The organism is Pelomonas sp. CA6 (assembly GCF_022549225.1).
In the GTDB taxonomy this organism is placed as follows: Bacteria; Pseudomonadota; Gammaproteobacteria; order Burkholderiales; family Burkholderiaceae_C; genus Roseateles.
Genome location: NZ_JAKZFD010000011.1, coordinates 110,045 through 208,777 on the forward strand (window position 1 = coordinate 110,045; position 98,733 = coordinate 208,777).

79 protein-coding genes and 2 pseudogenes (1 of these 81 running past the window's edge) are annotated in these 98,733 nt (G+C 70.7%); 49 read left to right on the top strand and 32 right to left on the bottom strand.

Annotation, left to right across the window (positions count from 1 at the left end):
- Both LZ017_RS18100 and LZ017_RS18105 read right to left on the bottom strand, forming a co-directional pair.
- On the bottom strand, positions 1 to 512 hold the 5' end (the start) of the coding sequence (locus LZ017_RS18100; protein ID WP_241398311.1) for a heavy metal sensor histidine kinase. 886 nt of this gene lie to the left of the window's left edge; the window shows 512 of its 1,398 coding nt (coding positions 1-512); its start codon is at positions 510 to 512; the stop codon falls past the left edge of the window.
- A complete protein-coding gene (locus LZ017_RS18105; protein ID WP_241398312.1) occupies positions 493 to 1,173 on the bottom strand; it encodes a heavy metal response regulator transcription factor in 681 nt (226 codons plus the stop codon). The genes LZ017_RS18100 and LZ017_RS18105 overlap by 20 nt, the downstream gene beginning before the upstream one ends.
- Before the next feature lie 138 nt (positions 1,174 to 1,311).
- On the opposite strand from LZ017_RS18105, the gene LZ017_RS18110 reads away from it, so the two are divergent.
- The 6 genes from LZ017_RS18110 to LZ017_RS18135 all read left to right on the top strand — a co-directional run bounded on the left by LZ017_RS18110 (position 1,312) and on the right by LZ017_RS18135 (position 8,673).
- The gene (locus LZ017_RS18110; RefSeq protein WP_241398315.1) at positions 1,312 to 2,589 is read left to right on the top strand and encodes a TolC family protein; all 1,278 of its coding nucleotides are present in this window, start codon (positions 1,312 to 1,314) and stop codon (positions 2,587 to 2,589) included.
- 43 nt (positions 2,590 to 2,632) lie between these two features.
- Positions 2,633 to 3,202 (top strand): hypothetical protein, encoded by a 570-nt coding sequence (locus LZ017_RS18115; RefSeq protein WP_241398316.1) that lies wholly within the window; start codon positions 2,633 to 2,635, stop codon positions 3,200 to 3,202.
- Positions 3,203 to 3,204: 2 nt separating this feature from the next.
- Positions 3,205 to 4,347 carry an efflux RND transporter periplasmic adaptor subunit gene (locus tag LZ017_RS18120; protein ID WP_241398317.1) on the top strand — a complete coding sequence of 381 codons (1,143 nt, stop codon included), beginning with the start codon at positions 3,205 to 3,207 and terminating at the stop codon, positions 4,345 to 4,347.
- Positions 4,348 to 4,371: 24 nt separating this feature from the next.
- Positions 4,372 to 7,491 (top strand): efflux RND transporter permease subunit, encoded by a 3,120-nt coding sequence (locus LZ017_RS18125; RefSeq protein ID WP_241398320.1) that lies wholly within the window; start codon positions 4,372 to 4,374, stop codon positions 7,489 to 7,491.
- 31 nt (positions 7,492 to 7,522) lie between these two features.
- Positions 7,523 to 7,933, top strand: a complete 411-nt coding sequence (locus tag LZ017_RS18130) for a hypothetical protein (protein WP_241398321.1) — start codon at positions 7,523 to 7,525, stop codon at positions 7,931 to 7,933.
- A 128-nt stretch (positions 7,934 to 8,061) separates the two neighbouring features.
- On the top strand, positions 8,062 to 8,673 hold the full coding sequence (locus tag LZ017_RS18135; protein ID WP_241398322.1) for a hypothetical protein: 612 nt from the start codon (positions 8,062 to 8,064) through the stop codon (positions 8,671 to 8,673).
- Between the two features lie 7 nt (positions 8,674 to 8,680).
- Here LZ017_RS18135 and LZ017_RS18140 read toward each other — a convergent pair whose 3' ends face one another.
- The 7 genes from LZ017_RS18140 to mltG form a co-directional block, all read right to left on the bottom strand.
- Positions 8,681 to 8,944 carry a hypothetical protein gene (locus tag LZ017_RS18140; protein WP_241398323.1) on the bottom strand — a complete coding sequence of 88 codons (264 nt, stop codon included), beginning with the start codon at positions 8,942 to 8,944 and terminating at the stop codon, positions 8,681 to 8,683.
- Positions 8,945 to 9,749: 805 nt separating this feature from the next.
- Positions 9,750 to 10,424, bottom strand: coding sequence for an ankyrin repeat domain-containing protein (locus LZ017_RS18145; RefSeq protein WP_241398325.1), 675 nt, complete (start codon positions 10,422 to 10,424; stop codon positions 9,750 to 9,752).
- Positions 10,421 to 11,200 carry a TatD family hydrolase gene (locus tag LZ017_RS18150; RefSeq protein ID WP_241398326.1) on the bottom strand — a complete coding sequence of 260 codons (780 nt, stop codon included), beginning with the start codon at positions 11,198 to 11,200 and terminating at the stop codon, positions 10,421 to 10,423. The genes LZ017_RS18145 and LZ017_RS18150 overlap by 4 nt, the downstream gene beginning before the upstream one ends.
- Before the next feature lie 37 nt (positions 11,201 to 11,237).
- Positions 11,238 to 11,615: a PilZ domain-containing protein gene (locus LZ017_RS18155; RefSeq protein WP_241398327.1), complete on the bottom strand. Its 378-nt coding sequence runs from the start codon at positions 11,613 to 11,615 to the stop codon at positions 11,238 to 11,240.
- 16 nt (positions 11,616 to 11,631) lie between these two features.
- Entirely contained in the window at positions 11,632 to 12,675 is a 1,044-nt protein-coding gene (gene holB / locus LZ017_RS18160; protein ID WP_277604767.1) for a DNA polymerase III subunit delta', read from the bottom strand.
- On the bottom strand, positions 12,669 to 13,289 hold the full coding sequence (gene tmk, locus LZ017_RS18165; protein WP_241398328.1) for a dTMP kinase: 621 nt from the start codon (positions 13,287 to 13,289) through the stop codon (positions 12,669 to 12,671). Before tmk ends, holB begins: the two co-directional genes overlap by 7 nt.
- Positions 13,290 to 13,293: 4 nt before the next feature.
- Positions 13,294 to 14,274 (bottom strand): endolytic transglycosylase MltG, encoded by a 981-nt coding sequence (mltG, locus tag LZ017_RS18170; protein ID WP_241398394.1) that lies wholly within the window; start codon positions 14,272 to 14,274, stop codon positions 13,294 to 13,296.
- Between the two features lie 118 nt (positions 14,275 to 14,392).
- On the opposite strand from mltG, the gene LZ017_RS18175 reads away from it, so the two are divergent.
- Genes LZ017_RS18175 through LZ017_RS18185 form a run of 3 tightly spaced genes read left to right on the top strand, consistent with a single transcriptional unit; the run spans position 14,393 to position 16,124 of the window.
- A complete protein-coding gene (locus LZ017_RS18175; RefSeq protein ID WP_241398329.1) occupies positions 14,393 to 15,364 on the top strand; it encodes a folate-binding protein in 972 nt (323 codons plus the stop codon).
- Positions 15,361 to 15,648 carry a DUF4936 family protein gene (locus tag LZ017_RS18180; protein WP_241398330.1) on the top strand — a complete coding sequence of 96 codons (288 nt, stop codon included), beginning with the start codon at positions 15,361 to 15,363 and terminating at the stop codon, positions 15,646 to 15,648. The genes LZ017_RS18175 and LZ017_RS18180 overlap by 4 nt, the downstream gene beginning before the upstream one ends.
- On the top strand, positions 15,645 to 16,124 hold the full coding sequence (locus tag LZ017_RS18185) for an acyl-CoA thioesterase (RefSeq protein ID WP_241398331.1): 480 nt from the start codon (positions 15,645 to 15,647) through the stop codon (positions 16,122 to 16,124). The genes LZ017_RS18180 and LZ017_RS18185 overlap by 4 nt, the downstream gene beginning before the upstream one ends.
- Before the next feature lie 19 nt (positions 16,125 to 16,143).
- On the opposite strand, the gene LZ017_RS22305 is transcribed toward LZ017_RS18185, so the two are convergent.
- The 3 genes from LZ017_RS22305 to LZ017_RS18200 all read right to left on the bottom strand — a co-directional run bounded on the left by LZ017_RS22305 (position 16,144) and on the right by LZ017_RS18200 (position 19,529).
- A complete protein-coding gene (locus LZ017_RS22305; protein ID WP_241398332.1) occupies positions 16,144 to 17,547 on the bottom strand; it encodes a PEP-CTERM sorting domain-containing protein in 1,404 nt (467 codons plus the stop codon).
- A gap of 174 nt (positions 17,548 to 17,721) precedes the next feature.
- The gene (locus tag LZ017_RS18195) at positions 17,722 to 18,597 is read right to left on the bottom strand and encodes a YbgC/FadM family acyl-CoA thioesterase (RefSeq protein ID WP_241398333.1); all 876 of its coding nucleotides are present in this window, start codon (positions 18,595 to 18,597) and stop codon (positions 17,722 to 17,724) included.
- Positions 18,594 to 19,529, bottom strand: a complete 936-nt coding sequence (locus tag LZ017_RS18200; protein WP_241398395.1) for an alpha/beta hydrolase — start codon at positions 19,527 to 19,529, stop codon at positions 18,594 to 18,596. Before LZ017_RS18200 ends, LZ017_RS18195 begins: the two co-directional genes overlap by 4 nt.
- An 88-nt stretch (positions 19,530 to 19,617) precedes the next feature.
- Here LZ017_RS18200 and LZ017_RS18205 point away from each other — a divergent pair, with 88 nt between their 5' ends.
- The 11 genes from LZ017_RS18205 to LZ017_RS18260 all read left to right on the top strand — a co-directional run bounded on the left by LZ017_RS18205 (position 19,618) and on the right by LZ017_RS18260 (position 31,216).
- The gene (locus tag LZ017_RS18205) at positions 19,618 to 20,763 is read left to right on the top strand and encodes an iron-containing alcohol dehydrogenase (protein ID WP_241398334.1); all 1,146 of its coding nucleotides are present in this window, start codon (positions 19,618 to 19,620) and stop codon (positions 20,761 to 20,763) included.
- A gap of 283 nt (positions 20,764 to 21,046) precedes the next feature.
- Positions 21,047 to 21,724, top strand: coding sequence for a response regulator transcription factor (locus LZ017_RS22160; RefSeq protein ID WP_277604768.1), 678 nt, complete (start codon positions 21,047 to 21,049; stop codon positions 21,722 to 21,724).
- Between the two features lie 40 nt (positions 21,725 to 21,764).
- Positions 21,765 to 22,151, top strand: a complete 387-nt coding sequence (locus tag LZ017_RS18220) for a hypothetical protein (protein ID WP_241398335.1) — start codon at positions 21,765 to 21,767, stop codon at positions 22,149 to 22,151.
- Positions 22,152 to 22,623: 472 nt separating this feature from the next.
- The gene (locus tag LZ017_RS18225) at positions 22,624 to 23,022 is read left to right on the top strand and encodes a hypothetical protein (protein ID WP_241398336.1); all 399 of its coding nucleotides are present in this window, start codon (positions 22,624 to 22,626) and stop codon (positions 23,020 to 23,022) included.
- Between the two features lie 462 nt (positions 23,023 to 23,484).
- Positions 23,485 to 24,843 (top strand): aspartate--tRNA(Asn) ligase, encoded by a 1,359-nt coding sequence (aspS, locus tag LZ017_RS18230; RefSeq protein ID WP_241398337.1) that lies wholly within the window; start codon positions 23,485 to 23,487, stop codon positions 24,841 to 24,843.
- Entirely contained in the window at positions 24,833 to 25,867 is a 1,035-nt protein-coding gene (locus tag LZ017_RS18235; protein WP_241398338.1) for a hypothetical protein, read from the top strand. Before aspS ends, LZ017_RS18235 begins: the two co-directional genes overlap by 11 nt.
- A gap of 12 nt (positions 25,868 to 25,879) precedes the next feature.
- Positions 25,880 to 26,968, top strand: a complete 1,089-nt coding sequence (locus tag LZ017_RS18240) for an amino acid--tRNA ligase-related protein (protein ID WP_241398339.1) — start codon at positions 25,880 to 25,882, stop codon at positions 26,966 to 26,968.
- A 1-nt stretch (position 26,969) separates the two neighbouring features.
- On the top strand, positions 26,970 to 28,076 hold the full coding sequence (locus LZ017_RS18245) for an alpha-hydroxy acid oxidase (protein WP_241398340.1): 1,107 nt from the start codon (positions 26,970 to 26,972) through the stop codon (positions 28,074 to 28,076).
- Positions 28,069 to 29,187 (top strand): PLP-dependent aminotransferase family protein, encoded by a 1,119-nt coding sequence (locus LZ017_RS18250; protein ID WP_241398341.1) that lies wholly within the window; start codon positions 28,069 to 28,071, stop codon positions 29,185 to 29,187. The genes LZ017_RS18245 and LZ017_RS18250 overlap by 8 nt, the downstream gene beginning before the upstream one ends.
- A 2-nt stretch (positions 29,188 to 29,189) precedes the next feature.
- The gene (locus LZ017_RS18255; RefSeq protein WP_241398342.1) at positions 29,190 to 30,290 is read left to right on the top strand and encodes a TauD/TfdA family dioxygenase; all 1,101 of its coding nucleotides are present in this window, start codon (positions 29,190 to 29,192) and stop codon (positions 30,288 to 30,290) included.
- On the top strand, positions 30,281 to 31,216 hold the full coding sequence (locus LZ017_RS18260) for a cupin-like domain-containing protein (protein ID WP_241398343.1): 936 nt from the start codon (positions 30,281 to 30,283) through the stop codon (positions 31,214 to 31,216). The genes LZ017_RS18255 and LZ017_RS18260 overlap by 10 nt, the downstream gene beginning before the upstream one ends.
- A gap of 108 nt (positions 31,217 to 31,324) precedes the next feature.
- Here the strand turns inward: LZ017_RS18260 and aceA are convergent, their stop codons facing one another.
- Positions 31,325 to 32,620: an isocitrate lyase gene (gene aceA, locus LZ017_RS18265; RefSeq protein ID WP_374109947.1), complete on the bottom strand. Its 1,296-nt coding sequence runs from the start codon at positions 32,618 to 32,620 to the stop codon at positions 31,325 to 31,327.
- A gap of 373 nt (positions 32,621 to 32,993) precedes the next feature.
- Here aceA and LZ017_RS18270 point away from each other — a divergent pair, with 373 nt between their 5' ends.
- Together LZ017_RS18270 and LZ017_RS18275 are read left to right on the top strand one after the other, a co-directional pair.
- Positions 32,994 to 33,437 (top strand): hypothetical protein, encoded by a 444-nt coding sequence (locus LZ017_RS18270; RefSeq protein WP_241398344.1) that lies wholly within the window; start codon positions 32,994 to 32,996, stop codon positions 33,435 to 33,437.
- A 43-nt stretch (positions 33,438 to 33,480) separates the two neighbouring features.
- The gene (locus tag LZ017_RS18275) at positions 33,481 to 34,086 is read left to right on the top strand and encodes a Fic family protein (RefSeq protein ID WP_241398345.1); all 606 of its coding nucleotides are present in this window, start codon (positions 33,481 to 33,483) and stop codon (positions 34,084 to 34,086) included.
- Positions 34,087 to 34,138: 52 nt separating this feature from the next.
- Here LZ017_RS18275 and LZ017_RS18280 read toward each other — a convergent pair whose 3' ends face one another.
- A complete protein-coding gene (locus LZ017_RS18280; protein WP_241398346.1) occupies positions 34,139 to 34,741 on the bottom strand; it encodes a MarC family protein in 603 nt (200 codons plus the stop codon).
- A 118-nt stretch (positions 34,742 to 34,859) separates the two neighbouring features.
- Between LZ017_RS18280 and LZ017_RS18285 the strand changes: the two genes are divergently transcribed.
- Entirely contained in the window at positions 34,860 to 35,327 is a 468-nt protein-coding gene (locus LZ017_RS18285; RefSeq protein ID WP_241398347.1) for an Lrp/AsnC family transcriptional regulator, read from the top strand.
- Positions 35,328 to 35,342: 15 nt separating this feature from the next.
- Here LZ017_RS18285 and xerD read toward each other — a convergent pair whose 3' ends face one another.
- Complete coding sequence (xerD, locus tag LZ017_RS18290) at positions 35,343 to 36,239, bottom strand: site-specific tyrosine recombinase XerD (RefSeq protein ID WP_241398397.1); 897 nt, start codon at positions 36,237 to 36,239, stop codon at positions 35,343 to 35,345.
- 22 nt (positions 36,240 to 36,261) lie between these two features.
- Positions 36,262 to 37,248: a tripartite tricarboxylate transporter substrate binding protein BugE gene (locus tag LZ017_RS18295; RefSeq protein WP_241398348.1), complete on the bottom strand. Its 987-nt coding sequence runs from the start codon at positions 37,246 to 37,248 to the stop codon at positions 36,262 to 36,264.
- A gap of 149 nt (positions 37,249 to 37,397) precedes the next feature.
- Between LZ017_RS18295 and LZ017_RS18300 the strand changes: the two genes are divergently transcribed.
- Positions 37,398 to 38,291, top strand: coding sequence for an AEC family transporter (locus LZ017_RS18300; protein WP_241398349.1), 894 nt, complete (start codon positions 37,398 to 37,400; stop codon positions 38,289 to 38,291).
- A 34-nt stretch (positions 38,292 to 38,325) separates the two neighbouring features.
- On the opposite strand, the gene queG is transcribed toward LZ017_RS18300, so the two are convergent.
- Complete coding sequence (queG, locus tag LZ017_RS18305) at positions 38,326 to 39,381, bottom strand: tRNA epoxyqueuosine(34) reductase QueG (RefSeq protein ID WP_241398398.1); 1,056 nt, start codon at positions 39,379 to 39,381, stop codon at positions 38,326 to 38,328.
- Between the two features lie 92 nt (positions 39,382 to 39,473).
- Here queG and tsaE point away from each other — a divergent pair, with 92 nt between their 5' ends.
- The gene (gene tsaE / locus LZ017_RS18310; RefSeq protein WP_241398350.1) at positions 39,474 to 39,968 is read left to right on the top strand and encodes a tRNA (adenosine(37)-N6)-threonylcarbamoyltransferase complex ATPase subunit type 1 TsaE; all 495 of its coding nucleotides are present in this window, start codon (positions 39,474 to 39,476) and stop codon (positions 39,966 to 39,968) included.
- A complete protein-coding gene (locus tag LZ017_RS18315; protein WP_241398351.1) occupies positions 39,965 to 41,413 on the top strand; it encodes an N-acetylmuramoyl-L-alanine amidase in 1,449 nt (482 codons plus the stop codon). The genes tsaE and LZ017_RS18315 overlap by 4 nt, the downstream gene beginning before the upstream one ends.
- Before the next feature lie 54 nt (positions 41,414 to 41,467).
- Here the strand turns inward: LZ017_RS18315 and LZ017_RS18320 are convergent, their stop codons facing one another.
- The 3 genes from LZ017_RS18320 to LZ017_RS18330 form a co-directional block, all read right to left on the bottom strand.
- Positions 41,468 to 41,974 carry a PEP-CTERM sorting domain-containing protein gene (locus LZ017_RS18320; RefSeq protein ID WP_241398352.1) on the bottom strand — a complete coding sequence of 169 codons (507 nt, stop codon included), beginning with the start codon at positions 41,972 to 41,974 and terminating at the stop codon, positions 41,468 to 41,470.
- Positions 41,975 to 42,197: 223 nt separating this feature from the next.
- On the bottom strand, positions 42,198 to 45,539 hold the full coding sequence (locus tag LZ017_RS18325; RefSeq protein WP_241398355.1) for a S41 family peptidase: 3,342 nt from the start codon (positions 45,537 to 45,539) through the stop codon (positions 42,198 to 42,200).
- Between the two features lie 126 nt (positions 45,540 to 45,665).
- Positions 45,666 to 46,322: a DedA family protein gene (locus tag LZ017_RS18330; RefSeq protein WP_241398356.1), complete on the bottom strand. Its 657-nt coding sequence runs from the start codon at positions 46,320 to 46,322 to the stop codon at positions 45,666 to 45,668.
- Positions 46,323 to 46,392: 70 nt separating this feature from the next.
- Between LZ017_RS18330 and mutL the strand changes: the two genes are divergently transcribed.
- The 6 genes from mutL to LZ017_RS18370 all read left to right on the top strand — a co-directional run bounded on the left by mutL (position 46,393) and on the right by LZ017_RS18370 (position 56,014).
- Positions 46,393 to 48,351, top strand: coding sequence for a DNA mismatch repair endonuclease MutL (gene mutL, locus LZ017_RS18335; protein ID WP_241398358.1), 1,959 nt, complete (start codon positions 46,393 to 46,395; stop codon positions 48,349 to 48,351).
- 74 nt (positions 48,352 to 48,425) lie between these two features.
- Positions 48,426 to 49,619 carry a pseudouridine synthase gene (locus LZ017_RS18340; protein WP_241398360.1) on the top strand — a complete coding sequence of 398 codons (1,194 nt, stop codon included), beginning with the start codon at positions 48,426 to 48,428 and terminating at the stop codon, positions 49,617 to 49,619.
- A complete protein-coding gene (gene miaA / locus LZ017_RS18345) occupies positions 49,604 to 50,629 on the top strand; it encodes a tRNA (adenosine(37)-N6)-dimethylallyltransferase MiaA (RefSeq protein WP_374109950.1) in 1,026 nt (341 codons plus the stop codon). The genes LZ017_RS18340 and miaA overlap by 16 nt, the downstream gene beginning before the upstream one ends.
- A gap of 882 nt (positions 50,630 to 51,511) precedes the next feature.
- A complete protein-coding gene (locus LZ017_RS18350; RefSeq protein WP_241398361.1) occupies positions 51,512 to 52,162 on the top strand; it encodes an ABC transporter ATP-binding protein in 651 nt (216 codons plus the stop codon).
- Between the two features lies 1 nt (position 52,163).
- Entirely contained in the window at positions 52,164 to 54,857 is a 2,694-nt protein-coding gene (locus LZ017_RS22165; protein ID WP_277604769.1) for an FtsX-like permease family protein, read from the top strand.
- Entirely contained in the window at positions 54,857 to 56,014 is a 1,158-nt protein-coding gene (locus tag LZ017_RS18370; RefSeq protein WP_241398362.1) for a lipocalin-like domain-containing protein, read from the top strand. Before LZ017_RS22165 ends, LZ017_RS18370 begins: the two co-directional genes overlap by 1 nt.
- Here the strand turns inward: LZ017_RS18370 and LZ017_RS18375 are convergent.
- The 8 genes from LZ017_RS18375 to LZ017_RS18410 all read right to left on the bottom strand — a co-directional run bounded on the left by LZ017_RS18375 (position 55,990) and on the right by LZ017_RS18410 (position 64,096).
- Positions 55,990 to 56,637: a diguanylate cyclase domain-containing protein gene (locus LZ017_RS18375; protein WP_241398364.1), complete on the bottom strand. Its 648-nt coding sequence runs from the start codon at positions 56,635 to 56,637 to the stop codon at positions 55,990 to 55,992. The genes LZ017_RS18370 and LZ017_RS18375 overlap by 25 nt on opposite strands.
- A 227-nt stretch (positions 56,638 to 56,864) precedes the next feature.
- Positions 56,865 to 58,418, bottom strand: coding sequence for a DHA2 family efflux MFS transporter permease subunit (locus LZ017_RS18380; RefSeq protein ID WP_277604770.1), 1,554 nt, complete (start codon positions 58,416 to 58,418; stop codon positions 56,865 to 56,867).
- 13 nt (positions 58,419 to 58,431) lie between these two features.
- Positions 58,432 to 59,697: an efflux RND transporter periplasmic adaptor subunit gene (locus LZ017_RS18385; RefSeq protein WP_241398366.1), complete on the bottom strand. Its 1,266-nt coding sequence runs from the start codon at positions 59,695 to 59,697 to the stop codon at positions 58,432 to 58,434.
- Between the two features lie 43 nt (positions 59,698 to 59,740).
- Positions 59,741 to 61,219, bottom strand: a complete 1,479-nt coding sequence (locus LZ017_RS18390; protein WP_241398367.1) for an efflux transporter outer membrane subunit — start codon at positions 61,217 to 61,219, stop codon at positions 59,741 to 59,743.
- The gene (locus LZ017_RS18395; RefSeq protein ID WP_241398368.1) at positions 61,200 to 61,721 is read right to left on the bottom strand and encodes a MarR family winged helix-turn-helix transcriptional regulator; all 522 of its coding nucleotides are present in this window, start codon (positions 61,719 to 61,721) and stop codon (positions 61,200 to 61,202) included. Before LZ017_RS18395 ends, LZ017_RS18390 begins: the two co-directional genes overlap by 20 nt.
- Before the next feature lie 107 nt (positions 61,722 to 61,828).
- On the bottom strand, positions 61,829 to 62,368 hold the full coding sequence (locus LZ017_RS18400) for a GNAT family N-acetyltransferase (protein WP_241398369.1): 540 nt from the start codon (positions 62,366 to 62,368) through the stop codon (positions 61,829 to 61,831).
- Positions 62,362 to 62,910, bottom strand: coding sequence for a GNAT family N-acetyltransferase (locus LZ017_RS18405; RefSeq protein WP_241398371.1), 549 nt, complete (start codon positions 62,908 to 62,910; stop codon positions 62,362 to 62,364). The genes LZ017_RS18400 and LZ017_RS18405 overlap by 7 nt, the downstream gene beginning before the upstream one ends.
- A gap of 163 nt (positions 62,911 to 63,073) precedes the next feature.
- Entirely contained in the window at positions 63,074 to 64,096 is a 1,023-nt protein-coding gene (locus LZ017_RS18410; RefSeq protein WP_241398372.1) for a sensor domain-containing diguanylate cyclase, read from the bottom strand.
- A gap of 201 nt (positions 64,097 to 64,297) precedes the next feature.
- Between LZ017_RS18410 and LZ017_RS18415 the strand changes: the two genes are divergently transcribed.
- Positions 64,298 to 64,825, top strand: coding sequence for a hypothetical protein (locus LZ017_RS18415; protein WP_241398373.1), 528 nt, complete (start codon positions 64,298 to 64,300; stop codon positions 64,823 to 64,825).
- Here the strand turns inward: LZ017_RS18415 and LZ017_RS18420 are convergent.
- Positions 64,822 to 65,394, bottom strand: a complete 573-nt coding sequence (locus LZ017_RS18420; RefSeq protein ID WP_241398374.1) for a GNAT family N-acetyltransferase — start codon at positions 65,392 to 65,394, stop codon at positions 64,822 to 64,824. The two genes, LZ017_RS18415 and LZ017_RS18420, sit on opposite strands and share 4 nt — an antisense overlap.
- A 298-nt stretch (positions 65,395 to 65,692) precedes the next feature.
- Here LZ017_RS18420 and LZ017_RS18425 point away from each other — a divergent pair, with 298 nt between their 5' ends.
- The 16 genes and pseudogenes from LZ017_RS18425 to LZ017_RS18495 form a co-directional block, all read left to right on the top strand.
- The gene (locus LZ017_RS18425) at positions 65,693 to 67,315 is read left to right on the top strand and encodes a PAS domain-containing methyl-accepting chemotaxis protein (RefSeq protein ID WP_241398375.1); all 1,623 of its coding nucleotides are present in this window, start codon (positions 65,693 to 65,695) and stop codon (positions 67,313 to 67,315) included.
- A 49-nt stretch (positions 67,316 to 67,364) separates the two neighbouring features.
- Positions 67,365 to 69,212, top strand: coding sequence for an ABC transporter transmembrane domain-containing protein (locus tag LZ017_RS18430; protein WP_241398376.1), 1,848 nt, complete (start codon positions 67,365 to 67,367; stop codon positions 69,210 to 69,212).
- A gap of 57 nt (positions 69,213 to 69,269) precedes the next feature.
- Positions 69,270 to 70,976 (top strand): mechanosensitive ion channel family protein, encoded by a 1,707-nt coding sequence (locus LZ017_RS18435; RefSeq protein WP_241398377.1) that lies wholly within the window; start codon positions 69,270 to 69,272, stop codon positions 70,974 to 70,976.
- A 29-nt stretch (positions 70,977 to 71,005) separates the two neighbouring features.
- Positions 71,006 to 71,833, top strand: a complete 828-nt coding sequence (locus LZ017_RS18440; RefSeq protein ID WP_241398378.1) for a thymidylate synthase — start codon at positions 71,006 to 71,008, stop codon at positions 71,831 to 71,833.
- Between the two features lie 292 nt (positions 71,834 to 72,125).
- The gene (locus LZ017_RS18445) at positions 72,126 to 76,325 is read left to right on the top strand and encodes an RHS repeat-associated core domain-containing protein (protein ID WP_241398379.1); all 4,200 of its coding nucleotides are present in this window, start codon (positions 72,126 to 72,128) and stop codon (positions 76,323 to 76,325) included.
- A gap of 243 nt (positions 76,326 to 76,568) precedes the next feature.
- The gene (locus LZ017_RS22350) at positions 76,569 to 76,985 is read left to right on the top strand and encodes a DUF4329 domain-containing protein (RefSeq protein ID WP_374109948.1); all 417 of its coding nucleotides are present in this window, start codon (positions 76,569 to 76,571) and stop codon (positions 76,983 to 76,985) included.
- Positions 76,982 to 77,326, top strand: coding sequence for an NTF2 fold immunity protein (locus LZ017_RS18450; RefSeq protein ID WP_241398380.1), 345 nt, complete (start codon positions 76,982 to 76,984; stop codon positions 77,324 to 77,326). The genes LZ017_RS22350 and LZ017_RS18450 overlap by 4 nt, the downstream gene beginning before the upstream one ends.
- 187 nt (positions 77,327 to 77,513) lie before the next feature.
- Positions 77,514 to 78,137, top strand: a complete 624-nt coding sequence (locus LZ017_RS18455; protein ID WP_374109951.1) for an RHS repeat domain-containing protein — start codon at positions 77,514 to 77,516, stop codon at positions 78,135 to 78,137.
- Between the two features lie 414 nt (positions 78,138 to 78,551).
- Positions 78,552 to 79,655: an RHS repeat domain-containing protein gene (locus LZ017_RS18460; RefSeq protein WP_241398381.1), complete on the top strand. Its 1,104-nt coding sequence runs from the start codon at positions 78,552 to 78,554 to the stop codon at positions 79,653 to 79,655.
- Position 79,656: 1 nt separating this feature from the next.
- Positions 79,657 to 80,190, top strand: coding sequence for a hypothetical protein (locus LZ017_RS18465; protein WP_241398382.1), 534 nt, complete (start codon positions 79,657 to 79,659; stop codon positions 80,188 to 80,190).
- 52 nt (positions 80,191 to 80,242) lie between these two features.
- On the top strand, positions 80,243 to 80,752 hold the full coding sequence (locus LZ017_RS18470; RefSeq protein ID WP_241398383.1) for an RHS repeat-associated core domain-containing protein: 510 nt from the start codon (positions 80,243 to 80,245) through the stop codon (positions 80,750 to 80,752).
- Positions 80,737 to 81,090, top strand: coding sequence for a hypothetical protein (locus tag LZ017_RS18475; protein WP_241398384.1), 354 nt, complete (start codon positions 80,737 to 80,739; stop codon positions 81,088 to 81,090). The genes LZ017_RS18470 and LZ017_RS18475 overlap by 16 nt, the downstream gene beginning before the upstream one ends.
- A gap of 507 nt (positions 81,091 to 81,597) precedes the next feature.
- Positions 81,598 to 82,497 (top strand): RHS repeat-associated core domain-containing protein, encoded by a 900-nt coding sequence (locus LZ017_RS18480; RefSeq protein ID WP_241398385.1) that lies wholly within the window; start codon positions 81,598 to 81,600, stop codon positions 82,495 to 82,497.
- Between the two features lie 253 nt (positions 82,498 to 82,750).
- Positions 82,751 to 82,924 (top strand): hypothetical protein, encoded by a 174-nt coding sequence (locus LZ017_RS18485; protein ID WP_241398386.1) that lies wholly within the window; start codon positions 82,751 to 82,753, stop codon positions 82,922 to 82,924.
- Positions 82,925 to 83,049: 125 nt separating this feature from the next.
- Positions 83,050 to 83,265, top strand: a pseudogene (locus LZ017_RS18490) (transposase); the annotation flags it as partial.
- Between the two features lie 97 nt (positions 83,266 to 83,362).
- Positions 83,363 to 83,518: pseudogene (locus tag LZ017_RS18495) on the top strand (integrase core domain-containing protein); the annotation flags it as partial.
- Between the two features lie 117 nt (positions 83,519 to 83,635).
- Here the strand turns inward: LZ017_RS18495 and LZ017_RS18500 are convergent.
- The 3 genes from LZ017_RS18500 to LZ017_RS18510 are packed head-to-tail and all read right to left on the bottom strand — an operon-like array spanning position 83,636 to position 98,732.
- On the bottom strand, positions 83,636 to 85,444 hold the full coding sequence (locus tag LZ017_RS18500) for an ABC transporter ATP-binding protein (RefSeq protein WP_241398387.1): 1,809 nt from the start codon (positions 85,442 to 85,444) through the stop codon (positions 83,636 to 83,638).
- Positions 85,441 to 87,039, bottom strand: coding sequence for an MBL fold metallo-hydrolase (locus LZ017_RS18505; RefSeq protein ID WP_241398388.1), 1,599 nt, complete (start codon positions 87,037 to 87,039; stop codon positions 85,441 to 85,443). Before LZ017_RS18505 ends, LZ017_RS18500 begins: the two co-directional genes overlap by 4 nt.
- On the bottom strand, positions 87,036 to 98,732 hold the full coding sequence (locus tag LZ017_RS18510; RefSeq protein ID WP_308194085.1) for a non-ribosomal peptide synthetase: 11,697 nt from the start codon (positions 98,730 to 98,732) through the stop codon (positions 87,036 to 87,038). The genes LZ017_RS18505 and LZ017_RS18510 overlap by 4 nt, the downstream gene beginning before the upstream one ends.
- Position 98,733 lies beyond the last annotated feature (1 nt).

The following is a 98,733-nucleotide window of genomic DNA, read 5'->3' on the forward strand; positions in this document are numbered from 1 at the left end:
AGCGTCAGCGCCAGGCGACGCAGCAGCTGCTCGTCGGCGCCGGTGTCCAGCGCCATCTCGGCGCGCAGCGGCGCGGCGTTCTGCGGCAGTGCGATCTCGAAGCGGCTGAGCTGCGGCGTGCCCGGGTGGCGGGGGCTACCGGCGCGCGTGCCATTCGGGCGCACCAGGCCCGGCCCCGCCCCGTCCGCGCCGGGATAGATCGTGCGCCCTTGGGCGTCCAGCAGGCGCAGCGTCAGGTCCTCGTGCCCGGCGAGGAAATCGTCCAGCGAATGCTGCAGTCCCGGCAGGTCGTGCATCTGGTGCGACTCCTGCACCAGATGGCGCAGCACCAGCTGCTTCTGCGCCAGGGTCTCCTGTTGGCGGCTGCGCAGGCTGAGCGAGGTCGCCGCATAGACGGCCAGGCAGACCAGCCCCAGGCCGATGAAGGTCTGCAGCGCCAGCCACCAGGACAGGCGCCAGCCCAGGTCGCGCACGCGCGGCCCGCGCTGAGGGCTAGCGGGCTTCGAGGACATAGCCCATGCCGCGCACCGTGTGCAGCAGCGGCCGCTCGAAGGGCTGGTCCAGCTTGGAGCGCAGCCGGCGCACCGCCACCTCGACCACGTTGGTCTCGCTGTCGAAGTTCATGTCCCAGACCTGCGCGGCCAGCTCGGTGCGCGACAGCACCTCGCCCTGGCGCCGCAGCAGCAGGCTGAGCAGGTTGAATTCCTTGGCCGTCAGGTCCAGGCGCTGGCCGGCGCGCTGCGCCTTGCGCCGGATCAGGTCCAGCTCCAGGTCGGCCAGGCGCAGCAGCGTGGGCTCGCCACCGGCCCGCGGTGCGGCGCTGCGGCGCAGCAGCACCTGCACGCGCGCCACCAGCTCGGAGAACGCGAAGGGCTTGACCAGGTAGTCGTCGGCACCGCTCTGCAGGCCGCGCACCCGGTCCTCGACCTCACCGCGCGCCGTCAGCATCAGCACCGGCGTCTGCCGGCTCTGGCGCAGCGCGGCCAGCACCGCCAGCCCGTCGATGCCCGGCAGCATGCCGTCCAGCAGCACCAGCGCGTAGTCGCCCTCCATCGCCAGGTGCAGGCCGTCGATGCCGTCCTGGGCGACGTCGACCACATAGCCCTCCTCGCTCAGCCCCTTGCGCAGGTACTCGGCCAGCTTGGGTTCGTCCTCGATCACCAGCAGCTTCATGGCCGGGCATTGTCCCCTGCCCGCGCCAGGGCCCAGATGACGAATTTGTCATCTTGGCGTTGGGCTGGCGTTGTCGCGGCCTCCCTAGAGTGCCCGGTCATCGCGCCCTCCGGCGCCCGCCTTCAGACGACCCCGCCGATGCGCCGACCTCCCGCCTCCCCCCTGCCCCCTGGGCTGCTGCAAGGACTGACCCTGGCCCTGGGCCTGGGCCTGTGCATGCTGCCGGCCGGCACGCGTGCCGAGCCGGCAGCGGCGAGCCTGGCGCAAGCGTTCGAGTCCGCCTGGCAGCAGCAGCCCGAAGCGCGCAGCGCGCAGGACCGGCGCCAGGCCGCCGCCGGCCGCCAGGCCCAGGCGCGGCGCTGGACGGCCCAGCCACCAGCGCTGCAGCTGTCGGCCAAGACCGACCGCTGGAGCCGCGACAGCGGCGCGCGCGAACAGGAGTTGGGCCTGTCACTGCCCCTGTGGCTGCCTGGCGAGCGCGAGCGCAGCATGGCGCTGGCCGACGCCGAGCGCCAGGGGCTGGACAGCCGCGAGGCCGCCGCGCGCTGGCGCCTGGCCGGCGAGCTGCGCGAGGCCTGGTGGAGCGTGCACAAGGCGCGCGCGGAGCTGGAGCTGGCACAGGCGCGCGAACAAAGCGCCGCCCGCCTGGCCGCCGATGTGGGCCGGCGCGTCGCGGCCGGCGAACTGGCGCGCGCCGACCGCCTGCAGGCCGAGGGCGCGCATGCCGCCGCGCAGGCCGAGCAGGCACTGGCCCGGGCGACGGTGGTGCAGGCCGAACAGGCGCTGGCCGCGCTGACGCGCCAGCCCGTGCCGGCCGAACTGCCCGACCAGCCCGAGGCGCTGCCCGACGCCCAGTCCGAGCCCGCCGCGCCGGAGCTGCCCCCGCTGCATCCGCAGCTGCGCGAGCTGGACGACCGGCTCGCCAGCGCCGAGCGCGCGCGCGAGCTGACCCAGAGCCAGCGTCGCCCCAATCCCGAACTGAGCCTGAGCACCACGCGCGAGCGCGGCGCCTACGGCGACCGCTACGGGCAGAACCTCGGCCTGGCGCTGCGCATCCCCTTCGGCTCCGATGGCGAGCGCCAGAACCGCGAGTCGCTGGCCCAGGCCGAACAGCAGGAGGCGCGCGCAGCGCTGGAGCTGACGCGCCAGCGCCTGATCGGCGAGCTGGCCGCCGCGCGTGCGCGCCTCGCCGCGGCCCGGCTGGCCGAGCAGGCCGCCGGCCGGCGTGCCGAGCTGGCGCAGGCCACGCTGGGCTTCGTCGAAAAGTCCTTCCGCGCCGGCGAAACCGACCTGCCCGGCCGGCTGCGCGTCGAGCTGGAAGCCTTCGAGGCGCAGCGCCAGGCCCTGCTGGCACGCCTGGCGCTGAACCAGTCCATCTCGGCGCTCCACCAGGCCCTGGGCCTGCTGCCGCGCTGATGCGCCGATGCGAACCGCCCCTCTCCTTCTTCAGGACTTCCCCATGACCCTGGACCCTTCCCGCAGCCGCCCCGTCGCCGGCTGGCTGCCCGCCCTCGGCCTGGCGCTGCTGCTGGGCCTGCTCGCCCCCACGGCCCGGGCCCACGAGGGCCACGGCGACGAAGCGCCCCCCGCGACGGCGGGGCGCGCGCTGCCGCGCTTCGCCGCCACATCCGAGCTGTTCGAGCTGGTCGGCGTGCTCGACGGCCAGCGCCTGACGCTCTACCTGGACCATGCCGCCGACAACGCGCCGGTGCGCGACGCCCAGCTGGAGCTGCAGCTGGGCTCGCGCAGCTTCAAGCCGCGCGCCGTCGGCGTCGGCGAGTTCGAACTGCAGCTGGACGCCCCGCTGGCCGAGGGCAGCCATGCGCTCAACGCCACGGTACGCACCGCGCAGGACAGCGACCTGCTCGCCGCCGAACTGGACCTGCACGAGGACGCCCATGCCGAAGCCGCCACGGGCGGTGGCCCGCGCCGCCTGGCGCTGTGGGGCGGCGCGCTGGCCGGCGCCGCGCTGCTGGCGGCCCTGCTCCTGACGCTCGCGCGCCGCCTGCGCGCCAAGAACAACGCCTGATCATGCGCAGATTCCTCCTTTCTTCCTTCGCCGCCACGCCGCGCCCGACCGCCGCGCTGCTGACCCTGGTCCTGCTGCTGGGCGCCGGGCCGGCGCAGGCCGGCCCCGGGCACGACCATGGCGACGCACCGCCGCCGGTGAGCGCGCAGGGGCCGCAGCGCCTGCCCGATGGCGCGGTCTTTCTGCCCAAGCCGGCCCAGCGCCAGATGGGCGTGCGCACCGTCGAGGCGCGCACGCGCCAGCTGCCGCGCGCGCTGGAGCTCAACGGCCAGGTGCTGATGGACCCCAACGCGGGCGGCAAGGTCCAGCCCATGAACGCCGGCCGGCTGGAGCCGGGGCCGCGCGGCATCCCCGGCGTGGGCCAGGCGGTGCGCAAAGGCGAGGTGCTGGCCTATGTGCAGTCCAGCGCCGGCAGCCTGGAGCGCGCCGGGCAGCAGGCGCAGCTGGCCGAGCTGCGCGCCGCGCAAGACCTGGCACGCAAGCGCCTGGCGCGCCTGCGCGAACTGGCCGACACCGTGCCGCGCAAGGACATCGAGGCGCTGGAGAGCGAGCTGGCCGGGCTGGACGGCCGCGTGCGCGCGGTCGGCACCGGACTGGCGGCGCGTGAGGCCCTGGTGGCGCCCGTCAGCGGCGTGATCGCGTCGGCCCAGGCGGTGGCCGGACAGGTGGTGGACGCGCGCGAGCTGGTGTTCGAGGTGGTGGATCCGCGCCGCCTGCGCGTCGAGGCGCTGGCCTACGACGCCACGGTGGCGCAGGACATCGCCGGCGCCCATGTGCCGCTGCCCGATGGCGGGCAGATCCCGCTGACGCTGATCGGCGCGGCGCGCAGCCTGCGCGCGCAGGCCCTGCCCATCAGCTTCCAGGCCCGTGGCGATCACCTCGCCGCGCTCGCCGTGGGCCAGCCGGTGCGGGTGGTGGTGCAGACGCGCAGCCAGGTCTCCGGCATCCCGGTGCCGGCCGCCGCGCTGATGAAGAACCCGTCCAACCAGAACGTGGTCTGGGTGAAGACCGCGGCCGAGCGCTTCGAGCCGCGCGTGGTCATGGTGCAGCCGCTGGACGGCAGCCAGGTCAGCATCGCCTCCGGCCTCAAGGACGGCGAGCGCGTCGTCACCCAGGGTGCCGGCCTGGTCAACCAGGTCCGCTGAACGCGCAGCACGGAAGACCCGACCATGTTCAAGTGGCTACTCGACAGCAGCCTGGCCAACCGGCTGCTGGTCATCATCGCCAGCCTGGTGCTGATGGCCTATGGCGCGTTCACGCTCTCGCGCACGCCGGTGGACGTGTTCCCCGACCTCAACAAACCCACGGTCACGCTGATGACCGAGGCCGGCGGCATGGCCTCCGAGGAGGTGGAGCAGCTCATCACCTTCCCGCTGGAAACGGCGATGAATGGCCTGCCCGGCGTGGAGTCGGTGCGCTCCACCTCCAGCGCCGGCCTCTCCTTCCTCTATGTGACCTTCGACTGGAACACCGAGATCTTCCGCGCGCGCCAGATGGTGTCGGAGCGGCTGTCCTCCATGGAGGAAGGCCTGCCCGAGGGCGTGGTGCCGCGCATGGGGCCGATCAGCTCCATCATGGGCGAGATCCTGCAGATCGCGATCCCCATCGACAGCGCCAAGACCTCGGCGATGGCGGTGCGCGAGTACGCCGACTGGGTGCTGCGCCCGCGCCTGCTGGCCATCCCCGGCGTCGCCCAGGTGATCCCGATCGGCGGCGAGGTGCGCCAGTTCCAGGTCCAGCCCGACACCGCGCGCATGGCCCAGCTGGAGATCAGCCACGACCAGCTGGAAGCGGCGTTGAAGGGCTTCTCGTCCAACACCTCGGGCGGCTTCCTGGAGCTCAATGGGCGCGAGTACCTGATCCGCCACCTGGGCCGCAGCTCCAGCCTGGACGACCTGCGCCAGCTGGCGCTGGGCCTGCGCGGCGGCCAGCCCGTGCTGCTCGGCCAGGTGGCCCAGGTGAGCTTCGCGCCGGCGATACGCCGCGGCGACGCCGGCCTGGGCGGCCGCCCGGCGGTCATCCTGGGCGTGCAGAAGCAGCCCGCCGCCGACACCATCGCGCTCACCCGCGCGATCGAATCGGCGCTGGACGGCATGAAGCGTTCGCTGCCCGCCGGCATGGAGGCGCCGCAGATCACCTTCCGCCAGGCCAGCTTCATCGAAGCCTCGATCCAGACGCTGCAGGGCAAGCTGGTCGCGGCCTCGGCCTTCGTCGCGCTGGTGCTGCTGCTCTTCCTGGGCAATCTGCGCACGACGGTGATCGCGCTGGTGGCCATCCCGGTATCCATCTTCATCACCGCGCTGGTGTTCCGCCACTTCGGCCTGTCGATCAACACCATGACCCTGGGCGGGCTGGCGATCGCAATCGGCGGCCTGGTGGACGACGCCGTGGTGGGCATCGAGAACACGCTGCGCCGCCTGAAGGAAGACCGCGCGCGCCATCCCGGCCACCGGCTCAATCCGCTCGAGGTCGTCGCCAAGGCCACGCTGGAGGTGCGCTCCGCCATCCTCTACGCCACCGTGATCATCGTGCTGGTGTTCGTGCCGCTGTTCGCGCTGCCCGGCATGGAGGGGCGGCTGTTCGTGCCGCTGGGCATTGCCTTCATCGTCTCGACGCTGGCCAGCCTGGTGGTCTCGGTGACCGTGACGCCGGTGCTGAGCCTGTACCTGCTGCCACGCATGAAATCGCTGGACCACGGCGACACCCGGCTGCTGGCCTGGCTGAAGGCGCGCTACCGCGCCGGCCTGCAGACCACGCTGCGCCGGCCGGTCGCGGCGCTGGCGGCCGGCGCCGGCGCGGTGCTGATCGCCGCGGCGGCGGTGCCGCTGTTCCCCACCACCTTCCTGCCGCCCTTCAACGAGGGCACGCTGCTGGTGGGCCTGCGCCTGAACCCGGGCGTCACGCTGGCCGAGTCCTCGGCGCTGGCGCGCCAGGCCGAGGCGCTGGTGCGCGAGGTGCCCGAGGTCACGCACGTGGGCCGGCGCAGTGGGCGCGCCGAGCTGGACGAGCATGCCGAGGGCGTGCACGTCAGCGAGCTGGACGTGGGCCTGAAGCCCAGCGACCAGATCCGCCGCAGCATGGACGAGATCCAGGGCGACATCCGCGCCCGGCTGGCCAACCTGCCCGCGGCGATCGCGATCGGCCAGCCCATCTCGCACCGCATCGACCACATGCTGTCCGGCGTGCGCTCGCAGATCGCGATCAAGATCTTCGGCGAGGACCTGGACACGCTGCGCGGCCAGGCCGAGCAATTGCGCGGTCGGCTGGCCGCGATCCCCGGCGTGGCGGACCTGGAGGTCGAAAAGCAGGTGCTGGCGCCGCAGATCAAGGTGCGCGTGGACTACGCGGCCGCCTCGCGCCACGGCGTGGCCGCGCCGCAGATCCTGGCCACGCTGCAATCGCTGGTCGAGGGCGAGAAGATCACCCAGATCGTCGAGGGCAACCGGCGCTTCGCGCTGGTGATGCGGCTGCCCGAGTCGGCGCGTTCGGTGCAGGGGCTGGCGCAGATCCTGATCGAGACGCCGGGCGGACGCGTGCCGCTGTCGCGCCTGGCCAGCATCGAGGAGGCCGACGGCCCCAACCAGATCAGCCGCGACGACGGGCGCCGCCGCATCGTGCTGTCCGCCAACGCGCAGGGCCGGCCGCTGTCCGACATCGTCGCCGACATCCGCAAGGTGGTGGCCGAGACGCCGCTGCCCGAGGGCTACTTCATCACGCTGGGTGGCCAGTTCCAGGCGCAGGAAGAAGCCGCGAGGCTGGTCGCCGCGCTGTCCGTGGTGTCCGCGGTGCTGATGTTCGTCGTGCTCTACAGCCGTTACCGCAGCACCCGGCTGGCGCTGCTGATCATGGCCAACATTCCGCTGGCCCTGGTCGGCGCGGTGGCCGGGCTGGCGCTGTCGGGGCAGCCGCTGTCCATCGCCGCGCTGGTGGGCTTCATCACGCTGGCGGGCATCTCGGTGCGCAACGGCATCCTCAAGGTCAGCCACTACATCAACCTGATGCGCTTCGAGAACGAGAGCTTCGACCACGCGATGATCCTGCGTGGCTCGCTGGAGCGGCTCAGCCCGGTGCTGATGACGGCGCTGGTCACCGCTTTCGCGCTGGCGCCGCTGCTGCTGGAGGCCGAGCGCCCGGGCACCGAAATCCTGCATCCGGTGGCCGTGGTGATCTTCTCCGGGCTGATCAGTTCCACGCTGCTGGACACCTTCCTGACCCCGGCGATGTTCTGGCTGTTCGGCCGCCACGATGCCGAGCGGCTGGCGCAGCAGCGCGACGCCGAGGCGCTCTGAGCCCCACCCATTCCACGATCAAGGAGGACCCATGACGACGACCCATTCCCCACGCGCGCGGCTGGCGGCCACGCTGTTGGCGCTGTCCGGCCTGGCCGGTGCCGCGCAGGCGGCCGACGGGCACGACCATGCCCATGCGCACACGCCGCTGCAGGGCGGCGTGGTGGTCGAGGCCGCGGACCTGGACTTCGAGCTGGTTGCCCAGTCCGCGCCGGTGCGCCTGCATGTGCGCGACCACGGCCGTCCGCTCTCGCTGCAGGGCGCCAGTGCCCGGCTGACCGTGCTCAGCGGTGCCGACAAGCGCGAGCTGCAGCTGCAGCCCGTCGGCGACCGGCTGGAGGCCGGTGCCGGCAGTGCCCGGCTCGCGCCGGGCAGCAAGGTCATTGCCCAGGTCACGCTGCCGGGGCGCAAGCCGGTGCAGGTCCGCTTCGTCGTGCGCTGAAGGCCGGGCCGCGCGCCCATAGCGGCGCTGTCGCGGTTTTGCCGCGTCGCGGCCGCGCGCTGCGGTGATACTTCCGCTGTCCAGAGAAGACACCGGGCCGTCCGGCTGTCTGGCAACGGAGGAATCCCATGAACAAGACCCCGACCGCGCTGCTCGGCGCCGCCCTGCTGGCGGCCGCTGGCGCGCTGACCGCCCTGCCCGCGCTGGCGCAAGGCGGGCTGCAAGCCACCGCCAAGACCCAGGTGCGCCAGTCCGACGACCGCATCACCACCTCGGTGCAGCTGGAAACCAAGGGCAAGGTGCTGGCCGTGCACAAGAAGCGCCGCAGCCTGACGCTGGAGCAGGAGAACGGCGAGCGCGTGATGCTGGGCGTGGGCCGCGAACTGGGCGATCTGTCCGCCGTGAAGCCTGGCGACATGATCAGCGTCCGCTACACCGAACGCCTGACGCTCAAGCTGCACAAGGGCAGCGCCGGCGTGCGCGAGAAGGTGGAGAGCCTGGCGAGCACCGACCCCGCGTCGGCGGCCGGTGGCGCGCGCACCGTGGAGCGCACCCGCGACCTCTACGACGTGGTGGCCAAGGACGATGCCACGCACACCATCACGCTGCGCGGCGTCAAGGGCAACATCGAGCGCAAGGTGGACGATCCCAAGCGCTACGCCCAGGTCGCCGTCGGCGACCAGGTGGAGGTGCTGCTGAGCAAGGGGCTGGCGCTGACGCTGGCGCCGCAGCAGCCCTGAACGGGGCTCAGGCCAGCGCTTGGGCGCTGGTTTGCTCGTCGATGGCGACGGCGGGATCGGGATCGATCTCGCTGTCGTCGATCCACTGGTCGTAGCCTTCCAGCTCCGCATTGGCGCTGTGCGCGATCAGCGGCTTGTCCAGCGGACGGCAGATGCGCCGCTGCAGACGCGCCAGGCGCTGCGAGCAGGCGGCGTCGCGGGCGACGCGCTCCGGATCGAGCAGCATCGCGAACGGGTTGGCGACGAAGTACTCCTGGCGGGCTTGCGACATCGTGAACTCCCTGAAGAGGTGGGGATGGGTCCACTGTAGGGAGGGTCGGGGGGCGCTCCTAGTCGGGCGGGGGACAAATGGCGTGTCGGAGGAATTCCTAGGGGTTGTCGGGGGGCGGGGGAATTGCTGCTTGAGCGGGTTGCTGCTGGTGATGGTCCCTGGTGTTGGCCCGTGGTGTTGGCCCGTGGTGTTGGCCCGTGGTGTTTTTGAAGGTCTGCGCAGGGCGCAGAGCCCGCCGGGTCCCGCCCCGGCAGGCGGGTAACTTTTCCTGCGGGCCCAGGAAAAGTCACCAAAAGGAGGGCCTGAAATGCGATTTGACCGAGGCCTGCGCTTCGCACTGAGTCCTGGCCCGACGACCATCGGGGCGGCTCCACCGCTCAGGATGTAAGTCGCTCGCCGGGTACGGCTCGACTCCACATCGGGCCTCGTGCCCGGGCTCGCTACCCACACAAGTCTTGCCGACGCTTGCGGCTCAAAGCCGCGAGCATCGGCGCCCCTGGGGGGCTGCCCAGCGGTTCCGCTGGGCTTGGGGGTGTTTCGGGCCGAGCGCCGGGCCGCCCCAAGCCGGCCCACTTGGCGATGCGGGCGGCTCAATGCCGGCCGCATCGGCGCCCCCTCGGGGGACCGGCCAGGGTACTCCCTGGACGAGGGGCTGCATTCCAGAGCCGCCCCAAGCCGGCCCAAGCCGGCCCACCAGCTGATGCGGGCGGCTCAACGCCGGCCGCATCGGCGCCCCCTCCGGGGGCCGACCAAGGTACTCCTTGGGCGGGGGGACCAATTCAGGCGGGGGGGGCCCCATCCAGGCCTATTTGAGTTTGGCGGCCAACCCCTCGCGCCCCGCCTTGCGCGCGAAGTCGGCGGCGCTCAGGCCTTGTTCGTTGCGCAGCGAGGCGTCGGCGCCGGCGGCGAGCAGGATTTCGGCGGAGGTGATGCCGCCGTAGCCGGCCGCGAGCATCAGCGGCGTGCTGCCGTTGGGCGAGCGCGCGTTGATCGCGGCGCCCTGCTGCACGAGCCAGCGCACGACGGCCGGCTCGGGCCCGGAAGCGGCGTAGTGCAGCGCGGACCAGCCCGGTTCGTTGACCAGCGCGCCCCGCATCACCAGGGCCTGCACCCAGTCCAGCCGGCCTTTGATCGCGGCCAGCATCAAGGGGGTCTCGCCGGCCTGGTTGATGGCGTTGACGTCGGTGCCGGGATGCTTCAGCAAGGCTTCGACAGCGCCGCCGGATTCTTCGATCAGCGCCACGTGCAGCGCCGTGTTGCCCTTGGCATCGCGGCCGTTGGGATCGGCCCCGCCCAGCATCAGCGACATGATGCCGCGCCCATGATCCATGCGCGCCGCCTCGTGCAAAGGCCCGCCTGGTCCGACCGGCACGCCCGCGCCCTGGGTCGGGGCCTGGGCCTGGGCTTGCGCCGATAGTCCCGTCAGCAGGAGCGCGCTCAGCGCGAGGACCGCCGCCGCGCCCAGGACGGCCGGCTTCATGGCGTCAGCCCGAACAGGCGCCGCGTGTTGTCGCTGCATTGGCGCGCGATGGTCTCCAGCGTCACGCCGCGCAGCTCGGCCAGTTGGGCCGCCACATGCGGCACATAGGCCGGCTGGTTGAGCTTGCCGCGGTAAGGCACCGGGGCCAGGTAGGGGCTGTCGGTCTCGATCAGGATGCGGTCGACCGGCAGGGCCCGCGCGACCTCGCGCAGATCGGCCGCATTCTTGAAGGTCAGGATGCCCGAAAAGGAAATCGAAAAGCCCAGGTCCAGCGCGGCCCGCGCCACCTCCAGCGTCTCGGTGAAGCAGTGCATCACGCCGCCGACCGCGTCGGCCCCCTCCTCGCGCAGCAGCCTCAGGGTGTCGGCGCTGCTGGAACGCGTGTGCACCACCAGCGGCTTGCCGGCGCGCCGGGCGGCGCGGATGTGGGTGCGGAAGCGCTCGCGCTGCCATTCCATCTGCGCCAGCGTGCGCTCGCCCAGCCGGTAGTAGTCCAGCCCGGTCTCGCCAATGGCCACAACCTTGGGTTCGGCCGCCGCGCTCACCAGTTCGTCCTCGCTGGGCTCGTGCACATCCTCGTTGTCGGGATGCACGCCCACGGTGGCGAACAGTGGCGCATGCGCGCGCGCCAGCTCGCGCACCGCGGGGAACTCCTCCATCGTGGTGCAGATGCAGATGGCCTGCTCCACCCGCGCGGCCTGCATGGCCTCCAGCAGTTCGGGCAGGCGCTCGCGCAGCTCGGGAAAACTCAGATGGCAGTGGGAATCGATGAACATAGGCGCAGCGCCCCGGCTTGGGGGCGCCCTGGGGAACTCAAAGCGTCTGGGTCGGCTTGGCGGAGGAGATTGCAGTGCCCAGCAACTCCTCGATGCGCAGCTTGAGCAAACGCGTCTTCTCATCGCCGGGAAAGCGCACGCCCACCCCCTGGGTACGGCCGCCGGAGGCATTGGCCGGCGTGAGCCAGCCCACCTTGCCGGCCACCGGGTAGCGCTGCGGGTCGTCCGGCAGCGACATCAACAGGTAGATGTCCTCGCCCAGCCGGTAGTCGCGCGCGGTGGGCACGAACACGCCACCGTCGCTGAAGGCGGGGATATAGGCCGCGTACAGCGCGGACTTTTCCTTGAACACCAGCTGGATCACGCTGGGCCGGTGCGACGCGGCGGGCACGGCGGCGGTCTTGGGATCGGTCATGATCCGCCCAGTTTACTCACCTGGCCGGACGCATGGCCTGCCGACCCTGGGCCACGAGCGACTCGAGCAGCAGCCCGGCGTTGAGCGGGTGCTCGGCATGGCGGGCATGTTGGCGCAGCTGGCCCTCCCATTGCAGCAGCGCGTCGCGCACCAGGCGGCGCGTGGGCAGCGCCTCGCGCGGGAAGAAAGCCGGAGGCGCTCCATGCTCCAGACGCAGCAGATCGTTGACCAGGCGCTGCAGCGCCGAGATCGCGCGCGGCACCGGCCAGTCGCTCAGCGCGGCGGCCTCGCCGCGCGCGACGCGCCGCGGCAGTTCCTTCCAGCTCTGCGCGGCCACGCCGTCCTCGCTCCAGCGCAGCGCCTCCTGCGGCCGGCCGCCGGTGGCGTCCAGCAGCACCGCGGCTTCGTCGGCGTCGGCGCCCACGCCCTGCTGGTGCAGCCATTGCAGCGCCAGCTCGCGCGGCGGCAAATGCAGCGCGATCGGCTGGCAGCGGCTGCGTATGGTGGGCAGCAGTTGCTCGGGCGCGCTGCAGGACAGCGCGAAGCGCAAGAGCCCGGCGGGCTCCTCCAGGGTCTTCAGCAGCGCGTTGGCGGCCACCGTGTTGAGCGCCTCCGCCGGGTGGATCACGACCACCTTGGCGCGCCCGCGCGCGGCGCTGGTCTGCGCGAAGGCCAGCATCTGGCGCACCGCCTCGACCTTGATCTCGCGGCTGGGCTTGGCCTTGCTGGCCTTGCCGCCCTTGGGCTCGGCCTCGCCGTCGCCCTCGCCTTCCAGTCCCAGCTGCTCGCGCAGCGCGTCGGGCACGAGCAGCATGAAGTCGGGATGCGAGCCCGCGTCCAGCAGATGGCAGCTGGGGCAATGGCCGCAGGCCGGCTCCGGCTGGGTGGCGGCTTGGGGGCGCGGGGCTTCGCACAGCCAGGCACGCGCCAGCTGCAGCGCCAGCTCCAGCTGGCCGACGCCGGCCGGCCCCTGCAGCAGCAGCGCATGGCTGCGCCCCTGGCTCAGCGCCTGTGCCAGCGGCTGGGCCAGCCAGGGCAGCAGCTCGGTCTTGCTCACCATGCGCGCCGCTCCAGCTCCGCCTGGACGCGCGCCCAGACCTCGTCCACGCTGCCCGATGCGTCGATGCGCACGATGCGCTGCGGTGCGGCCTCGGCGCGGCGCGCGTAGGCGGCGCGCACGCGGGCGAAAAAGTCCAGGTCCTGCTGCTCCAGCCGGTCGGCGGCGCGCGCGCCGGCGCGGCGCGCGGCGGCGATCCGCGGTTCGACGTCGAACCACAGCGTCAGGTCGGGCTGGCGGCCGTCCAGCACCCAGGATTCGAGGGTCAGCAAGCGGGCCCAGTCCATGCCGCGACCGCCGCCCTGGTAGGCGAAGCTGGCATCGGCGAAGCGGTCGCAGAGCACACTGCGACCCGCGTCCAGCGCCGGCGCGATCACGCGGCGCAAATGGTCGCGCCGCGCGGCGAACACCATCAGGGCCTCGGTGAGGCCGTCCATGTCCTCGCCCAGGAAGAGCGCGCGCAGCGACTCGGCCAGCGGCGTGCCGCCGGGCTCGCGGGTCAGCACCGGGTCCTCGCCCCGGTCGCGGAAGAAGGCCGCCAGCCGCGCCACATGGGTGGACTTGCCCGCACCGTCGATGCCTTCAAAGGTGATGAATCTGCCGCTCGCGTCGGACATGGGCTTATTTCTGCTGGCGTTGGTACTTGTTGACCGCGCGATTATGCGCGGCGAGGTCCTCGCTGAACTGGCTGCTGCCGTCGCCGCGGGCCACGAAGTACAGGGCCTTGGACGGCGCCGGATGCAGCGCCGCCTGCAGCGAGGCCAGGCCCGGCATCGCGATCGGCGTCGGCGGCAGGCCGGTGCGCGTGTAGGTGTTGTAGATGGTGTCCGTCTGCAGGTCGCGCTTGCGCAGATTGCCGTCGAAGCTCTCGCCCAGCCCGTAGATCACCGTGGGGTCCGTCTGCAGCGGCATGCCCAGGCGCAGCCGGTTCACGAAGACCGACGCCACCAGGCCGCGGTCGGCCGGCAGTCCGGTTTCCTTTTCGACGATGGAGGCCAGCACCAGCGCCTCGTCCGCCGAGCGCAGCGGCAGGCCCTCGGCGCGGCCGGCCCAGGCGGCCTTCAGGCGGCGGTCCATGGCCTGGTAGGCGCGCTTGAGCACGGTGAGGTCGCTGACCCCGCGGCTGTAGGCATAGGTGTCGGGGAAGAAGCGCCCCTCCGGATGCTGCTCGGGCGCGCCCAGCAGCGCCATCAGCTGGGCGTCGCTGAGCCCGGCGGTGGTCTGCTTCAGTGCCGGGGCGGCGGCCAGCGCGGCGCGCACCTGGCGGATGTTCCAGCCTTCGATCAGGCGCAGCTGCTCCAGCACCTCGTCGCCGCGCACCATCTTGTCCAGCAGCTCGCGCGCGGTGATGCCGGCATGGATTTCGTAGCTGCCCGCACGTATGCGCTTGGCCTGGCCCGACCAGCGGAACCACTGGTACAGCAGCCGCGCGTCGGTCTGCACGCCGGCCTGCACCCATGCCTGCGCGACCTCGCGCGGCGGGGTGCCGGGCTCGATGGACAGCTCCACCGCCGGCTTGTCCAGGGCCAGCGGCTTTTCCAGCCACCACCAGGCGGCCGCGGCGGCCGTGGCCAGGGCCAGTGCGCCCAGCAGCAGGCTCATGAGCAGCCAGCGCAGCAGCAGGCCTCCGCGGCCCTGGCGTCGATTCTTGCGGGGAGTGTTGCGGCGACCCAAGACCTGATGCGCTCCATGTAATGCGGGCGCTGATCATAATCGCGCCATGACTGACACCCACCAAACCGAAGAGGCCGCCGCGGGCGGTCCGTCGACCCTGCAACAGCCGCAGGGCGTGCTGCCGCTGGACGACTGGGGCGTGATCCGCGCCGCGGGCGAAGAGGCAGCGAAATTCCTCCACGGCCAACTGACCCAGGACCTGCTGGCCCAGGGCCTGCACGAAGGGCGGCTGGCCGGTTACTGCAGCGCCAAGGGCCGCCTGCTGGCCCTGCTGCTGGCCTTCAAGAACAGCCCCGACGAGCTGCTGCTGGCGCTGCCCGCGGAGCTGCTGCCGGCGACGCAGAAGCGGCTCTCCATGTTCGTGCTGCGCGCCAAGTGCAAGCTCGGCGACGCCGGCTCGGACTGGCAGGTCTGGGGCCTGGCCGGCACCGCGGCGCGCGACTGGCTGGGCGCGCAGGCTCCCGGCGCGGTCTGGGGCGTGACGCGCATGCCCCTGAACGAGAGCGGCGAGGCCCTGGTGTGCCGGCTGCCCGACGATGGCCACGGCCCCCGCTACCTGGCGCTGGCGCCGCGCGCCGCCGCCCTGCCCGCGTTGCCGGCGCTGACGCCCGAGCAGTGGCAGCAGCTGGAGGTGCGCTCGGGCCTGGCCTGGGTGCGCAGCGCGACCGTGGAGCAATTCGTGCCGCAGATGCTCAATCTGGAACTGCTGGGCGGCGTGAACTTCCAGAAAGGCTGCTACCCGGGCCAGGAAATCGTGGCGCGCAGCCAGTACCGCGGCAGCGTCAAGCGGCGCACGCACCGCTTCGCGCTGCAGGGCCAGGCGCAGGTGGGCCAGGAGCTCTTCCACAGTGCCGATCCCGAGCAGCCGGCCGGGCTGGTGGCGGCCGCGGCGCCGGGCGAGCTGCTCGCCGAGGTCAAGCTGGCGGCGCTGCAGGACGGCAGCCTGCACCTGGGCGCGGCCGATGGCCCGCTGCTGCAGCATCGCCCGCTGCCCTATGTGGTGGGAGAGCCGCAATGAACGAGGCCGCGGCCTGCGCGGACGAAGCGGGACAGGAGCTCTACGTCTACTACCGCCTGCGCGCCGAACAGGCCCAGGCGGCGCGCACCTGCTTCGACGCGGCGCGCGGCGAAGCCCCGGTCCGGCTGCTGCAACGCCATGACCACGACCCCTCGCTGCTGACCTGGATGGAGGTCTACCGCGGCCACGGGGCCGAGGCGCTGGAACAGCGCATCGCGGGCGCGATGGCTGCGTATGCCCAGGGCCCTCGGCATCGCGAATGCTTCGTGCCGTTGGTCGGATGAGCGCTCTGCTGACGGACGAGGACGGCTGGGATCTGCCGCGGCCCTACTGCGTCGCGGTGCGCCCGCGGCCGGAGCACATCGACGGGCTGAACCACACCAACAACGCGGTCTATGTGCAATGGTGCGAGCAGGTCGCCTGGGCGCATTCGCAGGCGCTGGGGCTGGACCTGTGCGACTACCAGGCACAGGACCGCGCGATGGCAATCGCCGCCGCGGACTATCAGTACCTGCTGCCGTCCGGCGAAGGCGAGGCCCTGGTGCTCGCCACCTGGCTGACCGGCAGCGATGGCCGGCTGAGCATGGAGCGGCGCTTCCAGCTGCGCCGCGAGAGCGATGGCGCCACGCTGATGCGCGGGCGCTGGCAGCTGGTCTGCATCGCGATCAGCAGCGGCAAGCCGCGCCGCATGCCGGAGCGCTTCCTGGCGCTCTATGGCGCCGCGGTCGTCGAGGCGCCGCCATCACCGGAAGGCCGCTGACCGCGCCACCGCCTCGCCGTCAGCGCTGGCGGCGCCGGCGCGACATCAGGCCCAGGCCCATCATGCCGGCCAGCATCATGGCCCAGGTGCTGGTTTCCGGCACCGCGGCCGCCATGGGCTTGTACAGCCAGATCGCCGCGTCGCCGCTGGCATCGGCGGCGTCCATCGCGATGAAGGCGCCCAGTTCGGGCGCGTACTCCCACTTGCCCAGCACGCCGTCGGTGAAGTTGCCCTTGGGCTGGGCGGCGGTGCTGCTGGAGGCCTTGTGGATGGTCCACACCGAGTCCAGCTTGCCATCGGCCAGATACTCGGCCTTGGTGGTCCAGACCGTGCCGCCGGCCGTGCCGTCCCAGAACACCAGCTCGCCGGTCTGGGCGTTGTAGGCCACCGAGGTCGAGGCGTTGGTGGCCCAGTCCTCGCCGGTCTCGGTCACCAGACGCACGCCGAACTCTTTGTTGGCCGTGGGATTGGCCGCGTTGTTCTGCGACAGGTCCCAGATCGCGAGGTCGTTGACGAAGCTGCCACCGGTCAGCGCGGTGCGGACGAACAGGCCGTTGGCGCTGTCGATCGCCGCGGCGCCGGACTGGATGTAGGCCGAACCGAAGTCGACGCCCACCATGGACCAGCTGTCCGGCGTGCCAGGGGACCCCAGCTCATAGCGGAACAGCGCGGGCAGCCCCGAGGAGTTCTGGTCCAGCGTCAGGTAGATCACGTCCTTGCCGTTCTCGGCGCGGTAGGCGCTGGTGCCATAGATGTAGCTGCGGCCGCTGCCGGCGGGCATGCCCACCCAAGGGTCGTAGGGGCGCGCCTGCCAGGAGTTGGAACCCTGGCTGCTGGGGTTCCAGCCGGTGCCCGTCGCACCGCCCACCTTGTTGGCATCGGCCAGCGCGGGGTTCCACCACCACACGCCGGTGCGGCCATTGGCGTCCGCCGGGGCGCCGCCGCTGTTCCACGCGGCGCCGCCGAACATCACGAAGCGGTCGTTGATCGGCGCGTAGATGTTGGTCTGGTAGGTGTGCGAGGACTGCGGCGCGCCGCCACCGTTGATATAGCCGGTGCTCAGGTCCACCTGGCTGGGCAGGCTGCCGCGCGTCCACGTGCCGTTCGAGCCCTGCCACAGGTAGACCTCATTGCCGACGTAGTTCGCATGGCCGCCGCCGTACAGGATGATGTTGCCGCGGCTGCCGTCCCAGGCCATGCCCGACCACGCATAGGTCACGGCCAAGGGGCCGCTGGGAGACGGCGGCGCCTGATCGGCGCCGGTGGGCGCCGCATCGATGAATTTGTTGGTGCTGGCTTTGACCCAGCCGCCCGCCGGCGTGGCGTTCAGCAGGTTCTGCAGATAGGTGTAGTCGGCCGCCTGCACGGCGGTTCCCAGACATCCGGCCACCGCGGCGACCAGGACTTGAAGCTTGTGTCTCACTGCCAGCTCTCCCAAAACGACTTTTCGCGTGCACGCACGACGCGCCGCGGAGAATCGTTCCGTGTCCGACAGGTGTCAATCCCCTAGCCAGGGAGGGGCCCGGTCGGCGCATGCCGTCTGTTTGCCGTCGATCAATTGCAGAGGGCCGAGCCAGGGAATCGGGCGCGCGGCAGTTCAGATCGTGCGCACCATTTCCACATGCTGAATGCCCGCCTCCTCGAACACCGGGCCGCGGCGCGCGAAACCCTGGCGCGCATAGAAGCCCTCGGCGCTGAGCTGGGCATGCAGCAGCACCTCGCGCTCGCCGCGCTCGCGCGCGGTGCGGATCAACGCCTCCAGCAGCTCGCGGCCGATGCGGCTGCCGCGCACGCTGCTGGCCACCGCCATGCGGCCGATCTTGGCCACGCCCGGCACATGCTCCAGCAGCCGTCCCGTGCCCAGCGGCCGGCCCAGGCGGTTGTAGGCCACGGCATGGATGCAGACCTCGTCGGCCGCATCCCATTCCATCTCGGCCGGGATCTTCTGTTCGTCGACGAACACCTGTTGGCGTATCGGCCCGGCGTCGCCGCCCAGCTCGGCCCAGCCGCCGATGCGCACCTGCACCATGGACTCCTGGCGCTCGTAGCCCTGCAGCAGCTCGCGCAAGGCCTGCGGCAGCGGCCGCGAGACGCGCGCCGCCGGATCGGCGAACACATGGACCAGCTCGCCATGGACGAGGCAATCCTCGCCCCGGAACACCGCGCAATGCAGCGTCAGCGAACTGTTGCCGATGCGCTCGCAGCGCACGCCCACGTCCAGCAGCTCGTCGTAGCGCGCCGAGTCCAGGTATTCCAGCGTCGCCTTGCGCACGAACAGGTCGCCGCCCAGCTGCGCCATCGTCGCCGCATAGGGCAAGGCAAGCGCGCGCCAGTAGCCGCCCACCGCGGTGTCGAAATAGGTCAGGTAGTGGCCGTTGAAGACGATGTGCTGGGCATCGATCTCGGCCCAGCGCACGCGCAGCCGCTCGAAGAAGCGGAACTGGCGCCGACGCGGCGGGTTGCTGCTGCTCATGGAAACAAGGCCTCCCTCAACGCGGCGGCGCAGGCATCCAGGGCCTGGTCGGCCTCGGGGATGCTGCGCCCCATCTTGATGAAATCATGCGTCACGCCGCGGAACAGCTCCAACTGCACCGCGTTGCCTTGGGCGCGCAGCAGGTCGGCGTAGGCCAGCCCTTCGTCGACCAGCGGATCGGCCTCGGCCAGGATCACGCAGGCGGGCGCCAGCTCGCCGTGGTCTTCCGCCAGCAGCGGAGCGAAGCGCCAGTCGGTGCGTTGCTCGGCCGGAATGTAGTGGTTGAAGAACCAGGCGAGCGCCTGCGCGTCGAGCAGATGGCCCTGCGCGAAGCGGCGGTGCGAGTCGGTGTCGGCATGGGCCGTCGCGCCCGGCGTGATCAGCAGCTGCAGGGCCAGGTCTTGCCCCAGCTCGGCGCGGATGTCGCGCGCATGCAGGGCCGTCACCGCCGCCAGCGTGCCGCCGGCGCTGTCGCCGCCCACGGCCAGCCGGCGCCCGTCCAGCCCCAGCCCGGCGGCGTGGCCCGCCACCCAGCGCAGCGCCGCCCAGCAGTCGTCCACCGCCGCCGGGAAGGGATGCTCGGGCGCGAGGCGGTAGTCCAGCGCGATCACCGCCGCGCCGCTGCGCAGCGCCAGCTGGCGGCACAGGCTGTCGTGGGTCTCCAGGCTGCCGATCACGAAACCGCCACCATGGAAGTACAGCAGCACCGGCGGCGGCGCGCCTTGCGCGTCGCGCGGGCGGTCGACGTAGAGGCGCGCGGGCAGCGTGCCGGCCGGGCCGGGAATGAACAGCGGCTCGACGCGCGCCAGCGGCGCGCGCGGCAGGTCCAGGATCTCCGCCCCCATCAGATAGGCGATGCGCGCCTGCTTGGGGCTGAGGCTGTGGAAGGCGGGACGGTTGGCGCGGTGGATGCGCTCCAGCACCGCGGCCATGCGCGGTGTCAACAAGGTGCTACTCAACAAGGACTCCATCGCCTATAAGGCAGGGGCGGATTTTCCCTCAATGAACGCGGAGCGACGGATGGCCCTGATCCAGTACCTGACCCACATCCACCTGGAGCCCGGCGCGCGCCGCCTGCTGATGACCGAATGCGAACGGGTGGGCATGCGCCGACCGCTGCTGGTCAGCGACGCCGGCGTGAAGGCCGCCGGCGTGCTGGCCCGCGTGGAGCAGGCCTGGAGCGGCGCGCCGCTGCCGGTCTTCGACGCCACGCCGGCCAACCCGACCGAGGCCGCGGTACGCGAGGCGGCGGCGCTCTACCGCGGCGCCGAATGCGATGGGCTGATCGCCGTCGGCGGCGGTTCCAGCCTGGACCTGGCCAAGGGCGTCGCGATCGCGGCCACGCACGACGGGCCGCTGCTGCGCTACGCGACGATCGAAGGCGGCAGCCCGCGCATCACCGAGCGCGCCGCGCCGCTGATCGCCGTGCCGACGACCGCGGGCACCGGCAGCGAGGTGGCGCGCGGCGCCATCCTCATCGTCGACGACGGCCGCAAGCTGGGCTTCCACAACTGGGCGCTGCTGCCCCGGTCGGCGATCTGCGATCCCGAGCTGACCGTGGGCCTGCCCCCGCTGCTGACCGCGGCCACCGGCATGGACGCGATCGCGCACTGCATGGAGACCTTCATGTCGGCCGCCTTCAACCCGGCCGCCGACGGCATCGCGCTGGAGGGCCTGCGCCGCGGCTGGGGCCAGATCGAACGCGCCACCCACCAGGGCGAGGACCTCGCCGCGCGCCAGGACATGATGGCCGCCAGCACCCTGGGCGCGCTGGCCTTCCAGAAGGGGTTGGGCTGCGTGCATTCGTTGTCGCATGCGCTGGGCGGGCTGAACCCGCGGCTGCACCACGGCACGCTGAACGCGGTCTTCCTGCCCGCGGTGATCCGCTTCAACGCCCAGCACGACAGCCTGCACCGCGAACACAAGATCGCCCGCCTGGCCCAGGCCATGGGGCTGCCGCCGCGCCACAACGCCGACGCGCTGGCCGAGGCCGTGCTGGCCATGAACCAGCGTCTGGGCCTGCCCGCGGGCCTGGCCGAGCTGGGCGTGGAGCCGGCGCTGTTCGACGCCGTGATCGAACGCGCGCTGCAGGACCACTGCCACAAGACCAACCCGCGCGAGGCCAGCGCCGAGGACTACCGCGACATGCTGCAGCAGTCGCTCTGACCGGCGCTGCGCGGCGCCGGCGATGCCCTGCCCTGGCGGGCGCAGGATCGCCTTGCGGTCCGCGCCGCCAGGCTGTACGCTTTAAATGCGACTTGCGATCGCAGTTACGGCGTGGCAGACAGACACCCGAACACGGGTGCTCCAGGGAGACCCAAATGACGTACCACACCGGCCTGCCGGGCCTGGCCCGGCTGACTCCCTTTTGTCCCGCTCGCCTCGGCAAGGTGCGGGCGTGAAGGCCTTGGCCTCCGGGGCGGCGCGGGATCCGGCCCCTCCGACCCGCATGCAGGGGCCCGACACGCTCGCGATCATCTGCGAGGTGCGCCTGTACCGCGAGGGCCTGGCGGCCCTGCTGGTCGAGCGGCGCCGGCACGCGGTCGTGGGCTTGAGCCCGGTGCAGGCCATGCAGGGCGATCTGGCGCGCGCCGCGCCGCAAGCGGTGCTGGTGGAGGCGCCGCTGCTGCAGCGCGTGCCGCAGCAGCAGTTGGGCATCACGGCGGACATGGCCGTGCTGGCCTTCGCCGTGCGCGAGGACGACGAGGACGCGGTGCTGGGCTGCGCGAAACAGGGCGCCAGTGGCTTCCTGTCGCATGACGCGCCGCTGGACGAGCTGCTGGCCGCGCTGGAGTCGGTGCGCCAGGGCGGCATCCATTGCTCGCCGCGCCTGACGCGCTTGTTCATGCTGCGCGCCGCCGGCGGCGCGCTCGCCAGCCCCGGCGCCGAATCGCCGCTGACGCTGACGACGCGCGAACGCGAGGTGCTGGACCTGATCACGCACGGGCTCTCCAACAAGGAAATCGCGCGCCGCCTGGGCATCGAGAGCGCGACGGTGAAGAACCACGTCCACCATCTGCTCGAGAAGCTGCATGTACGGCGGCGCAGCCAGGCGGCCGCGCTGCACGCGACGCAGCGCCTTCGCGCGGACCCGGCCCGCGCGGCGGGAGGGATGCAGTCCAATTGATCCATGGCGGTCGGCGCAGGCCTTGGGCAGCATGACCGGCATGCCGCCCGAGCCCGCGCCCTCCCCCGCCTCTGCTGGCGTCGTCCTGTCGCCGCTGCCGCCCTGGCTGCGCGACGTCGTGCTGCATGCGCTGCACGAGAGCGGCACGCCGCTGATGGCGACGCCCCACTCCTGCCTGGCCGCCATGCAGCAGGCCGAAACCGTGCGGGCCGGGCTGCTGGTCGCGCCACTGGCCGCGCTGAGCCCCACGCAGACCGGCTGCCTGCTGCAGGCACCGCCGGGCCTGCGCATGCTGGTGCTCAGCCTCGAACGGCAGGGCATTGCGGCCTACGAGCTGCGGCTGCTGACGCGCGACCTGAGCCTGGCCGAACTGACGCGGCTGCTGCGCGGCGGTGGGCGGCCCGAGGCCCTGCCCCCGGCGCACTGAGCACCGAACACGGCGAAGCCCGGCGCACGGCTGTCCCGCCTGCGCCCTCCTCACCTTCCTCACCTTCCTCACCCTCCTCGCCCTCTTCAGCGACGCCCACCGTGGCGGCCCGCCGGCGAAAGCCAGTGGCGCCGCCGCGCGTGGGGTCTGGACCTTCGGGTCCATGCGGTCCGGACCATGCGGCCGCCCGGTCCGGGACGGATGGCCCGACCGGCCCGGCCTCCACGGCCCTCAAGGCCCGGGTCGCTGTCTGGACCGGCGCCCCGCCATTCAATCCATTGGCGGCGCGGCGCGGCGGCCCCATGCTTGGGCCCAAGCGAGAACAACAGGAATGCACGGCATTCCACGACACATGACCCCGAGGCCGCGACGACGGCCGCGGGCGTCCACGAGGTGCATCCGGGGCCCGGCCGGTGAATCACAGCCAGGATCGATCGCCCCGCAATCGACGGCACGGGAAGGAGGTGAAACCATGGTTGACGTGACGAAAGGCGGTGTGCCCGACGCCCTGATCCACGCGGTCGGTGCGAAGTCGGTCACACAGGCAATCACAGAAGCGGTCACAAGCGAAGTCACAGCGTCCGCGACACGCAGTGCCACACAGGCGCTGACAGCGGCGCTGCAGACAGCCGCGGTGACACAGGCCGTGACATTGGGTGTGACACAGTCGATGACAGCGGGCCTGACACAAGCCGTGACACAGGCGCTGACACAGGCGATGGCCACAATGGTCAAGCTGCCCGACCTGGCCATGACACTGTCTGAGACATTGGCTCAGACACTGGCCGGCGGACTGACAGCCCGCGTGTCGCAGGCGCTGACATCCGAAGCCGTCACAACCTCGCTGCGTGGCGGGGTCACAGCCGGCTGACGAATGCGCGACAAGGAATGCCTTCCGTGCCCAGGTGCCAACGCCGCGGGTGCCCATGGCCGCATGGTGCGGAGCGACCGGCAATGCCGCGCCGGACTCCCACGCCATTCCCCGGCATTCATGCGAGGCGGGTCCGCCAGCGCGGACCTGCCGCTTCCCCACCACGCAAGGAACACGACCCCTCACACACGCCCATGGCGCAATGGTAAAGGGCTGAATCGGGCCGACGGAGCACACCACGCTGGAAAGAATTTCTTGCCGATCCTGGGACTCCTCCCTCGCGAGCTAGACGCGGGGAACTCCCGCAGCGATGAGCGCTCATCGCTGAAGCGTGCGGATCGGCGCGGCAAAGCGGAACGGCGTGCCCCACATGGCGAGATTCAAGCCTGAAGCGCAACGGCCTTGTAAACCGTAGGTTGCGGGTTCGAGTCCCGCTGGGCGTACCAACACCAGGAGAGCCCCTTGAGCACCGAGACGCTGCTGGCGCCGCCCGCACAGGGCCTGCGCTCCCCGCCCAAGGTCTTCATCGAGGACCTGCCCCGCCACCTCGACCGGCCGGTGCTGCTGGAAGGCTGGCTGGTCGCCGTCCGGCGCAGCCGCAGCCTGAGCTTTCTCGTGCTGAAGGACCGCAGCGGCGAGGTTCAGGGCGTTTGCCGCGATGAGCTCGCGGCCTCGCTGCAGGGGCTCAACCCCGAGAGCGCGCTGCGCGTGCAGGGCCTGGCCCGGCGTGGCCGCCCGGGGCCGCACAGCGCGATCGAGATCGAGGTGCAGGCCATCGACGCGGTGGCGCTGGCGCAGGCGCCGCTGCCGCTGCAGCCCGGCGCCACCGAGGAGCAGCGCCTGGACCACCGCTACCTGGACCTGCGCCATCCGCGCAAACAGCTCATCTTCCGCGCGCAGAGCAGCCTGGAAGCGGCGGCGCGCGGCTTCCTGCTGCAGCGCGGCTTCCTGGAACTGCACACGCCCAAGATCACCGCTGGCGGCAGCGAATCGGGTGCCGCGGTCTTCAAGCTGCCCTACTTCGGCCAGCAGGCCTGCCTGGTCCAGTCGCCCCAGTTCTACATGCAGATGGCGATGGCCGCCGGCATGGACCGCGTCTTCGAAGTCGGCCCGGTATTCCGCGCCGAATCGGCGCAGACCAACCGCCACGCCACCGAGTTCACCTGTCTGGACGTGGAGCAGTCCTGGCTGGAGGACACCGGCGCGCTGATGGACCTCGCGGAAGCGCTGCTGCGCGAGATGCTGTCTGCGGTGCGCCAGCGCCATGGCGCCGAGGTGATGCGCAGCCTGGACCTGCCCGTCGAGGTGCCCGAGACCCCCATTCCGCGCCTGCCGCTGGCGCTGGCGCGACAACTCAATCCCGAGCTGGCGGGCGGCCGGCTGACCCACCAGGCCGAGCAACTGCTGTGCAAGCACGCGCGCGAGCTGAGCGGGCACAGCTTTGTCTTCATCACCGACTACCCGGCGGCGGACCGGCCGTTCTACACGCGCCACCGCGATGCCGCCAGCGGCCAGGAGGGCCAGGGCGCGCCACTGAGCTGCAGCTTCGACCTGCTGTGGCGCGGCATGGAGATCGCCTCGGGCTGCCTGCGCGAACACCGCCACGAGCGGCTGCAGCGGCAGGCGGCCGACGCCGGCCTGGACGACCAGGCGCTGAGCCACTACCTGCAGCGCCACTACCTGCCGATGTTCCGCCACGGCTGCCCGCCGCATGGCGGTTTCGGCATCGGGCTGGACCGGCTGATGATGGCCCTGCTGGGCCAGCCGTCCATCCGCGAGACCAGCTTCGTCTACCGGGGGCCCGAGCGCCATGTGCCCTGACGCCCGCGCCCCATCCACCACCGACGCCGGCCTGCCCGAGCTGGGCGGCTTCATGCTGCCGCGCGTGCAGCGGCTGCTGGCCGCCGCGCCGCTGCCCGTGCTGCCACCGCAGTCCGCGCCGCGCTCGCCGCTGGGCGCGCATGCGCTGCGTCTGCGGCCCGCGCGCGCCGAGCGGGCCGCCGCCGACTGCGAAAGCCTGGCCGGCTGGCTGCAGTCCTGCGCCTGGGTGGAGCAACTGGCGCTGCGCCCGCCCCATGTCTATCTGCGTCCGCAGGCCAGCGCGGCCGGCGAATGGGTGCAGGCCGGCATGGCGGAGCGGCTGCGCCTGCTGCGCTCGCGACTGGACACGGCGGCCGCGCCCGAGGACGGCCGTCCCGGGACCCGCAGCCTGCATCAGTTCCGCATCGAGACCGTGGCCACGGCCTGGCAACGCCTGTGCGTGGCGCTGGGACGGCCGGCGCTACCACCACCGGCCGTTGAGGGCCTGGACGTGCCGCAGGGCACGCTGCGCGCCCGAGCCGGCGGCAGCGTGGGCTTGCAGGACGTTTTTTCGGCCTTGCAGGCGCTGATGCGGGACTGGCCCGGCGGCGCGCCCGGCGCGTCGCTGGCGCTGCGCTTCTTCCTGCTGCGCTGGCCGCGCGGGCAGCGCGTGCTGCTCACCGACGCCCGGCTGGCCGAGAGTCAGCGCGCGCTGGCCCTGCTGTGCCGCGATGCGGGCGAGCCACCCAGCGTGGTGTCCGGCGGCGCCGCCGCGCGGCGGCGCGGCGAACTGGCCGCCACCGTCGACCAGTTGGACGCGGCCCTGCAGCGCGCGCTGGAACAGCAAGACCCCTGCCCGCTGCTGCGCCATGTGCTGCAGGTCGCCGAGGCACTGGACGACGCCCATCCGGTGCTGGCCGCGGACGACGGCATGCGCCAGGCCGCCGGCCAGGCGATCGCCGCTGGCCTGGATCTGTGCGGGCTGGCCGATCTTCCCGCTCCGCCGTGCCCTCACCGGTCACCCCAACCGCCTTTCGCTTCTTGAGAGGAGCCGCTCATGCCCACCCCGATCCCCACGCCCCATGGTTTCCGCGCCGCCTATGCCTGGACCGGCGATGTGCTGGCCGCGCTGCGCGGTTCGCTGGACCACCTGGGTTTCATCGAGATCCTGCCGGCCATCCTGTCCGAGCGCTATGAACCGGGCGCGCGGCACAGCATCGCCGTGCTGGGCGACCGCGCGCTGCCCGACGTCCACACCACCCAGGGCCCCGGCGGCAAGCCGCGCGTGACGGTCAGCGGCGAGCGCTTCTACTACCTGCCGGTGAGCCATTGCGTGGAGAAACAACTGGCGCTGGAGCATGCGCAGCGGGTCTACTGCATGGCCCCGTGCGTGCGCCTGCTGATGGACGGCGAGGACCGCAGCGGCCGCCATCTCTACACCTTCTTCCAGGCCGAGATCGAGTGGCACACCGAGGATGTCAACGAGGCCCACGACACGATCGAGGCCATCCTCAGCGGCTTCGCGAGCCGGCTGCGCGAGCGGCTGCGCGGCAGCGGCCGGCTGGACGATCGTGTCCAGGCCCGTCTGTCCGCGCTGGAAGCCACGCCTTATGAGCGCATCAGCTTTGCGCAGGCGCGCGAACGCGTGCGCGGCATCGGCGGCGCCGCCAATCCGCATGCCGCCGGCGACCTGACCCATGCCGAGGAGAAAGTGCTGTCCGAGGCCGCCCGTGCGCCCTTCTGGCTCACCCGCTATCCCGACGGCGTGCGCGACTCGCTGTACCGGCGCAACGACGACGGCAGTTTCGCCACCTACGACCTCATCCTGCCGCACGGCGAGGGCGAGCTGGCCACCGGCGGGCTGCGCCCCGATTCGGGCGCCGACATCCTGGCCCAGGCGCAGAAGTTCACCGCAGCGCCGCACCGCTACTACGCGGACTGGAAGCAGCGCACGCGGCTGCAGACCGGCGGCATCGGCTTCGGCGTGGAGCGGCTGATCCGCTACTGCGCCGGCGCGTCCAGCGTGCTGGACCTGCGCTATGCCCACGACCAGGGCCCCAACGCGCTGATCGGCGCCGAGTCCCCGGACGGCCGCGAGTCCGCCCGCCCGGCGCGCGGCGGCACGTCGTCCCATGGAGAGCTCTGACATGAGCACCGCCACACCGCTGAACCTGGCCGACATGGAAGTGGCCGCGCGCATGGCGCTGGACCGGGCCACCTGGGCCTACGTGGCCGGCGGCGCGGGCTGCGAGCGCGGCATCGCCGGCAACCTGGAGGCGCTGGACTCGGTCTGGCTGCAGCCGCGCGCGCTGCTGGGCGGCACGCCGGCCCAGACCGGCTGCACGCTGCTGGGCACACGCCTGGCGCTGCCGGTGCTGCTGGCGCCCACCAGCCCGCAGCGGCTGCTGCATCCGCAGGCCGAGCTGGCCACCGCGCGGGCGGCGGCCGAGGCGGGCAGCATCTCCATCGTCAGCACCGACAGCCATTACGCCTTCGCCGAGATCGCCGAGCAGGCGCCGCAGCGCTGCTGGTTCCAGCTCTATGCCTACCGCTCGCAGCGCGATGTCGACGCCAGCCTGGACATGGCCGCGGCAGCCGGCGCGGCGGCCCTGGTGGTGACGGTGGACGCCTCCTTCGCCGCACGGCGGCTGAGCACGCGCCGCGCGGGCTTCCATGTGCCCGCCGACATCGCCTTCGGCACCTTGCGCGCGCTGGGCATCGGCGACGGCAGCGTGCCGGCCAACGGGCGCATGGAGCGGCTGGCGCTGCGCTGGGAAGACCTGGAGCGCCTGCGCCGGCGCTGGAAGGGCCCGCTGCTGCTCAAGGGCGTGCTGGATCCGCGCGACGCCCGGCGCGGCCTGGACTGCGGGGTGGACGGCCTGATCGTCTCCAACCACGGCGGCCGTCAGCTGGACGCCGTCGTGCCCAGCCTGTGGGCGCTGCAGCGCATCGTCGAGCAGGTCGGCCGCGCGCGCCCGCTGCTGCTGGACGGGGGCATACGCAGCGGCACCGATGTGATCAAGGCCCTGGCGATCGGGGCCCACGCGGTCTGCATCGGCCGGCCCTACTTGTGGGGCCTGGCACTCGGCGGCCAGGCCGGCGTGCACAGCGTGCTGACGCTGCTGCAGGCCGAGCTGCAGGACGCGATGATGCAGATGGGCCTGTCCAGCCTGGAAGAGATCGACCCGGACTGCCTGGTGGACCCGCGCACGCTGCGCGCACGGGCACCAAGCTGGGGAGCCGACCATGCCTGAGACCCGCCCCGGCACGGAGCTCCTGCCGCTGACGCGCGGCATTCCCCCGGCCGAGACCATCCCCAGTGCCGCGCTGGCCGACTGCGCCCGCGAGGTGCTGGCCGACACCCCGGCGCGCCTGTTCCAGTACGCGCCGCTGGGCGGCCACAAGGGCGACGCACTGCTGCGCGAGCAGCTGGGGCGCTTCCATGGCGCCGACCCGGAGGGCATCTTCGTCGGCAACGGCTCGCTGCAGGTGCTGGACCTGCTGTGCGCCGAACTGCGCCCGGCCGGCCCCTTCGAGGTGCTGGTGGAGTCGCCCAGCTACGACCGCGCGCTGGGCATCTTTCAGCGCCACGGCGCGCGGCTTCTGGGCGTGCCCCTGCAGGCGGATGGCCTGGACCTGGATCGGCTGGAGGCGCTGCTGACCCGGCACACGCCGCGCCTGCTCTACACCATCGCCGACTTCCAAAACCCCAGCGGCGTGACGCTGGGTGCGGCCAAGCGCCGGCGCCTGCTGGCGCTGGCGCGCGAGCATGGCTTCATCGTCGTCGAGGACCTGCCCTATCGCGCGCTGCGCTACCACGGCAGCAGCCCGCCCGGGCTGGCCGAGCTGGCCGACGGCGCGCGCGTGATCAGCCTGTGCTCGCTGAGCAAGATGCTCAGCCCCGGCCTGCGCATCGGCTACGCGCTGAGCGACCCGGCGACGGCGCGCGCGCTGGCCGCGCGGGCCGAGAACACCTATCTGTGCGCGCCCCCGCTGTGCCAGGCGATCGCCGCGCGCGCGCTCGGCCTGGGCCTGATGGAGCGCAACCTCGCGCAGGCCCGGCAGCTGCTGGCGCCCCGCCATGACGAAGCCCTGCGCCGCATCCGCCCGCTGCTGGGCGACACGCTGATGGCTGTGCCCGACGGGGGCTACTTCATGAGCGCCCTGCTGCCCTGCGCCCACGGCGAGGCCCAGCTGATCGGCCGCGCCGCGGAGCGCGGCGTCGCGCTGACGCCGGGCAGCCCGTTCTTCCCGCCGGACCAGGTGCCGGCGCAGCGCTTCTTCCTGCGCATTCCCTTCCAGTCGCTGGACGGCGATCGCCTGGAGCGCGCGCTGCACGCGGTGCTGGACGCGGCGAGGAGCTGAGCATGGGCGGCGCCTGCAGCCTTCCTCTGCTCCCGCCGCGCCTGGCGGCGCACCGCCCGCCAGGCGGACCGCGCAGCAGCGCCACCGCCGCCGGCCGGCCCCGTTCCGCCGCCCCCGCGCGGCTGCCGCGCCGCGGGCCGGGGCCCGACGGACGGGCGGCCGCGCTGATCCCGCCGGTCCGGCCCGACCGCGCGCCAGCGCTGTGGGAGCACGCGGGCGCGCGCTACCTCGCCTCGCACGCCCCCGAGGCCCTGCGGGCGCTGGCGGCCTTCCGCCGCGGCGATGCGGTGTCGCTGCACCTGGGCGGCCTGGCCCTGGCGCAGGACCTGCCGGCACCGCCCACGCCCTACCAGGGCCAGTCCCGGCCGGAGCAGATCCCGCTGACGCTGCTGAAGCTCTTCGGCCTGGTGCGCCACATGGGGGCACGCGTGATCGCCTACGCCAACGAAGACGGCGGACGCATCTACCGTGACGTCGCCGCGCGCCAGGACGCCCAGGACGAGTTCAGCTCCCAGGGCTGGGCGCAGCGCCTGCCCTGGCACACCGACTGCGCCTACCGGCCGCTGAGCGATGGCGCGCCGCACGGCCGCTTCGCCGATGGTTCGCCGGCCCCACGCTGGCTGGTGTTCTGCGTCGTCCACGACGAGCCGGCCGTCCCGCTCACGCTGGTGCCGGCGCGCGGCGTCCTGGCGCGGCTGGCACCGTCGCATCTGCAAGCGCTGATGCAGCCCGAGTTCGACATCGCCAGTCCCCACTCCTTTGGCCCGCAGCAGCTGTCGCAGGCCCTGCCGCTGCTGCTGCCCGACGGCCGCGGCGGGCATCTGGTGCGGCTCAACGAACAGGGCTGCGCCGGACGCACGGGGCGCGCGCGCGACGCGCTCGCCGCGCTGTCCGAGGCGCTGCAGGACCCGCCGGGCCTGCAGCGCATTGCGCTGCGCGCCGGCGACCTCATCGTGCTGGACAACTGGCGCGCCTTTCACATGCGCAGCGCCTACACGCCGCGCTGGCAGGGCCGCGACCGCTGGCTGGTCCGCGTCTATGCGGTGCCGCACGAGTTGCACGGCCTCCCTCTGCGCAAGGGCATGGAGCGCATATGGCGATGACCCCCCCGACCCACCCGCCACTGCGGCTGCGCGAACTGGAGAACCCGGGCCGCGAGGACTTCCTGGCCTGTGCGCGCGACGGCCAGCCGGCGCTGATCCAGGGCGTGGTGCCGCATTGGCCCTGCAGCCGGCTGTGGAGCGACGACTACCTGCGCCAGCGCCTGCGCGGCCGCAAATTCCTCGTCAACGAGAGCCGCGACGGGTTGTTCGGCATCCAGTCCAGCCGCATGCTCGATGCGCAGGGCCTGTGCCATCTGAGCTTCGACGAGTTCCTGGACCGCCTCTACACCTATGGCGCCGACCAGGGCGACGAAGATGCCGGCGCGGGCGCGCGCGGGCCGGTGCTCTACATGCAGCAAAAGCCGGCGGCGCAGGCCTTTCCTGAGCTGCTGCCCGACGTGGGCCAGCCGGGCTTCGTCGACCCCGCCACCCTTACCCAGCTCAACATCTGGATCGGCCAGCGCCACAGCCGCATTCCCCTGCACTACGACAGCTACGACAACCTGCTGGTTCAGGTGCGCGGGACCAAGTCGGTGCGGCTCTGGGGCTTTTGGCAGACGCCCTGGCTCTACCCAGGGCTGGACGGCGTGGAGTTCGCCAGCCAGGTCGACCCCGAGCATCCAGACCTGGCGCGCTTCCCACTCTTCGCGCAGGCACGCTGCGAGCTGGACTTCCGCCTGGAGGCCGGGCAGATGCTCTACCTGCCGCCCTTCTGCTGGCACTCCATCCACGCGCTGAGCCATGCCAACATCAGCATCAACGCCTGGTACGACACGGCCTTCGGCGCGCCGCGCCAACCCCTGCATCTGGCGCGCGAGCTGCTGCGCCTGACCCTGGCGCAGGTCCAGGCCCTGCCGCAGTCACAACGGGACGTCGCCTGGCTGTGTCTGCGCCATGCGGCCGATGCGCCGCCGGCGCCGCGCTGATCGATCGCCGGGCGGGCGAAGGCGGAAATAAAGAAGAGGCCTTGCGGCCTCTTCTTCTTGACGGGCGCCTGATGGCGCCGCTCTGCCTGCCGGGTCTGGCGACCGCGATCAGGCGCGCTTGTCGAAGAACTGCTCGTCTTCGGTCGAACCCTTCAGCGCCGCGGTGGAGGCTTCGGCTTCGATGGTGGTGGTCACCGCATCGAAGTAGCCGGTGCCGACCTCGCGCTGGTGCTTCACCGCGGTGAACCCACGCTCGGCGGCGGCGAATTCCTTCTCCTGCAGCTCGACGAAGGCGCTCATGTTGTTGCGCGCATAGCCATAGGCCAGGTCGAACATGGAGTAGTTCAGGCTGTGGAAGCCGGCCAGCGTGATGAACTGGAACTTGTAGCCCATCGCGCCCAGTTCGCGCTGGAACTTGGCGATGGTGGCGTCGTCCAGGTTCTTCTTCCAGTTGAAGGACGGCGAGCAGTTGTAGGCCAGCAGCTTGCCCGGGAACTTGGCGTGGATGGCCTCGGCGAAGGCCTTCGCGAAGGCCAGGTCCGGCTTGCCGGTCTCGCACCAGATCATGTCGGCGTAGGGCGCATAGGCCAGGCCGCGGCTGATCGCCTGCTCCAGCCCGTTGCGGGTGCGGAAGAAGCCTTCCACGGTGCGCTCGCCGGTACAGAAGGGCTTGTCGTTGTCGTCCACGTCGGTGGTGACCAGGTCACCCGCCTCGGCGTCGGTACGGGCCAGCAGCACGGTGGGCACGCCCATGGTGTCGGCGGCCAGGCGGGCAGCGATCAGCTTGGCCACGGCCTCGCGGGTGGGAACCAGCACCTTGCCACCCATGTGGCCGCACTTCTTGGCGGCGGCCAGTTGGTCTTCGAAGTGAACGCCGGCGGCGCCCGCGTCGATCATGGCCTTCATCAGCTCAAAGGCGTTCAGCACGCCGCCGAAGCCCGCTTCCGCGTCGGCCACGATGGGCGCGAAGTAGTCAGTGTCGTTCTTGCCTTCGGACCACTGGATCTCGTCCGCGCGCTTGAAGGTGGCGTTGATGCGCTTGACGACCTTGGGCACCGAGTCCACCGAGTACAGAGACTGGTCCGGGTACATCTCGCCGTTGCTGTTGGCGTCACCCGCCACCTGCCAGCCGGACAGATAGATGGCCTTCAGGCCGGCCTTGACCTGCTGCATGGCTTGGTTGCCGGTCAGCGCGCCCAGCGCGTTGATGAAGGGCTCGGTGTTGACCAGCTTCCACAGCTTCTCGGCACCGCGCTTGGCCAGCGTGTGCTCGATGGGCAGCGAGCCGCGCAGGCGCACGACGTCGGCGGCGCTGTAGCCGCGCTGGATGCCTTTCCAACGGGGGTTTTCGGCCCAGTCCTTTTCCAGGGCGGCGATTTGCTGTTCACGGGTCAGAGTCGTCATGGTGTGCTCCTGCTAGCCAGAGGGGTGAAACAAAGAAGCTTTGTTGGACTCAAGCGTAGACCCTCGCCATCGCCACCGGAAGACTTATGTCTTATATAAGACTAAAAATCTTCACCAATGAAATCAATAACTTATTCAATCAATTTCTTATCATGAAAAGCTTTTTGCCATCATGAGAAATTTTGCGGCAGCGCAGCAAGGTTCGTTTCCACGATATGGAATCAGCTTTTCATATCGCGAAGGCCGGCCGGGCCGGCGCCCTGGGCGCGCCAGGCCCGGCTCCGCACCGGGCGCGCCCGCCATGCCTGGGCTTTGAAATTTGATGGCAAAAGGCGCAAACTGCCATCAGTTCTCACCTTGGAAAGCCACACCCATGGACACTGCCAAGAAGTCCCGCAAGTCCTCGCTGCCCACTCGCGCGCCGACCCAGGCGGCCGGGACCGTCGTCAAGGACGTGGCGCTCCGCCGCGTCACGACCGTGCGCCTGCCCGAGGCGCTGCACCAGGAGCTGGAGGCGATCAAGCAGTTGGACGACAGCAGCCTGAACCATGTGTTTGAGGAAGGCATGCGCTACTACGTGCAGGCGCGCCGCGATCTGCTGGAGCAGCAGCTGGACCGCGCGCTGCGGGCGATCCGCGAACGCCCCCCTTCGGAGGAAGACTTCGACGCGGCGATCGCCCGGCTGGTGCGGCAGGAGGCCAGCTTCGGAACGCACGACCCCGCGCAGGGGCGCCTGATCAGCGGGCGCCAGCCAGTCCCCGGGGCCGCGGCGGGCGATCTGGCCGCCCGCATCCGCACGCTGATGTCAGCCGGCTGACGCAGTGGCCACCGCTCCGCATTGGGATGCCGACAGTCCCGAGTTGACGACCAACCTGACGCGCGTCCTCCAGGCCGTCAAGACCCATGCGCAGGCCCGGTCCACCTTGACGGCAGCCGACGTCCTGGGCTGGCATGCCGACATGATGCTCGGCCTGGCGATCCCGGAGGCCGCCGGCGTCGGTCTACAGGAAGACGATCTCAGGGGCGCCTTCAGAGGTCCGCCCAAGCTCGACGACATCGAGGTGGAAATCGGCGGCACCCTGGGCACCGCCGCCGCGCAGGTGGCCAGCGAGGTGGACCAGCTGCTGCAGCGTGTGCAGACCGCCATCGCGGCCTTGGATTCGGCGCTGCAGGGCCGCGGGCCGCAGGCCTATGCGCCGGGTGAGCTGCATGCCGTATGCCAGCTCGCCGCCATGCTCCACGGCGAATGGGTCCGCATCCACCCCTTCGGCAATGGCAACGGGCGCAGCGCCCGGCTGCTCACCAACTGGGTGTTGATGCGCTACGGCATCCTGCCCCTGCTGAGCCCCAGGCCCCGGCCGGGTGGCGGATATGAGGCCGCCAGCATGCAAGGCATGCAAGGCCGGCACGATGCCATGGTCCGCCTGCTGCTGAAGGAAGTGGCGGCGCTGTATCCCACGCCTTAGGAAGCAAGGCCGCCCCGGAAAGGCTGACGCGAGGCGGCGGGTGCCGCGGCGTTCAGAGCCCGCCGACGAAGTAGCGCTTCAGGCCGGCCAGCACCATTTCCACCGCGATCGCGGTCAGCACCAGGCCCATCAGCTTTTCCAGCGCCGAAACCACGGAGTCGCCGAGCAGCTTGCGGATGCGGTCGGCCAGTGTCAGCGCCAGGAAGGACACCACCATCGCCGCGGTCAGCGCGCCTATCCAATCCCAGATGCGGTCGGGCTGGCGCGAGGCCAGCAGCAGCACCGTGGCCATGGCCGACGGGCCGGCCAGCAAGGGCACGGCGAGCGGGAAGATCAGGGGCTCCTTGCCGGGCTCGGCGCCGTACGCCGATTCGCTCATGGTGCTGAAGATCATGCGGATCGCGATGATCAGCAGGATCACGCCCCCGGCGACCTCCAGCGAGCGCTCGGACAGGTGCATCACGCGCAAGAAGGCGTCGCCCAGGAACATGAAGGCCAGCAGCACCGAGAAGGCAATGCCGACCTCGCGCAGCGCGACGCGCACGCGCCGCTCGCGCGGCACCGAACGCATGATGGGGATGAAGATGGGAAGGCTGCCCAGCGGGTCCAGCACCAGCAGCAGCAGGATGAAGGCGGAGAGAAAACTGTGATCCATCGCCGGATTGTCCGCGAAGCGCCCGATGCCCGGCCCGGCGTCGCCCCACGAAGGCGCAATGTTTTCATGCCAATGACGATAATCAAGCAACAAAACCGCCGCCTGAACCGGGCCAACCATGCCAACAACGCCTTTGGACGCGCTGGACCGCAAGATCATCGAAGTACTGCAGCGCGAAGGTCGCATCTCCAATGTGGACCTCGCCGCGCGCGTGCGGCTGTCGCCGCCCCAGGCGCTGCGACGCATGCGCGCGCTGGAAGAGCGTGGCGTGCTGCGCGGCTATGGCGCCCAGGTGTCGCACGAGGCGCTGGGGCTGGGCGTGATCGCCTATGTCAGCCTCAACATCACCGCCCAGGCCTTTGCGCGCGTCCGCGAGCTGGAGGCCCTGTTGCGCGACCAGCCCGAGATCCTGGAATGCCACACGGTCTCGGGCGATTGCGACTACCTGCTGAAGGTGGTGGCGCGCGACCTGAAGTCGCTGTCCCAGTTCCTGACGGACAAGCTGATGCAGCTGGACGGCGTGGCCGACGTGCGCTCGATGATCTGCCTGGAGGAGATCAAGCCGCCCGCCGGGCTGCCGGTCTGATCGGGGCGCGCGGGCTCAGCCGCGCGGATGGTGCTGCGCATGCAGCTGGCGCAGCCGCTCGCGCGCCACATGGGTGTAAATCTGCGTGGTCGACAGGTCGGCGTGGCCCAGCAGCATCTGCACCGCGCGCAGGTCGGCGCCATGGTTCAGCAGATGGGTGGCGAAGGCATGGCGCAGCGTGTGCGGCGAGATGGGGCTGCTGACGCCGGCCTGCAGCGCGTACTTCTTGACCAGCTTCCAGAACATCTGCCGCGTCATCGCCTCGCCGCGGCGCGTCAGGAACAGGTCTTCGCTGGGCAGCCCGCCGGCCAGCACCGGACGCGCCTCGGCAAGATAGCGCAGCAGCCAGCGATGCGCTTCCTCGCCGAAGGGCACCAGGCGCTCCTTGTCGCCCTTGCCGGTGATGCGCAGCACCGCCTCGCGCAGGCCGACGTGCACGCTCTTGAGCGTGACCAGCTCGCTGACGCGCAGGCCGCTGGCATACATCAGCTCCAGCATCGCGCGGTCGCGCAGACCCAGCGTGTCCTCGGCCTCGGGGGCGGCCATCAGCGCCTCGACCTGGGCCTCGCTGAGCGTCTTGGGCGTGCGCAACGGCTGCTTGGCGGCGAGCAGCCTCAGCGTCGGATCGGCGGCGATGCGGCGCTCGCGCAGCGCCCAGCGGAAATAGCGTTTGAAGACCGACAGTCGCCGGTTCGCGCTGGTGGCGCGGGTCTGCGCATGGCGGGCGCTGGCATAGCCGAGCAGGTCGGCCTCGCTGCAGGCGTCCAGGCTGCGCCCGGCCTCGGCGTCCAGCCAGTCGGCCAGCAGCCGCAGGTCGCGGCCGTAGGCCAGCTGGGTGTTGCGCGACAGCCCCTCCTCCACCCACAGCGATTCGACAAAGGCGCGTATCGCCTGCTCGCTGTCGCGCCGCATCGGCGACTGGCTCACGCGGGGCTCAGTCCAGCTTGAGCTTCTGCGCCTCCACCACGCGCTTGTAGACCTCGTACTCCGCCTTGATCTGCGCAGCGAACTGGTCCGGCGTGTTGGCCACGATGATGGAGCCGGTGTCCTCGATGCGCTTCTTCACGTCGGGCAGCTCCACGGTCTTCTTCACCGCGTCATAGACCTTGGTCACCACGTCCTTGGGCAGGTTCTTGGGCCCCAGGATGCCGTAGTAAGCCATGCGGTTCACCGGCTCCAGCCCCAGCTCCTTGAAGGTGGGGACCTGGGGCAGCTGGGCCAGGCGCTGCGGCGCGGCGATGGCGATGGCGATCAGACGTCCATCCTTGATGAAGGGCAGCGCCGACGGCAGGTTGTCGAACATCACCGGGACTTGGCCCGCCACCGTGTCGTTCAGCGCCGGGCCGGCGCCGCGGTAGGGAATGTGAGTCAGGAAGACGCCGGACAGGTTTTTGTACAGCTCCATCTGCATGTGGCCGATGCCACCGGTGCCGGAACTGGCATAGCTGTACTTGCCCGGGTTCTTCTTGAGTTCCGCGACGAAGCCCTTGTAGTCCTTGGCCGGGAAGCTGGGATGGACCACGATCACATTGGGCGTCGCGGCGATGTTGATGATGGGCGTGAAATCCGTCAGCGTGTGGTACGGCGTCTTGGGGTTGATCGCCGGATTGGCGGCGGTCGTGGAGACGGTGGCCACGCCCAACGAATAGCCGTCCGGCTGCGCCTTGGCGATCTCGTTGGCGCCGATGATGCCGCCGCCGCCCGCCTTGTTCTCGACGATCATGGTCTGACCCAGCGTCGGCCCGATCTTCTCGGCGACCACGCGGGCGATGATGTCGGTGGTACCACCCGGGGCAAAGGGCACGACCAGTCGCACCGGCTTGGCCGGATAGTTCTGCGCCAGCGCCTGCGGGCTCAGGGCGGCCGCGGCGGCCAGGGTGGCGAGGCTGGCGCTGGCCTGGATCCAGAGTCGGCGTTTCATAGGTCTCCTGTCTTGCTTGCTGTGGTACGGGTCGCGGATGTCCCTGGACTGCCGGGACAGGGTCCGAGTATGCGCTGAACGAACAAATCCTAGCGGAAGCGCGCAGCCTCCCGTCCCGGCGGCACGGTGCGTGCTGGCACACTGGGCGCATGCCGGACATGCTGCTGCTACTGCCCGACCTGCTGCTGATCGTGGGCGGATTCCTGCTGTGCCGCTACACGGCCCTGGACCGCGAGGTCTGGGCCGCGGCCGAGAAGCTGGTGTATTACCTGCTCTTCCCGGTGCTGCTGTTCAACTCCATCTCGCAATCGCGGCTGCAGCCGGGACAGACCCTGGCGCTGGCCGGCGCCGGCCTGGCCGTGCTGCTGGGGGGCGTCGTGCTGGCTTATACGCTGCGCGCCTGGCCCGGCGTCGACGCACGCAGCCATGCTTCGGGCGCGCAGGTGGCTTTTCGCTTCAATTCCTTCGTCGCGCTGGCGCTGGCCGAGCGGCTGCAGGGCACGCAGGGCGTGGCCTGGATCGCACTGATCGTCGCGGTCTGCGTGCCGGTGGCCAACGTCGCGGCGGTCTGGCCGCTGGCGCGCCATGGCGGCCAGGGTTATCTGCGCGAGCTGGCGCGCAATCCGCTGATCCTGTCCACGCTGGCGGGGCTGGCCGCCAACCTGCTGGGCCTGAAGCTGCCGGCCCCGGCCGCGATCGGGTTGCAGAAGATCGGCCTGGCCGCGCTGCCGCTGGGCCTGATGGCGGTGGGCGCCGGGCTGCGCCTGGGCGCGTTGAGGGACGCCCCCCGCCTCGCGGCCGCGCTGCTGGCCATCCGCCATCTGCTGCTGCCGCTGTGGGCCCTGCTGCTGGCCCGCTGGCTGGCGCTGCCGGCCGAGCAGGCGCTGCTGCTGCTCGCCTTCGCCGCGCTGCCCACCGCGTCCAGCGCCTATGTGCTGGCGGTGCGCATGGGCGGCAACGGGCCCTTCGTCGCCGGGCTGATCACGCTGTCCACGCTGCTGGGCATGGTGGTGCTGCCCCTTTGGTTGACCGTGCTGCGCTGACCCACGGCGGCGGGCCGGCAGCGGGCCACGCCCCTCAGCGGGCCAGGGCCCAGGCGATGTGCTCGGCCAGCAGCGCATCGGCCTGCGGCAGCCGTGCCTGCAGCGCCTCGCGCAGGGCCTGGCGGTCCTCCGGGGCCAGGTCTTGCGCCAGCGCGTTGCCCATCGCCACGGCGAGGTTGCGGCTCCAGCGCGCATGGCCGATGCGGCGTATCGCCGAGCCCTCGGTGCGGCGCAGGAACTGGGCCTCGTCCCAGGCCCAGAGCTGCAGCAGGCTGGCGTGGCCCAGCGGCTCGCGCCAGTCGAAGTCCGGCAAGGTGGCGCGCTGGGCGAACTTGTTCCAGGGGCAGACCAGCTGGCAGTCGTCGCAGCCGTAGATGCGGTTGCCCATCAAGGGACGCAGCGCCTCGGGAATGGGGCCGTCCTGCTCGATGGTCAGGTAGGAGATGCAGCGGCGCGCATCCAGCCGGTAGGGCGCGAGGATGGCGCCGGTCGGGCAGGCCTGGATGCAGGCGCTGCATTCGCCGCAGTGCGCGCTCAGCGGTTCGGTCTCGGGCAGGGCCAGGTCCAGATAGATCTCGCCGAGGAAGAACATCGAGCCGCCCTCGCGGTTCAAGATCAGCGTGTGCTTGCCGCGCCACCCCTGGCCGGAGCGGCTGGCCAGCTCCACCTCCAGCACCGGGGCCGAGTCGGTGAACACGCGATGCCCCAGCGGCCCGACGACCGCGGCCAGCCGCTCGGCCAGCTGCTGCAGGCGCTGGCGCAGCACCTTGTGGTAGTCGCGGCCGCGCGCATAGAGCGACACCTGTGCGCGCAGCGGATCGCGCAGGCCTTGCCACTCCAGGGCCTGCCAGCCTTCGGGCAGCGTGCGCGGCAGGTAATCCATGCGCGCGGTCAGCACGCTGACCGTGCCCGGCACCAGCTCGGCCGGACGCGCCCGCTTCATGCCATGCGCCGCCATGTAGGCCATCTCGCCATGGAAGCCCTGGTCCAGCCAGGCGCGCAACCCCGGTTCGGCACTGGACAAGTCGATACCGGCCACGCCAATCTGTGAGAATCCGAGCTCGCGCGCCCAGGCCCGCAGCTGCGGCATCAGCGCCGCCGTGGACATCCGCGGCGGACCGCCGTCGGCGGATGGGGGTGGAGACAGGACCTCTGGCACAGCAAGCATTCCTTCGAATTTTGGTGATTCTAGAAACCCGCGACTACCTCTGGCCCGACGAGGCCGCCTGCGAGCGCTTTGCACAGGCGCTGGCCCACGGCCCCGAGATCGGCGATGCCTGCATCGAGCTCGAAGGCGGCCTGGGCGCCGGCAAGACCAGCCTGGTGCGCCACCTGCTGCGCGCGCTGGGCGTCACGGGGCGGATCAAGAGCCCCAGCTACGCCGTCGTCGAGGACTACGCGCCGCCCGCGCTGCAGGGCCGGCCCGCCCATCATTTCGACTTCTACCGCTTCAACGACCCGCGCGAGTGGGAAGACGCGGGCTTTCGCGAGCTGTTCGCGGCGCCCGGGCTCAAGCTCAGCGAATGGCCGCAGAAAGCCACCGGCATGCTGCCGGTGCCGGACCTGCGCCTCACGCTGGAGGTGCAGGACGAGCACGCGCGCCGCGTGCACGCCGAAGCCGGCACCGCCCGGGGTCAGGTCTTGCTGCAACACCTGGACCGGGAGTTCCAGGCATGACGCGGCCGCAGAAGCACGGCGGCCGCCGCGAGGCGCTGCGCCGCATGGGCGCGCTGGTGCTGGCGATTCCCGTCGTCGCCCGCGCGGCCGGCCCGCAGGGGCCGACCATCGTCGCGGTGCGCGTCTGGCCGGCGAGCGACTACACCCGCGTCACGCTGGAGTCCGACCGGCCGTTGGCCGCCCGGCATTTCCTCACCAGCAATCCCAACCGCCTGGTGATCGACATCGACGGCCTGGAGTTGAGCCCCGGGCTGCGCGAGCTGCTGGGCAAGATCAAGCCGGACGACCCCTATATCGCCGGTGTGCGCGTCGGCCAGAACCAGCCGCGCGTGGTGCGCATCGTGCTGGACCTGAAACAGCTGGTCGAGCCGCAGATCTTCACCATCGCGCCGGTCGCGGCCTACAAGAACCGCCTGGTCTTCGACCTCTACCCGGCCCAGGAACGCGACCCGCTGCTGGCGCTGATCCTCGAAAAGGAAACCGCCGAGCGCGCCGCGGCGCAGTCGGTGCAGGACGCCTTGGGCGAGCTGATCGGACGCATCGAACGCCCCGGCACGCCGGTGGCCAAGGCGCCGGCGCCCGCCCCTGCCCCCGCCACGACCACGACGCCGCCACCCGCGGCACCGGCCTCCACGCCATCCGCCGCCGGCTCCGCCCCGGCGCCGACTCCGCCCCGTCCCGCAGCGCCCGCCCCCACGCCCGCGGCGCAGGAGCGGCAGGACAAGCTGGACCGGCTGATCGTCATCGCGATCGACCCCGGCCATGGCGGCGAGGACCCCGGGGCCGTCGGCCCCAGCGGGCTGCGCGAGAAAGACGTGGTGCTGGCGATCGGCCTGAAGCTGCGCGAACGGCTCAACGCCAACCGCAACATCCGCGTGCTGATGACGCGCGACGCCGACTTCTTCGTGCCGCTGCATGAACGGGTGCGCAAGGCACAGCGGGTGCAGGCGGATCTCTTCGTCTCCATCCACGCCGACGCCTTCCTGAACCCGCAGGCGCGCGGCGCCTCGGTGTTCGCGCTCTCCAGCGGCGGCGCCAGCTCGGCCGCGGCGCGCTGGATGGCGCAGCGCGAGAACGCCGCCGACGCGGTGGGGGGCGTCAACCTCACGCGCGTCAAGGACACCCAGGTGCTGCGCGCGCTGCTGGACATGAGCACCAGCGCGCAGATCAAGGACAGCCTGAAGCTGGGCAACGAGGTGCTGGGGCAGATCGGCCGTGTCGGCCGGCTGCACAAGCGTCAGGTGGAACAGGCCGGCTTCGCGGTGCTGAAGGCGCCAGACATCCCGTCCATCCTGGTCGAGACCGCCTTCATCTCCAACCCCGAGGAAGAGTCCAAGCTGCGCGACCCGGACTACCAGGACCGCATCGTCGAGGCGGTGGCCACCGGCATCGCGCGCTATTTCGCGAAGAACCCGCCGCTGGCGCGGCAGCGCTCGCTGGGCTGAACGGGCTCGGGCGGCCCGTGCCGGTGGCGGGCTTCAGCGCCTGCGCTTGCCCCTTCAGCGCTTGCGCTTGAGCAGCGCCACCCCGGCCAGCGCCAGCGCGGCCAGGCCCAGGCTGCCCGGCTCGGGCAGCTTCTGGGGTTGCGCGGCGTCGAAGCTGGCGCTCAGGTAGACCTGGCTGGGCAACACCTGATCGCGCCAGCTGAAGGTGGCGGAATGGTCGTCGAAGCTGACCGTCACGCCGCGCAGCGAGGTCGTGAAGGCCACGCTGCTCAGCGGCCCGCCCAGGTCCAGGCCGGTCAGCGTCAGCGTCACCAGGCCCCCGGTGCAGCTGAAGCCGCAGTAGCGGCTGCGGCTGCTGATGGAAAAGCCGTTGTCGCTGAAGTCATAGGTCTGGTTGCCGAAGTAGTTGCCCTCCGGACCATCGCCCACCACATGCGTGTGCAGCCCGTAGTCCAGCGCGCCGGCGCGCAGCTGGATGCCCACGGTCTCGCCCACCAGCCCGGCCTGCGCCGCGCCGCTCAGCACCAGGGCCGCCAGCGCGACCATCCGCTTCTTGTTCATCCCGTTCGACTCCATCATCTTTTTGTCTTTGCCGACCACGGCACCCCGAGGCGGCGCCAAAGGGGAATGCACACGCAAGAAGCGGGCCGTCTGACGGGTGTCTGCGCGATTGCGTTGTCCTGACAAGGACTTGCCACGGCCCAGGGCGAGGACGGAGACGCCGGGCGGCTGCCGTCTGTCAAGAAATCCGACAGCCCCCGACGCCTGCGCGCCGGGGCCGCGTTCATTCACCCAGACGCTGCGGCATCGCCGGCGCGGTCTTGCGCTCCACCGGACGCTCGGTCTTCAGCCGCTCCAGCACGTTCGCGACCGCGGCCTCCAGCTGCGTGTCGCGGCCGGCGTTGACGGCCAGCGGATCGAGTTCGACCTCGAGGTCCGGCGCCACGCCTTCGTTCTCGATACGCCATTGGCCCTCGGGCGTGAAGAAGCGGAAGTACGGCACCACCAGCTGGCCGCCGTCGATCAGCGCCGGGTTGGTCGCGATGCCGATCAGCCCACCCCAGGTGCGCTTGCCGATCAGCGGCCCCAGGCCCATGCGCTTGAAGGCATAGGGCAGGAAATCGCCCCCGGACCCGGCGTCCTGGTCGATCAGCATGGCCTTGGGGCCATAGATCGCGCCGCCGGGCGTGCTGAACACCTGCGCGTCGCGGTCCTTCCAGCCGGCCAGATACGGTCGGTTGAGCACGTCGGTCACATAGTTGGCCGCCTGGCCGCCGCCATTGCGGCGGTCGTCGACGATCAGCGCCTGCTTGTCGACCTGCGCGAAGAACAGGCGGTTGAAGTGCTGAAAGCCCGAGGCCGCGGTATCGGGCAGATAGACGTAGGCCACCTTGCCGCCGCTGAGCCGGTCCACCGTCTCGCGGTTGCGCTCGATCCAGGCCCACTGGCGCAGCGCCGCTTCATTGGCGATGGGCTCGACCTGCACCTGGCGCACCGGCGCGCCCTGCGCCGCCGACGAGACACTCAGCTGGATCTGGCGGCCCACGGTGTTCTCCAGCGCGGCATAGAGGTTCTGCGTCGCGCCGACGGGCTGGCCGTTGACGGACAGCACATAGTCGCCCTCCTTCAGGCCCAGCCCGGGCGCGGCCAGCGGCGCCTTCAGGAAGGGATTCCAGCGGTCGCCACGGTACAGGGTCTTGATGCGGTAGCGCCCCTGGTCCAGGCTGAAGTCCGCGCCCAGCAGCCCCACGGCCACGCGCGGCTCCTGGTGCACGTCGCCGCCGCCCACGCGGTTGTGGCCCACCTGCAGCTCGCCGATCATCTCGACCAGCAGCTCGTTGAGATCCTCGCGCCGCTGCACATGGGCCAGCAGCGGCAGGTAGCGCCGGTAGACCGCGCGCCAGTCCAGGCCGTGCAGGCCGGGGTCGTAGAAGAACTCCTTCTGCATCCACCAGGTTTCGTCAAAGATCTGGCGCCATTCGGCGCGCGGATCCACGCGCATCTTCAGCCCCGCCAGGTCCACCGGCTTGGCCTCCAGCTTGGCACCGGTGGCGCCCACCTCCATCTTGCCACCGGGCAGTTGCAGCAGCAGCTTGCGGCCGTCGGGGCTGAGGCTGAACTCGCGCACGCCGGTCTTCAGCAGCGTGGCCTTGCGCTCCTCGAAGTCGAAACGGTAGAGCTCGGCCCCGCCCTCGTCGCCGCCCGCCGTGGGCGGCTCATGGCTGACGCCGGGCTGGCGGCGCTCCAGGTAGTACAGCGAGCCGTCCGCCGCGACGGCGAGCTGGTCGTAGCGGCGCTCGGCCACAGGCAGACCAACGATGCGCTGCGCGAGGCCGTCCAGGTCGATGCGCACCGGCTTGGGCGGCGTCTTGGTGGCGGCCTTGCCGGGTGCCTTGTCCTGAGCCTTGTCGCCCGCCCCGCCCTCGCCCTTCGCGTCGTCGCCGGGCTCGGGCTTGCCGCCGTCCTCGTCGCCGCTCTTGGGCAGCAGCGGCGAGCGCCCGTCGGCGCTCAGCACCGCGGCGAACAGCCCCAGGCGCACCGCGCGCTCCTGCGTGGACATGTCCAGCCCCACCTGGGCGGGGCCGGAGTTGACCGAGGCCATGAAATACAGCACGTCGCCCTTGGGCGAGAAGGCCGGGCTTTCGGCATCGCTCATGCCGTCGGTCAGCGTGTGCCTGCGGCCGGTCTGCAGGTCGGCCAGACGGATCTGGCTGAAGTGGTTCTCGCCCACCACGGTGTAGGCCAGCCAGCGGCCGTCCGGCGAGAAGCCGAGGTCGAAGGGCGCGCGGCGCAGCGTTCGGTCGATGCGCTCCAGCTGCCCGGCCGTGCGTCCCTCCAGCGGCATCTGGTAGAGGTTCAGGTGGTTGTCCTGCAGCACCAGCCGGCGGCCGTCCGGCGACCAGGCCAGCAGCGTGTAGTAGCCAAGTTCGGGCAGCAGGATCTTGCGCGGCGCCTGCTCGCCGCGCTGGTCGCTCAGCACGACCTGGTGGCGCATGCCCGGTTCGTCCGAGATGAAGGCCACGCGTTCGCCGTCCGGGCTCCACAGCGCGTCCTTTTCGCGCACGCCGGGGCTTTGGGTGAGGTTGCGCGGCGTGCCTTCCTTGACCGGCAACGTGAACACCTCGCCGCGCGCGCTCACCACCACGCGCTGCCCGGTGGCCGACAGACGCGCGCTGGTGATTTGGCGCGACGCATCCTTCCAGCTCACCCGCGCCTGGTCCGATCCCTCGGCGAGGCGGATGTCCAGCACGCGCGGCTCGCCACCGGCCAGGCTGATTTCCTTCAGCACCCCGCCCGCCTCGTAGACGATGCGGTCGCCACGGGCGTCGGCGCTCCGCACGTCCCAGACCGTCTCGCGCGTCAGCTGGCGCAGTGTCTTGTCGCGCGTGTCGTAGGCGAACAGATTGGCCGCGCCGTCGTTGCGGTCGGAGATGAAGACCACCACGTCGCCCAGCCACAGCGGGTTGCTGTCGGTGGCATTGACATGCGGGACCGGCTCCCAGCGGCCGGCCTTGGGGTCGATGATCCAGATCGGCGGCGTCGTGCCGCCGCGGCTCTGGCGCCAGCCGCTGGTGCCGTTGTGCGCCTGACGATACGGACGGTAGGCCAGACGCCGGCCGTCGGCCGACCAGGCGCCTTCATAGGCCACCGCATCCATCACGCGCTGCTCGTAGCCGCCCTCCAGCGCCACCTCGAAGAGCTGGTTGCTGCGCGAGTTCAGCACCTCGCGCGGCGAGGCGAACAGCACGCGCTTGCCGTCCGCGCTCCAGCCACTGACCTCGTCGGCCGCCGGGTGCCAGGTCAACCGGCGCGGCTGCCCCCCGCTGCTGGGGATCACATAGACGTCGGTGTTGCCGTCATAGCTGGCCGAAAACGCGATCCAGCGCCCGTCCGGCGAGAAGCGCGGCGCGAACTCGGCGGCGGCGTGGCGGGTCAGCCGGCGCGGCTGGGCGCCATTGCGGTCGGCCACCCACAGGTCGCCGCCCCAGACGAAGGCCAGCTGGGTGGCGGACAGCGCCGGCTGGCGCAGCAGCCGGGTGGCGGACGGGGCTTCGGACATGTCCGCGACGGCGGACCCGGCCGCGCCACCCAGGATCAGGGCGGCGCATAGCGCACGCAATTTCATTCGCTGGCTTCCCTTTGATGGAAAGCGGGCAGCATAGTCCCCCGCGCAGCGGGGTGACAAAGCTCACGGCCGTCTGGCGCCCGGCCGCGGGGGCGCCCCGGCGCGCAGCGTCTGAGCGGGGTGGAATCAGGCGCCGGCGGCCTGCTTCTCGCGCCGCGCGGCGCGCCAGCCGCCATAGATCGCGATCAGGCCGGGGATCACGATCATCGCCCAGATGATCTTGCTCAGATTGGCCTGCACCCAGGGGATGTTGCCGAACATCACGCCGGCCAGCGTCACGCCCACCACCCACAGCAGCGCGCCGCCGATGTTGTACGCGGTGAAGCGCGCGCGGTTCATCTGCGCGACGCCGGCCACGAAGGGCGCGAAGGTGCGGATGAAGGGCATGAAGCGCGCGATCACGATGGTGATGCCGCCGTTCTTCTCGTAGAACTCATGCGCGGCGTCGAACGCCCGTCGGTTGAAGAAGCGCGACTGCTCCCACTGGAACACCCGCGGCCCGACGCGCCGACCGATGCTGTAGTTGCACTGGTCGCCCAGGATGGCGGCGACCAGCAGCACGGTGATCGCCAGTGGCAGGTTCATCACGCCGGCACCGCACAGCGTGCCCACCACGAAGAGCAGCGAATCACCCGGCAGCAGCGGCATCACGACCAGGCCGGTCTCGACGAACACGATCGCGAACAGCAGCGCATAGACCCAGGCGCCGTACTGCGCGACAAAGGCCGCGATGTGGCGGTCCACGTGGAGGATGAAATCGATCAGGAAGGCAAGGAGTTCCATGGGCGCGCATTATGTCCGCGCCGCATGGCGCACGGCGGCGCGGACCGGGCCGCCCTCCTAGAATCCCGCCATGGACCGACAGGACGCCCCGACCCTTGCCCCCCGCCGCGCGATCCGCGAGCTGCCCGACGAACTGATCAGCCAGATCGCCGCGGGCGAGGTGGTCGAACGCCCCGCCTCCGTGGTGCGCGAACTGGTGGACAACGCGCTGGATGCCGGCGCCGCCCAGGTGCAGCTCAAGCTGCTGGCCGGCGGCATCCGCAGCCTGGTCGTCGAGGACGACGGGCTGGGCATCCCCCGCGACGAGCTGCCGCTGGCGATCAAGCGCCACGCCACGAGCAAGATCTCCAGCCTCGACGACCTCGAGGCGGTGGCGACGATGGGCTTTCGCGGCGAGGCGCTGGCGGCGGTGTCCTCGGTGGCCGAGCTGTCCATCGCGTCGCGCCACCAGGACGAGCCCCATGCCTGGCGCCTGGACGCGCGCAGCGGCGAGCTGCAGCCCGCGGCACGGGCGCGCGGCACCAGCGTGGAGGTGCGCGAGCTCTTTTTCAACACCCCGGCGCGGCGCAAGTTCCTCAAGACCGAGAGCACCGAGCTGGCGCATTGCCTGGAGGCCCTGCGCCGCCATGCGCTGGCGCGCCCCGACGTGGGCTTCGCCGCCTGGCACGAAGGCAAGCTGGTGGACCAGTGGCGCATCGCCCCGGCGGCGCAGCGCATCGCCGAGGTGCTGGGCGAGGACTTCGTCGAGCACAGCCGAGAACTGGCGGCGCAGGCCGGGCCGCTGACGCTGCGCGGCCGCGTCGGCCTGCCCGAGGCCGCGCGCAGCCGCGCCGACATGCAGTACGTCTACGTCAACGGCCGCTATGTGCGCGACAAGCTGATCGCCCACGCGATCCGTTCCGCCTTCGACGACCAGCTGCATGGCAGCCGCCAGCCCAGCTATGTGCTGTTCCTGGACATCGCGCCGGAGCTGGTCGACGTCAATGTGCACCCGACCAAGATCGAGGTGCGCTTCCGCGACGGCCGCGAAATCCACCAGCATGTGCGCCGCGCAGTGCAGGCCGCGCTGGCGCTGTCGCGCGCCGACGCGCCTGCCGGGCCCGAGGCCGCGTCCACCGACGCCGAGACGCCGGGCGCCCTGCCCGCAGGCCCCCTGGGGGCGCCGACCACCACCGCCTCCGCCCGCCCCTGGTCCGGCACGCCGGCCTGGGACCGCCCGGCCGTGCAGGAATCCCGTGCCGGCTATGCCGGCGGCGGTGGCTGGAACGCCGCGGCGGGGTCGAGCTGGCGCCCACCCACGCCCACCAGCGCGCAGACCGCGCTGGCGCTGGAGCAGGCCCAGGCCTTGTACGCGCCGCAGACACCGGCCCGGCCGGCCATGCCCCCCCTCGCGGGCGCCGTGGAGGACGCCGCGCCGCAGCCGCTGCCGGCCGGCGACTGGCCGCTGGGCCGCGCCATCGCGCAGATCCAGGGCGTGTATGTGCTGGCCGAGAATGCCCAGGGCCTCGTCATCGTGGACATGCATGCCGCCCACGAACGCGTGGTCTACGAACGGCTCAAGGCCGCGTTGGCGGCGCAGGGCGAGGCGCGCATCGAGGCCCAGCCGCTGCTGATCCCGGTCACCTTCGCCGCCACGCCCACCGAGATCGCCACCGCCGAGGCGCAGGGCGAAACGCTGCGACGCCTGGGCCTGGACATCGCGCCGCTGTCGGCCAAGGTGCTGGCCGTGCGCGAGCGGCCCGCGCTGCTGGCCGGCGGCGACGTCATCGAACTGGCGCGCAGCGTGCTGGCCGAGCTGGCGCAGTTCGACGCCAGCCATGCCATCGAGCGCGCCCAGCACGAAATCCTCGCCACCATGGCCTGCCATGGCGCGGTGCGGGCCAACCGCCAGCTCACCCTGGATGAGATGAACGCGCTGCTGCGCGACATGGAGCGCACCGAGCGCGCCGATCAGTGCAACCACGGCCGGCCGACCTGGCGCCAGCTCACCATGCGCGAGCTGGACGCGCTGTTCCTGCGCGGCCGTTGAGGATTCCGGGCGCGCCCGCGCGGCGGGCCCGGGGTGGGCATGGTCCAATACGGCCTGAAGCAAAGAGACCCCCCATGGCCACGCTGACCCTGAAGAAAAAGAACAAGCCCGCTGCCGAAGGCAGCAGCAGCGCGACGCCGCGCCGCGCACCCGTGCGCGGCACCGGCGTGTCGCGCACCCGCCCGACGCTGAAGCAGGCCCAGGCCGAGCGCGCCGAGCGCCAGGCCGCCTTCGAGCAGCGCCGCGCCGACGAGGCCCTGACCCAACGCCGCAACGAACGGTCGCCCCGCCCCGGCGACCCGCGTGCCGCGAAGCCGGGCCGGCCCGAGCGCGCCGCCCCCGCGGGCCGGCCGCAACGCGAGCCGCGTGCCCAGCCGCAGGCGCGTGCCGAGCGCCCCCCCGCGCCGGCGCAGCGACCGCCCCGGCAGGTCCCCCCGGCCACCGCCGAGGCCCGCCCCCGCCGCAGCAGCTGGGACGACGCGCCGGCCGCCCCCGAGGGCACGCAGGAACAGGGCGAACGCCTGTCCAAGCGCATGGGCGAACTGGGCCTGGCCTCGCGCCGCGAGGCCGATGAATGGATCGCCGCCGGCTGGGTGCGCGTCGACGGCCAGCCCGCCCGGCTGGGCCAGCGCGTGGGCCCCGACGCCCGCATCGAGGTCGACCCGGCCGCCCGCGAACAGCAGGCCCAGCGCGTCACCATCCTGCTGCACAAGCCCATCGGCTATGTCTCCGGCCAGGCCGAGGACGGCTACGAGCCCGCCTCCGTGCTCGTCAAGGCCGACAGCCATTGGGGCGAGGACCCCTCCGGCATCCGTTGGGCCCCGGGCCATGGCCGCGGGCTGGCCCCCGCGGGCCGGCTGGACATCGACTCCACCGGGCTGCTGGTGCTGACCCAGGACGGTCGCATCGCCAAGCACCTGATCGGCGAGGACTCCGAGGTCGAGAAGGAATACCTGGTGCGCGTCGCGCTGCTGAACGGCGACGCCGACCGGCCCGCGCAGGAGCAGCTGCCGCCGGATGCCGTGCAGCAGCTGTGCCATGGCCTGACGCTGGACGGCGTGCAGCTGCGCCCGGCCAAGGTCAGCTGGGCCAACGAGGACCAGCTGCGCTTCGTGCTGCGCGAGGGCCGCAAGCGCCAGATCCGCCGCATGTGCGAACTGGTGGGCCTGAAGGTGCTGGCGCTCAAGCGCGTGCGCATCGGCCGTATCCCGCTGGGCGCGCTGCCTGCGGGCCAGTGGCGCTACCTGGCGCCCTGGGAGCGCTTCTGAGCGCGCCCGCGACCGCCGCCGCCGCTCAGCAGGCCGAGGGCCGCCCCACCGTGGCCGCGCTGGTGCCGCTGTGCATCGCCGGCCCGACGGGTTGCGGCAAGACCGCCGCGGCGCTGCAGCTGGCGCAACAGCTGCCGGTGGAGGTCATCAGCGTGGACTCCGCCCTGGTGTTCCGCGGCATGGACATCGGCACGGCCAAGCCCACGGCCGCCGAGCGGGCCGCCGTGCCGCATCACCTGATCGACATCCTCGAGCCCACGCAGAGCTATTCCGCGGCCCAGTTCGTGCGCGACGTGCAGGCCCTGGTGCCGCAGATCCAGGCACGCGGCGCGCGGCCCTTGCTGGTCGGCGGCACCATGCTGTACTTCAAGGCCTTGTTCGAGGGCCTGTCCGATCTGCCCGAGGCGGACGCGCGGCTGCGCGCCGAGCTGGACGCCGACGCCGCGCGCCTGGGCTGGCCCGCGATGCATGCGCGGCTGGCCCAGCTGGACCCCGACACCGCGGCGCGCCTGGCGCCGGCCGATTCGCAGCGCATCCAGCGCGCGCTGGAGGTCTGCCTGCTCAGCGGCGAGCCGATGTCGGTCCTGCTGGCGCGCTCGCGCGCGCAGGCGGCCGCGCCGTCCCACTGGCCGCTGATCTCGCTGGAACCCCCCGACACCCCTGCGGGACGCGCCTGGCTGCACCGCCGGCTCGAAGCCCGCTTTGCCCAGATGATCCACGACGGCCTGGTCGATGAAGTGCGTCGCTTGCGCGCGCGCGGCGACCTCCATCCCGGCCTGCCGTCCATGCGCTGCGTGGGCTATCGCCAGACCTGGGAGCTGCTGGACAGCGGCGCGGATGCCGTCGACCTCGCGCTGCTGCAGGAACGCGGCAGCGCCGCGACCCGCCAACTCGCCAAGCGCCAGATCACCTGGCTGCGCAGCATGCCGCAGCGCCAGGTGGTCGACGCCCAGGCCGCCGACGCGCCACAGCAGCTCGCGCGGCTGGCGGGGCGGGCTTGTAGAGAATAAAGAAGCCCCCCGTCCAGGGGGTACCCTGGCCGGCCCCCCGAGGGGGCGGCGATGCTCGCGGGGCGTGCCCCGCTCGCACATCGCCAGGCGGGCCGGCTTGGGGCGGCCCGGCGCTCGGCCCCAGGAATACGCCCCCTCGTCCAGGGAGTACCCTGGCCGGCCCCCCGCGGGGACGGCGATGCTCGCGGGGTTCCCCCGCTCGCACATCGCCAGGCGGGCCGGCTTGGGGCGGCCCGGCGCTCGGCCCCAGCAATACACCCCCCTCGTCCAGGGAGTACCCTGGCCGGTCCCCCACGGGGACGGCGATGCTCGCGGGGGTTCCCCCGCTCGCACATCGCCAAGCGGGCCGGCTTGGGGCGGCCCGGCGCTCGGCAGATCGTCGTGCCCCTCGTCCAGGGAGTACCCTGGCCGGTCCCCCACGGGGACGGCGATGCTCGCGGGGGTTCCCCCGCTCGCACATCGCCAAGCGGGCCGGCTTGGGGCGGCCCGGCGCTCGGCCCGAAATACTCTTGGCACGGCTGGGCTGTGCGGCGAGGCTTGCGGCGTTAGGTTGCGAGCCTTGGCAGCGAGGTGGGGCATGAGGCCCGATGTGGAGTCGAGCCGTACTCGGCGAGCGACTTAAAGCCGGAGTGCTGGAGTTGCCCGGGTGGTGGTCGGGCCGATACTCGGGGCCCAGCGTGGTACTCGGTCAAATCGTATTCAGGGCCCTCTTCTTTGGTTACTTTCTTCTGGGCCCCAGAAGAAAGTGACCCGGCTGCCGGGCCGGGACCCGGCGGGCTCTGCGCCCCGCGCAGACGCAGACGCAGACGCAGACGCAGACGCAGACGCAGACGTACACGCAGACGCAAGAAGTAGCCCCCGCCAGTTCACCCACAAAGAAAGATGCCCCCACAGCCCGTCCTCACCGCCCAGCATCTGAGCAAACGCTACGGCCCCCAGCGCCTGTTCGAGAACCTTTCGCTGCAACTGGCCCGCGGCGAGATGCTCGCACTGCTGGGCGAATCCGGCAGCGGCAAGTCCACGCTGCTGAACTGCCTGGCCGGGCTGGAGCCGCTGGACGCCGGCCAGGTGCTCATCGAAGGCCGGGACATGGCGGCGCTGAACGAGGAGGCCCAGGCCGCGCTGCGCCGCGAACGGCTGGGCTTCGTCTTCCAGGCCTTCCACGTATTGCCGCACCTGAACGTGCAGGACAACGTCGCGCTGCCGCTGCTGCTGCAGGGCCGCCCCGACCCGGCACGCGTGGCCGAGATGCTGGCCGCGGTGGAACTGGACCGCCATGCGCGCCACATGCCGCGCCAGATGTCCGGCGGACAGCTGCAGCGCGTCGCGATCGCGCGTGCGCTGGTGCACCGGCCGGCGCTGGTGCTGGCCGACGAGCCCACCGGCAACCTCGACGCCCGCCATGCCGACCAGGTGATGCAGCTGCTGCGAACGCAACTGCGCGAACAGGGCGCGGCCTGCCTGCTGGTGACGCACTCCCAGCAGGCCGCCGCGCTGGCGGACCGGCGCCTGCAGATGGAAGCGCTGGCCTAGCATGCGCCGCGCCGACGCCCTGCGCCAAGCCTGGAGCTGGTGGTGGCAGCTCTCCTGGCCAGCCTTGCGCCGCCAGTGGGGCCGCCAGCTCGCGGCGCTGCTGACCATCGCCGTGGGGCTGGCGCTGGCCGGCGCGGTGGGCTGGATCAACGAGTCGGCGATGGCGCGCTTTGAATCCGCCGCCCGCGCCAGCGTGGCCCAGGCCGACCTCGAACTGCGCCCGTCGCCCGGCGGCGCCCCGCTGCAACGCGAGCTGATGCAACGGCTGGCCGACGACCCGGCGGTGGCCGACATGGCGCCAGGCCTCCAGGCCCTGCTGCGCGTGCGCGCCCGCGACGACGCGACCGGGCACGGCCTGCGCCTGCTGGGGCTGGACCTGCTGCAGCTGCCGCGCTTTCATCCGCAATGGCTGCCTCGGGGCAATGGACCCGGCGACATGCCCGGTGACATGCCCGGCTCGCTGGCCGGCGGCCTGAGCCGCGGGCTGGAAGCCCCCGGCGTGTGGCTCAATGAGGCGGCGTTGCGTCTGCTGCAGCCGCCACAACCAGACGGCGCGCGCCCACCCGCCGAGGTGGCGCTGCTGCTGCCCGCACCGCCGTCGGCGAACCCGGCCTCGGCCGCGCAGTGGCAGCACCTGCCGGTGCTGGGCCGATTCGGGCCGCCGGTCGGCGAGGACGCGCAGCCCGCGCTGCTGATGGACATCGCCTGGGCGCAGCAGCTGCTGCAGCGCCGCGACCTGGACCTGCTGATGCTGCGCCTGCACCCCGAGGCCGGCGACCCCGTGGCCTGGGCGGCGCGCCAGGCGCTGCCGTCCGGCGTGCAGGCCCTGCCGCCGGCCGAGCGTGCCGATGCGCGCGCCCGCGAAGCGCGCCGGCTCAGCACCGCCTATCGGCTCAATCTCGGTGTGCTGTCGCTGATGGCCTTGTTCGTCGGCGCCTTCATGGTCTTCGCGGTGCATTCGCTCGGCGTCGCGCAGCGCCTGCCGCAGCTGGCGCTGCTCAGCGTGCTGGGCATGAGCGCGCGCCAGCGCCAGCGCCTGCTGCTGCTGGAAGCCGTGGCACTGGGCCTGCTCGGTTCGCTGCTGGGCCTGGTGCTGGCCCTGGCGCTGGCCCAGCTGGGCCTGGCCCGGCTGGGCGGCGACCTGGGCGCGGCCGGCGTCGGGGGCATGGTCGCCGGCCTGGGCGGAGCCGCGCCGCCGCGGCTCAATCCGGCGCCGCTCTCGGTACTGGGCCTGCTGTTGCTGGGCCCGCTGCTGAGCGTGGCCGCGGCCGCCTGGCCGCTGGCGCGGCTGCGCCGCCTGCCCGCGGCCCAGGTGCTCAAGGGCGTGTCGGCCGGGCTCGGCCAGGCGGACGCGGCCACGCGGGCGCGCCGTGCCGCACCGCTGCTGCTGGCCGCCGCCGGGGTCGCCGCGCTGCTGCCTGGTCTGTGGACGCCCTATCTGGCGATGCTGCTGCTGGTGGCCGGCGCGCTGGCCGGCGTGCCTTGGCTGCTGGCCGCGCTGGGTCGCCTTGCGGCGCCCTGGACCCGCCGCCATGCCCTGCCGCTGCTGGCCGCGCAACGCGCCGCCGACCAGGCCGGCGAGGCCGGCCGGCAGATCGCCGGTGTGCTGGTGGCGCTGGCGCTGGCCGTCGCCATGCTGGTGATGGTGCACAGCTTCCGGCTCTCGCTGTCGGACTGGCTGGAGCGCATGCTGCCGGCCGACCTCTACCTGCGCAGCGCGCTGCGCGACGTCCGGGGCCAGGTCTTGCCCCCGGCGCTGCTGCAACAGGCGGCGGCGCTGCCCGGCGTGGCGCGCGTCGCGCCGCAGCTCAGCCGCGAGCTGTCGCTGGCGCGCGCCGCGGCCCCGGCCGGTCCGGGCCTCGCGGTGCAGCTGCTCGCGCGCGAGGTGCCGCCCGCGGCGCGCCTGCCGCTGCAGGGCGAGGCGCAAGACCTGGCACCCGGTCAGGTCGGCGTTTACATCAACGAGGCGCTGCGCGACGCGCTGGACCTGCGCCCCGGCGACGCGCTGCGGCTGCAGGGCGAGCACGCCATGGCCGTGTGGGTGCGAGGAGTCTGGCGCGACTACAGCCGCCAGTCGCCGGCCCTGCTGATGCAGCGCCAGGACTGGCTGACGCTGGGCGGCGACGCGGCCGTCACCGAACTGGCGCTGTGGCTGACGCCGGACGCCGACGAGGGCCGCGTGCAGGCCGCGCTGCGCCGCCTCTCGGGCGACGCGCAGGCGCTGGAGCTCGCGTCATCCGGCGAGCTGCGCCGCGTGTCGCTGCAGCTCTTCGAGCGCAGCTTCGCGATCACCGCCTGGCTGCAGGCCGTGGCGTTGGGGCTGGGCCTGTTCGGCGTCGCCACCGGGCTGTCGGCGCAGCTGCTGGCGCGTCGGCGCGAGTTCGGGCTGCTGCTGCACCTGGGGCTGACACGCGCGATGCTGCGCCGCCTGGTGCTGGGCGAGACCCTGGTGCAGACCCTGGCCGGCGCCGGCGCCGGGCTGCTCGCCGGGCTGGCGATCAGCGCGCTGCTGGTGTTCCAGCTCAACCCGCGCAGCTTTCACTGGAGCATGGACTGGCATCCGCCCTGGCCGGCGCTCGCGCTACTGCTGGCGCTGACCCTGGGCGCGACGTTGCTGACCGCGGCCGTGGCCAGCGCGCTGGCCCTGCGGCGCGGCCAGGGCGAGGCGCTGCGCGCGGTGCGGGAGGATTGGTGATGGACCCGACAAGACCGCTGCCATCCCCCGCCCGCCGTCTTCTGCTGCGCGGGCTGGGCCGCGCCGGCGCGACACTGGGCCTGCTCGCGCTGGCGCGCCCGTCCGGAGCGCTGTCGCGCGAGCCGCTGCGCTTCCCGCGCGACCACGGTGCCCACCCCGACGCGCGCATCGAATGGTGGTATGTCACCGGGCTGTTGACGCCGGCGCGGGCCGCGGCACCCAGTCATGGCTTCCAGCTGACCTTCTTCCGCCTGCGCCGACCGCTCAAGGCGGCGCTGCAAGCGCGCGACTTCGCGCCCGACCAGTTGCTGCTGGCGCACGCGGCGCTGTCCGATCTCGCCCGCCAGCGCCTGGTGCACGACCAGCGCCTGGCGCGGCTGGCCGGCAGCGGCCTGGCTCGCGCCGACGAAAGGGACACGCGGCTGCGCCTGGGCGACTGGACCCTGGAGCGCGACGCGCTGGCCGGCGGCCTGAGCCGCTACCGGCTGGCGCTGCGCAGCGACGCCGCGGACTTCGCGCTGCGCCTGACGCTGGACGCCCCCCAAGCACCGCTGCTGCAGGGCAACGCGGGCTGGTCGCGCAAGGGGCCGGGCCCGGCCCAGGCCAGCCGCTACATCAGCGAGCCGCAGCTGCGCGGGGCGGGCCAACTCGTCACGCCCGGGCAGGCCGCGCGGGAGCGGCCCGTGCAGGCGCTCGCGTGGCTGGACCATGAGTGGAGCGACGAACTGCTGGGCGGCGCCGCGGACGAGACGCAGCGCGCTCAGGGCTGGGACTGGCTGGGCATCAACCTGCACGACGGCTCGGCGCTGACGCTGTTCCGCCTGCGCCATGCCGACGGCCGCGTGCTGTGGAGCGGCGGCAGCTGGCGCGAGGCCGACGGCCGCTCCGAAGACCTGCAGCAGCGCGTCCGCCTGGAGCCGCTGGCCCATTGGCAAAGCCCGCTGTCGCTCGCCCGCTATCCGGTGCGCTGGCAGCTGCGGACGCCGCGCGGCGACTTCCTGCTGCAGGCCTTGTTCGAGGCCCAGGAGGTCGACGCGCGCCGCAGCAGCGGCCTGCTCTATTGGGAGGGCGCGGCGCGGCTGAGCACGCCGGACGGCCGAGAACTGGGCCTGGGCTACCTGGAGATGACCGGCTACGCGGAGCGCGTGCCGCTGTGACGCTGCGGTCCGGGGAGCGGCGCGTCGCTGACCAGGCGCACGCAGTTGCGCCCCGCCGAACGCGCCAGCGCCAGCGACTGCTGGGCCTGCATCCACAGCAGCTGAGCCTGCGCCCGGTTGCTTTCCGGGACCAGCAACAGCGGATCGTGCGCCGGCGGCCAGACCGCGACCCCCACCGAGGCGCTGAGCTTTTGCGCGCCCCCGCGCAGGCCCTGCACCGCGGCGCGCAGGCGCTCGCCCGCGTCGACCGCGCCCAGCGCGTCGGTGAAGGGCAGATAGCAGGCGTACTGCCCCTGACTCATGGGGCTGAGGCTGTCGCTCTGCCGCAACTGCGCCTGCAGCGTGCGGTGCAGCTGCTGCAGCAGCGCCGCGTCGCGCCCGGCCTGCAGGCGCAGCGTGGACCAGCCGTCCAGTTCCACCAGCAGCAGCGCGCCGCTGCTGTGCTTGTAGCGCCAGAGCCGGGCCGCCTCGCGGACCAGCAGCTCCAGCAGCTCATGCTCGCTCCATTCGCGCGGCAGCGGCGCTGCCTCGGCCGGGCCGCCGGGCTCAGGGTCGGCGGTCGCGCCGAACAGGCGGCGGAACCCGCGCGCGACACGGGCGCCGAGGCTGGCGCGAAGGCTCATGGATGCCGACGCCTTGTCGGCCGGAGAGAGTCGGGCTTGCTGCATGACCGGTTCCAGCGTCCCCTGTCGGAGAGGAGGGTCTCACTATTGCAGCACAGTGCGGGGCGTCCGGGTGAACCGTCCGACCACCAAGACCGGGGGACAGCCAGGGCTTTCACGCCGCGCACCCGGGAGCGTTGACGCGCGGCACCGGGAAAACCCGGCGCCGCCCGCGGCCCGCTCTCGCGTCAGTGCGCCCCGCCGGCATCCACCGGCGCGCCGACGCGCGGCGGACGGCGGGTCAGCCAGATGAAGGCGATCAGGCCCAGGAACATCCAGGCCGAGGCCAGGAAAATGTCGTCCGCGGCGCGAGTGAACGCCTGTTGGTCCACCAATCGATTGACATAGGCCAATGCCTGCTCGGCGCTGAAGCCGCTGCCCTGCAGGCTGGCCACGCTCTGGTTCAGCACCGGGTCGCCCTGGGCCAGCTTCTCGGCCAGGTGATGGTGGTGCAGGGTCGCGCGGTTCTCCCACAGCGTGGTCGAGATGGAGGTGCCCATCGCGCCGGCCGTGATGCGCACGAAGTTGGACAGGCCGGCCGCCGCGGCGATGCGATCGGGCGTGATGCCCGACAGGGTCAGCGTGGTCAGCGGGATGAAGAAGAAGGCCAGCGCCGCCCCCTGCAGCACCGTGGGCACCATGATGGTGGCCAGGTCGGTCTGGGTGGTGAACTGGGCCCGCATCATCAGCACGATGGCGAACATCACGAAGGCGAAGCTGGCCATCGCGCGCGGATCCCAGCTGCCCACCTTGCGCCCCACCAGCGGCGACAGCAGGATGGCCAGCACCCCCACCGGCGCGAGCGCAAAGCCTGCCGCGGTGGCGGTGTAAGCCATGTGCTGCTGCAGCCACAGCGGCAGCAGCACCACGTTGCCGAAGAACAGGCCATAGGCCACCGACAGCACCGCCGCCCCGAAGAGGAAGTTGCGCCGCGCGAACAGCCGCAGGTCCACGACCGGATGCGCGTCGGTCAGCTCCCAGACGAGGAAGAACAGGAAGCCGACCACGGCCACCACGGCCAGCAGCTGGATCTCTCCGGAGGCGAACCAGTCCAGCTCCTTGCCCTTGTCCAGCATGATCTGCAGCGCGCCCACCCACAGCACCAGCAGCGCGAGGCCGATGGTGTCGATGGGCAGCTTGCGGATCGGCGTCTCGCGCTGGCGGTAGATGCTCCAGGTCAGGCCGGCGGCGAACAGGCCCACCGGCACGTTGATGTAGAAGATCCAGGGCCAGCTGACGTTGTCGGTGATCCAGCCGCCCAGCAAGGGCCCGACGACCGGCGCGACCAGCGTGGTCATGCCCCAGAGCGCCAGCGCCGTGCCGGCCTTGTGGCGCGGATAGCTGGACAGCAGCAGGGTCTGCGACAGCGGAATCATGGGCCCGGCCACCAGGCCCTGGAAGACGCGCGCGGCGACCAGCATCTCCAGCGAATGCGCGAAGCCGCACAACCAGGACGCGAGCACGAACAGCAGCACGCTCATCGTGAACAGGCGCACCGCGCCGAAGCGCTGCGTCAGCCAGCCGGTGAGCGGCACCGAGATCGCGTTGGCGACGCCGAAGCTCGTGATCACCCAGGTGCCCTGCACCGGGCTCACGCCCAGGTCGCCGGCGATCGCCGGCAGCGACACGTTGGCGATGGACGAGTCCAGCACGTTCATGAAGGTGGCCAGCGACAGCGACAGCGTCCCCAGCACCAGCGCCCCGCCCTTGAGCGGCGGCGGGCTCATCTCGTTCGCGTTCATGGGGCGGTTCCGCTCAGGCCTTGCCGCCGGTCTTGGCCGCGGCTTGCGGCTTCTTCTGGCCCAGGTGGGTCGCGATGATGCGCGTCACGGCCTCGTCGGCCGCCTTGTCCTGGGCGTCATAGATCGCGGTCTGCGCGGCCGGCGCGGCGCGCGAGCCCTGGGCCAGGCTCTGGCCGTCCTGCTGGCGCACGTCCACCTCGGCGACCATGGACAGGCCCACGCGCAGCGGATGCTCGGCGACTTCCTTGGCATCCAGCTGGATGCGCACCGGCACGCGCTGCACCACCTTGATCCAGTTGCCGGTCGCGTTCTGCGCCGGCAGCAGCGCGAACGCGGCGCCGGTGCCCGCGCCCAGGCCCTGGACCGTGCCGTGGTATTCCTGCTTCTTGCCGTAGACGTCGGCGGTCAGGCGCACCGGCTGGCCCATGCGCAGCCGCGCCAGCTGGCCTTCCTTGAAGTTGGCGTCCACCCAGACCTGTTGCAGACCCACGACCGCCATCAGCGGATTGCCGGCGGCGACGCGCTGGCCCGGCTGCACCGAGCGGCGCGCGACCCAGCCGTCCACCGGCGCGAGCAGCTCGGTACGCTGCAGCGCCAGATAGGTTTCGCGCACGCGCGCCGCGGCGCGCAGCACATTGGGATGCTGGCTCACGTCCACGCCCTCGGTCAGGGCCTGGTTGGATTCGCGCTGCTCGCGCGCCGCCAGCACGGCGGACTGCGCCGCGGCCACCGCGCTGCGCGCCGCGCTCAGCTGAGCCTGGGCGTGCTCCAGCTCTTCCTTGCTGACGGCGCCGCTGGCCAGCAGCGGCTGGCGGCGCTGCACGTCGGCCTGCAGCCGTGCCATCTCGGACTGGGCCCGGGCCAGCTCGGCCTCGCGCACCTGCACCTGGGCGGACAGCGTCGCATTGTTGGCATAGAGGGTGCGGACCTCGCGCACGGTCTGCGCCAGCTGGGCCTCGGCCTGCTCCAGCGCCACGCGCGCATCGGCCGGGTCCAGGCTCACCAGGCGCTGGCCGGCCTTCACGTAGTCGGTGTCGTCGGCGAAGATGGCGCGCACCGTGCCGCCGACCAGCGGCGTGATCTGCGCGACATTGGCCTGCACATAGGCGTTGTCGGTGCTCTCGTAGTTGCGGCCCACCAGCCACTCGTAGCCGAAGTAGGCCAGCGCGCCCACCACCACGACCGCGGCCACGGCGGTGAGGCCCTTCTTGCGGGCGGGATTGGCGGCGGGGGTGGAGGCGGCAGGGGCGGCGGGGGCGCGGTCGTTGGAATTGCTCATGGTGTCGGCGTGTTCTTGAGGGTGCGTTCTCGACGGCGGGCGTTCAGCCGCGCCGTGCCGGGTCGGTGTTCGGGCCGGTGGCGGCGTCCAGGCCGCCCCCCAGCGCGCGGATCAGCAGAATCTGGGTGTCCAGCGACTGCGCCTGCAGGTCCAGCATCTGGCGCTGCTGCAGCAGCTGCTGCTGGCGCGCCTGCAACGGCAGCAGCTGGTTGGCCAGGCCGGCCTGCTCGCGCGAGTGGGCCAGCTGCAGCTGCGCTTGGGCATTCGCGAGCAGCTGCTGCTGGGCCTGCTGCTGCGCCTGCAGCGCGCGCAGGCTGCCGTAGAAGTCGGCGGCCTCGCGCGCGGCGTCCAGCAGCGTGGCGTTGTACAGCGCCACCGCGGCGTCCTGCTCGGCCGCGCTGCCGCGCAGCTGGGCGCGCAGCCGACCGGTGTCGAACAGCGGCAGGCGCAGCGCCGGGCCGACGCCCAACTGATGGCTGCCCGACTTGAACAGCTGGTCGAAGCCGATCGAGCTGAAGCCGGCGAAGGCGCTGATGTTGACGCTGGGATAGAACAGCGCGCGCGCGGCCCGCACGTCCTGGGCCGTGGCTTCCACGCGGGCCCGGGCCGAGGCCAGATCGGGCCGGCGGCCCAGCAGGTCCAGCGTGGGCTCACCCTGCCAGGCCAGCGCCGCGGGCAGCCGGGCCTGCAGGTCCTTCAGCGCGTCGGGCCCCTGCCCGCTCAGCGCGGCCAGCTGGCGCCGCAGCAGCGCCGCCTGGTCCTGCAGCGCCAGCAGCTGGCGCTGCAGCTCCGGCACCGGCGCCTCGGCCTGGCGCAGCGCCTGCGCGTCGTCCAGGCCGGCCTGGCTGCGCTGACGAATCAGCTGCAGGCTCTGCTCGCGCAGCGCGATCTGCTGCCGCGCCAGGTCCTGCTGCGCGAGGTTGCGCGCCAGCGCCATGTAGCCGCGCGCGAGGCCGGTCGCCAGGCCCTGGCGGGCCGACTCGGCCTCGGCCTCGGCCATGCGTTTCGTGCCCAGCGCCGATTGCAGCGCGGCCTCGTGGCGGCCGAAGAAGTCCCACTCATAGTTCAACCCCAGCTGCACCGTGGCGGTGGTGCGCACGCTGCCGGCGATGGGCGGCGGGTAGAGGCCGTGCTCCGGATAGCGCTGGCGCATCGCGTCCACGCCCAGGCCGAACGTCGGCCGGTCCGCGGCTTCGGCATGGCCGACCAGCGCCTCGGCCTTGGCCACGCGGGCACGCGCCAGCGCCAGGCTGGGCGACTGCGCCAGCGCCCGCTCGATCAGCGCGTCCAGCTGGGCGTCCTGGTAGCCCTGCCACCAGCGCGACTGCGGCGCGGACGTGCCACCGTCCGGCAGGCCCAGGGCCTGCGGCGGCAGCTCGGGCTGCGCCTGGGGCAAGGTCGGGATGGGCGCGCAGGCGGCGGCCAGCAGGGCCAGCGCCAGCGCGGCGGCCAGCACGGCGGGCCGGGGCTGGCCCGGGCGGCCGGCCAGGGCGGCGCGGGAATCAGGAACGGGCGTCGTCATCGGAGGCTTCCTCGCTCTTCTTGTGGGCCAGCGCCTGGCCATTGGCGACCATGCGCTGCAGCAGGTGAATCAGGGTGCGGAATTCGGTCTCGGTGAAGCCGGCCAGGTGCGCGTTGAACACCTCGGACAGCACCTCGGGGGCCTTGCGCAGCCGACGGTGGCCGGCCTCGCTGAGGGAAACGGTGACGACGCGCCGGTCCTCGCTGGAGCGCTCGCGCTGGATCAGGCCCTTGGCCTCCAGCCGGTCCAGCAGTCGGGTCATCGCCCCGCCGTCCATCGCCAGGTCGCGCGCCAGCGCCGCGCTGGCGGTGGGCCCACCGAAGCGCAGACGCAGCAGCACCGGCCACTGGGCATGGGTCAGGTCATGCGGGCCCAGCACGCGGTCGGCCTCGGCCACCATGGACTGCTTGATCTGGCGCATGAGCCAGCCCAGGCTCTCCTCGCTGGAAAAGCTGTCGGCACGGTAGAAACGAGCCGGCTCGCTCGGCTTGTCGATCGACATGGCAGCAGCGCACACAGGCGCCTCGATACAGTTGAGGCGGCAATTATTGCCTAGGCAGTAATTGCCCTTGCAAACCTGTGGATTTAGGCGTCGGACGCCCGGGCGCGCTAGAGCGAGAAGACCATGGCCACCCGGTCGTTCAAGCCCTGGGCCGCCTCCTGGGCCAGCAACTCGGCCAGATGGGGGAAGCCCTGCACGCCGTCGCCGCGGGGCTCGAGGGCACGGAAGCCCGCGCCGGCGTAGAACGGCGCGTTCCAGGGCAGCGAGCGGAAGGTGGTCAGGGTGCAGGCCCGCAGTCCGCGCTGGCGCGCCTCGTGCTGTACCAGCGCGAGCAGGCGCCGGCCGATGCCCCGTCGCGCGACCGCGGGCAGCACGTCCATTTCGGCCAGATGCAGGCAGCCCGCCTCCTCGCGACACAGCGCAAAGCCCAGCACCCGCCCCTCCCAGTCCAGACAGACCCAGGCGCAGCCGGCGGCAATGCCGGCTTGCAGCGTCTCCAGCGGCGTGACCTGTCCGCTCAGCGCCGGCGGCAGCAGCTCGCTCGGGAACATGTACGCGGCGACGCGCTCCACCTCTTGCATCGCGGGCGCATGTTCGGGCCGCGCCGGCCTCAGGGTCCAGCCCAGGCCCACGGAGGCGCTCAGCATGGGGGCAGCTCGTAGAGGTCGCGCGCCATGCCGTCGGGAAAGTCCGGGCGTCCGACGCGGACGCCGCCCAGGCGCAGCACCAACGCACGCGCGGCGGCGTTGTCGTCCTTCATGTAGGTCTGCACCGAGGGCCAGCGCCAGCCGTCATAGGCCTGGCGTAGCGCCGCGCGCGACGCCTCCAGCGCCAGCCCCTGACCGCGCGCCTGCGGCAGCAGCCACCAGGTCAGCTCGCGCGGCCAGCCCAGGCCCTGCCAGAAGCCGCAAACGCCAACGATGGCGGCGTCCGCGCGTCGCTGCACCGCCCAGACGCCGAAGCCCTGCAGCGCCCAGCTGCCCAGGTCCGCGGCCAGGCGAGCCCAGGCGGCGCCCGGCGTCAGCGGTCCGCCATAGAAGTACGAGGCCTGGGCATCGGTGTAGAAGCTCTGGTAGGCGGCGGCGCAGGCCGGCCCCGGCGCCAGCAGGCGCAGGCGCTCGGTTTCCAGGACGGGGATCTCCAGCCGCGGGGCGGCGTCGGACGGGCGGGACGGCAGGGCATCAGGCATCAGCGGCGGCAAAGGCAGGCGGTGGCGAAAGCGGATCGAAGGTCCGGGCGAACGGAGGCACCGGGCGCGGACAAGCCTAGCCCAGCACCGCCCCGGCCGCAGCAGCCCGCGGCTTGCAGGGAGCGCCGGGCGCGCAGGGCGCGCGGCTGTCGCCCAGTCGGATTCAACGCAGGTCGGCCACGCCGCTCAGCGTGGTCTGGGCCTTGGTCCAGGACTTGGCGGCATACATGCGCTGGTCGGCCAGTTCCAACAGCTCGTCCGGCGTGCTTCCTTCCTTGGGAAAGATGGCATGGCCGACGCTGGCGCTGAGCTGCACTTCGCAGCGCTCCAGGCACAGCGGCGGCGTCAGTGAATGCTGCACGCGCTCTTCGATGGCCTGGACGGTCTGGTCGCCCTCGACATGGCGCAGCAGCACGCCGAACTCATCGCCGCCCAGCCGCGCCACGGTGTCGGTGGCACGCGCCTGGGCCTTGAGCCGCCGGCCCAGCTCCACCAAGGCTGCATCGCCGGCGCGATGGCCGTGGGTGTCGTTGATGGGCTTGAGCCCGTCCATGTCCAGGATCAGCACCGCGCCCATCGCGTGGTCGTAGCGGGCCTGGGCCACGGAGCTGCGCAGCCGCTCCATGAACAGCGCCCGGTTGGCCAGCCCGGTCAGGGCGTCATGCGTGGCGCGGTGCAGCAGCCCGTCGGCGTCGTAGCGCACCGCGAAATACATCGCCGACGCCACCACCTGGCACAGCAGGCGCAGCAGTTCGATGTCCAGATCGTCGATGGCCTCGAAGCGCGGCGACATGGCCTTCAGCACGCCGACCACCAGATTGCCGTGCTGCAGCGGCACCACCACCATGGAGCCCAGCCCCATGCTGCGGCAGGCCTCGCGGTCCACACGGGGATCGCGCGTGACGTCGTCGCTGCGCAGCGGGGCGCCGCTCTGCACGCACAGGCCCGACAGGCTGGACTCGCGCCGCAGCCGCAGCCCCAGCTGCGGCTTGGCCAGACCGGCGGCGGCGCGGTAGACCATCTCGTCGCCCTCGGCGAGTTCGATGGCCGCGCCTTCGACATTGATCAGGTGGAGCGTGCGCTCCACCACCAGATTCATCACGCCGCCCAGATCCAGCCCCATGCGGGCGATCTCGGCCTGGATCGCGATGACCTCCAGCAGCTTGCTCTTGGAGGGGAGCCTCATAGGCAACACCCTGAAAAGCGCCAGTGCCTGGCGCCGCAGTCGGGCCCGAACCGTTCCAACGGCCTCTGATGCCCCATTGCCCCCTGCGGCCCCAAGTGTCGCACTGTCGGGACCCGGCGGACGGTCACGGGCCCTGCGTTCAGGTGGGGGGGCGACGAACGGTTCTTGCGCGCGGGACCGGCGCTGACCTAAGGTGGCGCCATGCACCGCAACGCGCTCACGGCCCTGGCTGCGCTGGCCCTGCTGAGCGCGGCTCCGGCCGTGGCGCAACCCCTGGCCGACGCTGCGCCGCCGCCGCGGCGCAATGTCTTCGGCGACCCGTTTGTACAGCTCAGCAGTGCCTGGCCCGGCTGCCCACAACCCGCCGGCCCCTTCATGACCGCCAGGGAGCAGCGCGAAGCCAGCCACCGCCGCGCCGAAAAGGGCACAACCTGCTGGCTGGCCGGCCAATGCCGGCAGCACAGCGACTTCCTGGAAGACCCGGGCATCGCCGCCGCGCTGCGCGAAGCCGCCGCAGCGCGGCCGGCGCTGCTGGCCCACACCACGCTGTGGGCCACCGTGCAGGGGCGCGTGGTCTACCTGGAAGGCTGCGCGGCGGACGCCGCGCTGGCCCCGGCGCTGGAAGCCTGGGCCATGGCCCTGCCCCAGGTCCAGCGCGCGCTGGCGCTGCTGCGCACGCCGGCGGACGGTGCGCGCACGCCCTACAAACGCCTGGACGATCCCGATTAGGCGTCCTGCGGACGGGACCTCGCCCACTCGTCGGCCGTGATCTCGTAGACATGGCAGTCCATGTCATACCAGCGCTCCTGGCCCTTGAGCCGCATGCCCAGGCGCTGCATCACGCGCGCGGACGCGCCGTTGTCCACGTGGCAGACCGCGCACAGCAGCGGCGCCTTCAGCTGCGCAAAGGCGAAGTCGGCCATCACCTGCGCCGCCTCCGACGCATAGCCCTTGCCCCAGCAGTCCGGGTGCAATCGCCAGCCAATCTCCAGCGGGTTGGCGGTGTCGCGCGCCAGGTACTGGATGCAGCCGGCGCCGACGATGCGTCCGCTGTCGCGCTCGATGAGACTCCACCACGAGGTGCCCCACTCGGCCCAGCGCGCCATCACACGCTCGATCATTTGCAGCGTCTGCTCGCGCGTCTCGGGCTTGCCGGTGATGTAGCGCATCACCTCGGGGATGCGGTTCATCTCGTGCAGGCCGTCCAGGTGTTCGGGCCGCATCGGCTCCAGGCGCAGGCGATCGGTATGCAGGATGCTCATGGGCGTCGTGATCGGGGTGTCATCGAAGCGGCTCATTCTGCCGGCCGGGCCGTGGGCATCGGCAAGTCATGCCGGCGCCGAACTGCGGGTGTGCCACAGCGGCTTGACATGAACTTGACGCGCGCAAGACCTGACCCCCTCGCCGGCCGCCGCCCCGGGGGATGCGCGGATTCATGCACGATGAGGACGGACCGGCTGTTGCTTGCCCGCCCATTCTTGACTCGTGCTAACACAAAGCGCGGTATTCGAACTATTCTTCACGTTCAAAGACGAGATGGGCGACGAGCGAACCCTCATCGGCTCGCTGGTCAGCCTCCAATGACAGGAGAGGCGGATGCGTATCAACAATCCGGTCACGCAGCGGGAATTCCCTTTTCCCCCGGGTCAGACGCTGGTCTCCGTCACCGACCCCAAAGGACGCATCGTCTACTGCAACGCTGCCTTCGTCGAGGTCAGCGGCTATGCGCGCAGCGAGCTGCTCGGCCAGCCGCACAACCTGGTCCGGCATCCCGACATGCCGGAAGAAGCGTTTCGCGACCTGTGGGCCACCATCGCCGAAGGCCGCCCCTGGGCGGGCTTGGTGAAGAACCGCCGCAAGGACGGCGACCACTACTGGGTGATGGCCAACGCGACGCCGGTGCGCCGCGAGGGGCGCACCGTGGGCTATCTGTCGGTGCGCACGGCGCCGACGCGCGCCCAGGTCGAGCAGGCCGACCGGCTGTATGCGCGCATGCGCAAAGAGGCCGAGCAGGGCCGGCCGCTCACGCGCCTGCGCCATGGCCGCGTAGTGCGCGGCGATCTGAGCGGACGCCTGGGCCAGTGGCTGACCGGCGGCCTGGCCGGGCTGGGATCCAGCGGCGCGCTGATGCTGACCGCAGCCATCGCCGCCGCGGCGCTGGGCAGCGCCCTGCCCTGGCTCAGCTGGCTGCCACTGGTGCTGCTGCTGGGTCTGTCTGCCCACGCCCTGCAGCGCCGCGCCGCCGACCGACGACTTGCGCAGTTGCTCGACAACGCGCTGCAGCTGGCCGGCGGTGATCTCAGCCGCGAGCTGCCGGTGGAGAGCAGCGGGCTGATCGGCGAGCTGCAGCTGGCGCTGCGCCAGCTCTCGGTCAATCTGAAGACCGTGATCGGCGACGTGGCGGCCGAGACGCGTCATCTGCGCGAGGCGGTGTCCGAGATCTCCAGCGGCAACCAGGACCTGTCCTCGCGCACCGAATCGCAGGCCGGCAGCGTGCAACAGACGGCGGCCTCCATCGAACAGATCCATGGCACGGTGAAGCAGAGCGCCGCCTCCGCCCAGCAGGGCGTGCGGCTGGCCGACCAGGCCGCCAGCACCGCCAAGGAAGGCAATGAGGCGGTGGACGGCGTCGTGCATGCGATGGAATCCATCTCCGATTCGTCGCGCCGCATCGGCGAGATCACCCATGTGATCGAGACCGTGGCCTTCCAGACCAACATCCTCGCGCTCAACGCGGCGATCGAGGCGGCGCGCGCGGGCGAAGCCGGCCGCGGCTTCGCGGTCGTCGCCGGCGAGGTGCGCGCGCTGGCGTCGCGGACCGCCGGCGCGGCGCGCGAGATCAAGCAGCTGATCGCCGAGGCCGGTGAACGCGTGGAGGCCGGCAACCGACAGACCCTGGCGGCGCAGGAGCGCATGCACCAGGTGCTGCAGTCCTTCGGCCGCGTCAGCCAGCTGCTGACCCAGGTGCATGCGGCGGCCAGCGAGCAGCAGGATGGCGTGGCCCAGGTCAACAGCGCGGTCGCGCACATCGACAGCATCACGCAGCAGAACGCCGCGATGGTCGAGGAACTGGCCGCGTCGGCCCAGGCGCTCAACAGCCAGGTCGGCAACGTCACCGAGACGCTGCAGCTGTTCCGGCTGGACCCCGCCCAGCCTTCCATCGCCGAGCGCGACGCGGTGCAGATGCGCCGCGACGGGGTGCAGCCGGGCCTGACCTGAGTCCCGTGGCGGCCCTGGGCGTCGTCCGTCGCCGCTCTACACTGGCCCGATGAGCGCCCCACCCCGCCACGCCGCCACCCCCGACTCGCCCGAGGACCGACCCGCCGCCACGCCGACGCCCGCCGACGCCGCCGCGCGTGCCGCCGCCTTGCGCGGGCTGCTGCCCTCGCTGTGGCCGTTTCTACGCCCCTACCGCGGCCGCATCGCGCTGGCCTTGGTCTTCCTGCTGCTGGCGGCCGGCGCGACGCTGGTCTTCCCGCTCGCGCTGCGCGAGCTGATCGACCAGGGCCTGGTCGCCGCCGACCCCGGGCAGCGTGCGATGGCGCTGCGCGGCCACTTCCTGTGGCTGTTCGCGGCCGGCGCCGCGCTGGGCCTGTTCTCGGCGCTGCGCTTCTATGCCGTCACCTGGCTGGGCGAACGCGTCAGCGCCGACCTGCGCAACGCGGTCTACGCCCATGTGCTGCGCCAGAGCCCCGGCTTCTTCGAGACCACCCGCACCGGCGAGGTGGTGAGCCGCATCACCACGGACACCACCGTGGTGCAGAACATCGTCGGCTCCAGCCTGTCCATGGGCCTGCGCAACCTGATCATGGGCCTGGGCGCGCTGGCGTTGCTGATCGCCACCAATCCCTGGGTGATGGGCCAGGTGCTGGGCATCCTGGTGCTGGTGGTGCTGCCGGCCATGGCCTTCGGGCGCCGCGTGCGCAAGCTTTCGCGCGCCAGCCAGGACCGCGTGGCCGACACCAGCGCGATCGCCGCCGAGATGCTGAATGCAATCGATGTCGTGCAATCGCATGCGCAGGAGGCGCGCGAGGCGCGGCGCTTCGCCGAGGCCAGCGAGCAGGCCTTCGACACCGCGCGCAAGCGCACCCGCGTGCGCGCGCTGCTGGTGGCCTTCATCATCAGCGCCACCTTCGGCGCGCTGCTGTGGGGGCTTTACCAGGGCACGCAGGCGGTGCTGGCCGGGCGCATCAGCGCCGGCCACCTGGGCCAGACCGTGGTCTATGTGATCCTGCTCGTGTCCTCGGTCGCGGTGCTGGCCGAGGTCTGGGGCGATCTGCTGCGCGCCGCCGGCGCGACGGAGCGGCTGATGGAGCTGCTGGCCGCGCGCTCGCCGGTGGCCGAGCCCGAGGCGCCGCTGGCGCTACCCCCGCGCGGCGGGCCGGCGCGCGTGAGCCTGCAGGGGCTGCGCTTCCACTACCCCTCGCGGCCGGACCGCGCCGCGCTGGAGGATTTCGCGCTCGAGATCGCGCCGGGCGAAACGGTGGCGCTGGTGGGCCCCAGCGGCGCCGGCAAGAGCACGGTGCTGCAGCTGCTGCTGCGCTTCTATGAGGCCCAGCAGGGGCGCATCCTGCTGGACGGCGTGCCCATCGACCGGCTGCGTCTGGCGGAGCTGCGCGGCCGCATGGCGCTGGTGCCGCAGCACAGCGTGGTGTTCTCGGCCAGCGCGCTGGACAACATCCGCTACGGCCGCCCCGACGCGCCGCACGAGGCGGTGATCGCCGCCGCCCGCGCCGCGCATGCGCACGAGTTCATCGAACAGCTGCCCGAGGGTTACGACAGCTTCCTCGGCGAACGCGGCGTGCGCCTGTCGGGCGGGCAGCGCCAGCGCATCGCGATCGCGCGCGCCATCCTGCAGGACGCGCCGCTGCTGCTGCTGGACGAGGCCACCAGCGCGCTGGACGCCGAAAGCGAGCGCCTGGTGCAGCAGGCGCTGGACGAGGCGATGCGCGACCGCAGCACCCTGGTCATCGCGCACCGGCTGGCCACGGTGCAGCGCGCCGACCGCATCGTGGTGATGGAACAGGGCCGCATCGTCGAGCAGGGGCGCCATGCCGAACTGGTGGCGCGCGGCGGGCTCTATGCCCGCCTCGCCGCGCTGCAGTTCGCGGCCTGAGCGGGAACGCGGCACAGACAGGAGACGCACATGGTGATGGACATGTGGGCAGGCATCATGAGAGCCATCAGGCCCTGGGCCGCGATGTTGCTGCTGGCGCTGGCGCCCATGGCGGTGATACCGCTGGCGGCGCAAGACCTGACCCCACCACCACCGGCGGCGCCCGCGTCGGCCGCCTCCGCCGATGACGGCGTGCCGCTGCGCTTCTTCAACCGCGAGGTCTTCGTCTTCCGTGCCGGCAGCCTGGGGCTGACGCCGCAGATGCGCCAGCGCCGCGCCGCGGCGCAGCTGCGCGAACTGGCCGAGCAGCCGGGCGCCGCGCTCGTGGTGAGCCTGCAGCGTGACCAGGACGCGGTGGCGCTGCTGGTCGACGGGCGCCTGGCCTTCTGGGTCATGCCCGGCGACCTGGACGCGCCGGGCGACGATGCCGCGCACGCCGCCGCCGTGCAGGCACTGGCGGAGCTGAGCGCGCAACGCCTGCGCCAGGCGCTGGCCGAGCGGCGCGAGGCCGGCGACTGGCGCGCGCTGGCCTGGAGCGCGGGCCAGGTGCTGCTGGGCCTGCTGCTGCTGTGGCCGCTGCTGTGGGTGCTGCGCCGCGTCCACCGCGGGCTGCGCCGGCGGCTCACGCGCAGTGCCGCCCGCCATGCCTCGCGGCTGCGCGTCGGCGGCGTCACCCTGTTCAGCGGCGAGCGCGTGATGGGCGCGCTGCGCGGCCTGTCTCGCCTGGTCTATGCGGCGCTGTCGCTGTTCCTCGCGTACGAATGGTTGAGCTGGGCGCTGCAGCGCTTTCCCTACACGCGGCCGCTGGGCGAGCGGCTGCAGGGCCTGCTGCTGGACAGCCTGGCGCTGATCGGCGGCGGCATTGCCACCGCGCTGCCCAACCTCGTCGTGGCGCTGCTGATCTTTCTGCTGGCCCACTTCCTGCTGTCCGGGCTGCGGCCTTTCTTCGACCGCGCCGAGGCCGGCCAGGTGGACCTGGGCTGGCTCAACGCCGACACCGCGCGACCCACGCGCCGGCTGGTGCAGACGGCGGTCTGGGTGTTCGCGCTGGCCATGGCCTATCCCTATCTGCCGGGCGCGCAGACCGAGGCCTTCAAGGGCCTGACCGTGCTGGTCGGGCTGATGGTGTCTCTGGGCGCGACCAGCGTCGTCGGCCAGGCCGCGGCGGGGTTGATCCTGATGTACACGCGCACGCTGCGCGTCGGCGAGTTCGTGCGCGTGGGCGACCACGAGGGCACCGTGGTGGAGATGGGCGCCTTCGCGACGCGCATACGTACCGGCCTGGGCGAGGAGCTGACCCTGCCCAACGCTCTGATCGCATCCAGCGTGACGCGCAACTACTCGCGCACGGTCCAGGGCCAGGGCTTCGTCTGCGACACCACGGTCACCATCGGCTACGACACGCCGTGGCGCCAGGTCGAGGCCTTGCTGATGCTGGCGGCCGCGCGCACGCCGGGCGTGCTGAGCGAGCCGCGCCCGCGCGTGTTCCAGACCGCGCTGTCCGACTTCTACGTGGCGTACCGCCTGGTCGTGCAGGCGCATCCCAGCGAACCTGGGCCGCGCGCCCAGGTGCTGAACATGCTGCACGGGCAGATCCAGGATGTGTTCAACGAGTTCGGCGTGCAGATCATGTCGCCGCACTACCTGGGCGACCCGGACCAGGCCAAGGTCGTGCCGCGCTCGCGCTGGCACGAGGCACCGGCCGGCGCGCAGAACGCCGCGGCCGCCGGCCCCACGCCGGCGCCGCCGGGCGCCTCGACCTAAAATCCGCCGCTGCCCTGGAGTGCCCCACGATGACCGAATCCGCCCCGTCCCCCCGCCCCGTGCGCCGTCAGTACGAGGACTTCATGCGCCATGTGTTCGAACACGGCGTGGACAAGGCCGACCGCACGGGCACCGGGACGCGCAGCGTGTTCGGGCACCAGATGCGCTTCGACCTGTCCGAGGGCTTCCCGCTGGTGACCACCAAGAAGGTCCACCTGAAATCCATCATCCTGGAACTGCTGTGGTTCCTGCGCGGCGACAGCAATGTGCGCTGGCTGCAGGAACGCGGCTGCAGCATCTGGGACGAATGGGCGCGCGAGGATGGCGACCTGGGCCCGGTCTACGGCGTGCAATGGCGCAGCTGGCCCAAGCCCGATGGCGGCCACATCGACCAGATCGCCGAGGTGGTGCGCCAGCTCAAGACCAACCCCGACTCGCGCCGCATCATCGTCAGCGCCTGGAACGTCGCCGACCTGGACCGCATGGCCCTGATGCCCTGCCATGCCTTCTTCCAGTTCTACGTCGCCCAGGGGCGGCTGTCCTGCCAGCTCTACCAGCGCAGCGCCGACATCTTTTTGGGCGTGCCCTTCAACATCGCCAGCTATGCGCTGCTGACCCTGATGCTGGCCCAGCAATGCGGCCTGGAGCCCGGCGAGTTCATCTGGACCGGTGGCGACTGCCACATCTACAGCAACCATGTGGAACAGGTGAAGACCCAGCTCGCGCGCGAGCCCTTCCCCTACCCGACCCTGCACCTGCGCCGCCAGCCGGCCTCCATCTTCGACTACGAGCTCGACGACTTCGAGCTGCGCGACTACCAGCACCACGCGGCGATCAAGGCACCGGTGGCGGTGTGAGCGGCCAGGCGGCGCTGCGAACACCGTCTTGAGCAACGGCACCGAGAGGCGCTTCACGCGATGCTCCTGAGGACTGGCCCGTTGCGGCGCCTGGGGCGAGCGACTTGCCATGCGCCGTCGGCAGGCAACTGACCGACTGCACAGGTGTTCGACCGCCCCCCATCAGAGGGAGTGCAAGAAATCCACCTTCACCGACACTCGGGCGCCACGGCATCGAACAACATCCATCCAGCCGTGAGCGTTTCAAGAACTCCCGCCAGCAACTCTTGGACGGGAGTCGAAGGGAGGAGCCATGACAAACCCGCATCGCCAGCGGACACTGGACCTGCTCAGGCAGCGGATCGGTTTTCTTGACCGTTGCCTTGGCCCGGGAGGGCCGTCAAAGTTTCCGTTCACGACGGCGCGCCGTATGTCTTCGCTGTTCAGTCTGACAACGGCCTGTTGGGTTTCGCTGATCGCGACGCAGGTCTGCGCCCAGGTGCACCGACTACCGCCTGTCGAATCCAGCGGGTCTTCGTCTCCAAGCTTTTCGTCGCTCAATTTCGGACTCTCGCTGGGCGTAATGAGCGTTCCACAACGCCCCGTGCCGAGGGAGCGTGACGAAACCCGCGCCAAGGGAGATCGCTTCAAGCCCCAAAGCGACAAGAACTCCACGGAAGACAGTTGCGACCAGAGTCCCGTCTCCGGCATGCCGGTCATCCTTGCAACCGGCGAGAAAATCCTTGATGAGCGCGACTTCGAGCACAAGAGCCTCCCAGAGTTGTCAGTGGTGCGGCACTATCGGTCGCAATCGACAGCACCATGGCATTTCTCTTTCAGACAGCCTCTGATCAGCGCGAGGCCGGCGACCCAACCCGGCGTCGATGCCGCATTTGGTTGGGTGCCCGACTACTTCGACTTTCAGCAGCCCATGGGCTCGTCGAAGAGGTTTATCGTAGATGCCAGTTCGACGGCGGCCGAGTATGTGTACCGTCACTCGGATCGGACCCTGGCAGACTCACCCGCCACGGTGCGATGGAACGCCTCCGGCATTCGGTACACCCGCTATGACGGCACCGGATACACGTTTGCGCTGCCGCCGCCCAGGCAGACGACCCGAAGGCTGCTGACCACCTTCGACCGCAGAGGAACGGTTCTTACCTATTCCTACGACACCTCGGGCAACCTGCACCGCATGACTCACCGGACGGGCCAGTTCCTCGAACTGACTTGGTTGAATGGAAATATTACCGAGCTGAGAGTCAACGGCAATTTGATCGCGCAGTACACCTACACAGGGAACAAAGTACAGCGAGTGACCTATGCCGATGGCCGCTCCATCGACTATCACTACGAGGACAGTCGGAACGGCAACTTGCTTACAGGCTATTCCGCGGGTGGTCTGCGCATGACCCACTATGCCTATGCGCCCTCCCCAACCTACGGCGACGCGGTGTATGTGACGGTGAGCAGCGGGGACGCCGATGGCGAGAACCTCGATACCTTCGCATACAACTCAATGACAACCACCCAGACCACGAAGTCCGGGCATTCAACGACTTACACCTTCCAGCAAGTCGGAAACGCGAGCTTCAGATCTCTGATCCGGACAGACTCTCTCCAATCGTCAACCTGCGCAGCGTCAAATGCCACGCAGAGTTATGACACGAATGGCTACCCTGCGCTCTACGTGGATCACAACGGTGGCACCACGGACTTCGACTACGACGCCAAGGGGCAGCTTGTTCGAGAGGTTCGCGCCAAGGGAACGCCGCAGGCCGTAACGCTTGTCCACCAGTACAACGATTTCGGTCGCATTCAAACTGAGGTCTACGACGCCTCCGGCGTGCTGCTACGCACCGATCAGTGGGCCTATTACGGAACGGGGTTGCCGATGGGTTTCTTGAACTGGGAGCGCACCATTGACGCAAAGAGCGGCACCATCCGGCAGCGAACCTACGACTATTCATTCCACCCCAATGGCCAGTTGGCTACCTCGTCGGTCCATTGGCCGATTCCTGGCGGCACGGCGCAAGCCGTGGTGTCCTTCAACACGTCCGGCAATGTCAGTTCGACAACGAACGCGGCCGGCCATGTGACCACCTACAGCAACCACATTCACGACGGCCAACCCGGCCGGATCGTCGACCCCAACGGCGTCGCCACCGACTATGGCTATGACGCGAGGGGCAACCTCTTGTCCTTGACGTTGAGGCTGGGGTCGGGCGACCGGACAACGACGCTGGCCTACGATGCCCAACGCCGCGTTCAAAGCATCGCGCACCCAAGTGGGGCCATCGACCACTACCAGTACAGCGCGAGCGGGCGGTTAAAGGCCAAGGGTGACGCGCTGGGCCACTATGTGAACTACGGGCTGGATACCCATGCGAACACACTGACCGAGACTTCTTCTAGGCATGTGGCCTCGGTGAGCGGAGGCAGCCCCGTAGCGGTTGCATCGGGCGACTTTATCGCCAGCCTCACGCGTGACAGCCTTAACAGACCCTATCGGAAGCGAGGCAACAACGGCCAGTGGTGGGACTATCGCTACGACAACAACGGAAACCTCACATCGATCACAGATGCGGCGGGGAGGACCTCCTATCATGAATACGACGCTTTGGACCGCCGTACCAAGACGACGTCTGCAGACGGTGGAGTCAGTTGGACAGGATATGACGCATTGAACAACGTCATTTCCGTTCAGGATCCGCGTGGTCTGCGCACCGACTTCAGTTACAGCAGCTTCCGGCAACCGCTGACGCGGTCCGGTCCGGATACGGGAACGACGACTTACAGCTACGACATGGCCGGCCGGTTGAGCCAGGAGAGCCGAGCGAACGGGCTTGTCATCACCTACACCTGGGACGCGCTGGACCGCCTGAAGACTCGCACGAGTGCGGGTGTCACTGAGACTTTCACCTACGACGAAGGCCTCTTTGGCAAAGGCCGGTTAACCCGGATCGACGACGCCACAGGCCAGACCCGCTATCAGTTTGATGCCGCCGGCGCACTGCTGAGCCAAACCAGCACCATCCATGGCGTCAATTACACCCTCCAGTGGAGCTACGACGCCGCGGGACGTCTGACGGGCCTCAGCTACCCGGGAGGCGTGAGCCTTGGCTACGCCTATGATGGGTACGGACGGGTCAGTGCCATGACCAGCCATCTCAGTGGCTCTTGGGCCCTGCTGGCGAGCCAGTTGCTATACCAGCCGGCCACGGGAACGCTCTTCGCCTGGCGCTTCGGCAGTGGTCATGTCAGGTCAAAGACTCAGGACACAGACGGCAGAATCGTTCAACTTGCCACCAGCGGGCTGCACAGCCTCGATTACACCTACAACAACACCGACACCATTGCCGGTGTCTCGGACGGAATCTATCCAGCCTTGACCAGCGGCTTCCAGTACGACGCGAGCGACCGCCTGTCGGTGGTCCACCGTTCCGGAGATTCACAGGCCTTCGCCTGGGACCACGTGGGCAATCGCACCTCGCATGTGCGCGCCGGCTCGTCGAACACCTACTCGCTGGACTCGAACGGCAATCGGGTGCTCGCGCTCAGCGGCAGTCACCCACGGACTTTCGGCTACGACGCGGCAGGCAACCTGACAAGCGACGCTCGAAGCGATGGCACGAGGACATTCAGGTACGACGCGTTCAATCGTCTCGGCGAGATCTATCACAACGGCCAGAAGATAGGCGACTACCGCAACAACGGACTGAACCAACGGACCTACAAGGCAGCGGGCGGCATCGAAACGCGGTTTGTTTATGCGGCCGATGGGCGCCTCTTGTACGAGCAAGGCGCGCATACTACGGCCTATGTTTGGCTGGGCGCAGAGTTGCTCGGCATCCTTCGAAGCGGAACCTTCTATGCAAGCCACAACGACCACCTGGGGAGGCCAGAGGTGTTGAGCGACAGCGCCGGGGCCGTCTCATGGCGCGCCGAAAACGCAGCCTTCGACCGCCGCGTCGTGGTCGACACCATCGGTGGGCTGAACCTCGGGTTCCCCGGCCAATACTTCGATACGGAGTCAGGGTTGTGGCAGAACTGGAATCGGTACTATGAGGGGGCTCTGGGGAGGTATACCCAAAGTGACCCGATTGGCTTGGCAGGGGGCATCAACACCTATGCATATGTGCGAGGGAACCCGGTGAGTCTCGTGGACCCGACGGGGTTGCAGCCGCCGGCTGGCGCGATTGCCTTTCGCGACTTCATCCAGAGTATTTTCCCGCCGTCGCGAGACCCTTCGTTGCGCCCTGACGGACTGCCGTGCGGCTATGGTTGCGGTGATGCCAAATCGGATGCATTTGTGCCTGACTTTTTCCCGAAGGCATGCGAGGCGCATGACCAGTGCTATGGCGCCCAACGGGGAAAGGCTGCGTGCGACGCCAAGTTCAAACAGGATATGAAGGCTGAGCGCCCAGACATGCCGATTACAACTTTGATTTACTTCAAGGCTGTCGACTTGTTTGGAGGCGATGCATACAAGGAAGCCGGAAGAAAGCCATGAGGCTCGCACGTCTTGTTAGGTTGATTGACGCACCCCTCTTCGTAGTACTGTGCATCGCGGCCATACCTGTAGTCCTGTTGAGACTCTTTGGGTTTTTGTTCTTTGCTAGCACGATTTCGAACTGGGCTATCGTCCCTGCGATTGTGCTGGCAGCACTCTTGGCTGTGTCCCGCGCATCGCAACCCGTACGCCGAGTTTGTTCCGTCGCCTTGGTCCTTTTCTATTTGTGCAGCGTCTACTTTCATGGATGGGGGAGTCTTGTGGCTAGGCTTGCCGAGGGGCGTGACGGCTTGTACGAAGGGATTGAAGGAACGCTGGTTCTTCTCTTGGGATTGCACTGCTGGGTGCCGCGTGAGCGTGACGAGGGCATCTGACTACTACGACGCCGGCTACTTGGATGGGACGTATACCTACTCGGCACCTGTGACAGGCACGTCGAGCAGCATTCCCGGATTCCCCAGCGCGCCGTCGAACGTGGCTGGTTGGTATCACACCCATGGAGCATATAGCTCTGCGCACAATAACGAAGTATTTTCTGGCAGCGATAAGTCGATTTTGAATCGCAGTGGCATACCTGGCCACCTCGGCACTCCATCTGGCGCAGTGAAGAAGTACTCCCCGACCACAGGGGATACGTCAAGCATGGGAGGCTGCCCATGAAATCGCATCTTCGGCGTCGGCGAGTGGGTGTCGTCCCCGCTTTGGTGTTCCTTGCTCTCGTGCTGAGCGTTTTTACGACTACAGGAGCGCTTGCTTCGCAGCACAAAGTCTCCGGCAATTTGGTCATGCGCACAGAGACAGCAATTGCTATCGCAAAGGCAGTCGCTGAAGAGACCTACGGCGCGAAGAGTATTGCCGCGCAACTGCCGCTCGTTGCTGTTAGAAAAGGCAATACCTGGCACGTGTCTGGCCAACTGCCTGCGGGAATTCCTGGGGGCGTGGTGGAGGTGTGGGTTGCCGTGAGTGACGGGAGAGTCATTCGGTTAACCCATGGCAAGTAGGCGACCTTGATGAGGTAGCGCAGGTCGAGCGAGCCGTCTGTCGCTACAGGGAACAAACCCTTTGCTCACTGCCATATGACCTGCTCGGGAATTTCGAGACAGTAATTCCTAGAAGACGGCGGCCGATGGGCGCCTCTTGTACGAGCAAGGCGCGCATACTACGGCCTATGTTTGGCTGGGCGCAGAGTTGCTCGGCATCCTTCGAAGCGGAACCTTCTATGCAAGCCACAACGACCACCTGGGGAGGCCAGAGGTGTTGAGCGACAGCGCCGGGGCCGTCTCATGGCGCGCCGAAAACGCAGCCTTCGACCGCCGCGTCGTGGTCGACACCATCGGTGGGCTGAACCTCGGGTTCCCCGGCCAATACTTCGATACGGAGTCAGGGTTGTGGCAGAACTGGAATCGGTACTATGAGGGGGCTCTGGGGAGGTATACACAAAGTGACCCCATCGGGCTCGCGGGTGGCATTAACACGTACGCCTATGTCGAGGGGAACCCGGTATCCAACGTTGACCCAACCGGGCTCATCAACTATCAGGCGCAAAAGTTTCTCGACAAGCTCTTTGGGCCCAAGCCTGACACGTCAAAGTGCGTGACCGCTGAGTGCGTTGCCGGCTTGCTGCCCGCACCATCAGAGAACCGGACCCAGTCTCAAGTAGATGCCGGTCAATGCAAGCTGGTCTGTCAAATTTCAATGTCGCCCGGCGTGGCGGCTTGCAATGCAGTTGCTGGCGGGGGACTCGTTGGTACGGCTGTGGGTCAAGCTACCAAAGCGGGCGTCTGTTCCATGGTCTGTGGAAATGGGAAGTAGAGTCATGAAACTTGCCCCAGGCTGTCCCAACTGTGGATTCCGTTCCTCTAGAGCGCTCTTCTTTCCGCGATACACCTGCCCGCATTGTTCGAAGTCGATTCGCAGCAATCTCCGAACAGTGGGGTTCTTGGAATGGGTGGTTGGGGCTCCACTGCTTTTCCTCGTCGCAGGCGGTATTGAACGAAGCATATTGCCTGGCTGGTCATTTGGCGCGATTTCAGCCTTGTTAATTCTTCCCCTTCTTTGCCTTCACTTGGCGATAGTGGCTAGATTTCTAGCGCTGCAGGCCGATGGTGAGACCGCCGGGCCCCAAAACTCGGGCTCCTAAAAATCTTCAAATCTAGGGAGTCCGTCTTCTTCATCAGCCCGCAAACCCACCGTTCCGGAGATTCACAGGCCTTCGCCTGGGACCACGTGGGCAATCGCACCTCGCATGTGCGCGCCGGCTCGTCGAACACCTACTCGCTGGACTCGAACGGCAATCGGGTGCTCGCGCTCAGCGGCAGTCACCCACGGACTTTCGGCTACGACGCGGCAGGCAACCTGACAAGCGACGCTCGAAGCGATGGCACGAGAACATTCAGGTACGACGCGTTCAATCGCCTCGGCGAGATCTATCACAACGGCCAGAAGATAGGCGACTACCGCAACAACGGACTGAACCAACGGACCTACAAGGCAGCGGGCGGCATCGAAACGCGGTTTGTTTATACGGCCGATGGGCGCCTCTTGTACGAGCAAGGCGCGCATACTACGGCCTATGTTTGGCTGGGCGCAGAGTTGCTCGGCATCCTTCGAAGCGGAACCTTCTATGCGAGCCACAACGACCACCTGGGGAGGCCAGAGGTGTTGAGCGACAGCGCCGGGGCCGTCTCATGGCGCGCCGAAAACGCAGCCTTCGACCGCCGCGTCGTGGTCGACACCATCGGTGGGCTGAACCTCGGGTTCCCCGGCCAATACTTCGATACGGAGTCAGGGTTGTGGCAGAACTGGAATCGGTACTATGAGGGGGCTCTGGGGAGGTATACCCAATCGGACCCGATTGGACTGGTCGGCGGTCTGAACACTTACGCATATGTGGGTGGAAATCCGGTCAGCGGCATTGACCCGACTGGATTGGCGCAATGTGACATTGACGCAGCGGTGGCCATTGCAAATGGACAAGGAATCAATACTGGCGAAGGCCCCCCAATTGTTGATATCCCCACCTTATCGCGGCGTGCTGGCTACGCTAGCCTGAGAAATCAAGGAAACTCAATAAACATTAGCGGTCGAGACGGACGGATACATCTAAATAAAATGTATCTCGCTGACAACTTATCGGCCGCAATGAGTAAAGACCTCTTGGATACCGTCTTCCACGAAGGGCTTCATTTCACTGAGCCGTGGATTATGCAGGGGCCAGACAATAACTATGACCATGCATTCATAGTTCCAAAAGCAGCGCAATTGACTGCAAAAAGTCTGGGAAAGTATAATGCGCTAAGAAAGAAGCTTTGTAAGTGCGAGGAAAAATAAGATGCATTCCAAGCTTGTGCGGAGTATGGCCTTTCTCTTCGTTGGCCTAGAGATTTCGTTTGCGGCCGTATCACTTCCGTCCAGCGATTCGGGGATGCGCTTCTATTCGATTTCCTGTTTGGGCGGGAAAGGATACAAGGTACGCAATTCTCCCGACGCTTCATCTAATGGAATTCTTGGAGCGTTCTTGGCGGAATCGGATGCGGATGCAGTTGCGCTAGAAATACAAAGGCGGTTTATTGGGAATCGCGGAGTCGATGATGAAGAAACCGAATTAATTGGATTGGACTTGTCCGGCTATCTCGATTCGGGTAGAAATATTGCGTTTTCCCCCGCGCGTGCAAGATTTGCACTGTCGGATTCTTTGGGCAAGGTTGGAGGAGCTTGGCAAGTGAATCTGAAGCTTTCACGTCTAACCATACGACGGTTGGATGATGGCTTGATATTGCTTAGCGGAAGTCTTGTAGTTGCCAACAGTGAGCGCCCAAATGACAAGAAGTCCGTCCTAAAAGTTTCCTGCATCATTCCTTCTTAGCGAAGCTAGAAGGTAGGCACTGCGTCTACGATGCCTTCTGTCCAACTGAGATTTGAGGGTCGAGAACTACACACAATCTGACCCCATCGGCCTGGAAGGTGGCATCAACACGTATGCATATGTGGGCGGGAACCCGCTGAGCTACGTGGACCCCAATGGCTTGCAGGCTTCCGGGGGCGGCGGTGGGGGCTCCGGTCCGTGTTTCGACTTCGACAAGTTCGCAAGTCAGGTCGAGCAGAACCGTTCCAGCACAGCCGCCGACTTGGCCGCCCTCGCAAGCGCGGGAGCGGTCGGGACGATGCCAAAGACTCCAGGTGAGCTTCGAGGCCTCGGTGTGCCAAAGAGCGAGCTGAACCCGTACACAAGCCAAATGAGCCGTTGGTCAAGCCGATTGGGCGTGCGTGAACTCCGCGTGCTGGGCCGCACCGCTGCGGGTGTGGCACTCGGTACCGTTGCCACGGGCGCGCTCATCTTCGATGGCTTCTACAACTGGGGAGTCATCGGCAAGGCTGCGTGGGATGCAACGTCGTCAGGAGGGAGCTGCGGATGTGGTTCAAAGTGAAAAAGCCCGCGACGGCGGTTCCTTCGGAAGAGGTTGTTCGCCGGCACTCGCTGCGGCATCTGGCCGAGGTGTTCGGTGTGTCTGAGGCATCGCTCTCCCTCGATGCCCGCTTCGGGCAAGAGCTGAAGGCGAACCCGGCCTCCGACTTCAAGGCGAACCAGTTCGACATCGTTGACGGCGACATCAAGGATGTCGCTGACAAGCGGCTTCTCAAAGAAATGGCGCAAGGGAAGCTGGTCATCCGGACTGTCGGCGACTACTGCGAGCACATGGTCCGGTGCAGCAGCATCAATCCCGAAGAGGTCGTTCGCGTTCTTCGGCTGCCTGCGACGAAGTAGCTGCTTGCGGTGCGGTGAGCCCCGGGTCCAGGCTGGCCGCGAGGCCACCCGAAGGGCTCGGCCTTGACGCGGAGGCGTGCCGCTCGACGCTCGCCGTGGGCGGTGCATGCAGACGAAGTGGCATACACCGCTGACGGCAGAGGGCGACTCGCTCCCTTCCCTGGGAAGGGCGGGGGGATGGGTTGGAGCCGCTGCCGCAGGACAGCGGGCAGGTCAGGCAGGCGCCTGGCCTGACGCGAAGGCGCACCCGCCCCCAGGCGGGTTGCCGCAGCGCTGCGGGGGCCGACCTTGTTCAGGCGCGGTCCAAGCGCCGGTTCGCGCCCACGCGAAGAACGAGGTTGGGGTGCAGGTCAGCGAAGCGACCGAAGCCCGCCGCTGACGAAGCGCAGCGCAGGAAGCCACCCTGGATGGCGGTGAAGCGTCCAGCGCAGAGCCAGGGCAACGGCACGTTGCACAGGCGCCCGACAGCTGGGGTGGCTCCCTGCGCGGGCCGCCGACGTTCAGGCGGTGGTTCGTGCAAACGGCCAGAAGATAGGCGACTACCGCAACAACGGACTGAACCAACGGACCTACAAGGCAGCGGGCGGCATCGAAACGCGGTTTGTTTATACGGCCGATGGGCGCCTCTTGTACGAGCAAGGCGCGCATACTACGGCCTATGTTTGGCTGGGCGCAGAGTTGCTCGGCATCCTTCGAAGCGGAACCTTCTATGCAAGCCACAACGATCACCTGGGAAGGCCAGAGGTGTTGAGCGACAGCGCCGGGGCCGTCTCATGGCGCGCCGAAAACGCAGCCTTCGACCGCCGCGTCGTGGTCGACACCATCGATGGGCTGAACCTCGGGTTCCCCGGCCAATACTTCGATACGGAGTCAGGGTTGTGGCAGAACTGGAATCGGTACTATGAGGGGGCTCTGGGGAGGTATACACAAAGTGACCCCATCGGGCTCGCAGGCGGCATCAACACCTATGCCTACGTGAGTGGCAATCCGGTAAGCCTCGTGGACCCGACGGGGTTGCAGCCGCCGGCGGGCGCGATTGCCTTCCGGGACTTCATGCGCAGCATCTGGCCCTCGCCAGGGGTGACCAACCAAGTTTCCGGTGCTACGCAGGACTTCGTGCGCAACTACAGCGACATGAGAACTGTGAACACGATTGGCGCTGACAAGTACTTCCACTGCAAAGCGAATTGCGAAGCAGCCCAACGAGGACGGGTGGGCGAGAAGACGGCATGCGTTATCTCGGATACCCGTGAAGCAGTTGACCAGTACATAAAGATGGACCCGGCGAGCGCTTCGCAAGCGGACCAAGTTGCGAACATGGCTGGCCGGTCAGGCGCAGCTTCCGGACGTGCCTGCGAGGCGGTGTGCAGTGGCTTCCGGCCTAACGGGCTGTCGGGCGCGTACTGACATGAAGCGCTCATCGCGTGTTGGCCTTCTTGCTGTTCTGGCAGTAGCGCTCATTGCAGCCGGCGTATGGATAAAACGTGAGTTATCTATTGATAGCTGCTTGGACAGAGGCGGTCGATGGAACTACGAGACCGCTGTATGCGAAGGAGCGTCGGAATAGGCGATTGCAAGTCGCTACAGGGAGCAAACCCCTTGCTCCCTGCCATGCACCTGCCACCCGACCCCTCCTGTGCCTTATCGACGCTGACGGCCCATGCCTGTGCGGCTGCTCACCGACGACGGCCACGCCGACCCGTCGCTGAGCGGCACGCCGCACGGCGTGCTCGCCGAGTTGGCCGAGGCCCTCCACGCCAGCGCTTGGCGCCTCTCCGAACGCGAGCAGTGCCACCTACAGCAGTTAGTGGCCTTGCAACGCTGGCGGCGCTGAAAGCCTGCCGGCTGCTCGGGGCAGGCCCCGTTGACGGCAGAGGGCGACTCGCTCCCTTCTGAGAAGGGCGAGGGGATTGAATCACCTCGGGTTTCAAGGAGGCTCCAACTCTGGAGAATGGAGCCATGAAGAAGTCCGCGGAGTTTTCGCCCGAAGTGCGCGAGCGCGCCGTGCGCATGGTGCTGGAGCACCGGGCAGAGCACCCATCGCAATGGGCCGCCATCGAGTCCATCGCCGACAAGATCGGCTGCGTGCCACAGACTTTGCGCGGATGGGTGAAGCAGCACGAGGCCGATGCCGGCCAGCGCGATGGCGTTTCTATAGTCGAGGCACAACGCGTAATATGCGGCCCGGATCTGACTTCGAGACCAGGGCCGACCGGCTTCATCGGGGCCAGGTCTGGACAGCGCCTTGCTCACAGAAATCCGGACAGGCCTCGACGAACGGCTCAACCGGGAATGGTTCCGCACGCTGGCCGAAGCCAAGGTGCTGGTCGAGGCTTGGCGCCAGCTCTACAACGAGCGCCGGCCGCACAGGGCCTTGGGCTACCCGCCCACCCGCTGCGGTTCGCCGCGAGTGGTCCGACACCGATAACATCACCCCGAGACTCACCGCCTGAGTGGCTACAAGTTCCGTAGGCAGGTCACAGGAATCGGGCTGCTACGTCGTCAGTCCGTACATGTTCGCAGCGCAACAGCGCCAGCCACGCCTTCACCGCCCAACCCTGCGCTCCTCCCCCTCCCCCCGCGGCGCCTGGAACTGCCGCGCCACCAGCCGCGCGTAGTAGGGATGGCTGGCGATCAGTTCGTCGTGGCTGCCCATGCCGGAGATGCGGCCGCCGTCCAGGAAGTAGATGCGGTCGGCCCCCATCACGGTGGCCAGGCGGTGCGCGACGACGATGTTGGTGCGCCCGCGCATCAAGGCGGCCAGCGCCTGGCGGACCTGGTGTTCGGTCTCGCTGTCAAGGCTGGAGGTGGCTTCGTCCAGGATCAGGATGGCCGGGTCGCGCAGAAACATGCGCGCGATCGCGATGCGCTGGCGCTGCCCGCCCGACAGGTTGTTGCCCTGCTCCAGCAGCGGCGTGTCCAGCCCCAGCGGCATCTGCTCGATGAAGGACCAGGCGCCGGCTTTCTCGGCCGCCTCGCGCAGCTGGGCGTCGCTGACGCGGCGCGCCAGTCCGTAGGCGATGTTGTCGCGCACGCTGCCGGGCATGATGGGCGCGTTCTGCGCCACATAGCCGATGCGGGCGCGCCAGTCGCCCAGCGCCAGGTCGGCGATGGGCCGGCCGTCGTACAGGATGCTGCCGGCCACCGGTTCGTAGAAGCGTTCGATCAGCGACAGGATGGTGGTCTTGCCCTGGCCGCTGGCGCCCACCAGGGCCGTCGTCGTGCCGGGCAGAAAGCTCAGGCTCACGCCCTGCAGCACCAGGCCGGACTGGCCCGGATAGGCGAAGAACACGGCACGGAACTCCAGCGCGGCCGCCGGCGCGCCCGGGGCCGAGGCCAAACCCGCGCCCATGCCGGGCGCCGCATCGGCGGCCCGCCGGTCTTCCTCCGGTTCGATCAAGAGGCGCGCGATGCGGCCGGAGGCGCCGCGCGCCTTCTGCAGCTCGGCGGTGAAATTGGTCAGCTGGATCAGCGGCGCGGCGACGCTGAAGATGTAGAGGATGAAGGCGGTGAGCGTGCCGATGCTGATCTCGCCGCGGCTCACGCGCGAGGTGCCCACCACCAGCACGGCGATCACCGCGGCGGTCAGCGCCAGGCTGATCAGCGGCTCCAGCGCGGCGTTGATGCGCGCGCTGCGCAGGCCCAGCCGCGTGATCTCGCCGATCTCCTGGCGCGCCCGCGCCTGCTCGCGCGACTCGGCGGTGAAGGCCTTGACCAGGCGTATCTCCGAGAACACATGGGTGAGGATGCCGCCCAGCCGCGCCGTGTGGTCCTGGGTACGGCGCGCCAGCCCTTCGAGCAGCAGCGCCAGCGGGATCACGACGACGAAGGCCGCGGCAATGCAGGACAGCAGCGTGAAGGTCAGGTGCAGGTCCAGCAGCAGCAGCACCGCCACCGAGCCGGCCAGCATCAGCACGCCGGTGAGCAGGTTGACGAACTGGCGCGTGGCCAGCCCCGCGATCGCGTCGCAGTCGCTGATCACACGGCTGACCCGTTCGCCGCTGCTCTCGCGGTCGAAGGCGGCCACCGGTAGGCACAGCGTCTTGTCCACCAGCTGCTGGCGCAGGCCGGCCACCACGCCATGCCCCACGCGCGCCACCAGGTAGGACGACAGCGCCGAGGCCAGCGCCGCGCCGGCCAGCACCAGCGCCAGCCCCGCGACCCGCGGCGTGATGTCGCGCCCGGCCGCGATGTCGTCGACCAGCTCCCGCGTCAGCATGGGAAAGGCCAGTTGGCCGGCCGCGGCCAGCAGCGCCATCGCGGCGGCGGCGCCCAGCAGCCTCAGCGAGGGTCGCGCGCGGCGCACCAGCCCCCACAGCGAGTACGGCGCGCGGGGCGGGCGGTCCGCGCTCACAGCAGCAGCTCCCGCTGGCCGAACAGCAGCTCGGCCTGCCGGCCCTGCGCGCGCAGCGTGCGCTCCACCTCGCGGGCTTCGCGGAACTGCGTCGAGTCTTCCGAGTACAGGATGCTGGTGAGATGGGTCAACCAGGGCTCGGCGCCCATCGCGTAGATGAAGAGCCGCTGGGGTTCGAAGAAGCGGTGCATGCGCAACGCCTTGTCCGCGTTGCAGCCATCGAGCCGGCGCGACTGGTCTTCGCCGCGGGTCAGCATCTTCTGCAGCAGCGGGCCGTAGAGCCAGGTGGCCGGTGCGCCCACGCATTCCATGCCCAGGAACAGGCAGTCCACGCGCGGCATCAGCCGGCGCAGCGGTTCGTAGAACTCCGGCTCCGGCGGGTTGGAGTCGGCGAAGAACAGGCAGCCGACCTCGCGCATCTGGACGCCGAAGGCCAGCTTGCCGCGGACGTCCAGGTCGGCATGTTCGCCGTAGAACGGTGCGCCGACGATGCGCCCGCCGGGAATGTCCAGCGTCTCGTACTCGCCCAGCTCAATCACCCGTTCAAAGCCGCAGTGCTGAAGCATCAGCTTCAGCGAAACATCGGGCAGACTGCCGCCGCCGGACTTGCCCACCACCACCCGGTCCACGCGCGGCCGCAGGCGCAGCAGGGTCTCGAACACGATGTGGTCCTGGTGCGGATGCGTGATCAGCACATAGTCCAGCCGCTCGGGCAGGTCGTCGAAGGTGTAGTGCTCGAGGCGCGACTCGCCGGGATAGCTCAGCAGCGGGTCGACCAGGAGGGAGATCCCGGCGCCTTCCATCAGCACGCAGGCGTGGCCGAAATAGCGGATGCGCACGCCGTCGGCGGGGCCGGTGTCGCGGGCGGCGCCGGGCCCAAGCTCGCGCATCATGGACCGCAGCAGCGGCAGCTCGCGCGCGGCGTCGGCCAGGTGGGGCCGCAGCCGCTCCAGCAGCGCCGGCAGGTCCTCGGTGCCGCCATGCAGCTCGTTCCACAACGGGTCGCCGAAGGGCAGCTGCAGCGCCACCGAGGCCTCGCTGCGGCGGATCTGCGGCGTGCTCAGGATGAAGCTGCGCGGCTGGTCGCTGGCGCGCTCCAGCACACAGCTCTGCAGCGAAGGGTCGCACAGCGGGCCGCCGTAGAACACCGGTTCGATGAAGCGCGGGCTGGGCTGCTTGGCCACGTCGTAGGCCAGCTCCACGCCGGGGCGGATCAGCGGGTCGATCTGCGCATACAGCGGCGGCACGCCGGCGCCCTTGGCCTGCGTCTGCAGCATCTGGAACATCGCGTTGATCGCGTCCGCTGCGCGCAGCTGCGGCGCGCAGCGCTCCAGCGTGCGGTCGCGAAAGTGCGCCATGTCGGCCGGGTCGCCGTCGTCGTTGATGAAGGGGCCGCCCAGCAGCTCGGGCCGGCGGGCCGATTCCCGGTGCTGGGCGGGGTCGTCGAGGAAGGACTCCAGCATCGCCAGATGCGAATGGCGCGTGTACAGCCCGAAGGTCAGCGGCGACACCAGGTAGGGATGGGCGAACCAGGCGTTCACCAGCGGCACGTTGCGCACGCCAAAGTCCAGCGCGCTGAGCGTCTTGGTCTTCATTTCACCTCGCTGATGGGGTTGGAAACGGGGATGGCGCCCTCCGGCAGCGCGCACGTCTGCCGCAGCAGCAGCGCCGCGATCCGGCCGGCATGCGGGTCTTTCAGCACGCTCATGTGGTTGCTGCCGGACAGCAGCACGGCCTCGAGGCGCGGAGCCCACGCGCGCCAGGCTTGCAGCTTCTGTGCGTTGGACAGCCGCGGCGGGTCGTGGGCGTCGCGCTCGGTCTCCGAACGCTCGGCCTGCAGCAGCAGCACCGGGCCGTCGTAGCCGGACGGGGGCTGGTAGCCGGTGTTCAGGTGCTGTCCGAAGACGCGCAACAGGCCTTGCAGCTTGTGCACCGGCGTGCGCGCGGGCATCACGCCCGCGGCCACCAGCGCGGCGAGCAAACGCTGCTCCTGCGCCGCCTCGTCCAGACCGGCCAGCTCGCCGACCCGCAGCGGCTGGCCGCGGTCCATCTCCAGCAGCTCGACGAACAGCGCCAGCGTCCGCAGCCGGTCCGACGCGCGCACCGGCCCGGGCGGTTCGCAGTCCACCAGCACCAGCTGCGCCACCGTGTCGCCGGCCGCGGCGAGCCGGCGCGCCATCTCGAACACGACCCAGCCGCCGAAGGAGTGACCCAGCAGGCGGTACGGCCCCTGCGGCTGCGCCGCCTTCAACTCCGCGACATGGGCGCGCGCCGCCGCTTCCACCGAACCGTGCGGCACCGAGCCGCCGTCGTGGCCGCGGCTCTGCAGCCCGATCACCGGCGTGCGCGGCCCCAGCGCCTGCAGCAGCGGCAGGAAGCAGGTCACGTTGCCGCCGGCACCGGGGGCGCAGTACAAGGGCGGCACGCCGCGCTCGCCCGACTGCAAGGGGATCAGCGCCTTGACCGGCGCAGCGGCGCTCAGTGCCGGATCGGCCTCGGCCTCGTCCAGCGCGCGGCGGATCTGCGCCGCCAGCCGCGGGCTGTGCGGCTCCTCCATCACGGTCTTGTGGGTGCCGCCTATGGGCCGCAGCCGCAGGTGGCGGCCGGCCAGCGCCTCCCAGCCCATGGACGGATCGCTGCCCGGCACCGGCTCGCCGGTGAACAGATGCAGGGGCATCGGCAGCGGCGGCGGCCGGTAGTCCATGCAGGCGTGGACCAGGCGGCCGAAGCGCGCCGAGCGCCAGACCAGCTCGTCCAGGCGGAAGCTGTCCGGCAGCCAGCCCAGCTCGCGGCAATGGGCCACCGCCTGTTCCAGGTCCATGTGCTCTTGCAGCGCGCGTATCGCCAGCATGTCCAGGCTGGGGTCCAGATAGGCGGCGTAGACCTCCAGGAAGACCCAGCGCATCCCCAGCTCGTCGGGGATGGGCTCGGCCGGCTTGTAGCCGGGCCGGGCGCTGTCGATCAGGCCGATGAACTCGACCGCTTCATCCTCGGCGAGCAGCTGGTGCGCGATCTCGTAGGCCAGCAGGCCGCCGCCCGACCAGCCCGCCAGCCGGTACGGCCCCTGCGGCTGCACCTGCCGTATCGCGTCGCGGTGGCGGCGCGCCAGCGCCACCAGGTCCCGCTGCGTCGCCGCGTCGGCCCGGGAGGCGCGCAGACCATAGATCGGCAGGTCCTCGCCCAGATGGCGCGACAGCCGTTCATAGGACAGCACCTCGCCGGTCGGCTCGTGCAGGAAGAAGAGCGGCCGGCGCGTGCCACCCAGGCGCAGCGGCACAACCTCCTCGGGCAGCGCCGACGCGGGCGCCACCGCCGACAGGCGCTCGGCCATGTCCTTCAGCCGCGGCGCCTCGAACAGGCCGCGCAGCTCCACCTGCAGGCCCTGCTCGCGCAGCCGCTCGACGAGCTGGATGGTCAGCAGCGAGTGGCCGCCCAGCGCGAAGAAATCGTCGTCGCGCCCCACCCGCTCGCGCTGCAGCAGCGGCGCCCACAGCGCGGCCAGCAGGCGCTCGCGCTCCCCCTGTGGCGCGGCGTAGGCCGGGCGCACGGCCGCGTCGTGGTCGCGCGGCGCGGGCAGCGCCTGGCGGTCCAGCTTGCCGTTGGGCGTCAGCGGCAGCGCCGCCAGCCGCAGGACGACGCCCGGCACCAGGGCCTCGGGCAGCCGGCGCGCCAGGGCCTCGCGCAGCGTCGCGGACTCCAGCGCCGCGGGCGGCGTGTCGGAGTCCGTGCCCGTTTCCGTGTCCGCCTCGGCGACCACGTACGCCACCAGGCGCCGGTCGCCGGAATGCCCGGCATCGTCCTCGCGCGCCAGCACCACCGCGTCGCGCACGCCCGGCTGCTGGCGCAGCAGCGCCTCGATCTCGCCGAGTTCCACGCGCAGGCCGCGGATCTTGACCTGGTGGTCATTGCGGCCGAGGAACACCAGCGTGCCGTCCTCGCCCCAGCGCGCCAGATCGCCGCTGCGGTACAGGCGCCCGCCCAGCTCGCCCGGGAAGGGGTTGGGCAGGAAGCGCTCACGCGTCAGCTCGGGCCGGTTCAGGTAGCCGCGCGCGACGCCGGGGCCGCCGATGCAGATCTCGCCGACCGCGCCGCGCGGCACCAGCTGGCCATGGGCATCCAGCAGGTAGATCTTCGCGTTGGCGATGGGCCGGCCGATGTGCGGCACCGCGTGGCCGCCCAGGTCCGGTTCCAGCCGGCCGGCGCTCACGATCACGGTGGTCTCGGTCGGTCCATAGCAGTGGACCAGCTCGAACGGCAGGTCCGCGGCCGGCCGGTGGTTCAGCCGTTCACCGCCGATCAGCAGGTGGCGCAGCGCCGGGTTGAAGCGGCGCCGTTGCAGCGCCAGTTCGCCCAGCGCGGTCACCAGGAAACTGCTGTGCAAGACCTGGCCCTCCCACCACGTCAGCAGCTGCTGCGGGTCGGCGTCGGCCGGCGCCAGCGCCAGCGTCGCGCCCATGCACAGCGGTGGCCAGACCTCCCAGGAACAGGCATCGAAGGCCAGCCCCGCCAGACCGCTGCTGCGCTCGCCCACCCGCAGCGGGAAGCGCTGGCAATGCCAGCTGACGAGATTGACCAGCCCCCCCTGCTCCACCATCACGCCCTTGGGCGTGCCGGTCGAGCCCGAGGTGTAGATCACGTAGGCCAGGTGGCGCGGCATCAGGCCCACCGCGGCGGCGTCGGGCCGCGTCGCCGGCTCGTCCCGCCAGGGCGGTTGCGGGTCATCGAGCCGCAGCACCGGCAGCGCGGCCGGCGGGTCCAGACCTTCGAGCAGCGCGCCGTAGGTGAGCAATGCCATCGGCAGCGCGTCGGCCAGCATGAAGGCCAGGCGCTCGCGCGGATGGGCCGGGTCCAGCGGCACATAGGCACCGCCCGCCTTCAGCACCGCCAGCATGGCGACGACCAGCGCCGCACCGCGCGGCAGGCAGATCGCGACCCGCTCGTCCGGCCGCAGGCCCAGCCGGCGCAGATGCTGGGCGATCCGGTTGGCTTCGTCGTCCAGGGCCCGGTAGCTCAGGCTGCCGTGCTCGTGCGCCACCGCGATGGCCTGCGGATGCAGGTCGGCCTGCTGCTCCACCAGCTGGTGCAGGCACAGTTCGCGCGGGCCGGCATGGCGGCTGGCGTTGAAGTCCACCAGCAGCTGCTGGCGCTCGGCCTGCGGCAGCACCTCCAGCGCATACGACGGCGTTTGCGGTGCGCGCTCCAGCGCGTCGGCCAGGCTGTCGAGCGCCTGCAGCATCTGCGCGCAGACGCGCGCCGCGCCGATCGGCTCGGCGATTTGCGCGCTGAGCGAGAAGCCCTCGCCCAGGTCGTCGACCGACAGGATGAACGGGTAGTTGCTGCGCTCCTGCGCGTACACCAGCGCCACGCCCTTGAGCCCCGGCTGCGCGTCGTCCTGCGCCTGCGGGCTGTGGCGGTAGTTCAGCAGCGCCGAGAACAGCGGCGTGGAGGCCGGCAGCGCGCTGCAGCGCTGCGCCAGCGACAGCGGCGCATGCTCGTGGCGCAGCAGCCGCAGCAGGGTTTCGTGGGTGTTCTGCAGGCTCTGCTGCACCGGGACGGCGCCCAGCCGGATGCGCAGTGGCAGCGTGTTGATGAACAGGCCCAGCGCGCGCGCGCTGCCCTGTCCGCCCTGCAGGCGACCGAACAGCACGGTGCCGAACACCACGTCGTCGCGCCCGCTGCTGCGCGCCAGCACCTGGCCCCAGGCCCAATGGAACAGGCTGGCGCAGCTGACGCCCTGCGCGCGCGCCAGCCGGCGCAGCCGCCGCGCCAGGTCCGCGTCGAGGCTGAGCTGCGCCTCGCGCACCTCGCGGCCGTCGCCCTGCACATCCATCAGCCCATAGGGCGCGGTGGGGCCGTCCACGTCACCCAGCAGTTCGGTGAACATCGCCTCGTGCTCGGCCTGGCTGACGCCCAGCCGCGCCTGCGCGACGAAGTTGCGGAAGGGCACCGGCTCGGGCAGCTCCTGTTCGCGCCCGGCCTGGATCATGGCCAACTCGTGGAACAGCAGGTCCAGCGTCGCGTGGTCGGTCACCAGGTGGTGCTCCAGCAGCTGCAGCAGCCAGCGGCCCTGTGCAGCGTCCGGCGCGGCGAGCAGGCGCAGCAGCGGCGCGCGGCGCAGGTCCAACCGGGTGTGCGCCGGGTCGGCCTGCGCGCGCAGCGCCGCGGCCACGTCGCCGTCCAGGGCCAGCTCCTCCACCGCCAGCTCGGCCTCGCGCCACACCACCTGCACCGGCTCGGGCAGGCCCTGCCACAGCACCGCGGTGCGCAGCACGTCGTGGCGTGCGACCACGCGCCGCAGCGCCTGGACGAAGGCATCCAGGCGCGCGCGCGAGTCGAAGGCCAGCGTGGCCGAGGACAGATAGGCGTCGCCCTCGCGCTGCAGCAGGTGGTGGAACAGAATGCCCTGCTGCAGCGGCGCCAGCGGGTAGATGTCCTGCACGTTGGCGGCGCCGCCGGGCACCTGCGCGACGATCTGCTCGATCTGCGCCGGCTCCAACGCGACCAGCGGCAGCATCTCCGGCCGCAGTGCGCGGCAGCCCGGCGGGATGGCGTTGGACGGCACCCGCACGCCCGGCGCGCCGGGCTGCGGCTCCATGACCACGGCCTCCGCCAGCGCGGCCAGCCGCGGGCTGGCGAACAGCGCGCGGATGTCCACCCCCAGCCCCTCGCGACGCATGCGCTCCAGCAGCTGCACGGCCAGCAGCGAGTGCCCGCCCAGCGCGAAGAAATGGTCCTGCCGGCCGACGCGCTCGCAGCCCAGCAGCTCGGCCCAGAGGCGCGCCAGCGTCTGCTCCACCGCTCCTTGCGGCGCCTCGTAACGCGGCGCGGCCAGTTGCGCACCATCGGGCAGCGGCAGGGCCCGGCGATCCAGCTTGCCATGCGGCGTCAGCGGCCAGGCCGGCAGGCAGACGAAGGCCGCGGGCAGCATGACCTCCGGCAGGTCGCGCGCCAGCGATGCGCGCAGCGCCGCCAGATCCACGCCATCGCCGGCCAGCAGATAAGCCACCAGCCGCCGGTCGCCGGCGTGGCCCGGCAGGTCGTCGCGCGCCAGCACCAGCGCCTCGCGCACCGCCGGCTCGCGCGCCAGCCGGGCCTCGATCTCGCCCAGCTCCACGCGGAAGCCGCGGATCTTCACCTGGTGGTCGTTGCGGCCGAGGAATTCCACCGTGCCGTCGGGCAGCCAGCGCCCCAGGTCGCCGCTGCGGTACAGGCGCGCCCCGGGTTCGCCGGCGAAAGGATCGGCGACAAAGCGCTCGCGCGTCAGCGACTCGCGGTTCAGATAGCCGCGCGCCACGCCGGCACCGCCGATGTGGATCTCGCCCGGCACCCCCACGGGCACCGGCTCGCCATGGCGGTCCAGCACATACAGGCGCATGTTGGCCAGCGGATGGCCGATGGAGCGCGGATGCGCCTGCGGATGGCAGGCCAGCACGCTGGCGTTCACCGTGGCCTCGGTGGGGCCATAGGCGTTGAACAGCGCCGGGCGATGGCCCGGCCGGGCCCACCAGGCGGCCAGCGCTGCCTCGCTCACCGCCTCGCCCCCGATCGCCAGCAGGCGCAGCGAGGCCGGCAGCGGCGCCTGCGGCGCCAGCGCGATCTGCTGCCAGAACAGCGTCGGCAGATTGGCCACGGTGAGGCCGGCGTCGCGCGCCAGCGCGCACCAGCCCTGCGCGTCGGACACCCAGTCCGGCGTCGCCAGCACCAGGGTCGCGCCGCTGCACAACGCGCCGAAGATCTCCTCCACCGACATGTCGAAGCTCGCCGCCGCGAACTGCAGCACGCGGTCGGACGGCGCCAGGCCGTAGCGCTGCTGCAGCGCCATCACCTGGTTGCACAGGCTGCGGTGTTCCACCATCACGCCCTTGGGCGTGCCGGTGGAACCCGAGGTGTAGATCACATAGGCCAGGTGCCGGGCCCGCAGCCCGGTCAGCAGCGCGTCCTGGTTCAACGCGGACAACGACGCCCAGCGATGCCGCTTGACGTCCAGCGCGAGCGCCTGCACGCCGTCGGGCACCTGCAGCCCGTCCAGCAGCGCCTGCTCGGTCAGCAGCGCCATGGGTGTGCAGTCGCGCAGCATCAGCGCGCGGCGCTCTGGGGGGCTGGACGGGTCCAGCGGCACATAGGCGCCTCCGGCCTTCAGCACGGCAAGGATGGCCACCAGCAGCACCGGGCTGCGCGGCAGGCAGACGGCCACCCGCTCGTCCGGCGCGACGCCCAGCTCGCGCAGGTAGTGGGCCAGCCGGTTCGCCTCGGCATTCAGATCGCCATAGCTGAGCCGATGCGCCTGGTGCACCAGGGCCGTCGCGTCGGGCCGCAGCGCGGCCTGCTGCTCGAACATCTCGTGCACGCCCTGCGCGCGCGGCGGCGGCCGGTCGCTGTCGTTCCAGGCCTGCAGCAGCTGGTGGCGCTCGACCTCATCCAGGATGGCGATGCGGTCCACGGCCTGCGCGTCGTCGGCCACCATGCCTTGCAGCAGGCGGCGCAACAGCGCGAGGTGGCGCTCCATGCTCGCCGCGTCGAACAGCGCGGTCGCGTATTCCAGCGTGCCGTGGATGCCGGCCTCGCTCTCCCGCAGCGTCAGCGACAGCTCGAAGGGCGTGCTGCGGTCCTCGCGCTCGGGCAGCTCCTCCAACGTGAGGCCGGGCAGCTGCAAGGGCTCGGCGGGCAGGTTCTGCCACGCGAACATCAGCTGGAACACCGGCGCATGGGCCAGCGAACGCTCGGGTTGCAGCGCCTCCACCACCTGCTCAAAGGGCAGGTCCTGCGCCTTCTGCGCCGCCAGCACGGTCTCGCGCACCTGCGCCAGCAGGCCGGCCACGCTCTGCGCCCCGGCCACGCCCAGCCTCAGCGCCAGCGTGTTGACGAAGAAGCCGATCAGCGGCTCCAGCTCGGCCCGGCCGCGGTTGGCCACCGGCGAGCCGATCACCACCTCGTCCTGGCCGGCCAGGCGGCCGCACAGCGCGGCCCAGCCGGCCAGCAGGGTCATGAACAGCGTGCAGCCGTGGCGATGGGACAGCGCCTTCAGCGCGTCGCTCAGCCCGCGGTCCAGCGCGAAGCCCAGACTGCGCCCGCTGAAGTCCTGCAGCGCCGGGCGCGGCCGGTCGGTCGGCAGCGTGACGCACACCGGCGCGCCGGCGAGCTGGCGCTGCCAATGGTCCAGCTGCTGCCGCAGAACCGGCCCGGACAGCCAGTCGCGCTGCCAGAGTGCGTAATCGGCGTACTGCACCGGCAGGGGCGGCAGCGGGTCCGTGGCGAGGTCCGCGCCGGGGCGGGCATAGGCGGCGTACAGCGCGCCCAGCTCGCGCGCCAGCACGCCCATGGACCAGCCGTCCGCGATGATGTGGTGCAGGGTGAGCAGCAGCACCTGGGTCTGCTCGTCCAGACGCAGCAGACGTCCGCGGAACAATGGCCGCGTGCCCAGGTCCAGCGGCGTCTGCGCCTCGATGCGCGCCCAGTGCGCCACGGCGGCCTGCGGATCGGGCGTGCCACGCAGGTCGTGGCTGGCCAGGCTGAAGCCGGCCTGCGGGGCGACGCACTGCAAGACCTGACCCTCGACCCGCTCGAAGTGCGTGCGCAGCGCCTCGTGGCGCTGCACGATGCGGTCCAGCGCGGCGCGCAGCGCCGCCTCGTCCACGCGGCCACGCAGGCGCAGGCCGCCGGTCATGTGATAGGCCTGGCTGGCCGCCTCGCCCAGCTGGGCGATGAACCACAGCCGCTGCTGCGCGAAGGACACCGGCACCCGCGCCGGCCGCGACATCGGCCGCAGCGCCGGCACGGCGGATGCCGGGTCGCGCCGCGCGGCCTCGTCGGCCTGCGCCGCGAAGTCCTTCAACAGTGGATGCGCGAACAGCGTGGACAGCTCCATCTCCAGCCCCAGGCGCTGGCGCAGACGCGAGATCAGCTGCACCGCCAGCAGCGAATGGCCGCCCAGCTCGAAGAAATGGTCGCCGCGGCCGACGCGCTCCAGCCCCAGCAGCTCGCCCCAGGCCTGGGCCATCGCGGTCTCCCGCTCGCCCCGCGGCGCCTCGTAGCGGCGCAGCCCGAAGGACGCGTCCTCGGGCACCGGCAGCGCGCGCCGGTCCAGCTTGCCGTTGGGCGTCAGCGGCAGCGCCGCCAGCCGCACATAGGCCGCCGGCACCATGTACTCCGGCAGGCTCGCGGCCAGCTGTTCACGCAGCGCCTCGGGCGTGGCGGCGTCGGCATCGGCCTCGCCGCCGCCCACGTAATAGGCCACGAGCCGCTTCTCGCCCGGCTCGTCCTCGCGCGCGACGACCACGGCCTCGCGCACGCCGGCCAGCCGCAGCAACCGGGCCTCGATCTCGCCCAGCTCGACGCGGAAGCCGCGCAGCTTCACCTGCTGGTCGATGCGGCCGACGAACTCCAGCCGGCCATCGGCGCGCCAGCGCCCCAGGTCGCCGCTGCGGTACATCCGCGCGCCGGCGCCGGCCGCCGCGAACTCCGCCGCGAAGGGGTCGGGCACGAAGCGCTCGGCACTGAGCTCGGCGCGGTTCAGATAGCCGCGCGCGATGCCGGTGCCACCGATGCAGATCTCGCCCGCGACCCCGATGGGCGCCGGCCGCCCCTGCGCGTCCAGCACATAGACGCGCTTGTTCGGGATCGGCCGGCCAATGGGCGGGTCCTGCCCCTCGTCGACCTCGCCCGGCACGCAGGGCTGCAGCGTCGCGCAGACCGTGGTCTCGGTGGGCCCGTAGCCGTTGATCAGCCGGCGGCCCGGCGCGAAGCGCCGCACCAGCGCCTGCGGCGCGGCCTCGCCGGCCATCACCAGCAGACGCAGATCCTCCAGCCGCGCCTGCGGCGGCAGCGTGGCCAACACCGCGGGCGGCAGGATCGCATGCGTGATGCGGTGCTGTTGCAGCGCGGCGAGCAGATCCTCGCCGGCCAGCGGCAGCTCGCGCGCCACCAGGTGCAGGCTGCCGCCATGGGCCAGCGCCAGCACCAGTTCGAAGATGCAGCCGTCGAAGCTGAACGAAGCGAACTGCAGCACCCGGCTGTCCGGCCCCGCGGCAAAGCTGCCGACCTGGCCGGCGGCGAGGCTGCACAGCCCCTCATGCGCCACCATCACGCCCTTGGGCGTGCCGGTGGAGCCCGAGGTGTAGATCACATAGGCCAGGTGCGAAGGCGCGAGGCCCAGCGCGCGCGGATCGGGGTTGTAGGCCGGCAGCGCCGACCAGGACGGCTGCGGCGCGTCCAGCTCCAGCACCGCGGCCGACATCAGCGCGCGGCTGGCCGGCAGGCGGTCCTGCAGCGCGGCCTGCGTGATCAGCACGCGCGGCCGGCTGTCGTCCAGCATGAAGGCCAGGCGCTCGGGCGGATAGGCCGGGTCCAGCGGCACATAGGCGCCGCCCGCCTTCAGCGTGGCCAGCAGCGCGACCACCATGTCGACGCCACGCGGCAGCGCGATCGCCACCCGCATGTCGGGCTTGACGCCCAGCGCCAGCAGCTGGTGCGCGAGCCGGTTGGCGCGTGCGTTGAGCTGCGCATAGCTCAGCCGCTGCGCATCCACCACCAGCGCGGTCGCGTCGGGCCGCGCCGCGGCCTGCCGCTCGAAGAGCTCGTGGATGCAGGACTGCGTGGCATAGGGCACGGTCGCCGCGTTCCAGTCGTGCACCAGCAGGCGCCGCTCGTCGTCGGGCAGAACCTCCAGCGCGCGCAGCGGCCGCTGCGGCGCCTCGTCCAGCGCCTGCGCCAGGTTGGCCAGCGCGGTGTGCATGTAGCGGCACAGCCGCATCGGGTCGATCGGCGCGCGGGTATCGGCGGTGAGCAGGAAGTCCTGCCCCAGGTCGTCCACCTTCAGCACGGCGGGGAAGTTGCTCAGCTCCTCGCCATGCAGCACCTCCATGCCCGGCCAGGGCGTTTGCGACGCGCGGCTGTGGCGGAAGTTGAAGCCGGCCGAGAACAGCGGCAGCGAGCTGGGCACCCCGCTGCAGCGCTGCGCCAGCGACAGCGGCGCGTGCTCGTGGTGCAGCAGCGCGGCGAGCTGGGCCTGGGTGTCGCGCAGCGCCTGCGCCAGCGGCCGCTCGTCCAGGCGCAGGCGCAGCGGCAGCGTGTTCATGAACAGGCCCAGCACGCGGTCGGCCGCCTGGCCGCCCTGCATGCGGCCGAACAGCGCGGTGCCGAAGACCACGTCGTCGCGCCCGCTGACGCGCGCCAGCACCTGCGCATAGGCCAGGTGGAACAGGCTGCTGGGGCTCAAGCCCAGCCGTCGCGCCTGCGCGCGCAGGCGCCGCGCCAGCGCGGGGTCCAGCGGCAGCCGCGCCTCGTCCACGTCGGCGCCGTCGCCCAGCATGTCGACCAGGCCATAGGGCGCGCTGGGCGATTCCACGTCGGCCAGCATGGCGCGGAAGAAGGCTTCGTGCGCCTCGGTGCTGACACCCAGGCGGGCCTGGGCGACGAAGTTGCGGAAGGGCAGCGCCGGCGGCAATTCGTCGCCCCGCCCGTCGCGCAGCAGCGCCATCTCGTCGAACAGCACATCCAGCGTCGTGTGGTCGGTGACGATGTGGTGCATCAACAGCTGCAGCAGCCAGCGGCCGGACGCCGGGTCGTGCGCCTCGAAGCCGCGCATCAGCGGCGCCTGGCGCAGGTCGATGCGGCGCCGACGCGGGTCGGCGTGGCGGCGCAACGCGCCGGCCATGTCCATGCCCGCGTCCGGCGCCAGCGCCGGCGCCTCCACCACCAGCGTGGCCTCGCGCCACACCACCTGCACCGGCTCGGCCAGCCCCTCCCACGCGATCGCGGTGCGCAGCGCGTCATGGCGCGCGATCCCCTGCCGCAGCGCGGCGAGGAAGGCGTCCAGCCGCGCGCGGCTGTCGAAGGCCAGCGTGGCGCTGAGCAGATAGGGATCGCCCTGCTTCTGCAGCAGGTGATGGAAGAGGATGCCCTCCTGCAGCGGCGCCAGCGGATAGAGGTCCTGCACATTCGCGGCCCCGCCGGGCACGCCGGCGACGATGCGGTCGATCTGCGCCAGGTCCAGGCTGCCCGGCGGCATCAGGCTCAGCATCTCCGGCAGGATGCGCGTGCAGCCCGGCGGGATGCCGTTGGGCGGCACCCGCAGCTCGCCCTGTCCCGCCGCGCGCGCCTCGGCCACCGCGTCGGCCAGCGCGGCCAGCGTGGGCCGCTCGAACAGCGTGCGGATGTCGGCGAACAGCGCGCGCTGGCGCATGCGCTCCATCAGCGTCACCGCCAGCAGCGAATGCCCGCCCAGTTCGAAGAAATGGTCGTGGCGGCCGACACGCTCCAGCTGCAGCAGCTCGGCCCACAGCGCCGCCAGG

Bases quoted from the DNA above. Each gene is read 5' to 3' on its own strand.
- LZ017_RS18105 (WP_241398312.1), bottom strand. From the start codon at position 1,173: ATGAAGCTGCTGGTGATCGAGGACGAACCCAAGCTGGCCGAGTACCTG.
- LZ017_RS18110 (WP_241398315.1), top strand. From the start codon at position 1,312: ATGCGCCGACCTCCCGCCTCCCCCCTGCCCCCTGGGCTGCTGCAAGGA.
- LZ017_RS18115 (WP_241398316.1), top strand. From the start codon at position 2,633: ATGACCCTGGACCCTTCCCGCAGCCGCCCCGTCGCCGGCTGGCTGCCC.
- LZ017_RS18120 (WP_241398317.1), top strand. From the start codon at position 3,205: ATGCGCAGATTCCTCCTTTCTTCCTTCGCCGCCACGCCGCGCCCGACC.
- LZ017_RS18125 (WP_241398320.1), top strand. From the start codon at position 4,372: ATGTTCAAGTGGCTACTCGACAGCAGCCTGGCCAACCGGCTGCTGGTC.
- LZ017_RS18130 (WP_241398321.1), top strand. From the start codon at position 7,523: ATGACGACGACCCATTCCCCACGCGCGCGGCTGGCGGCCACGCTGTTG.
- LZ017_RS18135 (WP_241398322.1), top strand. From the start codon at position 8,062: ATGAACAAGACCCCGACCGCGCTGCTCGGCGCCGCCCTGCTGGCGGCC.
- LZ017_RS18140 (WP_241398323.1), bottom strand. From the start codon at position 8,944: ATGTCGCAAGCCCGCCAGGAGTACTTCGTCGCCAACCCGTTCGCGATG.
- LZ017_RS18145 (WP_241398325.1), bottom strand. From the start codon at position 10,424: ATGAAGCCGGCCGTCCTGGGCGCGGCGGCGGTCCTCGCGCTGAGCGCG.
- LZ017_RS18150 (WP_241398326.1), bottom strand. From the start codon at position 11,200: ATGTTCATCGATTCCCACTGCCATCTGAGTTTTCCCGAGCTGCGCGAG.
- LZ017_RS18155 (WP_241398327.1), bottom strand. From the start codon at position 11,615: ATGACCGATCCCAAGACCGCCGCCGTGCCCGCCGCGTCGCACCGGCCC.
- holB (WP_277604767.1), bottom strand. From the start codon at position 12,675: ATGGTGAGCAAGACCGAGCTGCTGCCCTGGCTGGCCCAGCCGCTGGCA.
- tmk (WP_241398328.1), bottom strand. From the start codon at position 13,289: ATGTCCGACGCGAGCGGCAGATTCATCACCTTTGAAGGCATCGACGGT.
- mltG (WP_241398394.1), bottom strand. From the start codon at position 14,274: ATGAGCCTGCTGCTGGGCGCACTGGCCCTGGCCACGGCCGCCGCGGCC.
- LZ017_RS18175 (WP_241398329.1), top strand. From the start codon at position 14,393: ATGACTGACACCCACCAAACCGAAGAGGCCGCCGCGGGCGGTCCGTCG.
- LZ017_RS18180 (WP_241398330.1), top strand. From the start codon at position 15,361: ATGAACGAGGCCGCGGCCTGCGCGGACGAAGCGGGACAGGAGCTCTAC.
- LZ017_RS18185 (WP_241398331.1), top strand. From the start codon at position 15,645: ATGAGCGCTCTGCTGACGGACGAGGACGGCTGGGATCTGCCGCGGCCC.
- LZ017_RS18195 (WP_241398333.1), bottom strand. From the start codon at position 18,597: ATGAGCAGCAGCAACCCGCCGCGTCGGCGCCAGTTCCGCTTCTTCGAG.
- LZ017_RS18200 (WP_241398395.1), bottom strand. From the start codon at position 19,529: ATGGCCGCGGTGCTGGAGCGCATCCACCGCGCCAACCGTCCCGCCTTC.
- LZ017_RS18205 (WP_241398334.1), top strand. From the start codon at position 19,618: ATGGCCCTGATCCAGTACCTGACCCACATCCACCTGGAGCCCGGCGCG.
- LZ017_RS22160 (WP_277604768.1), top strand. From the start codon at position 21,047: ATGCAGGGGCCCGACACGCTCGCGATCATCTGCGAGGTGCGCCTGTAC.
- LZ017_RS18220 (WP_241398335.1), top strand. From the start codon at position 21,765: ATGCCGCCCGAGCCCGCGCCCTCCCCCGCCTCTGCTGGCGTCGTCCTG.
- LZ017_RS18225 (WP_241398336.1), top strand. From the start codon at position 22,624: ATGGTTGACGTGACGAAAGGCGGTGTGCCCGACGCCCTGATCCACGCG.
- LZ017_RS18235 (WP_241398338.1), top strand. From the start codon at position 24,833: ATGTGCCCTGACGCCCGCGCCCCATCCACCACCGACGCCGGCCTGCCC.
- LZ017_RS18240 (WP_241398339.1), top strand. From the start codon at position 25,880: ATGCCCACCCCGATCCCCACGCCCCATGGTTTCCGCGCCGCCTATGCC.
- LZ017_RS18245 (WP_241398340.1), top strand. From the start codon at position 26,970: ATGAGCACCGCCACACCGCTGAACCTGGCCGACATGGAAGTGGCCGCG.
- LZ017_RS18250 (WP_241398341.1), top strand. From the start codon at position 28,069: ATGCCTGAGACCCGCCCCGGCACGGAGCTCCTGCCGCTGACGCGCGGC.
- LZ017_RS18255 (WP_241398342.1), top strand. From the start codon at position 29,190: ATGGGCGGCGCCTGCAGCCTTCCTCTGCTCCCGCCGCGCCTGGCGGCG.
- LZ017_RS18260 (WP_241398343.1), top strand. From the start codon at position 30,281: ATGGCGATGACCCCCCCGACCCACCCGCCACTGCGGCTGCGCGAACTG.
- aceA (WP_374109947.1), bottom strand. From the start codon at position 32,620: ATGACGACTCTGACCCGTGAACAGCAAATCGCCGCCCTGGAAAAGGAC.
- LZ017_RS18270 (WP_241398344.1), top strand. From the start codon at position 32,994: ATGGACACTGCCAAGAAGTCCCGCAAGTCCTCGCTGCCCACTCGCGCG.
- LZ017_RS18280 (WP_241398346.1), bottom strand. From the start codon at position 34,741: ATGGATCACAGTTTTCTCTCCGCCTTCATCCTGCTGCTGCTGGTGCTG.
- LZ017_RS18285 (WP_241398347.1), top strand. From the start codon at position 34,860: ATGCCAACAACGCCTTTGGACGCGCTGGACCGCAAGATCATCGAAGTA.
- xerD (WP_241398397.1), bottom strand. From the start codon at position 36,239: ATGCGGCGCGACAGCGAGCAGGCGATACGCGCCTTTGTCGAATCGCTG.
- LZ017_RS18295 (WP_241398348.1), bottom strand. From the start codon at position 37,248: ATGAAACGCCGACTCTGGATCCAGGCCAGCGCCAGCCTCGCCACCCTG.
- LZ017_RS18300 (WP_241398349.1), top strand. From the start codon at position 37,398: ATGCCGGACATGCTGCTGCTACTGCCCGACCTGCTGCTGATCGTGGGC.
- queG (WP_241398398.1), bottom strand. From the start codon at position 39,381: ATGCCGCAGCTGCGGGCCTGGGCGCGCGAGCTCGGATTCTCACAGATT.
- LZ017_RS18315 (WP_241398351.1), top strand. From the start codon at position 39,965: ATGACGCGGCCGCAGAAGCACGGCGGCCGCCGCGAGGCGCTGCGCCGC.
- LZ017_RS18320 (WP_241398352.1), bottom strand. From the start codon at position 41,974: ATGAACAAGAAGCGGATGGTCGCGCTGGCGGCCCTGGTGCTGAGCGGC.
- LZ017_RS18325 (WP_241398355.1), bottom strand. From the start codon at position 45,539: ATGAAATTGCGTGCGCTATGCGCCGCCCTGATCCTGGGTGGCGCGGCC.
- LZ017_RS18330 (WP_241398356.1), bottom strand. From the start codon at position 46,322: ATGGAACTCCTTGCCTTCCTGATCGATTTCATCCTCCACGTGGACCGC.
- mutL (WP_241398358.1), top strand. From the start codon at position 46,393: ATGGACCGACAGGACGCCCCGACCCTTGCCCCCCGCCGCGCGATCCGC.
- LZ017_RS18340 (WP_241398360.1), top strand. From the start codon at position 48,426: ATGGCCACGCTGACCCTGAAGAAAAAGAACAAGCCCGCTGCCGAAGGC.
- LZ017_RS18350 (WP_241398361.1), top strand. From the start codon at position 51,512: ATGCCCCCACAGCCCGTCCTCACCGCCCAGCATCTGAGCAAACGCTAC.
- LZ017_RS22165 (WP_277604769.1), top strand. From the start codon at position 52,164: ATGCGCCGCGCCGACGCCCTGCGCCAAGCCTGGAGCTGGTGGTGGCAG.
- LZ017_RS18370 (WP_241398362.1), top strand. From the start codon at position 54,857: ATGGACCCGACAAGACCGCTGCCATCCCCCGCCCGCCGTCTTCTGCTG.
- LZ017_RS18375 (WP_241398364.1), bottom strand. From the start codon at position 56,637: ATGAGCCTTCGCGCCAGCCTCGGCGCCCGTGTCGCGCGCGGGTTCCGC.
- LZ017_RS18380 (WP_277604770.1), bottom strand. From the start codon at position 58,418: ATGAACGCGAACGAGATGAGCCCGCCGCCGCTCAAGGGCGGGGCGCTG.
- LZ017_RS18385 (WP_241398366.1), bottom strand. From the start codon at position 59,697: ATGAGCAATTCCAACGACCGCGCCCCCGCCGCCCCTGCCGCCTCCACC.
- LZ017_RS18390 (WP_241398367.1), bottom strand. From the start codon at position 61,219: ATGACGACGCCCGTTCCTGATTCCCGCGCCGCCCTGGCCGGCCGCCCG.
- LZ017_RS18395 (WP_241398368.1), bottom strand. From the start codon at position 61,721: ATGTCGATCGACAAGCCGAGCGAGCCGGCTCGTTTCTACCGTGCCGAC.
- LZ017_RS18400 (WP_241398369.1), bottom strand. From the start codon at position 62,368: ATGCTGAGCGCCTCCGTGGGCCTGGGCTGGACCCTGAGGCCGGCGCGG.
- LZ017_RS18405 (WP_241398371.1), bottom strand. From the start codon at position 62,910: ATGCCTGATGCCCTGCCGTCCCGCCCGTCCGACGCCGCCCCGCGGCTG.
- LZ017_RS18410 (WP_241398372.1), bottom strand. From the start codon at position 64,096: ATGAGGCTCCCCTCCAAGAGCAAGCTGCTGGAGGTCATCGCGATCCAG.
- LZ017_RS18415 (WP_241398373.1), top strand. From the start codon at position 64,298: ATGCACCGCAACGCGCTCACGGCCCTGGCTGCGCTGGCCCTGCTGAGC.
- LZ017_RS18420 (WP_241398374.1), bottom strand. From the start codon at position 65,394: ATGAGCCGCTTCGATGACACCCCGATCACGACGCCCATGAGCATCCTG.
- LZ017_RS18425 (WP_241398375.1), top strand. From the start codon at position 65,693: ATGCGTATCAACAATCCGGTCACGCAGCGGGAATTCCCTTTTCCCCCG.
- LZ017_RS18430 (WP_241398376.1), top strand. From the start codon at position 67,365: ATGAGCGCCCCACCCCGCCACGCCGCCACCCCCGACTCGCCCGAGGAC.
- LZ017_RS18435 (WP_241398377.1), top strand. From the start codon at position 69,270: ATGAGAGCCATCAGGCCCTGGGCCGCGATGTTGCTGCTGGCGCTGGCG.
- LZ017_RS18440 (WP_241398378.1), top strand. From the start codon at position 71,006: ATGACCGAATCCGCCCCGTCCCCCCGCCCCGTGCGCCGTCAGTACGAG.
- LZ017_RS18445 (WP_241398379.1), top strand. From the start codon at position 72,126: ATGACAAACCCGCATCGCCAGCGGACACTGGACCTGCTCAGGCAGCGG.
- LZ017_RS22350 (WP_374109948.1), top strand. From the start codon at position 76,569: ATGGATGGGGGAGTCTTGTGGCTAGGCTTGCCGAGGGGCGTGACGGCT.
- LZ017_RS18450 (WP_241398380.1), top strand. From the start codon at position 76,982: ATGAAATCGCATCTTCGGCGTCGGCGAGTGGGTGTCGTCCCCGCTTTG.
- LZ017_RS18465 (WP_241398382.1), top strand. From the start codon at position 79,657: ATGCATTCCAAGCTTGTGCGGAGTATGGCCTTTCTCTTCGTTGGCCTA.
- LZ017_RS18475 (WP_241398384.1), top strand. From the start codon at position 80,737: ATGTGGTTCAAAGTGAAAAAGCCCGCGACGGCGGTTCCTTCGGAAGAG.
- LZ017_RS18485 (WP_241398386.1), top strand. From the start codon at position 82,751: ATGCCTGTGCGGCTGCTCACCGACGACGGCCACGCCGACCCGTCGCTG.
- LZ017_RS18505 (WP_241398388.1), bottom strand. From the start codon at position 87,039: ATGAAGACCAAGACGCTCAGCGCGCTGGACTTTGGCGTGCGCAACGTG.